The sequence below is a fragment of the Bacillus cereus group sp. BfR-BA-01523 genome, from assembly GCF_022662615.1.
GTDB classification, from domain to species: domain Bacteria; phylum Bacillota; class Bacilli; order Bacillales; family Bacillaceae_G; genus Bacillus_A; species Bacillus_A mycoides.
The window spans coordinates 1-115,343 of the sequence record NZ_JAKUDX010000001.1 but is presented as its reverse complement, the minus strand read 5'-3'; the positions used below and the strand labels follow the sequence as shown (position 1 = coordinate 115,343).

Sequence of the window (115,343 nt, the reverse complement as noted above, 5' to 3'; positions counted from 1 at the left end):
TGTCGAAATTAGAACAACACACCTTTAAACTAAAAGTAGAAGAAGTTAATCTTTCGAAGTTAATAGATACAATCACAAAAGATCTCGAATTTTTTGCTTCTCAAAAAAGCATCCAAATAATAAAAGAAATTGATTCTGATCTTTCTGTTTATACAGATCGTGTTCTTTTTGAAAAAGCATGTAAAAATATTATCCATAATGCGGTTATGTATTCACCACATAATGAAAAAGTCTATATAAAGTTAAGTGAGGATTCTAAACAAGGTCAAATCAAAATGCAAATTATGAATACAGGTGTCAATATTAAAGAAGAGGATATACAACAAATTTTCAAACCATTTTATCGAATTGAAAAATCAAGGAATCGAAATACTGGAGGAAGTGGTTTGGGGCTATATATTGTTAAACAAATTCTTGAAACGCTAGATATAAAATATTCTATAAAAAATATGGAACATAGTGTACAATTTTGCATGAACATTCCATTATCTAAACAAAAAACAAACAAACTCCCCTCTTAGTAGGACGAGTTTGTTTGTTTTTTGTAGTTTTAGTATTGATATTTTTCGAGTTACTTTTTAAGCAATATTGGGATTAGCTTTTTTACCAATCCACATACCTAAGCCCACCATGCCAAGCCAACAGCAAATTGCTAACATAAACATCAATCGTTGTACGGATAACCCTTCAATCTGCATTTGACCCTTCCCAACAATTGTTTGGAAAAGTTGCGACCATTCGACATCGTAAAACACTCCTACTCCCACAATCACAATCAATATAAAAAATTGTAAAAATATATTCCCCATATTTCTCCATGTTGTGTAAATGAGTAAAGAAAGCTCTCTATGTGTAGCATTCACCATATATACTTTCATATTATTTTGAGAAGAAATACTATTAATGGCATAGCTCCCAAATGTAACGCTAAGGACTATAAATATTGGAGAATAAAACCCGAATATCATGATTAAAGTACTTACTAAAAACAAATGGATTGGATTAACTTTCTTAGCAGCTTTGATATCTAAAAATATGGACATCAAAATCCCTAATAGGTATGGTCCAACTACAATGAAAATACAGGTTAACATGTTATAGAAAGTAAAACTATAAAAAATACCCATCAAAAATAAATATCCATTTCCTAATCCAAGTAAAAATGATTCTGCCTTTAAGCGAATTGGTAAAGAAGATGAAAGTTTATGAAAGAACTTTCCTTTCAACAAACTCAAAAACATGAAACAAATAAGCGCTATAGAAAGTAGAAAAAAATAGAAAATATATTGTTCATTATTTATGTTACGACTTGTTCGTATCAAAAGAATAAGCATTGAGACAAAAAGAAACTTTCCTACTACCGATACGATGGAGATAGGTAAAAGCCCTTTGGCTAACTCTGTCCTCGGCATTTTTTTTATAGCAAAAAGGATACTGATTAAACAAATCCCATATATGCATGTTATCAGCGGCGGCGATAAAAAACTAATCGCTAACAAAACGATTATTAGTAAAAGAAAAACGATACCAATAATAATCGCTTGTTGATTTTTAGTATAAATCTTTCCCCCGCCTTCCACATGTAGAAACAATAAAGTACTCGTCATGGTAGAAATTGTACTAACTGCAAAACCAGAAAATAACGCACTTATTTCGAGCCATCTCGAACTCCATCCAAAGAAAGTAACACTAAGTAATGATACTATCAGAATAGAAACAGTCCAATATAAGGAGCGGTGAATCCCAGCCTTATTCACAATAGGTATCCAGATAAACACACCCGTCATATAAGTTGTATAAAACAAGATTGATGGCCAGTATCCCTCAAAGCCTTTCGAAATCTGTAATCCATAAACAATGTAAATAAGCATGGGTGTAAAGATAGTCGTTATTAGTAGACTAAATGTAGTTATACTTTGCACCACAAGTCTTTTTTGTTTTGTCGTATGTATCGTATAACACCTCACTTAAAATGAAATCAGTAGTTGTTATTACTTATTCTGTCCGAAATGAGGTTGTTATATATGCGCAATCCGATTGAAATTCCCATTACGAGGTAAACTCAATCTAAATCCACATTAAATTAAGTGGCGTGCAAAAAAGGTGGATTTTGTGATTCTTATAAATAAAATTAATGGATATATTCAAAACCTTAATCATAAATGGAACAAATGTATTACTTAGATTGTCTATTACATATAAAAAAGGTGCTTTTGGTAGTTCTCTCATTTTGTAATGCAAGAAACACAAGATGAGTGCTATCTGGTACATTTGTTAATTGTATCGGTATGTAAAATACCTAAACAAAATCCATATATTCTTGAAAGAGGTTGAAAATGTATGCTAGTTTCAAAGAAGTTTTTTCACATCGCACATTATAAAAAGATGCTCCCTGTAGTATTACTTTCATGTGCAACGCTTATAGGCTGTTCCAATAGTAATATTCAATCCGAACCACCGAAACAAACCAAACAAGAAAATACAGGTAATCATTCTTTTGTAAAGCTTGAAAAAGAATATGATGCTAAACTTGGTATTTATGCATTGGACACAGGTACGAATCAAACTGTTACTTATCGTTCAGATGAACGGTTTGCATACGCATCTACCCACAAAGCCCTTGCTGTTGGAGCACTGTTACAAAAGAAATCAATAGAAGATTTAGATCAAAGAATTAAGTATACTAGCAAAGATCTTGTGAATTACAATCCAATTACTGAAAAATATGTAGATACAGGTATGACTCTTAAAGAGCTTGCGGATGCTTCCATTCGATATAGCGATAATACTGCACAAAATCTTATTCTTAAGCAATTAGGTGGGCCAAGTGAATTCAAAAAATCACTGAGAGAAATAGGAGATACTGTCACAAATCCTGAACGTTTTGAACCAGAATTAAACGAAGTGCAGCCAGGAGACACTCGTGATACTAGTACCCCAAAGGCATTAGCTACTAGTCTTCAAGTATACGCGCTAGGCGATATACTTTCCATTGAGAAACGGAACTTTTTAATAGATTTGATGAAAAGAAATACTACGGGGGACAACTTAATTCGTGCTGGAGTTCCAGGAGAATGGGAAGTAGCCGATAAGACCGGCTCTGGGTCTTATGGAACAAGGAATGATATTGCAATCATTTGGCCACCAAATAAAAAGCCAATTATTCTTGCGATACTTTCTAATCATGCGAAAGAAGATGCGAAATACGATGATAAACTTATTGCAAATGCAACTAAAATAGTGTTAGACGCTTTAAAAGTAACAAATAAATCATAGTAATGAATTTAAGCTGCTCCTACTTTACGGCACATATAGTTTTAAATACTTGTACTTATCTAAACGCTAAGAAATGTAAGCGTGTTTTCAGGCAAAGAAGGAGGCAAAAGCCTCCCTCTTCTCCTAATCGAACTCTCCTCCCATTCCTAAAGAAGACGACGCCACATCGTAGTGGTCTTTCAAGTTCGAATCTCCTATTTAGAGTTAATATTTTACGTTTCCTTTCATCTTCAACCATTCTAATGCTCAATCATATTACGCATATTTTTAGATTTTCCATTTGTAGCTATATTAATCGAGACATTTAAATCTAATTCTTTATTTTGAAGGGATATCCCCCCCTCTTTTTTATACTGTTTCCACAATTTAGAATTCTGCCGATATAAGGAATGTGATAACTGATACGTGTCAATCCCTCTTTCGATTCCTTTTCGGTACGTTTTTTTAATTTCTTTTTCAACTTGGTCCTCTGCAATTTTTTTAATATCATTTACAGGCATAGAATTTATTAATTGAAAAATATCAGCATCGAAATGGATGTTCATAAGTATACGTAATTTTCCATTTTTAATAACATGCTTTGTATCTATCTTTGGATTTTTTAATACTATATGTCCAATGATTTTCTTGTTAAATTTTAATAGTAATGGAGCTCGTTTGGTATTTTCATCCGTCCATCGAACCCCAGCAATATCATGGCTGTTTAAATGATTTATATAGGATTTATCGTTTATAAAACCATAACCACTAAATTTTAACATTGGAAATGATGTATGTCCTTTTTTCCAATATGTTTTAGTCGTAGATAAGAATGGAATGCGAGTTGTCATCCCAGGTTCATAATAATTTCTTTGGAATTTATATAAAGGTAAAGGATCTATTATTGTATATTGCTTGGTTATCTCTTTTGGTAAATTAATGATTGTATATAATTGAGAAATATTTAATATATTATTGTTCGCTAATATATTTTCTAAAGGCTCCTTAGTTCCAAATATCCACATAGTATCTCGAAATTGAAAAAAACGAGAAAAAAAATCATTAAATTGATTTAAGTCACCATGTTTTAGAAATCTCTCTGTTACAACAATTGTTTTGAGATGCTCCCATGAGATTTCTTGTTGAGCACCCTTATAAAAATCAAATGCTGCCTCATCTAAAATGGGGCCTTTTCCCTTTCCGATATAGGCCTGGCTATAATTACGGGTAGTACTCCCTTCTTGTTTAGCTATGTTAGAAAAATTAATAAATTGCGGACGGATGATATAGTTATTATCTTTAAAATCGATACCTAGACTATTTATATACAAAACGTGATGCAACTCTCTTTGATCCCAACACCCTGTTAGAAACGTACACATCATAAAAAGAAATATAACTATTCTTTTATTTTTCTTCATCGGTACTCTCTCTTTTCCTTGTATTATCTTGCGTATGCAATTCTTCAGGTCTTTTTTTCATATACGTGAAAGGAAGTCTAAATGTGGCTGCTAGCATACTTTTAAACACAGGGGGTGAATATGGTGTAAAGAATGGAACTCCAAAAGAGCGTAAATTTACTACATGTATCACCATCACAAGGACACAAAAGATAAATCCTACTATGCCTAATAAAGAAGATACTAAGAATACTACATACCGCAATATACTTATTATTCCTGTTACTGACTGATTAGTTAAAGCAAATGTCGAAACAACCGAGATTGCTATTATAATGACCATAGATGCTGAAACAATGCCTGCACTAATAGCAGCTTGTCCAATAATTAATCCCCCTACAACAGATAATGTTTGACCGAATACGGCAGGAACACGCAATCCTGCTTGTCTCAAAATTTCAAATAAGGTCATCATAATTAGCCCCTCTAAAGGAGCTGGAAAAGGAATCCCTTCTCTTGATAAGCTTAATGTAGCTAGCAACGTATAGGGAATCTGATCTGGATGATATGTAATTAGTGCTATCCAAATTCCTGGAAGAAATATAGAAATTGCTATCCCCAAAAGACTTACAAGTCGTACAAAGCTACCGAATATGTAGAAAAGATCTTGATCTTCAGATGTATTCACAAAAAAAGGAAATGTAACTGGTGCAATTGTCGCTGTTGGTGACCCTTCAACTAGTAAAATAAAACGCCCATATAGCAAACAATTCACAGCATAATCAGGGCGCCCTGTATATTCAACTAAAGGAAATACACTAAATTGATTGTTTGTAATTAACTCTTCAATTTGTGCACTTGAAACAACCCCGTCTATTTTAATTTGTCTTAATTTTAATCGAACTTGATTAATGATATCTTGGGATGCGACATCTTTTAAATACAGGAGTGCTACTTTAGTTTGTGTTCTTTCTCCAATAATAAATTCTTCATAACTAAGAGAACTCGTTTTTAGTCTTTTTCTAATTAATCCTATGTTTGTGTTTAACTCTTCAACAAATCCATCACGTCCACCACGAATGGTCATCTCTGTATTTGTTTGTTCAACTGATCTGGTAGGTATTTGGGCAATATCAACTATATATCCATGTTTAGATTCTTCAAAAATAATAAGTAGGTTACCTTCAAATATAATCTGAGAGATAGTTTCATTCGAATTTACCATATCTAATTTCTGTACTGATAACTGGGGAATTAATGTTGAGAGGTTAAACTCTTCTATCGAATTACTTGAAAGCTCTTTGCAAACATGGGATGATGTGGCTTGTTTTAATTTTGTATTGTCAATTAAGTTTTGACAATAAATAAACAATACTGAATTCTTTTTTTCTTTCTCATCCAAATCACGCTTTATTACTTTTACATCGTTGCATCCTTCAAACCACTCTAGTGCTATCTTCTCATTTATTTCTAGTCGTTTGTTCATCTACGTTGTCTCCTTCAAACTCAGCAACCTTATATAAAATACATCCTCATACTCTTTTAAGAGCTTTTCTTAAATTTAGCAACCCATACAAACACTATTAGTAAGATAGAAAACAAAAATAGCCCTAAAGCTGAAACTGGTAAAATAATTTGAGATACAAACCAATAGAAACTAGAGTCACTGATGGGTAGTATACTTATTAATAAAATACATGAAAGTATTGCAAACATAATCCCATTTCTCGTTTTTCGATTTGTAATTGATAACAAATCTGGTATAAGAAAAACAACAAGTGATAGACGAATAAAGATCCCTACAAGCCACTGATACACGGAGAGAAAGTCTAAATTTTCAATATACCTTCCTATTGACACAAGTCTCCATTCTTCAAATGCTGGATATCGTTGGTTTGCTGCTACGAAAGGTCCAAATTCTATAATAGCTGCCATAACTGGGCCTATTGTGATACCGATAATAACCATTCCCAAAGCGATCAGTTGATATAATTTGACTTTTGAACAAATGTGATGCTGTAAGAAAAGAATAAAAATTAACTCTAAAAATCCCGCTGCAGGATAAACCATTCCCTTAAATACTGGCTTCATTCCATTTTCCATCATTGGCTGAAGTAAAGAATAATCTTTATGCGGAACATTTGCAAACATTACAAAAAAACCAAGTAGAAATACAATAGGTAACAAAACTCCTGTTGTAAGTGCAATAGATTGAATTCCTCTTGTAGCATTATAGAGACAAATCATTGAAAAAAGTATTCCTAATACAAAGTGAGGTGTTTCTGGTAAATAAAAAGAGAAAAAAGTTAATGTTTCTTTTAGTGCAACGACACCAATTGTTATTAAATAAATCACAACTATGAATATGATTGGATATACACTGAGTTTCCCAAAATTATTTTTTAACCACGAAAACAAGTGTTCATTTTTTATGTTTCTATATATGATGAATATTAATGAAATCCAAATCAAGTATATAATGCTTACTAATATGATAGAGATCCACGAATCTCTACCCGAGGTATCTAATAACATAGGAATCATAATGACATGATTAATTATCCCAATACTACCAATGAGTATCATAGAAACTTGAAATAAAGTAATTGTTTGCTTAGTCATACATACCACCATATTTTGTAATGAATAAATATTACATAGTATAACTGATACATTGCATCTTTATTCCAAATGGTTAGTGCTTAGAGCCATGGACAATTAAACGCTCTTATTTATAAAATCTATCACATGAGATGTAAGCTAGTTCCTTTTTACAGATAAATAATTAAACGGGACAGTATTTAGATCATACACCTAAATACTGTCCCGTTTTTTATATGCAATTCTTCAATGATATAGTAAACCGATCATAACAAAAAGAACCTGTAGAATATACTACAAGTTCTTTTTCAAAAATTGTTAAAAAGGGAATAACAAACTATCTTAACATTCAATACAGGGAGACCATTTTGATTATGGCTTGGTTATATTGTATATCAAATATAAATATTTGAAGAAACTAATTTCGAAAATTATGTGAATTAAAAAACTAGGGTGATATTAAATTTCGTTTACTACCAACTTCTTCTTACTTAAATAGACTGCACGATCTGATTTTTTAGCAACTTCCTGTGAGTGCGTCACAACAATAATACATTTATTTTCTTTATGTGCAAGTTCTTGAAACAGTTCTATTATATCCATTGCCGTTTCTTCGTCGAGGTTTCCTGTCGGCTCATCCGCAATCAGTAAATCAACATTACAAGATAACGCTCGAGCGATTGCTACACGCTGCTGTTGCCCGCCACTTAGTTGCAGAACATTTCGTTTCGCTTCTACTTCTGTAAGTCCTACTTTCTCTAATAATTCTAACGCCCTTGCCGTTTTATTTTGCACTTTAACACCTGTAATTTCCATTGCTGTTAAGACATTTTGAAGAGCACTCATATAGGTAATCAAATTATAAGATTGGAAAATTACCGATACATTTTGATTACGGTACCGATCCAAACCAATTTTTCGAATATCCTTTCCATTAAATAGTACATAACCATTTTTAGGTATATCTAGCCCACAACCTAAGCTAAGCGTAGTGGTTTTACCAGATCCGGATGGTCCTAGAATCGTGTAGAAATGTCCTTTTTGAAAAGAAAAGTTAACATTTTCTAGTATCGCTACTTTTTTTCCGTTACTTTCATAATAATAATCTAAGTTTTTAAATTGTAAAATCGTCTCCATATCGAGCCTCCTTATTCATCTTTTAAAAGAATTTGTTTTGGATTCAGGCGTAGAATAGATAATGCTGGAAGAAGCGTTGCTAATATAGCAATAGCTAGTCCAATCCCCCCCATTTTCCCTACATCTTCGCCTGTTACACTTACATTAATTTTATCAATTGGATCCTCTTTTTGATTTTGTACAGTTCCACCAGGTCCAGCTACCATTACAGTTCCATTTTGTGAGGTGTTTGTTTCTTCTCCTGCTGTAGCAATTTCACTCGAAAGTAAATTATCCCCTATGAATTGAGAAATTTTTGCTCCTGTTGTTATGGATAATCCAAATGCTAAAATAGCGATACATACTACTTCTACTACGAACTGCGCCATCAGTTTCCACTTTTTCTCTCCAATGGACAATAGAATCCCCATTTCCTTACGACGTGCTTTAATCGATAACATAATGATTAACCCTAAAATAATCGCACCTGCAATTGATACAATATAAATAATCATTTGAGAAGTAGATGAGATATTTTCGATAGGCCCAATCATTTGTTTGTACAACGAATCATGTGCATCTAATTTATAATAATTAAAATCAATATCAGATTTTTTTGCTTCTTCTTTAAATGCTTCAATGTTTTGTGGATCTTTCAAGAAATACACGACTTGAATGCTACTTATACCTTGATCTATTTCTAATTTTTTCATAGTTGAATGCGGCATATAAAGTTTATTAGCTGGATCCATTATAGGAGGGGCCTGTTGACCCATTGCTTGCTCATTCGTTTCATAAATACCGATAATTTCAACCTCCAGGGTTTCCTTCTTATCCCCTGATTGCACTTTAACTTTGTCTCCTACTTTCAAGTTGTTTAATTCCGCTAATCGTTTTTCCATTAAAGCTACATTCTGATCTTTCATCTGTTCTGTAATTGGTTTCCCATCAATGATTTTACTTTTTCCATTCTTAAAGCTTTCTTGTAATGCAGTTTTGCGAACTCCCTCAATCATAAAAGAAGAATTCATATCTATTTCTGTACCGGAGCCTGAACCGCCTCGTACAGCCGCCATTCCCGCCTTACCTTTTCCTTCTTCTTCTCCTTCTGAAGCCCCTACTAGTTTAAGTCCGTCAGAAATTCCGAGAGTGCTAGTTATGTAATTATAGTCTTTTACATACTTTGACTTCGCTAATTGATCTGCTTCTTTTGTATTAAGCTTCGGTGGATTAGGCATCTCTCCAGTTTCCCTAGCTTGTTGACCTAATTTGTCAAAATCAAGACTTAAAGTAACATCTGCACCGAGTTTTTTTCTTGCTGCATCAGCAGCTTTTTTTGATGCATTTTGGATTGTGAATCCTGCCAACACTAAATTTGTAACAATTAGGAAAACTGCCATCAAAATTAATGATGTTCCTACTCTTTTTTTCATACTGAGAATTGCTCGTTTCATAAAGTTCATTTTTTCTTACCTCCTTGATAACTTGTATTCTATATAGGTTATCTAGAGTCTATATGGAGCTAATCGGTAGTTTATCTAGAGATATAAGGAGTTTATGTGTAGTTATTCATTGACCTGGTCAAGAAAGACCGGAACACATATTCAAAAACGTAATCGTTTTTGAATATTGGCAAGGAAGTATGGCTTTAGATAGCATTGAATGAGAGCATACAAATCCATGCTTATTACGTAATTTCTATACAACAAATAAAAACCACCCTATTTGGATGGTTATATGTGTGCTTGTTAAATATGAAAATTCATTAAAGAATATGGAGGTTTATTGAAGTTGGTCGGATTCTCTAATAATAATATTGTGTTAAAAAGCCTAACTTGTAATTTTATAAGTTAGGCCTTTATGCTATCTATAAGAAAAAGTTATAGAGACTCATAATATTTTATAATTTAACCTTTTGTATTTAAACAAGTAAAATAAAAGTAACAAGTGCATACATTAAGGAGGTTTTTTGATAGTGACAGAAACTATAACATTTAGGATTGCAACGGCAGATGATTTAGATGAAATTGTAAAAATGCTTGCTGATGATGTTTTAGGAAATAAAAGAGAGCGCTATGAAACACCACTCCCTGATAGTTATATAAGAGCATTTCATGCTATTGATTGTGATCCAAATAATGAGTTGATTGTAGCGTGTGATGGGATGGAGATTGTCGGTATTCAACAAATTACATTTACGCCTTACATTGTACGTCAAGGGGGTTGGAGAGCTACAATTGAGGGTGTACGGACAGCCTCATCAAAACGTGGTAAAGGTATAGGAAGTAAACTTATTAAATGGGCTATTCAACGTGCTAAATTACGGGGATGTCATTTAGTACAGTTAACAACAGATAAAGAACGACAAGAAGCTTTACACTTTTATAAGAAATTAGGTTTTAAAGATTCTCATGAAGGATTAAAACTCTTTCTCTAATGAATATAGCTATTCATATACCAAAAAGACGTATATTGTAAGGTTAATTAACTATAGGCTTCGAAAATTATGGTAACTATCACTGTATTAAATATACAAATTGACACATTGTCTTTCATATAAATTACGTCATTTCAAAAGGTGTACCTTTTGATACGAAAATAAGCAAGCTAATGTTCTCTTTTATGAATGAGAATATTAACTTGCTTTTTAGGTTTTTGTAAAAGATATTTATAGTTTTATTTTATTGATAGCTTTATAATATAATATACAAATTCCCCACCTGTTTTATAATTCAAGCATCTACTATTAGGAAAAGAGAATATTTTACAATTAATTTACAGCATAAATTTTGTCCATCTTTTAGACGATATGTATTTTGGAGGAGGTTAATTTGATTTTTTCAAAACTCATTGATCGATACGCCTTGTATGATTTGCACAAAAAAAGAAGTGTAAAGTTTCAGTATACTTCTCTTTCTAACACCTCACTATATATAAAGGACATAGAATTTTTTTATAAAGTAAAACCATCTCATATTCATTTTAATATTAAGCATTTAAAACAAGAAAAGGAATACATGGTTGGACAATTCAAATATAAAAGCTCGGTTCAATCTGGTGATTCACGCAACGATTCTGTCACTGGGGAATTATTTTTACATAAAAATGAAGATGCACCTCATGTCATCTTTGTTCACGGTTGGAGAATGGATTCTAACGAACGTGTAAAAAAAATATTCCACGACCATATGACCAACTTGAAGTGGAATATGTATTATTTCACTTTACCATATCATTTTGACAGAAAACCGAACCAATCCCTATATAGTGGAGAGTACATGGTAAGTGCCAATGTTGAACGAACTGTAGAAGCAACTAAACAAGCGGTAGCTGATTTACGAACTTTGATCAAATGGATTAAAGCAAATAAAAATGGTCCCTTGATTTTAATAGGAATCAGTTTAGGTGGAGTTATTACTAACTTAACATCTCTTGTTGAACCAGAAATTGATGTGTTAGCATCCATTTTCTACGCGAATCGACTCTCTTATTCAATTTGGAAGACAAATCCAGGTAAATTTATTAGAGAAGACTTGGAACATCATGGTGTTACGTATGATGATTTAATAGCTTATTGGAAAATCACTGAACCGAGTCAAGCATTACCAAAAGTAAAAAAAGAAAATATTTTATTAATTTCAGGCAAGCATGATCTTTATGTACATTCTGAGGATACGGACTATTTGTGGGAATCCTGGGAAAGACCTACGCGATATATTTATACATGTGGGCATGCCGGGATTGTCCTTAAACGTAAAAAAATTGCAACTGATACTATCAATTTTATTCAGAATCGATTGAACTCCCAAAACTTCCCCAAAGCCATACCTTAAAGTGAGGGATTACTAAGTATAGAATCTTATACTTGTAATCTTTCATTTTATACCAAGTTCATTTCATATGGAAAAGGGTTACTCATCATTTTCACCAGGGGCTTATTTTTATAAAAAGAAATTATTGTTGTTTACCCTTTATATGCAATATTACATATAAAAATCTTTAATTGTTCTGTTATAATTTTAAGAGTAAATTATTCATCCATTAATTTACACCATCCATATCTACAGTTATGGAAACCCTAATTACATATAAAAAAGAGAAGAACCTTGGTGAATTCTTCTCTTTTTTATATTTTTTTAAGATTACTATCCAAAGTAATTATTGCAATTACTTTAAGCTGGCTTTTGAATTATAAATTCTGATTTTCATACTTCTTCATGAGTCTAGATAAGAAAAAAGACTCTACTCCTTTTCTAGCCAAATAAAAGGAATTTTTTTAAACAGTTATTTTAATTTGTACTGTTCTCCTATATTAATGCCTGCCCATGAGTATTTCCCTGAATTATATATTAAGGAATGAAAATGTATTAATTCTTTCCGAGTATGAATTCGAATAGGTATCACTTGCAATATGTCATTAAAATAAAAAGGATTATCACTTGGTTTAATTAGAAAACTAAGTGTACATAAATACAACGACATGAAAACACTTTGCTCCTAAATCCACTACTTGTATTATCGGTTGCGTGAAACTCCTTCTTGAGAAAGGTTTTAATTTCAGAATATTCTGTTGACTGTTGTCACATATCCAATTTACAATTTAATTGTGATATTTTTTCACAATTAAACTACTTAGAATACACTTCATTTATTCGAAAACAATTACAAATAGAGGTGCTAAAATGAAAACAAGAGTAAATCCGGAGTTATTACAAGGGTTAGAGATGTTTCCAAATCTCGATTTACACCCGGAAAACTTGCAATCAATCAGAGAAGGAATAGCTCAAATGAGACCACCTACCGTTGTTGATGAATCCCTTTCATTAACAGATGAAGTCATTGTTGGACCTGATGATAATCCGTTACCATTAAGAATTTATCGTCCAAAGTCAAATAATGAGCCTTTACCTGTCTTATTATGGATACATGGTGGTGGTTATATCTTAGGGTCTATAGATGATAACGATGATACTTGTATGAGGTTTGCAAAAGAAGCTGGCTGTGTGGTCGTGTCTGTAGACTACCGCTTAGCACCTGAACACCCTTACCCAGCACCAATTGAGGATTGTTATTCAGCTTTAAAATGGATTGCTGATAATGCGAAGTCATTAAACATTGATTCGAATCGAATTGGGGTTGCAGGAGTAAGCGCTGGAGGTGGACTAACAGCAGCATTATCATTATTAGCCCGAGATCGAAAATATCCTTCAATTTGTTTACAGATGCCACTCTATCCAATGATTGATGACCGAAATAATACACCTTCAGCGAATGAAATTAAAGAAGGATTTGTTTGGAATCAAAAGGCAAATGAAGCTGGTTGGAAAATGTATTTAGGAGAAATGTATGGAACAGATCAAATCCCTGTCTATGCAGCGCCTTCTCGAGCAGAGGATTATAGTGATTTACCATATACTTACACATTTGTTGGTCAATTAGATCCATTCCGCAGTGAAACATTAACCTATGTAAGCAAACTAGCGCAAGCTGGTGTTGATGTCGAGTTTCATTTATATCCAAATGCCTATCACTGGTTTGAAGGGTTAAATCCAAATGCCGATGTATCTATTTACGCTGTAAACGAAATGGTACAAGCAGTAAAGACTGGTTTCAAAAGAGTCTCTAAGGTTGAGGTTTAATCCCTTTACAAGAAAAACACTCGAAATAGTATAATAGCCGATTCTCATTTAGAATCGGCTATTAATATGTAAAATCCACCTAATATATCAAGGTTGAGAAACAGATATAAGATGTTTAGGCGATGTGTTTATTTCCTCTGCCAACGCCTTAATGCTCATCATGATTTGAATTATTTCTTCTAATGTTGTCCTCGGGTTGATAGAGCAAAGTCGGATTACTACTTTTTCTTTTAATTTAGTCGTACTTAGCATAGCAAATCCTCTTTGATTAATTTCTTCCACCAGTTTTTTGTTTATTTCATGAATTGTTTCTGTAGACGTTCGCTTACAAGGAATATAACGAAAAGTAACAATTCCTAATTGGGCAGGTGTTACTACTTCCCAATCTTTTTCTTTCCTTAAAAACTCTTCAACTTGTTCAGCCAACATAATGCCATGATCTATTGCCTCACGAAAAGCTGTGACTCCAAATGCTTTAAAAGAAAGCCATACCTTTAATGCCCTAAATCTACGAGAAAGTTCAATTCCACGCTCCCCAAAATTCACTTTTTCTTCTATATTAGTTTCCGTATCCTTAATATACTCTGGGATCATACGGAACGTTTTACTTAAATATTGGCTATTGCGAATGAGTACACAACCAACATCATAAGGCTGAAAAAGCCATTTATGCGGGTCTAACGTCAAAGAATCTGCACGATGAATTCCTCTTAACACCTCCCTTCCTTTTTCACTGAGAATTGCTGCAGCCCCATAAGCACCATCTGCGTGTAGCCATACATCTTCATCACCACATAGATCAGCCAATTCATCGAGGGAGTCCACCGCTCCGCAATTCGTTGTCCCTGCATTAGCAATAACACAAAATGGTTTTTTCCCTTTTAATCGATCTTCTTTTATTTGCTTTCTTAAAGTACTAACTGAAATTCTTAAATCTTCATCTGTTTCAATTCGGCAAATTTGATGATGTTTGAAACCTAATACTTTAAGTGCTCGATCTACAGAAAAATGAGTTTGGTTAGAAAAATACACAACCGCATTTTCTATGTCATTATTCAGCTTGACCTGTCTCGCTACAGTAAGTGCAGTCAAATTAGCCATGGAACCGCCACTGACAAATAGCCCTTCAGCTGAATCAGGGAATCCTAGCATTGATTTTAACCAGTTGATTGTCGTTAATTCAATTTGTTCAGCACCTGCACCTACTATCCAAGCTGTAGGAAATATATTAAACCCACTTGCTAAAAAATCTGCTATTACACCAACATAATTATTAGGACCTGGCACAAAAGCCATAAAATGAGGATGATCCACATGAGTAATTTGATTAAACACATTGTTATTAAGAAAATGAAGTAACTCTTTTGGATTGGATCCGTTTTCTGGAATCGTTTCAATTAGCTTGTCTCTAAAAATATTACTATCAATCGTTTCCGAAACTGGTTTACTTTTTAAATGATTCATATGATCAACAATCAAGTCCACCGCTTGATATCCTAACTGACGCATCTCTTCGGCTGATAACTGCAAGTTTTTTGTCATTTCGTTTACTCCTATTCTATTTAAAAAGGCGAGTTCTTGCTCGCCTTTTCATTTTTTATAATTTGTAATCACCGATTGCCTGTATTGGATTTTGAAGAATCATGTTGATTAACTGATGGATGTGATTCAATATTTCCTGTATTTTCTCCGCTTCATATACGGTTTGATCATATCCAAACTTTATTGTAAGTTTCTCTTCAGGGAAGCACATAATTCCATACTTTACATGAGGCTCATCAACAACTTCGTAATCTGTGATGGCAAAATTTCTGTTTTCATTTGAAGAAAAGATAGCTGAGTTAGTCGGATAGTTTTCAAAAACCCAAAGATGGTCAGTCAACTCAGTTTTTAATTCACTTTGTTTTTGTATATCAACAAATGAATAGTATGCATACTCATTACATTTCAATGTTTCTAGTTGTACTTTTTGCAGGAAGTCCACAAAAGATTGCGTTTCTGTCCATGCTAGTCGGATAGGCAAAACATTTGTGAACAGACCGAACATATTTTCAATCCCTTCTACTTCGGGAGGTCTGACTGATACTAGATTAGGTAATACTACTTCTCTCATTCCGTTGTATTTGCCAAGCAATATTCCCCATACAGCTAGTAATGCCGAATTCATAGTTATATTATTTTTAGTTACAAATGTCTGTAACTGATTAGTCAAATCCTTATCTAAGGTTAAATCCATAAATGTGAAATTTAACCCTTCACTTTGAGTTGGTACTTTCTTTTTAGGAATACTAATTTTCCGATTGTATCCTGATAAATAATCCCGCCAAAAATGACGTGCTTTCTCATGATCTCGTGCTACAGTCCAATCTATGAATGTCTCAAAAGGTTTCACCATAGGTAACTCTGCCGTAGTTCCCGCATTTATTGTTTCATAGAGCTGGAATAATTCGTCTATCAAAATGCTGACGCTCCAACCATCACATAATAGATGATGGGAACTCCAAACCACCTTATGCTCGTTATTTTCTAGTTGGAATATACAGAGACGGGTCATGAGTTCATCATTTTTGAATCCTTGACTTAAATTTTCATTCATCCACTGGTCTAGGAATTCTTGCTGTTCTTGTTTCGTCATCTCAATCAAGTTTTTTATCTCTGAAATCATTTGAACATCATGTAGAACAGCTTGCCAAGGTTGTGCTTGTTCATCTTGCACAATTATCGTTCTTAAAGAATCATGACGATCAACTAATTGTTGGAAACACTGAATAAAGAGATTAATATCCACCTCCCCCTCAAGTGCCCAAATTGTTTGTTCGAAATATGCATTTGTATCAGGTTCAGTCGCAGCATGTTCATAAATAACTTCCTGGAAAGGTGCCAATGGGTAAATACGTTCTATTTTTATTTCTGGCATTTTTTCTTGTATTTTGATAAGTGTATGTTGATTAAGTTGTTTATCTTTAACATTTAGTAATGTAACTTTATTATCGTTCATTTTGTTTACATCACTTGTTTGCGAATTTGGAAGATGATCAAGCTTTTTAACAAATTGAACCATGTCTCCTAATATAGGAAATGAAAATAAATTTTTTGGCTCCAGCTCAAATCCTTGTCTATACAGTCTGACGGAAACTTGAATCGCTTTTATCGAATCTCCACCTAAGGCAAAGAAATGATCATTTACTCCAATCCGATTTACTTTGAGTACTTCTTGCCAAACACTAGTTAATATTTTTTCCATTTCCGTTTTTGGAGCAATAAATACTTCATTTGTTTGTTTCTCCGGAGTAGGGAGCGCTTTTCTATCTAATTTCCCGTTTGGAGTCAAGGGCAATTGTTCCAAATAAACAAAATAAGAAGGAATCATGTAATCTGGCAAGTGATCTCGCAAATGCTTTCGAAGTTCTGTTGTACTAATATTTTTCTCAGTTACCACATATGCGACTAAAAATTTTATACCATACTCATCTGTCTGATCAATCACTACTGCATTTTCGGCTTGTTTGTAAGTGAGAAGACAATGGGCGATTTCTTCTAATTCTACTCGATATCCTTGAATTTTGACTTGATAATCTTGGCGGCCTAAAAATTCAATATATCCCTCAGGATGCATTTTTCCACAGTCTCCTGTCTTGTAAATAAGACCAAAATCAGGATGTGATACAAATGCTTCATTTGTTTTCTGTTCATCATTTAAATATCCTTTAGCAAGGCCCACTCCCCCGATATATAAATCTCCAATTACACCAACAGGGCACATTTTCTTTTCATAGTTCAACACATAATACGTTTGGTTTGCCAAAGGTATCCCGTATGGAATACTCTTCCAATGCGATTCCACCTGTTTGACCGGATAATAAATTGACCAAATCGATGCTTCTGTTGCTCCTCCGAGTGAAACTACTTCCGCAATCGGAAAATGTCGTTTTATTTTTTCTGGTAAAGAAAGTGGAATCCAATCTCCACTATGTAAAACTAAACGCAAGGAAGAATGTTCAAAATGAGAACCTACTTGATCTAATGCCAAATCCATAATTGCAGGTACTGTATTCCAAATTGTAATTCCTCTACGTTCGACAGTACGGATTAATTCTTGCATGTCTCTTGGGTCACGAATCATTACCAACATTGCACCTGTGCTTAACGTTCCGAAAATATCGTATACAGATAAGTCAAAACACATAGAAGAAATACCAATAATACGATCATCTTCATTTACCTGATATTTTTGATTAATATCTTGAATGGTATTTGCAACCGCTTGGTGAGTAATAATTACTCCTTTCGGTTTCCCTGTACTTCCTGAAGTGTAGATAATATAGGCAAGATCTTCCGGACCAGCAATAGCAGGCATATCTTCTGTTGTGTATAATGACAAGCGGTTTTCTGCATAAAGACTAGGTTCTAATAAAAGTTTGCATGAGCTATTTTCTAAAATATATGTTTGGCGATCTGAAGGATGGTCGGGATCAATCGGAACATAAGCGGCACCTGCTTTTAAAATACCTATCATATTAGCAATTGTGTCAACTCGTCTTTGTGCTAAAAGACCAACCTTGTCACCTAGACCAATTCCTTGTTCTTTTAAAAAGTGCGCAACTTGATTGGAGCGCTTATGAAGCTCCGAGTATGTTAAGTAGTCTTGTTCAAAAACTACTGCTACTTCATCCGGTGTACGTTTTACTTGGTCTGTAAATAATTGATATAAAGTAGTCGACGGTATTTTTTCTATTGTCTCATTGTATTGCTCAATTAAAGCATGGTCTAACTCTTTCATCTGCAAAGATGTTACGTCACTTTGTTTCACTAGTTGTTCCAATAAGTCAACAAATTGGTGAAACATCGCTTCTATCACATCAACATCAAACAATTCTTCAACATAGTTCCAGCTAATTAATAACTCTCCATTTTTTTCAATTACCACATTATCCAAATACACTTGTGGAGTCCGAGCATGAATATGGCGAAGTGAACCAAGTTGTTCCCAAGCAAAAGCCCCCGCACCTGCTAGCATCGAGGTGAAAACAATTGGCATAACTGCTTTTGGCGTCATTTGATGATATCGAGTAAAATCTCGAATGAAATTAACTCCATCGTAATGGCGATGTTCGAGACCATCTAATAAAGTAGATTGCGTTTCTTTTACTCTAGTAAAGAAAGATTGATCTGGATTCACATCAACATCCAACAAGATGAGTGAAGTGAAATCTCCCACAATTTGCTCTACTTCTTCATGAACAGGATAACGGTTAAATACAGTCAAATTAATTGCCAATCGACGTTGATTACTCCAATATGCCAATACATCACCATATATTGTACAAAGCAGAGCCGAAGGAGTTACTTCTTTCTCTTGTGCTAACTTTCGTAGCTTTGTCCATATTTCATTGTCCAGGATCTTATTAAGTGATTGGAACTTAGGGGTAGCAATCTCTGCCGGATCCTTTTTTAACAGCAAAGAAGGCGCAAACGGAAAGTCAGGAAGCTTACTTGTCCAATAATCTTTTGCTGTTTTATATTCTGTACTTTGTTCCAGTTCATCATAGATAAACATGTAATCTTGAAAATCAAAAGATAGAGGTTCTAACCTTTGCTCTGGTTTATAATAATAATGAAACAAATCCTGTCCAACGATGTTCATGCTTGCTCCGTCCATTAATAAAGCATCGTATCGAAAACATAATAAATACGTGTCTTCTTTTAAAAGAAAGGCTTTTAATTCAAACAAAGGCCATTGCCCTAAAGGAAATACATGATTAGTCATTCGAGAACGTTCTTCTTGTAAGCGAGCATTTTGATTCCTATCATCTAAATCTATGAGACTTACTATTTCAATCTCGTAATCAGGAACGCTTTGTAATATTTGCTGTTCTCCCTCTGGTAAAATTACAGCTCGTAACATCGGATGACGTTGAATTACCTTTTGAAAACTTTTTGAAAGACGATTGATATTCAATTCTGTTTCATATTCAAAATAAGTTTGAGGTGAAATACCACTTAATTCAAACTGTGAATTCCGTCCTAACATGTACGCTGTCTGAACCTCTGTTAAGGGAAATGGCTTAGACAAATCTTTAACATGGGTTGGTCTATTTTCAAAGTTTTCCGTTTTATGCTCTAACTTTACACAAGTACTAAGTTGAGCAATCGTGGGATGCTTAAAAAAATCTGTTGTACTTATTTTTAAGCAGTCTTTTCTTAATAAATTAATTACCTGAAGTGCTTTAATCGATTCTCCTTTTAAAGCAAAAAAATTATCATGAATACCGATTCCCTCAATCTCCATAACTTTTTCCCATGCATGCACCAATTTTTGTTCAATTCCATTGCGCGGGGCAACGTATGGAATTGATACATAATCTGTTTGTGTTATATCTAATAACCTTTTCCTATCTACTTTCCCATTTGGATTCAACGGAATCTCTTCCACCTGAATCATTTTTTCAGGAATCATAAACTCAGGTAATTTATCACTTAAATATTTTCTGATTTCATCAAAAGAGACCTTATTATCCGATACATAGTACGCAGCTAATAATTTCCTATTTCCATATACTTGATCAACAACGATAGCTTGGTTTATTTCTGGATATTCCCTTAACTGGCTTTCGATTTCTCTTAATTCAATCCGATATCCCCGAATTTTTACTTGATGATCCATTCGACCTAGATATTCAAGTTCTTCATTAGGCAACCAACGAACGAGATCACCCGTATGATACATCATTTCTCCTGCCGTAAAAGGACTCGGTACAAACTTTTCATCTGTCAGTTTAGATTTCCCAAGATACCCTCGTGCTACCGCCACGCCACCAATGCAGAGTTCACCCGGAATTCCAAATGGTTTTAATTGACCATACTTATTAAATATATAGGAATGATAATTCGGGTTGGGACTTCCAATCGTAACTTCTTTGGCAGAGCTCAAATCCTTTACTGTTGCACAAATGGTTGTTTCTGTAGGACCATAAATATTTAAAATTGTCGCTTCACTGATGCATCGAATTTTTTCAACCAAATCAATGGAAAATGCTTCTCCTGCTAACAAAATAGATTTTAAATCGTTTAGAAAATTTGCCCCTTCTGGATCACTCAAAATCACTTCCATTCGCGATGGCGTTGATTCCCATAAATCCACCTTATGTTCTTTGACCAAATAAGCCAATTCTTTTGTTGCGAACTGATCCTCTGTAGCAATAACTACTTTCGAACCTTGTGTTAAAGGCAGACATATTTCTAACAAGGAGATATCAAAAGATACACTAGCAAGAAACAAGAATGACTGATTATCTTTTACTTTTTCTCTCATTACACTTAAAAAATGGACAAGAGATTTCTGTTCTACCATTACCCCTTTTGGATTCCCTGTCGATCCCGATGTGTAAATAACATAAGCTAAATCATTAGGATAACTTTCTCGAACTAAATTACTTTCCTCACCTTGGAAGAGATATTCCTCATCAAGATACAGCACTTCACCCGCAAATTGCGGCAATTCTACTTCTGTTCGCTTGCTCAGTAAACATTTCGCTTGACTATCTTGTAACATATATTCAATTCGTTCATTTGGATAGTTAGGATCGATTGGTAAATACGCTGCTCCTGCTTTTAAAATCCCCACCATGCCAATGATCATTTCCAATGACCGATCTACCATAACCCCAATAATACTTTCTTTCGAAACACCTTTACTTTGAAGAATAGAAGCCAATTGATTTGCTTTTTTATTCAATTCTCTATATGTCAAAGATTGATTATTACAAACAACAGCAATTTGATCTGGGGTTTTTAACACTTGTTCCTCAAACAAATCTTGAAATGATTGAGACAATTCTATGTCCGCCTGACCTTGATTCAATTCTTCTAGCAACTCTTTCTCTTCTTCTGAAATGATACAAATATCTTTCACAGCCAAATTCGAATTTGTTGACACTTGCTTTAAAACATAAAGATATGAATTTGCAAACTGTTGCAAAGAAGAGAATGAATGAGACTTGAAAGAAATTTGAATTTCAAATTCATTATGTATTTCATTCCATTTTCTTTGTATCCAGATGGCTAAATTATTCTCTGCATATTCTTCTATCGAATTTTTATTATGTAATCCTTCCATCCCAATAACAATTTGAAAAGGAGTTAAATGGTGTTTCGCTAATAATTCAGAGAGTGGATAACTCTGATTGTCATACCCGAATAAAGTCGTTTGTTCAATCTGATTTACTACTTGTTTAAAGCTGTGATGCGGATGGATTTCACTTCCTAAAGGAATCAACTTATTAAGATTCTCGCTTTGTTCAATATTTTTTTCAATTACAGGAATACCAATAGTAATCCTTTCTTGATCTGTATAGTGTGCCAAACAAATCCTTAACGCGGCCTGTAACCAGCTAAATAATAATAAATCTTGAGACTTAATTACTTTTTGTATACTTTTACTAAACTCTACATTCATTATGACTTGAACGTGCTCGCAAGGATTTTCTTTATTTAGTTGGTAACCGCTATTAAATACAGAAAAATCGAGAACCTCGGAAGATAACTGCTCCTTCCAAAAAGCCTCTACCCCTTTATTTTCATGAATCGAACTTCGATCTTTAATGTGCATTTTTATCTTTATCCCCCTAATATTCATTTCATCTATTCGTTAATTTTCAAGCCAACTTCAAGCCCATGGAGAAATACTTGATGGTTATCCAAACATAAAAATTGCTGAATCTCTTCAAATTTCATATGACCAACTGAACAAACACCTAAATTCAATGTCTCAGCCACCATATTTAAGGTAGCAGTGATAATACCAGACTCAATACAAGCAAATAAATATCCATCTGAACCGTATTTCGGGATGGAAGCGTTCGCATTATAAACCAAATAAACTGAAAAGGCAGACTGAGTAAATAAATCTTGGTTAATTGACTCATGATCACTTTTGATTACTTGATCAATATTATTTACAATAACAAGACAGTTTTTTGATGGGTTATAATAATAAAACCCAGCTTTCATACCTTCTATACGTTTTGGTTTTATATAAATAAAGATATCAATAGGGTAGAGTCCGCCTGCACTTGCGTAATGATAGTATATATTTTCTTTCCTAACCTGTTTTAGAGTTGATATGAATTGGGAAAATTCTAAAAAACTAATATGTTTTTTCATATCAAATTGGCGACAAGACCTACGTTCCTTGATTATAGTGGGTAACTCATTTGTTGTTTCAAGTTGAATTTCGGTTGACCGCACAGCATGGTGTGTTCGATTCAATTGTTGACTCATATACTTATCTAAATCTTCTTTAGAAAAGCGAATCTGGTTGCTATATGGATTCGGAAAAATCTTTTCTTGTGTGGAAAATACTTCTCTTGGGGATAATATGTTACTTACTAACACACGATTTTTTATCATAAGCTCTATTGTTTTTTGTGTCTCTTCTACATTTCCTAACGAAAAGTGCTCTACTAGTTCACTAATTTTCACACCTTTTTGAGTCAAAAAATAAAACTCAGGAAACCATTCAGACAGAACGCCTGCAAATCTTGTTTCTCCTATCAAAATTTCATTATGCAACTTCTCCCAATGCTTAATAGGAGACCAGTAATAAATTTGCTCGCTCATATAACCCTCCATAAATGTTTTACTTATTTTCAAAATACAATTTTCTAATCTACAAAAATAATCTTTAGATTCTGCCCCTTGCCTCATAGTGATTATAAATACATGTACTTCAACGAAGCTTGAGAATAATAAAATAACTTTTTCTTCATTAAATTTTTTTATTTCATCATAAAAAATGATTTTTTATTAGACATTTCACATCCTTTCCCATAGTAATCCTATAAGGTATAAACCATTTAGAACATTGAGAATTTTCATGTATTTCCAATGTGAAATTATTGTAATGGATTGGAAAGCAGATGGAAATAGTTATTAAACAAAATAATATTGAGAAAGTTTCATTTGTTATAGCGATAAAATTTTCTAATGAGATTTATTACAAATAGATTAAGAAAAGAATTCGAAATTTTTCTTTAGAAGTTAGTGTAAAAATGCACATACTATTACATACAAGTGAGTTACTAACATATCGTATTTAAAATAGAGAAAAGACACCATTTAAGGTGTCTTTTCTCTATTTTAATTCCATATACTTTTGCATCTTTGCTATTTTTTAAACGATTTGTAGGAATTAATACAACTCGAACATCTAGCCCGTTAGATGTTCGAATATATAATAAAAATTATATAAATTAAGAATGTGCTTCAGATAATTTTATAAATAAATACAAAGATATCTTCTCCTCCTACTGTTACAATAGCAATAATTTCTTGTCTATTTTCGTTATTAAATTGTAATATAATTACAGTATGTGAAATTATATTACTTTAACTTTAAAAGCGAAGTGAAAACAACCTTCACTTCGCTTTTTTCATTTGCAATCCCTATTCAATTTGCTTAATTCAGTATATACTTTCACATTATTTGCTTTTATTTAATCGGTTTCTCTGTTTTTAAAACTAGTGAACTTAATGCAGGAACTTTAATTTTATTGTCATGGACAACGTAAAGTGTTTTACTTCCCGCCTGATTCTCGTTTACTAGCACTTTCCATGGACCATTCGATGGAAGTATTATGTCAACGGCTTCCCTATTTGCATTGTGAGCCACCATAAAGTATTCGTTTTTATTCCCACTTCCCTTTCCATCTATTGTATAAGCTACAACATTTTTGGGAACATCGATAAAAGCTACATACTTTTTAATTTGCTCTGCAGAAGTCATACGAAAAGCTGGGTATTTTTTGCGTAAATCTATTAAGCCCTTCATATACTCTACTTCATTATTAAATGCTGCACGGCGTAACCAATCCATCTGGTTAATAGAATCAGGAGATTTGTAACTATTATGATCACCATATTTTGTGCGCATAAACTCTTGTCCTGCATGTAAGAATGGAATACCTTGTGATGTTAATAAAATAGAAGAAGATAATTTATGCATTTGTTTTCGCATTTCTTCACTGTCACCTGAATTAGTCAACTCAAGTTTATCCCATAAAGTATGATTGTCATGTGCTTCCACATAAGTTAGCACCTGCTCCGGATCTTGATAAGTAGACGAATTTGTATCATAGTCAATACCGGCTGTAATGCCTTTTTTAATACGGTCTTCCATGTTTTGCTTTCCATTTACAAAACCATTTTCTTTCTCCTCAAATACACTACCTTTCAATCCATCACGAATATTATCGTTAAAATGAGCAATCCCTTTCATTTTCTCCGCATTTTTTTGATTTGCTTTCAATTCAGCTGCAAGAGGTGTATTTAAATCCCAGCCTTCTCCATGTAGAATAATAGAAGGATCAATTTGATTAACAGCTTTACGTATCTCATTCATCGTTTCATAATCATGAATACCCATTAAATCAAAACGGAACCCATCTAAATTGTATTCTTTTGCCCAGTATGTGACGGAATCTACCATAAATTTTCTCATCATCTTTCGTTCTGAAGCGGTATCATTCCCTACTCCAGTTCCATTTGCTAATGTTCCGTCTTCATTATAACGATAATAGTAACCTGGAACTAACTTATGAAAATTTGATTCAGCGGCATTATACATATGGTTATATACTACGTCCATCACAACACGAAGATTATTATCATGCAATGTTTGAATCATTTGCTTTAATTCAGTTATTCGAACAGTTGGCTCAAAAGGATTTGTAGAATAGGAGCCCTCTGGGACGTTGAAATTTTCCGGGTCATATCCCCAGTTATATTGTGGTTCATTTAAATTCTCTTCATTTACTGAAGCATAATCAAATATCGGTAAAAACTGAACGTGAGTAACACCAAGATCTTTCATATGATCAAGTCCTGTTTTTACACCTTCAGGCCCTTTTGTTCCTTTTTCTGTTACACCTAAATATTTTCCTTTTTGCTTAATACCACTTTCAGGTTGAATGGAAAGATCGCGTACATGCAATTCATAAATAATAGCATCTTCCGGATTTTTAAATTTTGGCTTTTTATTTGCTTTCCATTTTTTCGGATTTGTTTCTTCTAAATCAACAACCGCACCTTTATCTCCATTTACAGAAGCAGCACGCACATACGGATCAACCGCTTCAGTCCACTTATCCCCAATTTTCACCTTATACGTATAAAAGAGACCTTTTTGGTTCCCTTTAAGTTCTGCTTTCCAAGTTCCCTTTTCACCTTGCTGCATGTTTATTTCAGTACCTATTTTATCGCTCCATTTTTTATATGTAACTAACTTCGCTTCACTCGCAGTAGGAGCCCATAAACGGAACTTTGTATGTTGCGGAGTATATATATTCCCTAAATCATTACCACCATAATAAAATAAATTATCAAATTCCTCGCTACGAATGACTTTACCGATTTCAGTATTCGCATCAGCTAAGTTTGCTATTTTAACTTTGTATGTTTGTTTTAAATCAATTTTCTGTTCCGTAATTATTTTAACCTTATTAGTAATATCTCCACTATTTTTATCATAAGGACTAATTCCCTTAATTTTAACGCCTTCAATTTCAATTTTCTGTTCCTTACTATTAAACGGAATATTAGTATTTATAGTGATTTCATTAAAACTATCAATAGTAGCTTTTTGAATAGAGAGATCAGAAGAAGGCTTAGAATCATATACTTTTTCATCACCCGAAAGGATCCATACTTCAGCACGACCATCCCTTATATTTTCAACCCAGTGATCACCTCCATCTTTTTCCCATTCATTGGTACGAACTATAAACCCTACACGATTATAGTCACCATCTATTTTTATCTTAGCGTATTTTCCAAATTCATCTTCACCAGTAAATTCATAAGATTTACCGTTTGCATTTTCTCCCCATACCCAAAGATTCCAGTCTTTTGTATTTCCAGATTTCTCTTTGTAATGAATGATAACTTCAGTTGTTTTCGAATTTGAAACTGCCTTCACACTCTGAAAAGAGAAAACAGATGATAACATAACGATTATGGTAAGTAATAAAAACGATTTGTTAATTAATTTTTTTGTAATTTGCACCACATACACCCTTTCTTTAAATAGTACGAGCTATTTATTATGCTCATACTAAATTACACTGCTTAAATTAATGTAGAAATCTCTTTTACTTCACCCCCATATTGACTATTTTCACGTATGTATTTCAATGATCTTTTAATACGAAAACGTTTGCATTAATGCTTAAAAAAATAGATTTTTTTCCTTCATATAGTTGTAAATACTAAAAGATCAGGGAAATCATTTTAAAGCAATCGTTTGTTATCGCTTTCATTTTATAGCACTTACTATTAAGAGGTCAATATATTATTAATTTTCTGTTTTTATATCCTTGAAATCTTATATATTTGTCGTAACTTATTGAAGATAGATGCCTGATTATTGCTTAGTAATTTTATTTTCACTAATACATTGCCACGTAAAAAAACAGCTAATATCTTAATATGATATTAGCTGTTTTTTATAATGTATTAAGATATGAATAAAAACTATATTTCTAACTTACTTAATTTTTGCTGCATCAAATGCTTTTTGCACTGCTTGAACTTCAGCTGTATTCGCCCCATATTTATTAGTTGCCACTCGAATACATGCTGATTTCAATTCTTTGAAATTAGATGTCATGTTTAACTCATCTGTATTTGCATAATAGAAAATATCAAACATTTTATCTTCACCAATTCCTTTAACAGTTACTCCGTTATGAGTTCCGCCTTTTGCAATGAGATACGCAACTTTATTAATAATACTTGAATTAAAATGAACGCCACCTTGATCCCATCCATTAAAATCGTTAAATTCACTGTAATCATCTGGATACGGTACTCCAAGTGAAGATGGAACAGAAGCTGGGTTTTCCATATCACGGAAAACAGATCCAGTTTGTTCGCCCATTGTCCAGTTAAAGCTTCCATTATTTACGTATTTCTCAATAGATGTTCCCATAATATCAGATAGCGCCTCATTAATCGCACCAGATTCACCGTAATATTCAAGATTAGATTCGCTAGAAGTAACAGCATGTGTAAATTCATGTCCAGCTACGTCATATGCCTTGACAATAGGATCGCCATATACAAGCATACTTCCATTATTAGCACTTAATGCATTTTGCCAATTTTTCGGATCGTTCGTATCTTCAGAATCCCAAGCATGTACAACTGAAACTACCTTTTGTCCCTTATTATCAAAACTATTACGCTTATATTTATCTTTATAAAAATCAAATACCTTTGTTGCTAAGTAATGAGCACTTACTGCTTTTGAATCGTTAAATGTTGTTGAAGTGCTGGTTGCTAGTGTACCAGGATAATAGCTTTCTTCTTTAGTAATATCTCTGTAATTCACATCATATGTTTCAATTCCTTGCCCTCTTGTATAATCAGCAAGTGCATATTTGCCATTACTTTGTTTAGAAATACCAAATGAACGAGATATACCTAAATCATCTTTTCCTGTTCCAGTTAATGATGTAAGACTGCTTTTTTTACTTTCCTTTAAAGCTCCAACTAGTTTTTCACTTGCTTTTAAGTTAGATTCTTGTACCATATTTTTTAACATATCACCATTTTGTGCATTTACTAAATAAGTTCCGGAAACATAGTTTGGTGTTGCCGCTTCAAAGGTAACTTGGTATGCATTGCTAGCTTGTCCATTATTTTCATCAACAAAAATAACTTCCTTAACTTCTGGCTCAGAAATAAACTTGATATCGTTCCCGTACTTCGTATAAATATATTGTTTCGCTCCATCTTTTGATAGATTAATAGGTTTTTTCAATTCTTCTTGTTTTAAATTTTGCGCGCTATCGCCTGAAACACTTTTAATAACACCCTTATTATCTACGTGTGCAGTTAATTGATGGCCATATACTTCTTTTCCTTCGTATGTTTGCTGCATACGCACAAGTGTTGTTCCATCATACGAACCACGTTTTTGAAGAACTTTATAATCTACTCCTGTTTCTCCATTGACTTGATTTGGAGAAAGAGCTTGTTCAGCTTTCTCCTTAAGTGCATCCTTTACTACATTTTCTGGTGCTTTTTGTGACGGTTGTGTAAGTTCACCCGAACGGAATGAATCCTCCTGAATTTGAACTTGTAGTTGATCTGTTTCCTCTGCATGACCTATTCCATATGGTGCCACAGCTGTTAAAGCTAATCCTGTTGTTAATGCTACCTTAGTTAATGTCTTTGTGTTTTTCATTTTTTCACCTCGTATAATTTTTGAAATAGAAAGCTTGTACAAAGTATACTGTCTATTTATGTCGAAAAAAAGAGAAAATACAAAATTTATGTAATATTATGCAAAATTACATATATGTGGTCGATAAAATAAAAAATGAGCCCTTTTAGGTGCTCATCCAATTGGTTAGTCGTTAATTATCTATATTCATTCTAATCAAAGTACACTTATATCTTATTAACAACATAAAAAACCACTCTTTACTATTTTAAGAATTGTAGTCAAATACTTTAGTGAGGTGAGGCAACGCATATACAAGTTAGATTTTTCAATATAATTTTGTTATTTATGTCTATACCTGCATGGATTGTAACGTTTTGAGACTGCTGAAGTCTTATATGAGTTTCATCTTGTCAAAAATATCTTTCAAAGATAAATTTGTCTCCCCATTTAAATATAGAAAAGGACATATCTATTGCATGTTATTAACTTAAGGTATGTTCTTTTAAAGCATATTATAAATATACATAGTGAGAAATGAAACAATAATTATTCAAATGAAAAACCCCCTGAATTTTCAAAGCGATTCAGGGGGTTTTTTACCGATGATTCTCTATATTTCCATACCAATCACAAACTTTTTTAGGATAATGGTATGTCCAAGTTTAATAGTTTTTTGCACGAGAGCCATCTTTTTTATATTTATTTAATTATCCTACTAAGTTTTTTGTAAAATTCACCTTTTCTTTTTACATGATTAAACTGATTTGGATTAATATTAGCTTTTCGTGAGAGTGCTACAATCTCTTCTTTTGTAATTGAATCTTTAGTATTTATAGATGCTATATTTGTATATTTTCCATCTTCTGTTTTTGGGATTTCTAAAATCCCTTTATTTACAAGATCAACTACAGCCTTATGCTCTGAAGAATGTGTATCTACACCAATAATTTTCCAATTATGCATAACTTTTGGCGTGTATACACCGTTCTTTACCTCTTTTAAATATGTAATAGCAAGGTTACGAATGGTTCCACCTGTTTCTCCGAATGCATTCTCTTGTTTAGATGACCAAGTTTGTTCAAATTTACGTCCCTCTAAAGCTCCCCCTTTTGCCTGAAGGGCCTCCATTCTATACGCATTCATTCCTAGCGTCATAACATCGCTCATTTTGATTGGTTTATTTGTACGAATAGAGCGTAAATTTGTAATTTTACTACCATATGGTTTTGTTAAGTCAATTTCGTATTTTACGCCTCCAAAGAAATCGTTCGTACTGTATTTAGACGCACGACGATTTTTATCAAAGCTAACTGTTACATCTCCGGCACGAGATGAGTTAAAATATCCTGCTGCCCATTCCATATAATCTTTTAAATCTTTTCCAGTTATCTTATATACTGTAATTTCTCCCAAAGCATATTGATAATTATAAGCAATATCTTTCTTCTTTATAGGACCTATATCCAAACGGGCATAATCATTATCAATTTGATGGGCTACTACATCCGCCTTACTGTAATGGAGCATGACTTCATGAAAGAAATCTGATAAAGGTGTCTCTTGAATCTGCACACTTGGAATACCCTTTATTTCATTTTCAGGAACAAGGTTTCTACCCTTTAATTGGGCGACTACAACATTTGCATCTCCTCTCGCATACTCATGAAAAGGTGTTAGTGTTTCTTCAAGTGTAGAATCAGATAATACTGTAGTTCCATCAGCATTTTTTACAGGTATAGCGGTAGCTGTTTTATCTTTTAAAACAAGCTTCCCATCTTGCTTTGTAAAAGTAAGGTCAATACGTGAAATATGCGTTCCGTATTTATCTGGTTCTGTAATAATTACGCCATTTACAACTTCTTTTTTTACAAGTTTATGCATATGAGCTGCAAAAATAGCGCTTAGTTCCGGACAAGCATTCGCAATATCTTGAACACCAGTACCTGGGATTCCATTCTCATTTTCTAGTCCCATATGCATAACCCCTACCATTACATCTACTTTATCTTCTAATTCTTTAATAGCCTTTTTTGTCTCTTCTACTGGATTTTTCACTACTAAACCATCCAAATGATCTGTCCCTTTTTCAAAATCACTAATCATTGGTGTATTCATACCAATAATCCCGACTTTAATTCCACCTTTTTCAACAATCGTATATGCAGGAAGAAAACGCTCTCCATTTTCCTTGTAAATATTTCCTGCTAACGTCTTTCCCTTGTATTGCTCACTAACTTTTTTCAATGTATCTAATCCAAAGTTGAATTCATGATTTCCAAATGCCCAGGCGTCATATCCCATTGTATTCATTGCTACCATCATTGGCGATTGTGGCTTATCGTTGAATAATTCTACTGAGTTTCCTTGAATTGTATCCCCGGCATCTACTAATATGGTATTTGGATTTTCTTGACGTACCTTCTTTATAACCGTATAAAGCTGCGTCAAACTTCCACTCATATTTGCTCCATCAAGCGCATAATCCCAAGGCATAAATCTACCATGAATATCTGCAGTACCTAACAATGTAATATTAACATTAGATTCCTCAGCCTTAGAAATAGCTGGTTTGACTGTTACTGCTGTTACAAGAAGCATAAGAATAATAAAATTGCATACATAGTTCTTCCATTTCATTTTTTGCATAATAACAATATTTCTCCCCTTTTTGTACTGTCATAAAGTTGCTTGAACTTTAAAAATGTAACTTATTATTCAGAGAAATTCAACTACAAAAGATAATTTTGGAGGTGGTTTTGCTGTGAAAATATAGAGAATAAAATGCATATATCCCCTAACAGAATAGTATTTTATCGTTTTCTAATAAAATACTTCTTCCTCCAACGTGTGAAGAGCGCTAAACCCACGGTAGATGTATACGTACTTTCAAAATTTTGGACATACAACTCATTTTCGGATTTTATTTCTAATTTTTTCCTTCTATATGAAAATGCTGAGATCACTTCCAAAAATAATAACCCCGCTCTTCATTTAAGACGGGGTTACACTTATACAGCAAATCGGATTCAGATTTTTTTCAAATGTTCGTTTCCTCTTCAGGAGTAAAATCTGCTAGTTTCGTATTTTTTTCTGCTTATTGGTTGCTTTCAACTAAATTCATCATAATTTTAATCAGGACTTGTATTTTATCACTCGAATCCTTGATGCTATCCCAAATCGCTCAATAAATAGATAATGATTTTTACTGTTCAACTCCACAAAGCAATTTTATCTCTTTAATTTGTTCTATATGACGCTGTTCATGCAAATAGATCAGTTCTATCCACTGATCAAGAAGTAATTCTCCAAGAGCTGGATGTGTCACTGATTTTTTCGCTAATATAGATTCATCTTCTATTGTACTCAGGAAACGCATCAATTCTTTTCTAGAGTCGTTTAACAAATCAACCATTTGCTGCACTTCAAATGGTTCTATACTTGGTTCAATCATTTCTGGGGCTATAAATTTTATCGATCTATCTAATAAAATAGTGTGAATTTCTTTACGCTCATTTAAGATACTATCCATCTTTTTTAATCCCGATGAAATAACTGTTATAACTCTCTCATCTAATAAAACTAAGTGATGACAAACTTGTGCTATACTCCATTTATCCTTATCTGGTTTCCTATTAAATTGAGCATCACTTAACAAATTAATTTCCTCAAATAATTGATTTCTAGTTTCATAAAACTTGTCATTTACAAATGTATTCATGTGAATTCTCCTTTCGCTAGAACCTACATACTTAAATTCCTACGCTAGAAATATTCTCTATGGAAAAAAGATTTTCCTTCACTATTATTCCAATCCAATCTTTTCTTTCTTTAGTAGGTTCTCTAATTCATGCTGAAATGTATGAGTTCTCTCAACATCCTTGAAGATTTCCTTGAGGTTATTATGTGCTACAGCTATATCATAATACTTTCCACGGAATCCTTTCAATATAACTACATAAAACGTTCCTAATTATCAATCTAGCATTAAATATATGTAAAAAATCACTCTATTCATTCATTTTTAATGCTTATGTATGTACATTTGTTAATTTATTAGTTATATTATGGGTATTGAATGATTACGAAAAGTTAATAAATCGCTTGTATAAACACCTTATATTTTTATATCCGTGAAAACTACAAAATGTATAAAATTCCATTTGTCAAATGAATTTAATGCGGAAGGAGGTTTGTGGTTACTTCATCGGGATATAATAATCAGTTTTGAACTGTAAAAATATAGGAGGCGACATAATGTTTCGTACGATTTCAAATTTCATGAGAGTAGCTGAGATAAGAAACAAAATTCTTTTTACACTAGCGATGCTAATTGTTTTTCGAATTGGCACGTTTATTCCAGTTCCTCATACTAACGCAGAGGTATTAAAAGTACAAGATCAAGCCAACGTTTTAGGTATGCTAAACGTATTTGGCGGAGGAGCACTGCAACACTTCTCAATCTTTGCTGTAGGTATCACACCATATATTACAGCTTCTATCATTGTACAATTACTACAAATGGACGTTGTACCTAAATTTACAGAATGGGCAAAGCAAGGAGAAATGGGCCGTAAGAAATCAGCTCAATTTACTCGCTACTTTACAATCATTCTCGCATTCATACAATCCATTGGGATGTCTTATGGTTTTAATAATATAGCAGGTGGACAATTAATTACAGATCAAAGCTGGACTACATACTTATTTATTGCGACAGTTTTAACTGCTGGTACTGCATTTTTACTTTGGTTAGGTGAACAAATTACCGCTAATGGCGTTGGTAATGGAATCTCAATGATTATCTTCGCAGGACTTGTTGCGGCGATCCCGAATGTCGCTAATCAAATTTATTTGCAACAATTCCAAAACGCAGGCGATCAGTTATTTATGCACATAATAAAAATGGTTTTAATTGGACTCGTAATTTTAGCGATAGTTGTTGGTGTTATTTACATTCAACAAGCTGTTCGAAAAATACCGATTCAATATGCAAAAGCTGTTTCAGGAAACAATCAATATCAAGGAGCAAAAAATACTCATTTACCTCTTAAAGTAAATAGTGCAGGTGTAATTCCTGTTATCTTTGCTTCAGCCTTTTTAATGACGCCGCGTACAATTGCGCAGCTCTTCCCTGACTCGAGCGTATCTAAATGGCTAATTGCGAATCTTGATTTTGCACATCCGTTTGGAATGGCGCTTTATGTTGGTCTTATCGTTGCTTTCACATACTTCTATGCATTTATTCAAGTAAACCCTGAACAAATGGCTGAGAATTTGAAAAAGCAAAACGGATATGTCCCGGGTATTCGCCCAGGTAAATCTACAGAACAGTATGTAACAAAAATTTTATACCGTTTAACATTTATCGGTGCGATTTTCTTAGGAGCAATTTCAATATTACCGCTCGTATTCACGAAAATCGCAACATTACCACCATCTGCTCAAATCGGTGGTACAAGTTTACTAATCATCGTAGGTGTTGCATTAGAAACGATGAAGACGTTAGAAAGTCAACTTGTGAAGCGTCATTATAAAGGTTTTATAAAAAAAGTGAATTAATTACAAAAACACACTAGAAGTCACAATAGCGACCTAGTGTGTTTTTATTATAAAAACTTATAATAACGGAGGTTTTGTCTTATGAGTCAAAGAATGTCTTATTATGATATTTCGCCTGATGGTATGAAAATTATGATGGATATGGAGAAATACACGAAGAAATCTTCAATTAATCGAGCTGTTAGAGAGCTTATAAAAATTAGAGTATCTCAAATTAATGGTTGTGCTTATTGTATTGATATGCATACTTCTGACGCCCGAAAATTGGGTGAAGCCGAGCAAAGAATTTACTGCTTAAGCGCTTGGGATGATTGCGATTTTTATACTCCTGAAGAAAAAGTTGCTTTGGAACTATCGGAGCATATTACTCTCATTCCTACTAAAAGAGTTCCTGAAAATCTATATAACCGAGTACGTGAACACTTTGACGAAAAACAATATGTTGACCTTGTGTTAATCATTAATCAAATAAACAATTGGAATCGAATTTCTATCGCGATGGGCAATACCGTAATAAAAAAATAACACTTATCCACCAAACATTATGCGATCGATTTAGTTAAGTGTAAAATTAAATACACCCTATATTAAAACACAGTTGGTTATTTCTCCAACTGTGTTTTTGATTTTACTATCTCTAATCTGTATTCTAATGTGTTAATCATTTTCTTCAAATTAACTATTTTTTCTTCTGAATTTTGAATACGTTTCCCGCTGTTTTCCACATCATTAAGCTTTAACTACATCTCTTTTTTTAACAACCTTCCTTGCTTAAAATAAACTCCAAGTGTAGTACGATTCGCTAAAAATACACCAATCAAGATTAAACAAGCTCCAATTCCCATTGCAGGATTTAATGGTTCTCCTAATACAAAATAACCTACAATAACAGCGATTAATGGAGATACATACAACCATGTTGATGGAAATATTGGATTTGTTTTTGATAAGAGCCAATAATATAAACCGTGCCCACCGATAGATCCTACAAATATAAGATATAAAATTGGCCATTGTACATTCCAAGATGTTAATACAGCTAAATTCGGCTGTTCCATTACAACAGATACAATTAATAGCAAAACTCCTCCATAAAACATTTGAATGCCGTTAATGAGAAATGGTGATACGTTAGGTAAATCTGAAAGTATCTCTTTAGAACGAATAGAACCTATTCCATAAAACAACTCTCCTACTAATATAACAAGGCATGCAATACTCCATATGAAAGTAAGTTCTTGATGCATGCCAGGTAAAGATATAAACAAAACTCCTGTAAGTGCTATAACTAAAGCAACAAGTTGTTCTTTTTGCAATTTTGTTTTATTTCTCTTTGATTGTAATAGCAAAATCATCATTGGGGCTGTTGCAGATAGAACTGCAGCTAATCCAGAAGAAATATATTGTTCAGCCCAGTAAAGAGTCGCGAATGTCATAAATGTTAAACAAAAACCAGCATATATAATACGTTTCGATAATAAGTAAGGCATAATATCCTTTCGCTTTAATTTAAAAATAATAATGAGAATAAGGCCCGCCAAAAAGAAACGAATTCCAGCTGAAAATAATGGTGGTGCCCCCGCTTCTATTCCAATTTTTATCGTTAAAAATGTCGTTCCAAAAATAATACATACTAAAATATAATTTAAAATGACCATTTTCCTTCCTCCTTTTTACTCTTGAAATGAGTATAGAGGATATGGTGTATAACAGTGTATCCACGCATATAACAGTTGAATAAAAATATAGTTGATTGTCAGGATGTTTTTCGCTTTAATTAAATTAAAAAGAAAAACAGGTGATTCTATGAAGATAGTACTACGTAAAGAATCCAACATACCATATTACCAACAAATATATATGCAAATTGTTGAGAGAATTCAAAGCGGGATGCTTTCACATGGCGATTACCTCCCTTCTTTACGTGCTATGGCCGATGATTTGCAAATTAGTTTATTAACTGTTCGTAAAGCTTATAAACAGTTAGAAACGAAAGGTTATATACGAATTGAACAAGGAAAAGGTGCCTATATACATAAACGTGTGAACAAAGATTTCAAACCAATTCCATATCAATGGCAACAAACGAAATCCATTAATGTTATGCGTTCTCAATATGTAATGAACCAACATCGTAAATATTTTGATTTTTCACAGGCTGTCCTTTATCCACGTTTATTACCAAATCCGTTTCTTTCAGATGAAATGCACAAATTACTTAATAAGGATCAAATGATACTGGCAACATATGGACCTGTTCAAGGTGACAAAGAACTTAGAGTGGAAATAACAAACTACTTAAAAGAACACCAACAAGTAGTTACAGATCCACCTCAATTATTAATTACAAGTGGTGCCCAGCAAGGAATTGATTTAATCGCCCAAACATTATTAAAACCTGGAGACATAGTGTTAGTAGAAAGTCCGTGTTACGGAGCGGCGCTTGATGTATTTGTTAATAAAGGAGTTCAAATTATCCCTGTTAGTCTTGATAACAACGGCATTCGCTCAGATTTAATCGATGATATTTGTCAAAGAAAGAATCCTGTTTTGTTATATGTGAATCCTACTTTTCAGAATCCAACGGGCACAGTAATGAGTAAAGAAAGAAGAATGGAACTTGTAGAACTAGCAGAGCTTTATCAATTTTTCATTTTAGAGGATGATTCTTTCGGAGAGATATATTTTGAGGATTTTAAAATTCCCCCTCCAATAAAAAGCTTTGATACAAATGGTCATGTTATATATTTAAAAGGATTTAGTAAAACGTTAGCACCAGGTCTTCGCATCGCGGCACTTGCAGCTGAAGGTCCTATCTTTGAATGGTTATACGCCGTTAAGGCTTCGATGGATATTGGTAGTCCCTTATTGACACAAAAAGCACTACTTCCTTTTTTACGCGCGGAACGAATGAAAAATCATTTAGAAAAATTACGGACTGCTTTACAAATTAGACGCGATTTAACAATTGATGTATTATCTCCATTAAAAGAATTAGAATTTGAAATACCTAATGGAGGATTTAACTTATGGGTTACACTCCCTCAGTCAATCGATCCTTTTACATTATTACAAAAAGCGAATGAAGTAGATGTTTCTTTTTTACCCGGCACAGCTTGTCTGATAAACCATGAAAATCAATATAATCATTTGCGAATTAGTTATTCAATGTTAAATGAAAAAGATATGTTGATTGGATTAGAAAGATTACATGATACAATTGCCAAGTTTAAATCAATGATTTAAACTCTAAAACAACAACTAACCTCTTATTCACACAATAAAAAACCAACACTTTAAAATTTTATTAAAAGTCAAGATATAAGCTGAACCTATTATTAATAGTGAATTCTTATCTAATGTCATGCATTTTATATGTATAAAAATTAAAAGGATAGAAGAGCTTGAATAAATTCGCCCTATCTATCCTCTTTTTAAACACAAATGACTAATCATAGCGGACTTTGCTGTCACCAGAACCTGTATTGCTCTATTGCTATGCTCAAACTTCTTTTTATTACTACTTGTTCAATAAGAGGTGTTTTCTTCCTGCATGAAATTTATTTTATAGGGGATTCATTATACTTATTAAAACAACAACATGATATAGACAAAACCAAAGAATAAACATAATGGACTATAGAACCAAGTGTCATATCTAGCAAACTGAGAATGTTTAATTTTTTTGAAAAATCCAACAAACTTAAAATCACCAATTGCCCTAACAATGAAAACTAAAGCACAGACAATACTTCCGATTTTAGATAAACTATTTGCTTCGAACCCCTGCAAATAACCTACTTGAACAACAATAATGACACTAGCTAATAGAATAAGAATGGCTACGAATAATGTTCCCCGTATTCTCGGAGTAAAAGCAGGCTTATGTTCTCCCTCTTTTACTGGGATAACAGCAGCAGAACCCCATCGACCTCCAAAAGCCCAATAAATATGCAAAAAACTGATAAACCACAGAAGCCCCACAGCTACTACTATTAATAGTAATTTCATTTATTCGCCCCCAATTTCGTAACTTCAAAGATAACATACACTACCGTATGTTACAGTGAAAATTTTGTCCCTTCAGGTTTTATAACCATATTAGGGACATTTATTATCGAATAATCAATTATGCCTCAGCATAATTCTGTGACATCCGCCGGAGGCTTTCACTTCTTTCAGTGGATGTTTGGACACCCGCTGAAAGAAGTGAAAAGCTCAACCATTTTATCAATATCAAAATTAGGATTTGCTTCAAACCTTGTCATCCATCCTACATACGTTAAATAGGCAAGTCTCGCTCGATCAATTGATTCAGTTTCGTCTACGCCCATTTTTTGATACAATTTTGCAACACAAGAAATTCTTTGTTCTTCTATATCTACTAAACGTGTTGCCACAACAGGATCATATTTAGCCCAAGCATAAATACCATTCTCAATTTTTTTATCTCGATTAAAACTAATCTGTAATAGCTGTTCTAAAGAGGCATCCTGTTGCTCCATACTTTGAACAATCAGCCTTGTTGCATGTACTTCCCAAAAGTCGAGCATAGAATCTAAAAGCTCTTGATGGTCACGAAAATAGTGATAGAAGCTTCCTTTGCTTATTTTTAGCAATCGAGCAAGTGCTTCAATGCGAACTTTATGTATACCTTCATTAGCTAATTGTTGTAATCCTACTTTTATCCAGTCTTCCCTCGTTAATTGCATATTATCTCTCCAATAAAATACGGTAGCGTATGTTTTACGTTAGATTACTACTATTCTCATTTTTTGTCAATTATTCATTCTGTTTATTTTTATGAACTTTAATGTTGTTAATCGTAATATTGATCGTCATCACCCTTGATAAATTAGATAACACGAAAGTCCCTTCAGGATTACTGAAGGGACTTTTACACGTTTGCGAAAAGTCCCTTTATGTACAAGAAGCGCTTTTCAGTCTAAAACTATTTTTTCAGATTACATTGCTCTAGAAGCTTTTCTAGCATTTCCAAAGTAACTGGTTGTGCCTTGGTAGTTAGTTGATACCCGATCCGTCCATTCGTTTCTACAGTTGCTTGTTGTAAATTCTTGATTTCATGTATACCTTTTTCTCTCAGATGCATAAATAATTGTTGTTCTGACATTTTTGCACGTAATAAATTCTTTTTTAAAATCTCCCCGTTTTCTATAACAATAATGCTAGTTCCATTTAGAAACTTTTCTATTTTTCGTGATTTCAATTCAAAAAAATGAATGATAAGTAAAACACTCGCAAAAATAAACGCAGTAAAAATAGATGGGACTACTTTCCTACTTAATATAGGTTCTACAATAATACGACCTATAGAAACAACAATAATAATTTCAGCTCTCGTCATTTGGCTAACAGATTTACTACCTGTCAATTTCAAAAAAATAATTCCAGTAAGGATTAAAATAAAGCTTTCAAAAAGTATATTCATTACAGTCCAATCCTTTAATTGTGAATGTTACTAGTATTCCCATTAAAGGATTTTTATGATATTTCACACACTCATCAGACCATGAAGGATGTAAAGGTATCCATCCATACTCTTTATCTGCTTTATTATTTGAAGCTTCTCTCCCGGCTATTACTGGTATAGCACCAACTTTCTTTATTGCTTCTACTTGCGACTCATTACTAATCATTGCAAATACAATATGACCTTCTCTTATTTACATTAGCAATAAAGAACATCCTATTACACCAGTTGCACCTGCTACAAAAATTTGCATATGTGTTCCTTCTTATTTTGAATATCATAATTGAGACAAAACATATATAAAGTATGTGACAAATATTTGGTTAGTTTTTTCATTATTCATATGAAACGTATACTTTTAAAGGATTAATCATCCCTTGATTCAATTCCTCAAAACATTGTACGAGTGCAGTATAATCTATGTCATGTTCAAAAACTTCTTCTATAAATGGTGTTTGTTCTATTTTTCTAAAAAGCCAATCTGCATGCTTTTGATAATCATATCCGTCACTTGACCCAATGATTTGCAATTCTTTCCGATAAAAGTCGGCGGTTAATGCTAGTTCTTCTTTATTACCATCAGAAAGTATACATATTACACCATTATTATTAAGGGCCTTTTGCAATGTACGAAATCCGCTATTTGTAGCTGAACATTCAAAACCGTAATTATATGTTTCTATTATTTGCTCTTCTGAATCATATATGTTTTTCGCACCAAATTTCTTTGCAAATTCTCTTCTATTTCTATTAGGTTCAACAACATCCACATGATCCACACCTACATAGTATTTTAAGAAATAACAAGCGAGTAACCCCATAACTCCCATTCCAGTTATAAGTACTTTTTTATCTTGTCGCGGGTTTAGTTTTAATACTCCTTTAGCAGCATCACATGAAAGAATGGATAATAAGGCAACTTTAGGTTTTATATAACTAGGTACTCGAATTACTTTATGCCCCTTAACTATTCCTATCGATTGATGCCCATAAAAAGAAACTACTTTATCGCCTACGTTTAAATTTGTTACTTTATTACCAACTTGAATAACTTCACCATAACTTTCATATCCAGTTTCTCTCGGATATAAAGGATCAACATCTGAAATGTCCGATTCTTTATACTGTGGTAACTCTGCTCCAATACTTATTGCACCTGCAACTGTTTTAACGATAATTTCATCATCCTGTAATGGCCTAATTTCACCCGTTTGCCACTTCAGTTGTTTAGGCCCTTCTAAAACTAATTTATATTGTTCCATTCATATCCTCCCCTTTTATCTCGCTATTTGTGGGGATCTGGCTGATAATCACTGAGGGATGAACTATACCCCAATGATAAAAAAATGTATTTAACGTAGCTCTTAAACTATTTATCATAATTAATGTGAATGTTTCATCCGAAATTTAAGCTATAAAGTTGACTAGCAACCAACAGTGATAACATGGTAATTGAATTTGATAGATATGGAATTAATGAGCATGTAACTGGACAATATGTCTCAATTACGAAATTAAAAAGGATGTATTTGAATGTAAAGCATGCGGAAATATCTAATATGGTGTCATTCGAAATAATTACGAACGTATTCCCCACTCTTTTTGTAAAATCGTTATAAGTGATATTGTTATCGATCTAGATACCGACTATATTTATTTACCCAATCGATAAAATTACCCATGTCCTTATTTACTGTACATTTCTGCCCAGCATCTAATAGACAATTAACCATACATGAAGATTACTATTCTGATAACATTTTAAGAAAAGTTGTTGCCGCCCAAATGAAATACGCAAGTTGCGTCACGATATACATCGTAATTTCAAAACCTGTAAGCTTTCTTTCCCTTTTCATTTTCTTTAAATATCTATAAAAACAAAATGAACAAAGTAATAGTAAAACAATTGATAATTGGTATAAATTTTCAACCAAAAGGACCGCCATATACTTCATCCCCCTTAGATAATACGTATAGTTCAAGCATAACATAAATAAAGGTATTAATTACCAATTTATTGAAAGACAGATATTCCCCTAATTAAAACCAGTCACTCTTTTGAAATGCTTCAATACAATATTATGTAATCAACTACGTACTATATAATATGAGATTACTTTTTCTTTCACTGCACATGCTTAGGAGGAAGTTTTACATGCAATTGATTCATAACATACAAAAAAAGCGTTTAATAACCTATGTGACTACGATATGGCCAATTTATTACACGCTATTCAATCATTAAATATTACACTTCATAAAGTATCTCCTTTCATAACTTCACCAGCTAATCTCGAATACGGAAGAAACGTTATCTATAAGTCTGAATTTGTGGAGATTATAGTATTAAATTTTCCAAGCAAAGCAAAGACTTTTGTTCATGATCACGGAATATCTTTAGGATGTATCCTAATAGTCAATGGCACATTACAAAATATAACGTACGAAAACAATAGCGAACAGATTGAAGAGTTTACAGAGGGAAATATTTTTACCGTAAAAAAGATACTGTGCATAAAATGTATAACGCTACAGATTCAGCAGTAATAACATTCCACGTATATTCTCCACCATTAAAAGATGTACAAATATATGAGTAGTCTTTAGAAGGAGGAAATATGCAAAATTTGAAGGATTCTTATATAAAGAGTTTACAAGATGGAAGAAATGTTTGGCTCTATGGAAAGAAAGTAGATGTAACTACAGACAAAAATTTCGCGGGTACACTATGTACTATTTCTAATTTATTTTCATTATTCGATGATCCAATACGAAAAAACTCTGTTGGATATGTGAGTTCAAAAACGAAAGAGTTTGTCCATACAGCTTTTTTAGTTCCTAGTTCCTATAACGAATTATTAATGAGGAGAACCGCCTTTGAAACGTGGAGTTTTTTTACAGACGGTGTAATGAGTAGATTATCCGATTACGCCAGATCGAGACTTACTGGATGGTACGCATCAAGATATTTTTATAAAAAATTCGATTCACAGTTTCCAGATAAAATCACATCTTATTATGAAAAAGCTAGAGATAAACACTTGTTTATAAGTGTAGTTCAGCGTGATCCACAAATAAATCGATCTACAGAATCAACGTTGAATGTAAATGAATTAGGATTACTTAGAATTACGAAAAAAACTACCGACGGAATTTATTTAAATGGTGCAAAAATGATAGGGACTGCTTCCCCTTATTCAAATGATTTATTAATCTATCCATTAACAAAACTGACTGACGCTCAAAAAGATTTTGCTCATTTTCTCATTGTCGCAGCTAATTCCCCAGGATTACATATGGTTTGTAGAGAGCCATTTGCGAATAAATCCTCAAGTACAGTTGATTCCCCTATTAGCTCGCAGTATGATGAAATGGATGCACTATTAATCTTCGATAATGTATTTGTACCTTGGGAACGTGTTTTACTTTATAACAATCCTGAAGCACTATGGGCAATAAAATCAGATGTAGCTTCTAGTTGTTTAGCTTATCATCAAGCAATTATACGATTACTAGTAAAGCTCGAATTTATAACTGCAATCGCTTGTGAAATTGCTGAAGCAATCGGTGCTAATACTTATTTGCATGTCCAAGAGAAACTCGGGGAATTAATTATGCAAATTGAAACAATTCGAGCTCTCTTAATTGCCTCAGAAATTGAAGGTACTATTTATGAGAACCAAACATATTTGCCAAACTTTAAATATATTGAAACTGCAAGAAATCTTGGTTCGAAATATTATCCCCGCGCAATAGAAATTTTACAATTAATTGGAGCAGGTGGCTTTATTCAACTACCTTCCAGCATGAAAGATTTCCAAAGTCCGATATCGGATTTGTTGAAAAAACACTTTAAAGGAACGAACATAGATGCTGAACAACGTACAAAGCTATTTAAATTAGCATGGGATATTGTCGGAAGCCCACTAGGATCCAGACACGAATTGTACGAAAGGTTTTATGCAGGAGATCCAATACGGAATACAGCTACCCAATATGTAAATTACGATAAAAATCACTTTAAAAAGATGCTAGGTAAATATTTACATTAATGAAAAAGAGCACTCTTCACTAAGAGCGCTCTTAAAAATATTATACTGCCTTAATTTTGATTTAAAACGTTCTCCTCAAAATATTTTCCCCAATCTGGTCGTCTTCCATCCATATCTGTAAATCCATACTCTCTTCCTAATTCCCATGAACTTAGCGCTAGTCCCGTTTTTTCATGAACATTTGGATCACTTGCTAAAGATGCAATTGCTCTGCCAACAAAGAAAGGAGTTTCCGATGCGATAAAATGAGGATCTTGCTTTGCTCCGTCTCGCCAATTCTCCTCTGTTACACCAAATATATCTAACATCGCTTCTGAACGAAGGAATCCTGGGCTAACTGCAACCGCTGTAATATTATGTTGCTCTAAATCTTTCGCCATTGCTTCTGCTAAATGAATTGTTGAGACTTTTGCTAAACTATAGTACAAATTACCTCGATATTGATAATCGACACCATCTGTAATTTCAATAACAAGCCCCTTCTTATTTTTCACCATTAATGGTACACCGTAGTAGCTCGTCATCATATGAGAATGAACCGCTCTTTGTTGCATTAATAATCCGTTATGTAGATTGTGTTCCCAGAAAGGTTTCTCCCATTCAGTTAAAGGATCACCACCCCAAACATCGTTTACTAAAATATCAAGCTGTCCATTTTGTTCTTCTTGAATCTTTGTAAATAAAGCTTTAATATCTTCTTCTACTGTATGGTCAACACGAACTGCGATTCCTTTTCCGCCTTGCTTTGTAACAAGCTCTGCCGTTTCTTCAATCGTTTCAGTTCTTCCCATACAGGATAAATTCCCTTTAGTACTTCTTCCTGTTACATATACAGTTGCACCCGCTTCACCAAGCATCATCGCAATGCCTCTTCCAGCACCTCTTGTTGCTCCGGCCACAACCGCAACTTTACCCTGTAATGGTTTCATATCATTCTCCTTCATTTTTATCACTAAGTTTAATTATTTTTGGTATATGCTCACTATCATATTCTTTCGTATAGATTTCTCCATCAGGAGTAACAAATTGTAACGTAATTTTACCACACACGCCATTAATAATTTCAAATTCACCTTGTAGATTTGAAATAGCACGCTCTTTACTTTTAATGGAATCTTCATAAATTTTCACATTAGATATAGGTTCGTTGTTATGATCCACTATAACACCTCTCGAATACATAGCAACTGCTATACATTTGTCACTTTCTTTACTATTGATAATAATTACAAGTGCTCCAATAACTATAGTAATACATACAAACAAGGCTATTATTTTTCGTTTCATAACAAACCTCCTTATACGTATTATTCTTTTTTAAATTGAAAATCTAGACGTCCCAATTGTTTTACTTCCTCAATTACTTTGCGAATACCTTCTTCAATCTTATCTTCCTTTACATTCGATACGTTTAACTTCAACAACCTTTCTTTATGAAAATCATTTAAATAATTTCTATCAATAGAATCAATACTTATTTGATTTTCACTTAATTTTTTTATAAGTATTTCCGTCACTATGTTTTTCTGCATTTCTAAACAAGTGTGTATTCCCAATGTATTTTGCTTATTATATGTAAACAAAGATGGGTTTTCATTTTGCACTTTTTCCAATGTTTCTGCTAGTTTTATTGATCTATTGTAGTACGAAGCTTTAATTTTATGTTTATGCCGATCAAACATTCCGCTCTTTATATAAATTTCTAAAGCAGCTTGAGAAATCATCGGACTATCAATATCTAATATCTTTTTATATTTATGGAAATCATTTGCGATGGATGGCGGAATGACTGCAACTCCAACTCGTAAACCTGGAAAAATAATCTTTGAGTAACTTTTCAAATATATAACATGGTTACAATTATCTTGACTGTAAAAAGGATCTACTTTTGAATCAGTCTCTAAATCTGCTAAATAATCATCTTCCACTATAAATACATTATATTTCTTCGCAAGTTTAATAATCTTTTCTCTCTCTTTTTTAGAATACGACGTTCCAAGTGGATGGTGAAACCTTGGAGTTGTATAAAAAAATTTAATTTTTTCTGTTTTGAATACCCTCTCTAGTTCCTTTAAATCTATCCCTTCATGCGTACGCTTAATTCCGATTACAGGAATGTTATTTATTTCTACATATTCAATATATAAATGGTAACTTGGTTGTTCAATTAGTATTGTGCTATGTCCATTTGGAAATGGTATAGAAGTTAATATAGCAAGTGCTTGCTGGACACCTGACGTTATAAATATGTTTTCTTCATTAGTGAAAACTTGATAGTTTGCTAATTGTTTTTGCACAACCGAAATTAAAGATGGTAACCCTTTCGGTGTTCCGTATATAAACAAATCATTCTTATATGTATCAATCGCTTTATTAATGCAATGCTGAAAATCTAAGTATGGAAAAACATCGGGATCTGGTGCTGAAGAAGCAAAATCAATCATCTCGTTATTTTCTATGTAACTCCCAGATTTCTTAACAACATAGTATCCACTTTGAGGTACAGAATAAATAATATGGCGCTTTTCTAATTCATGCAGCGCTCGTATTACAGTCGCCTTATTACATTCATATTGCGTAACAAGTGACCGTATAGACGGTAATTTCTTCCCTTCTTTTATCTCTCCATTTTGAATCATACGTTCTAAGTCATTTAAAACATGTAAATATTTATACATCATTACACCCCCTACATTTAATTTGTACCGGTACAGTTTGCATTTGTTCACATTGTAGCACTAGATCATAAAGATTACTATGTACGTATACTGGCCAGTAAGAAATTAACTACTATGAGGTGAAATTATGAAAAATACAACAAAAGCATATTTATCAGCGTTACTCTATTCTTTAATTATTGGATTTTCATTTATGTTTGTGAAACTAGCATTAACCATTACGAGCCCTCTTGATACTCTTGCTCATCGTTTTACAATTGCTTTCATAGCAGCAAGCATTCCGATTATTTTCGGTTTTGTAAAGTTAAATATATCATTCAAAAACATACTTGCCCTTTTGCCACTCGCAATATTTTATCCAGCACTGTTCTTTGCTTTCCAAGCATTTGGTCTAGTATATACAAGTTCATCTGAAGCTGGAATTATACAGGCTGCTATCCCTATATTTACAATGATACTCGCTTCATATTTTTTAAAAGAATATACGAATACTTGGCAAAAAATATCAGTATGTATTTCTGTCATAGGTGTCATTTATATATTTGTTATGAATGGTATAGGGGCTCATGAAACGAGCTTTATCGGTGTTATTCTCATTTTATTATCGGCATTATCATCTGCTTGCTACAATGTATTAACTCGAAAAATGACAAAGAAATTCAAGCTGATGGATTTAACATACACAATGACAGCAATCGGTTTTATTAGTTTTAATTTCATCGCAATCATTGACCATATGAACAAAGGTACAATAACTGTATACTTTAAGCCATTTACGAATGGAACATTCCTTATCTCCATTTTATATTTAGGATTACTATCTTCCTTACTGACAGCATTATTATTAAACTATTCACTATCTTATATTGAAGCAGCCAAAATAAGTGTTTTTAGCAACTTATCTACACTTATTACCATTATCGTAGGCGTTGTATTCTTACACGAGCAAATTGCCTACTATCATATTGTCGGTACACTTATGATTGTTCTTGGAGTAATAGGCACAAATTTTCTAGAAAAAAAAGGAATCATAGCGAAAAAGAAGAATACCTCCTTGAGTAAATAAAAAGTGAGGGGTAAATAATGCAGAACTCTAATACGATCGATATCCGTAATATACATGAGCTAGAGAACGAATTATCTACTTTATTAAGTAAACCCATTTCTTCAGGAGAAGATTTAGAAAATTGGCTGAAAATACAGTCGAAATTAATATGGGAAATCGAAGAACAATTGAGATCACACTATATTGACTTTCAATGTAATACAGATAACAAAGAAATAAAAGATACGTTTGAATATGATCAACAATATGTAAGGCCTCTTTTGAAACGTTATCAAAATTCCTTTGATAATAAATATTTAGAGTCACCATTTCGAATGCAACTTGATCCAAAAACTTATAGCTTACTAGATAAAAAAATAAAAAATGCGCAAACATTATTTTGTGAAAAGAACATTGATTTAGAAGTAAAAGAAGACAAATTAGTAACCGAGTACTTCGAAATTACAGGCAGTTTGACTGCACTATGGGATGGCGAAGAAAAAACAATTACTGAACTACAGTCTTACTTACAAAATCCGAATCGTGATATACGAAAAAAAGCAAAAACGCTCATTTCCGAAAAATTTTTATCTGTTGAAAATAATTTACAACATATTTTAAATGAATTAATTGCAATCCGTCACCAAAAGGCAAAAAACATTCAATTAGATAATTATCGTGATTATATGTTTAAAAAACATGAACGTTTTGATTATACGGCTGATGATTGCTATGAACTTGCAGAATCCGTTCGTAAATACGTTGTGCCACTTATTGATAATATATTTAATGAGAAAAAAGCTGAACTTCAAGTAGATACACTTCGTCCGTGGGATCTAAAAGCAGCCGCTCCAAATCAAAAAGTATTAAAACCCATTGAAGACGAGAGTGATTTAATCGAAAAAAGTTCTCATATTTTACAAAAACTAGACCCAGAATTTTCTGCATTATTGAGCCGTATGCATAAAAATGATTGCTTAGATTTAGAAAGTCGTAAAGGAAAAGCACCTGGAGGATTTTGCGAACACTTACCTGCTTCTCAATTATCTTTTATTTTTATGAATCTCAATCATACACATTATGATGTTACTACTTTCCTCCATGAAATGGGCCATAGTATTCATAATGAATGTATGAAGCAGCTAAAGCTACAAAAATATTTAGAAATCCCTTCAGAATCAGCTGAGCTAGCCAGCATGACAATGGAATTGTTTTCGATGGAGTATTGGGATACATTTTATGAGAATACAGAAGAATTTATAAAAGCAAAATTAGATTTCTTTAAAGATATTGTTAAGTATTTACCACAAATGGTTATCGTTGATCAATTCCAACATTGGATGTATGAAAATCCAAATCATACTGCTAAAGAAAGAAATGAAAAATATTTAGAATTACATAACACTTACCAATCGAATGTGGTAAATATTGAAGGTTATGAAAACTGGATAGCAACTGGCTGGTTACCTGTACTACACATATTCGAAATACCATTCTATTATATCGAATATGCAATCGCGCAACTTGGTGCATTGCAAATGTATAAACAATATAAAGAGAATCCTAAACAAGCACTACAAAATTACAAACAAGCATTATCCCTAGGTAGCTCTGAATCCTTACCAGAGGTATATGAAGTAGCTGGAATTCGTTTTGATTTTTCTAGTGAGACAATAAAAGAATTAATGGCATTTGTAGAAGAAGAATTAAATTTACTTGAACAAATATAAGTAAAAAAGATGCACCTATACTTTTAGGTGCATCTTTTTTACTGTATTCTCTTCTAATTAGTTTCAATTTTCATCTCGCTTTATTAATAAGCTCTATATATTGTAGGTCCCCATATCCTATTGTTGGAAAAAGATTAAATAACCTTTTTAATAACTCTTGTGTTGGTAAATCTTTATTTTTGGAGATATACTTTACTACTACATTATTTTCTTTTAGCATTTCTAAATATAAATCTATCGCCTGATACATTACAGGTAGTACCTCATGAGATGGCTTTTTATGATTTACTAGAACTTCATTGTAAACAGAAAAATAGTTCCCTAATTCAAGTTCAATTTGACTAACTTTAAATTCATCCTCTCTGAAGCTATTTAAGTATACTTTTCCCTTATAACCAGACTGTTCAAGGTAAGAAAGTACTGTAAGTAGATTCATTTGGCAAAACATATCTTCACCGAACCATAAAACAATACATTTATACTCTTTCTTAAAAAGATTCTCTAAAGGATGAATAACCTTTTTCGTATAATTTTCTACAGTACCTTGGTGTCCTTCTGCCCTTGTTTTAATAAACTCATCATCAAAAATCTGTGCAGTAGTCGTATTTACACACATAGCTTCATTAAATGGAGCGTAATCAGACTCCCCCATTAGTTTTTCACTTTTAAATTCTTCATACATAAATTGACCATTTAATATATTTAGTACATCTTTATCAAACAGCTCACTCTTCGCATTTCGTAACTGATCAACTTCAATTTTTCTAGAAAAATTCATTCTATCCCACTCCTTTCCATCATTGATTGAGAGTTTAATAAATGATTGAACCGGTATTTTGTTAAGTTGGAATTTTCCTGGGGTTATACCAAAAACAGTTTTAAATGCTCTACTATAAGCCTCTTGCGAAGAGTAATCGTAATCAAATGCGATATCAATTATCTTTCTATCATTCGTCAAATCTTCCGTTGATAAATACAATCTTCTAAGAAGAATATATCGTCTAATACTTATCCCTGTTACTTGATGAAATTTAAACGAACAGAAGTAAGGAGAATATCCCATATAATTAGATAATTTATCTAATGAAAACTTCTTTTTTAAATTGCCCTCAATCCATTCAATCATTAGCTGTATATGTTCATTCATTTATCCCCCTCCTCACTAAATATTATAAGAAGTATCCACTTCTCTCTTTTGATATTTCTTGTGGTTTATAACATTAACCACCCTCTAGAACCTTTAAATATCATATGTAATTACTCATTTCATATTTTTTCAGCTATCTTATTTTTCCATACATTTACTTAACTTTCTAATAAAGTGAAACTTTAATCAGTGGGAAGTTTGTTCCTCCCCACTGATTATTATCCCATACTAATCGGACTTTTACGGGATAAATCTTTTTTAAAGGATTCTACCAAATAAAACACGAAATTTGTAAGTTAAGGAACTAGTAGTTTTGTAAGTGGAAAATTTATGTTTGGAAAGGAAGTTAAAATGAATAATATAGAAAAAGAGATACTTAAACTAATTAATAAACTATATCCATTGGATTTTATTGAAATGAAACCAATAACAAATGAAATGTATCAATGTCTCACAGCACAAGGTACTTACTTCGTTAGAATTACAAACTATAAAACATATGAAGAGCAATTAGAAGAAGTTACATATACGAACTTTTTATATCAAAAGGGCTTAGGAGTCCCTCTAATAATACCTTCTTTAAAGGCGAATTTAGTAGAGAAAATAACATTAGACAAAGAAGTTTTTGCTGTATTATATAAAGCTGCTCCTGGTATACATTTACCAAGAAACGAATGGAATTCTAATGTATTTAAAAAGCTCGGTCAACAAATTGGAAAATTACATCGTATATCTAAAGACTTTGAAAGAGTTCAACCGGTAAATCATATAAACGATTGGTATGAAAATGAAGAGTATAATTTTCTTAACTATATCCCAAAAGAAGAAACTACTATAAGAGAAATTGCATCTGACGTTTTAACTTCTATAAAGGAGCTGCCAAAGTCCACTTCAAATTACGGCTTAATTCATGGAGATTTATGGTTAGAAAACATATTAGTGGACAATGATTTAAATTTAACAATGATTGATTTTCAAGACTGTGAAAAACATTTTTACATATTCGATTTAGCTGTTCCAGTCTATAGCGCGATAGAATATTCTTTCGTTGGGAATGGCAACATAGTCGACTATGAGAATTCTATTACAAAAGCAATAATCGACGGATACCAGGAGGAAAATGATCTACCTAAAGAAATGATAGAACAGCTTCCATTGTTTATTAAATTAAAGGAGATATTCGAATATAGTTTAATACATATGTATTGGAATAAAGAAGAGTTAACTGAGGAACAAGTACGGATAATGAACCTTTATAGAATAAAGATTGAAAAAAGCCATTCTTTAAACACAGTTGGTTTCCTATGAAGTACACCCAATTGTTACATTCAGTTTAACAATTGGGTGTACTTTTCTATAGATAAGTTTTCTTCAAAAGACAAAATACAAGGAGCGAAACGATATTTAATCGTACAGTGGCACCTATTTTTCAATCCATTCAACGGATTTATCTAGCTTAATACCATCCTCGATATTACTTTCTTCCAAAGTATTTGCCCTAGCTTGAATACAAATAAAATAGAGAGGTTCACTTGAATTGTTACGCCAAATTCTTTCCCCCTCTTGTGCCACCCTTATGACAGTACCCTCTTTGATTTCAAGAATTTCATCATCAATCTTGAATTCCCCTTGTCCTTTGACGAAGATATACAGCTCTTCATTTTCTCTATGCTTATGATAAAAGGGCATTGAAATGCCTGGAGGGAAAACATTTAGTGAAACTTCCATCCCTGTACATTGTAATTCATCTTTAAGAAATACCTTTCCAGGAGCTTTAAATGGATTTCCATTTTTATATTGAAGCAGATCCTCCCACTTTCCTACTTGAACAGCACTAAAATTTTTACCTTCCATTGTTGAATTAACAAATTGACTCATTTGTATTCTCCTCTCATATTTGTTTTCCATAATTCGACTTTTAATTCTCTAATAAATGAATAAATCCTCTCACAGAAAGAAACCGAATAGTCTCTTTTTCACGGTAAAAAAACGGCTCAATTAGCCATAATATTTTATTAAGAAGTTTATTAGTAAAGATTGTTTTTTACATATTTATCTCTACATTTATTTTATTTAGAATTTCTAAAAAACGAAGCAATCCAATTTTTATTAATTAATATTTATTTAAAATTGTAAATTAAGGCCTCAGCAGCTTCCATCACAATCTCACTTAAAGTTAGTTGAGCATGTGGTGTTAATGCAATATCTTCAACTGTCATGCCTGATTCAATTGCTAAACCCATTTCTGCAATTATTTCTGATGCACCATTACCCACGATTTGAGCACCTACTAATACACCATCTTCTTTACGCACCAATAGCCTCAAGAACCCTTTTCCTTCATTTGATACAAGTGCACAACCGTTTGCTGAAAATGGGGATTGAATCACTTTTACTTCCATGCCTTCTGCCTTTGCTCGCTCTTCAGTATAACCAACTGTAGCTAATTCAGGATTTGTGAAACAAACTGCTGGAATTGCCAAGTAATCAACACATGATAGTTCACCAGAAATAGCTTCAGCAGCTACTTTTCCTTCGTAAAATGCTTTATGTGCAAGCTGCGGACCAGCAATAATATCACCGATAGCAAAAATGTTCGGAAGGTTAGTACGGCATTGTTGATCAATTTTTAATAAACCGCGGTCAGAAAACTCAATACCGATTTTTTCAAAACCCATATTTTCAGTATTAGGACGACGGCCAACCGTTACTAATACGTAATCAGCGTCAACTTTCTTTTCTTCACCATCAATTTCGTAGGTAACAATTACACCATTTTCAACTTCTTCAACACCTTTAGCGGATGCATCTACTATTACTGTAACACCTTTGTTTATAAGGTCTTCTTTCACAATTTGAGTCATTTGTTTATCGAAGCCAGTTAAAATATCTTTACCTCCTTCAATAATTGTTACTATAGAACCGAGGGAAGCGTAAGCAGAGCCCAATTCAGTACCAATGTAACCACCACCGATTACAACCAATTTACTTGGAGCTTCAGTTAAACTAAGTGCACCTGTAGAGTTAATCACACGTTTTGTAAATTTAAATGCTGGAATTTCAACTGGGCGTGATCCAGTAGCTATAATTGCATTTTTAAATGTATATGTTTGAGTTGCATCTTTATTGGTTACTCGTATAGTGTTAGCATCCATGAAATAAGCTTCACCTTTTATCACTTCTACTTTATTGCTTTTTAATAACCCTTCTACACCACCTACTAATTTCTTTACAACGTTGTTTTTAAATTTTTGTACTTTTGCGAAGTCCACATTTACACCAGAAGAAAAAATACCCATATTTTCTGAATGCTTTGTTTCCTCAAAACGATGACCTACAGAAATAAGTGCCTTAGATGGAATGCAGCCGACGTTAGCACATACGCCACCAAGATTCTCTCTTTCTATAATTGCCACTTGTTTCCCTAATTGTGAAGCTCTTATTGCAGCAACATATCCTCCAGGTCCAGAGCCAATTACGATTGTTTCTATTTCTCTCATATCCTTTTTCACACTCCTCCAAAAATTAGAAACAGGTAGGCCGAAATTGTTCATACTCTACACATTTTTCAATTTACTATTTTGTATTAGTACCATTCTTCTCTCATCCGTTTTTTCATAGTTCCATCATGGAATTTCTATTAAGTGATCACCCCCTCAAAAAAGAAACCGAGCAGTCTCTTTTTAGCGATAAAAATTACGGCTTACTTGGCCGTAATTTGTTTTTCCAATTCATCTAAAAGTCGTGACGATACTGTATCAATATAGACTGTATCTTGGTATAAGCGTGACAAGGCAAGTGCTCCTTCAAGAGAAGAAATCCAGATGATAGCAATCTGCTTTGCTTGAGTATCTGGTTTTAACTCTCCTTGCTCAATTCCATACGTAATAATCTTTTCAATTATTCCAAGTAATTGATTCATCGCTATCTGTGCTTGTACTGCCATGAGAGGATGGGAATCATCTGCTTCTAACGTTACGTTCATGATTGGACACCCTCCAGGAAGAGGATCATTATTAATGAGAGATGTAAAAACTGAAATAAAAGTTTTTAACTTATCCAATGTATTGGATGCTTTTTTTATCTCTTCGACATAACGCACTCCCATTTGTGAAGTTGCGTGCTGAAAGGCTTGAACAGCCAAGTCATCTTTATTTTTAAAGTGACGATAAATACCACCCTTCTCCAGCCCAGTCTCTCGCATAATATCAGAAATTGAAGAACCACTATAGCCCTTTACATTAAACAGAGCAGAGGAACGATCAAGAATCATTCTTTTTGTTAATTCACCTTTACGCATTGTGTCCCCCTAAAAGAAAACGTTTGGTCTCTTTTAAGTATATGACAAACCGAAAAGAATTAGCAAGAAAAAAATAACAGGGAATATCAATGAGTAAAAAACAAATGATACACCATCCTTACAAGAATCAGAATAAATACATGAAAAACATCTTTTATTTACAGAGGTTTAGTCTCTGCCAGTCTAGCTGCACTAATTATAGGAGCCCACTGGAAAATTTCATCTCTTAATAAACCTGTTTTTTTGCAATATATATGTAAATACATTTCAGCTAATTCCACTGAATTCTGTGAATACAATAAGTATGTCCGAAACACATCTGCACGAATATCACCTGAACTAGCATCAACCCAATCTATAATATTCACATCACCATTACTCATAATTAAATTAAACGGATGAAAATCACCATGACATACTCTAGGTTCAAATGTGATTTAATCTAACTTTTTTAATATATTTCCCTTTTGTTTTTCATCCAGATCATGTACGGAGTTAATTTGACGATAAAGCCTTTCTTCCATCGGTTCTATTTCATTAGAGTTCACAGATATAGCATGAATTTTTTGTTGTATACTTACACAAATACTTATGAAATACTCCTCTTTACTCAAATTATTAAGCAAAAGCTCACCAACACTTTCCCCTTCTACATATTCCATAATAATAGCTTGTCTACCTTGTATCTCTGTAACTTCAAATACTTTAGGAACGTGTAAACCACATGAATATGCATACTTTTGTTTTTGTGCTTCGTATAGAGATTCTGTATTAGGGAAGTATTCTTTAAACAATTTCACAACTTTATTATCACAAAGATAAATTTCAGCCGTATTTCCTTTGGCTATCGGATTTCCTAGATTCAATTCATTTCTCTCCTTACAGTAAATTAGAATAACGCCTTATAGTCCTCTATAAATTCAGTGTAATTATACTGAAACCCTTCTTCATGAAAATGAAAAAAACTTACCCCCTCCTATAATTATATAGAAAGTGGTAAGTTTAATTTTCTAGGAATATCGGAATGAAACTCCGGTGTATGCAAAACAGAAAATGAATACCCTTGTTGAATAAACAATACTTCAGTATGTTTACTTTCAAATGGAACACCATTTTTCTTAAATTTATTTTGGATTTGTTGTAAAAACGCATGATCCGGTGTTCCAAATGAAACATGTACTTTCGGTGGTAAAGCTTTCATCGCGATTGGAATCCACGGTCGCTGCCACCAGGTTGCAACGATATATGCAGTGCCACCTATAACAAAGTTGAAAATATCCCCATCTTCCTTCGTTTTCATGTCTAGATTTGATTTCAACCATTCCGTAAATACAGGTACACTTTTAACCGGAAGACCAATTTCCCTTACGTATAAAATGTTTAACGGTGAATGCGGGACTAATACCTCTTCTTTAACATAACTATGTGCGATAATTTCGAGAAGATTTCCATCACCATCTTTAAAGTATAAATTGAATAGACCGCTCTCCTCACCAATTGTATGACCATCTTTCCATTTCACAATGAGTAATCCAGAACCTTCAAGCCATCTTACTGTTTCATGAAATTTTGAATATGGAATCTCAAAGGCGAAATGTGCAGGTGCAATTGGTTCATATACTTCTTGAAAACTAATTGTTGTATACGGTGTTACTTCAAATTGAATATATGATGCGGTTTCTTTTTTTATTGGAAAAGATAATATGTCTTTATAAACTTGTTTTACCCCTTCTATAGAAACCGTTTGTAGTTTTATATCTGATATATGTGTAATCACTTTACATTCCCCCTTGTTTCTTATTATCTATTCTTATTGTATTACACTTATAAATAGATAAAATCAAACCGAAGGGTGGATTTTTCGTGTAAAAACTACAACTTTAGTATGAATATGTTAGCTCCAATTACTTTTTATTTCCTCTATAACAACTTCTGGTTTATCCCAGTGTAACAAATGTGTAGTATCAGGAATTTCTTTTACTATACTGTCAGTTTTCTCTGCATTCTTTCCCACAAAAAAACTGATTTTCTTTTAAAGAAAATCAGCTTTTACGTTAAAATACACTATGATTTAACAGCAATAATCATAAACCTTTTTGAATTCGTACGAATACCTTTTTCGGAACTATTAGCGTCAATGAACTTTTGTAAAATATTAAAGTCCTCTTCTTTTTCTCCAAATCTAGGAATAATAGGCGTATGTTTTAATAAGAAAATAAGATCCTCAGGAGTACTGTAATAATCAGTAACATCATATTCACGTACTTGTACGAGTTCAAATCCTGCACTAATAAGTTCATCCATATACTTATCTTTTAACGTTCCATCTTTTTCACCTAAGCATTGCCCTCTACCAAATGCTTCTTTAAGATTTAATTTATCATGTTCGCTAACTTGTTGTGTTAAGAAAAAAGCACCTTTTTTTATTACTTTTGCCAATTCAGATGCTACAAACGGCGCATGACAACTTGAAGCAATATCAAAATGAGCATGCGGAAACGTTAAAGCTTCAGAATCCATTTGAAGAAATTCAACGTTTTGTACACCGGCTTTATTCAAATTGGAATGTGCTGTTTTGATCATTCCAATAGAATTATCTATTCCAATTAATAATTTGGCTGAAGATGCTATGTTAAGTACATTTTCTCCTCCACCTGTACCAACATCAAGTAAAATATGTGATAGTTTACATCTTACTTTCACTTCACTATAAAAGTCCCAGGTGTCTCCTACAGTCTCACATTTTAGCTTACTAAAATCCCAGCCGTTTTCACTTCCCACTTTATCATAAAAGTTTTTGTACTCTAATTCATTCATTTTATTATTTCCCCTTTGCAAAAATGTATTAAATGTTTATGATGATCCCCGAAATAGACTCAAAGTTGATATTTTCGTAAATCTCCTTTTATATCTGGTACGCATTTTTTCAGCCCCGAACAACTAGTTACTTCGAACGATACAGCATTTCATCTATATCACCTCATCTGGAAGACTCCATATATAATAACCTATAACACTATTTAATTGTATATTATAAAATATAAATTATTAAAACGATATGTTTCGACACATCACATTTAGTTTGCATAATAATATTATAGTTTGTTTTTATCGATATATTCTAAATGTCCTCTTCCCCAACCACACATACTATCCAAAACAGTACTAACTGTTTTTCCATGCTCAGTTAAGCTATATTCCACTTTAGGTGGTATTTCTTGATAAATTTCGCGTTTTATTAGTTGATCGTGCTCTAATTCACGAAGCTGCTTCGCTAATGTTCCTTGAGAAATGTCTGGTATTAATCGCTTTAATTCACCAAACCGTTTCGTTCCATCTGTTAATAATATAAATAAAATGAGTGGTTTCCATTTACCTCCGATTATTTGTAATGTTGCTATTACCCCTTTTAATTTCGGATCCTCTAAATTCATTTTCCTCACCACTCCCCCCAGTAATTTTTTATATTATGTATCCATACAACAAGCGATTAGTACGAAATTCGCGACTAAGTACATATAAAGTGCGTACTTTTCAGTAGTCATTTTTTAACGAATAATAAAATTAACACAACTTATTTTAAATCTTATATTAAGGGAGATGTTTAATCATGTCTATTACTGTGTTAAAAGATAAACATATCGTTATCATTGGCGGGAGTTCTGGTATTGGATTAGCAACAGCAAAACAAGCAATTGAACAAGGCGCACATGTTATTATTGCAGGACGCTCGGAAGAAAAATTAAAAGTTGCTCGAGAATTAATAAATAACAACCATCTTCAAACTTATGTATTGGATAATCAAAATAAAGAGCAATTACAAGATTTTTTCAAGACCGTTGGGAATTTTGATCATTTATTCACACCGGGAGCCTCTTACACACTTGGACCAATAACCGCTACAGATGATATTGCTGAAAGCAGCTTTATCGGAAAGTTTTGGCCACAATATTACGCCGTAAAATATGCGATTCCTTTTCTTTCAAAATCTGGATCTATCGTGTTAATGTCCGGTGCATTTAGTCAAAGACCACTTAAAGGTGCACCTGCTTATGGCGCTTGTAATGGTGCTATTGAAAGCTTAGGGAAAGCTTTAGCTGTTGAATTAGCTCCTATTAGAGTTAATGTTGTTTCTCCTGGAACGATACGAAGAGAGAATGAACAAAATGAGAAAAGACTAGCTGCTTATGAAGATTATAAATCTCTTTCTCTTGTACAGAGACCTGGGTATAATGATGAAATTGCACATACTGTCCTGTATTTAATGCAAAATGATTTTACTACAGGTAATGTATTATTTCCTGATGGAGGATACACATATCATTAATTTATAACAATTCAATGCCTCCTTAGATTAACTAGTATTAAGGAGGCTATTATTGTTAATCAACGAGTCCTTTGTGCTAAATATTTTCAGATGGAAATAAAGTAAAAAAGGCATATACGATACCTTTTTTACTTTATTGTTTATTTGTTTATCGGATAACAAACCTCTGTAACCCACTTATTAGGATCTGATTCCATCGCTGGACTAACGTGATAAATATTAAACATCGGTCCGGCTAATTCATAACCTTCCGTTTCAATCCATTTTGCTGCCGCCTCATTTACAGCTGTCATTTGTTCATAACTTCCGTTAACTGTTATTGAAGCTACATAGGATGGATCTATCTTTTTGAAATTAACATCTTTTGTATTTTCATGCTCCCCTAAAATATTTATCTGTATTTCTACATCCACATCATTTTCCTTATATTCTTGATCATGGAATGTAGCAATACTATAACTCGGATTAGCTATACTAATATTTTTAACATTAATTTTTTGCATCAATATACTCCATAAATCCCCTTCGCAATTATACGATGGAATAACCTTTCTAACACTTGCTACATTTCTTTCTGGAATTTCTTTTAATGAAACATGATAGTTCATTTCAATAACATCCTCTCTCATCGTTTTCATTGAGTCTTCGAGGAGACGTAATTGTTTTTTGAGATTGTCCATTTCTTCCTTTACTCGAGCACTACGATTTTCAAATTGTGATTTTATTACTTCAATATTTTCACTCTCTACTAATTCTTTAATAGTGGCAATATTAAATCCCATATCTTTTAACACTTGAATTTGATTTACTTTCTTTAATTGGGCTGCTGAATAAAATCGATAACCACTTTGCTCATCGACTTTTACTGGTTGTAATAATTCCACTTTATCGTAATGTCTCAACATACGTATGCTAATGGAAGAAAGTTTTGAAAAATCTCCTATTTTGAACATTAGTTCCTCCTATTTATTACAATTATTCGAAGCTCAACTTAAGCTTAAACAATGACATTGTGTGAGAGTCAACTATTTATAACAGTTTATACAATTATTTAATGTATTATATTTATATAATTAAAAACTCTTACGACTTATTTACCAATTCACTTTTCAACGCAATATATATTGATATTAATCCATTTATATTCAATAAAGTAACTATAATACTAATGAGCAACGCTACATCTGCAGAAAACATTTTAATCGTCTGCCACGGTGAATTTGTACTATAAATAAGAAGTGGAATTAAAGTAATAGATAATATTAGAAATAAACTCCCTAGAAAAATCCAGGTCATTTTTTTACAAATTTTCTTACGTTTATACTTTATTATTAACATAATTGCTGTAATAAAAAGTGAGAATATTAATATTGACATAATAATTTGAACTATTGGTATATTTTTTGGTATATCAACCGGTTCTTCACCATTCAAAATATTAATAATCCCTTTTTAAAATTCTGGTAGTGATGCTTCTTCTAAAACATGATTTTTATTCGTTAAAATCACAACACCCCAGCCAGTTTCATTTAAAATAAATATTTCTGCATGTGAATCAGGAGTTGAGCCTGAATGCCAAACCATCTTTTCGTTTCCATTTATATTTGTTGTCCTCAGTCCAAAACCATAATATTTCGCTGAATCTATTTTATATAATGGAGATAAATAAAGATCCATACTATCTTTATTTAAAAATTGTGTATGCTCTTGCTGATTCAAAAACTTAATGAATTGAATCATATCTTCTAGATTTGCTGTAATATATCCATATGGTGTCCCACCATTATCATACGACACCGTACTTTTTCTTGGTATTCCAAACCATGATTGATAACCTGTTAAATAACCCTTTTTATAAGACTCTTCACTATTTGCTGCTGCACCATTCATTCTTAATGGCTGAAAAATTTGCTTCTCCATATAAGTAGAATATGTCTCTTTTGAAACTTCCTCAATAAGTGCACCAAGAACGAGATAATTTGCATTACTATATTGATATTTTTGTCCTAGGGGAGCAGTTAATGTTACATTCGACAGTTTCATTACATTTTCTTTTATAGCCGTAGTAGTCTTTGATTGCTTATCTGATAATACTAAACCTTCATAGGTACTCATTCCACTTGAATGTGTTAGTAGATGTTGGATTGTTATATTTGAGGCCGATTGATTATCTTTTACTTTAAACCAAGGAAGATGTTGTTGAACTGAATCCTCTAAATTTATTTTTTTATTTTCTATTAACTTCACTATAGCTAGACCAGTTAAAGATTTACTTATTGATCCAATTGCAAATGGTGTTTTACTAGTTATCTTTTTTTCAGATTCTCCAGTAACCCCCCATAATTTTGTGTAAAATACATCTCTATTATGTACAATAGCTACTGAAGCTCCTGGAATTTTATGTTCCTTTAAAAATTTTTCAATATAAATATCTAAAGTAACTCTAATATTTTGCTGAGCGTAAACTTTTGAATGTGCAATACATAACATTAATACATTACAAACTATACAAATTAGAAACAATTTATATTTCGATATCTTCATCTTAATGTACTTCGGATAACTTTCTTTTTTTATAAATTACTAAAATTATAGATATTAATAAAGAAACCATTAAACTAATCATTATTAATATAGAGTTCCACCATTGATTTTCTGCTATTCGATATAAAAGATTAAAATTAAAGTTATTTTCACTGTTGGTTGGATTAAGGGATTCAGTTAAAAATATCGAAAGTGTAGTTTGTGAAATGAGGTATGTAATAAATGCGACAAATATGCCAATTATGATTAATGTATTAGATTTTTTATTTATATTTTGAAGTTGTTTCATTTTCACTCGCAGATCAATTTCATTTATCTCCAAAAAGTCTTGAACAAATAATTGAGGCGTTCCTAGGTCATTTATACTTTCCTCACCATGTTCACGATATTCTTGGATATGCTCTAAAATTTGTTGTTTAATATTTTCCCTTTCTTCTAAACTTATATCATATTGCTTTAATTCCTTAAGTACGCCTGTTAAAAATTGCTGTTCTTTATCTTTTAATTCACTCCTCATTTCAGAAGGTCTCCTTTCAAACCACTCTTTAATAATATTTTAATATCAGATTGCAACTCTAACCATTCATTAACTTTCTTCTCAAGACGCAATTTTCCATTTTCATTAATTTCGTAATAAATCCTAACTTTACCACTGTCTGTTACTTCTTGATAAGTATTAACCCACTCTTGATTTTTCAGTTTAGTTAAAATGGGATAAATGCTTCCTACTCCTTTCAATTTTAAATTATGTACTTCAAGTTCTTTCATAATTTCATAACCATAACTTTTCTTTGTAGACAAAATAGACAATACACACATTTCTAAATTCCCTTTAATTAAACTTGTTCTATCCATAGGATAAATTTAACAGAAATATATACTTCATTCAAGTATATATTTCTGTTAAATTTAAAAATTCTAATAATTATACTATCACTAAAAAAGTAGCATATTCCTTTTGTTATTATCCAAATAACCTAAATTATTATCCCCAAAAAACATTTTTATACGTCAATAATTATATAATAAATGATCATAATTAACGATTTAAAACTAACTATCGCAGATAAATGTATTTATATCTTAGAAAGACTAACAAAACTTAAACATAAATGCCAACCTGTAATACCTTTCAGTTTAAAATTTAAGAATAATTTATATTGGTATTACAAATAGATTTTTCTTGCTCTATTATTTATCTACCTTAACACGTTTAAAGAAACTCTTCTTCAACATAAAAACTCATTTGCAGATTATTGCAAATGAGTTTTTAATCCCTAACTAACCACTATTTTTTATTCTTCTTAATTTAATTATTTTTCTCAAGACATTCATAAACCGCCATCATTTCTCGCTTATTCAACTCACGAATTCGATTAAATATTAGAATGTCTGCAACATCCTCAGTTCGTAAGCTTACATCCACAACATCACTAACCTTTCCAGTTAACCATGTTTGCACATCTATTCCATCAACAATTTCTTTAAGTCCTTCATCGTTAATACCACTTGCATTACAAGTTATACATGGAATTGTTAATTTAAACACGCCATCATGTAGATTATCTTCGGTTATAACTTTCTTTCCGTTACAGAATGGACACGGGTTGCTTTTTTTAATTTTATTAATTTGGGTAACTAATTTTTTGTAACCAAATGCTTCGTATACATATGTTAGTTTTTTATATTTACCATTTGTGAAATACTTATCTATAATGGTTTCTCTTGTTTCATAAATATTAGGAAAATCACAAATAGTTACTTGATTGTTGAAGAAAATGGATTCTATATTTCCTTTTATTTCATCCCAGAATGGTAAAACATTTTGTAACACCATTTCATAATTTGAAAAGCTTGCTTGTTCTAATTCAAACATTTTCAGTGCGACTTGTATATTTCTAGGTAATAAAGAAACATCTTCTGTCATAATCATATCGTCACCTACGATAGATTTCAATTTGACGAGTACAGGCAAATCTCCTACAATTTTTAATACTTCGTTAAGCGGCTGATTAATAATTTCACGAATATCTGTATCTCCAAAATTAAGTGGTTTGTGGTGATTTAATAAAGTTCCCTTACAAATTGGACATTTCATCATTTCTTTAGAAGTCTTAATATCTTCTTTAATAGCTGCTTTTGAAATAACAATATACCCGCCAATAATCGTATTAAATCCTACCCATGTTCTACGTGTCTTTCCTTTCTTATCATAAAAGGACTTATCAAAATAGCCGTACCAAAATGTATGTTTTTCTTCCTCAGACATATCATTATAGCTCTTTGACAAATCATGACCAAGCTCATTTTTAATTTCTTCAAATAGAAATTCTATTTTTTCATATTGATAAAATTTTAATACTTTCATGATTTCCGGATCGAATAGACTATCCCAAAATGGAACATTTTTATCTTGAATTGTAATTTCTTTATCAAAAACTTCAATTTGAAGACGTCCAGAACATGATGGGCAATGATTATCCTGAGAATAGAAATCGAAGCTTCTCGTATCTTTATTAGTCGGATGAGCAGCTACAATATGATTGATCAATCCACCAATTTCATATAAGAAACTATATTGACTATACAAATGTCTTTCGAGATCAATAGCAACAACAGGTGCCATTGTATCAGATTCATATTCACCATAAATTAATCGTGCCATTGATGATAAGCTTTTTAAAATACCACCCTTATAAACGTTTTCAGCATTTTTAAAATAGTTAATATGATTTTCTTTTAAATAGTGAACTCCTTCTTTACGCTTTAGCGTTGAAGAAATGTGTACTTGTTCAGCATTATTCACACTTCTTTTTTGACGATAATAATCCTCATGACTTACTACATCAAGATGCTCTATAGATTCAAGCTGTCTTTTTCCAAAATCGACAATATAATCAGAACTTTCTAGCATGTAACTGTTATGCTCAATCATTATGATAGAGACTGATTCATCTTGTAATATCCCTCTAACACTATCTATAAATTGATTTAAAATATTTTGCGATAAACCTTTTGAAGGCTCATCAAAAATAAACAATGTATGTGGATTTCTTGTTTTTGCAAATAACTCAGAAACTAAATGAACACATTGAAACTCACCCGTTGATAATGTTTGTGTTTTTCGTTCTAATGTTAAATAGCCCAGTCCTAATTTGATTAGTAGGCTCAAGCGTTTATACGCAATATCTTCGTTTGGAATTTCATCAATAATATCCTCAATTGAGCGCTCAAAAATATCATCAATTTCTTCACTATACTTTGTCAATTTCTTTTTAATATCTAAGAAAGTTGCTACAGTTGATCGACTTGTAATCGATTGGTTTCGATCTTGCCCTACCATAACTAGTTTATCTTTTGGATATCGTTTCAAGAAATCTGTAGCTAAACACTCATTGACAAGTGTAGATTTCCCGCATCCAGACTCTCCCGTAACAGTTACAAGTCTATTTTTAGGAATCTGAAACTCAGTCATTTGGATATTTCGGCAATATAATTCATGGAATGTATAATATTCTGTTGGCATTTCGTAATTTCGTTCCGATAGTATTGGTTTTGGTCTTGGTGATTCTTTCACGATTTGTCCACCATATTTTCCGCTACCAGGTCCGAAGAACAATTGCTCATCTGTTGTATCCAGTACTGTATCTGAATGATCAATGAGCCAGATTTGATTTTTACATCCTAATTGCTTGATTTCTTCTAATATTTGTAATAATGTTTCATTATCAAGTCCAACTGAAATCTCATCAATAATAATTACAGTATTTTCACTAACTGCCATGAATTCAGCTAAGTAAAGTCGTGTTAATTCTCCACCTGACAACGTACCCATAATTCGATTTAATGTTAAATAACCAATGTTCATATTGATAATATTTTGCAATATATGTTGTTTTGCTTCACTAATATTTAATTCTTCTGCTAATGAAAGAATAGATTCAACACTTAAATCGTTAATATCCGAAATTGTATGTGATTTAGCAAATAACTCAATAGTACGTTGTTCAACTTCTTCACTATAACGTTTCCCCTTACATTTTTTACACTCAATATTTTTAGTAGTACCACGCCCTTTACAGCCAGCACACCAACCTAATTGATTATTAAATGAAAAGACTTCAGGAGAAAGATTAAATTTTCTCGCTAATTTTTCACGAATCTCTTTAAAAACACCTGTATGAGTACCAATCGTCGAACGCGGATTGGAAGAAATTGATGATTTCCCTAAAAAAAGTACTAAAGGCATTTTTTCCATTTTAATTGCACTAAAATTAGTTTCCATAATATTAGGAAATAAATATTGATATTCAGCCTTTGGCAATAAGGAAACTAGACGCTTCTTTGATTCTTCACCAATTGTTTGACAAAGAGTTGTTTTTCCAGATCCAGATAAACCAGCAATACCAAGTGATTTATTAAATGGAATAACAGTATCAAGTTTATTTATGTTATTAGCAATTAATTGATTTACTTTCATATTAACCTCTATTCTTATTTTTCCACAAAATCATTTTTACAATATAATAATTACATAATGAATATTACCTATTATACAATTTATCCTCTCACTTCTTGAATCTTATCCTTGTATTTTTCGAACCATTGTTGCCATTCGTTTTTAGAAAATTCCTTCTCTTCCTCTTCTAAAACTGAAGAAAAAAGGTCAAGACAAATATGCCAACCAGCTATATCTTTTGGTGTATGATCAGTTAATTCATGAATGTATTCTTTAAGTAGTAAAAGAGCACCATTTTTCTCTTTATGTATTTCAAATCGGACACGATCTTTATCCCATGTGAATTCAAGTACTGAATTTAGTTGGCACTCTAAAATATCAATATTTAAAAATGAACCATCCATCATGTCGAACTTTATAATTCCACCTGTTTTAAGGTTTTCAATCTGTAAATTAGACATCCATTTTTTAAGCTTGCTGTTTTCAGTTAAAACAGACCAAACTTCCTCTATTGTATTGGGAAATTGGCGTTCAAATTTTATAATATAGCCATCAGTTTGTTTCTCTATTTGAGCTAACATATTTATTTCCTCCTACTCTTGTACAGAATGTATGTTCCTGTTTTATTTTACACGAATTTATGTATAAAAGAAATCTCTATGGCAATGAAATATTAATTTAATGTGTGAATGGTATCTTGAACATTGATTGATTTATTATATATTCTCTCCATGTGTTTATTACAATAGGCGTACCTCAACATTTCCGCAAAAAAATTCAACATGAGAAAACGTTGATTTATTTACTTTATATGACATTTCCATTAAATATTTAAAAGCAATTTTCTTTAAGATAAATGGTGTTAATAAGAGCTAATATAGTATTCAAATCAAGTTATGTAACGTTCAAAATCACTTATTATGTATGTCTAATTCCTTGCTAAACGTAGGTTTACAAAACAAATAAAAAAAGCCGCATTTGCGACTCATGAACTGATAGAACTAACACCTATTTTAGGTGAATGACTTACCTTTTAATCGCGTCAACAATTAGCGATGGAAAACCAAGTTTATCGCCTCTATTTCTAGAATCATACCTTTTCGAACGGAAAATAACGCCGTCATTCGCATCCCATTCTGTGTAATAAAATTGACCATTTTCATCACAATATTCAAGTAAAACTACCTCAAATCCAGCAATTTCAAACATTTTCGTTAATGTTTTATAATTATGTACGATTTTATGGCTTGCAGCTGGATGGTCTTTCGGGCCAGGGCTGCCTATTTGAACTATATTTTGATATGTTTCATCTCGGAAAAATGCATCAGGCACTCCGCACCGAATATGACCTGATGGCTTTAAAAATTTATAGCAAATTTCAGCTGCTTTTACACCTTCTTCAAAAGTAAGATGTTCCCATACATGCTCTACTAAAATAGCTGAAATGGAATTGTATTCAAATCTTTCTTCCCAAGTGGTATTGTCTAGTAAATTAAGTTCATCTTCTTGCGTTTGAACCCAACCTGGATTATTATTAAATACTCCAGCTCCGACTACTACTTTAATTTCGTCTTGCTTAATTGCCATCACTTTCACCTCATAAATCTTTTAATGTATTAATATATTCTATGTTTACTATACATTTTCCTTTTTCAACTAAAGTGCCAGTTAGCTCAATAAGATAGGTAACAAAACTTCTGTTATTTTTACTTTTCCTCCCACATACAGCAAAAACGTTATAGTGCAAAATAAAAAGCGAAAAGAATAATTCCCTCCGCTTTTTATAGCAATAAATACATTTCATATTGTGCTAAAGAATTCTTTTCAAATCCAGATTTCTTTAAAAACCCTTCCAGTAAATTGTTGTTTGGGAACCCAATTGATAAACTTGATAACTTTAATTCTTCACTTGCTACCTGTAATAATTTCGTCCCAACACCAATATTTCTATAGTCTTTGTCTATGAAAATAAAACTAATTTTTCCTTGTTCATTTACACATACAGAACCTTTTATATCACTATCAACATATGCACCGTAAAATGTATGATTTGTTTTTTCGATATAATCAATATCATTTTGCCAATTTATATGGAAGTTTAGCCATTTCTGAATCTCAACTTTAAATGTCGGAAATTCTAATTGTTTTACTTCAATCTTTTTATTATCTTTATTCATTATTTTAGTTAAATCATTTAAATTATAATAAGAAAGATCATATACTTTTTCATAACCTAATTTGTTATAAAAATGAATCGCCCGATCGTTTCCTACAATAACTTCAAGAAAAAGCTGCTTACATTTATTTTGTGTCGCTTCTTCTTTATGTAACTCAAATAACTTTTGACTTACACCAATGCCTCGAAATTCTGGATGAACAGCTAATGTTCCGCAGCGCATTGTTTTTATACTTTCATATACCTTAATACCACCAAGTATTACACCAACAGATTTGTCACCGTCTAACGCAATAAAGGAGTGTTCTAGCGAGTTACCTTCTGGTCCCAAAAACCGTTGTACAAAATCCTCTTTTGAAACTTCCATTTTAATAATATAATCAGAAAAACCATCTTTAAACGCTTCATATACTAAATCAATATTTACTTCATTACACCTTTTATATTGAATCATATAGAATTATCCTCCACTTACTTGTATTAAACTCAACATTCAAACACATGAAATAAACTATTACCACTATATCCATTATTCTTGAATTTTTAACGATATCTCTTAATTTGAAATGAGCGGACACTTTCCTATATATCTTTCACTATTAATTTGTTTTACTACAAACGGTGCAATATCCCCATTTTGAATTTTGATTCCTGGCATATCTACTAAACTCTCTTTAATATCACCAGTACCATTTCCTTCTATAACAAAGGGTAATCTAACAATTGTCCAATCTACTTCACTACTTTGTATAATTTGCAATTCTTTATATTTATCCTGCATCATCTTTGGAAGAAATAATTGAAACAAATTAGCCCCTATTTTATTTGTAATTCCCTTCTGATCCCCTTTTACATTTAAGGATCCTCCAGAAATAAGAATATAGCGCTTCATTTCATATTCCTTCATTACTTTTAAAATATGCTTCGTAACTGTACTAAAAATATAAGGTTCATTTTTCGGCTGACCCACCGCATTAATCACAGCTTTACACCCTTGAAGTAATTCCTGTATGACTGAAAAATCGCGGGCATCCCCACTGATAGTCTCTATATTTTCATTAGTTATCGTCATATTTTTAGAATTTCTCGTTAATATTCGTACTTGATAGCCCTTTTCTAACACTTGATTTACGAGGTATTTTCCGACTTTTCCATTCGCACCAAGAATCGCTATTTTATTTGTAGCTTTCATCACTATACTCCTCTTACTATACATTGTTAACTACAGTAATCTCATAAACACGTAAAAAAGTAATTAAATGCTCACATGCTCGTTCACATGCTAACATTTTAAAAACCTTTTGTTCTTCTTTCGTTTTGTCATTCGCTTGATCTGAGGCAGCTTTTAAACATAGAAATGGTTTGTTATTTACACGACATACATAAGCAAATGCTGCCACTTCTTGATCAACGGCTAAAGCACCGTATACAGTATGAAGTAAATACCTCATTTCTGAACTTCGAATACGTTGATCTCCAGATAGAAATGTACCAAAATGGACCGGGTCATACGAACGCAATTTCTTCATTCGCTTTACGAGTGATTTAGTTGTTTCAATAGGTGCTGTTCTACCATCATATAGATTAAAACTATCTTCTCCTGAACCAGCCGCTGTAACATCATGCTGCAAAGTATTAAGAGCTACAACGATGTGTCCATTTTTCACCTTATCTGATAAACTCCCGCAAATCCCTGTCATAAATAACTGGTCTGGCTGGAATTCACTTATTAATAGTTGTACACAACTAGCACAACTTACTTTACCGACACCAGTTACAACTGAAATAACTTCTAATTCATTAATAGAATGAAAATGAAATTCCCAAGCTGCTATTTTTTCTACACGCTCACTTGGATAATGTTGATGCAAATACGTAAGCTCTGGTTCCCATGCAGATACAATTGCGATCCTTTTCATTACACACTTCACTTCCTCCTATTTTCATGTAAATAAGTCATCTATACTCTCTCGTTCATATTCTGGTATCCACTCTTTATACTTCACATATAAATCCCGTATCTTTTCTTTATTCTTCGCAATTACTTCACATCCTCTATCATCATAAATAAACATGATAATATCCTTTGTTACATTTATAAAAAATACATCTGGATATGAAATTTCTTTTTTTCGCCCTAGACGTGGACGTAGGTCAGGGAAATCTTCATGATTAGCTGCTTGAATAAGCGGTTCATATTTAATATCTTCAGCAAGACATTTTAAAGAAAATTGATATGTACAATATAAGTCAGCTTCTTCATCTTCAAATAGAAAAGGTAATGTTTCTTGTCTAATATGAAACTTTAAACCGCTCTTTTTAATAAATCTATTGTATACATTTATTTTCTGCAGATTTTTTATATTTTCCTGTTTAAATCGATAAACATTTGTGATTAAAAAGACGGTATCTTCTTTTGAAAATATATCTTTAAATAGATTTTTATTATACCTATATAGTTGTGTGAAATATTCCATATTATACGTGTTACCATCTTCTTTGAATTGATATTTATCTTTCCCAAAATCAAAATGAAGATGATTTTCCCACTGAGAGTATATGTACGGTACTAACGTAACTCCTGGAAATGTTTGATTCATATATTCTTTAAATTGCATTTTCATACCCTTTCTACTCTACAATTTCTTTTAAATGCCAATATGCTTCTTCTAGCCACGGATGTATGACTTTTAATGTATCTTTTCTTTCCCACAAATATGAAATATATACAAAAGCAGCATGTTCCAAAGATTTTTCCAATCCTTTTTTTACCTCAATTAAATATGACGGTCTCCCTATTTGATCCCATTCTAATTTATCAGCAATAAATAATACTAAATCCATCTTCGTTGCATGCTTATGCAACGAAGTGTGGCAACAGATAGCATTTAAAACTTCTTTATCTTCTACTTTAAATACCTCTTTTGCAATTACTCTCGATAATTTTTGGTGAATAATCATTGGAAATTCTCGTTCTTCTTGTAATATTTCTATGCCAAATTCTTCAGCAACTGCAATCCGCTCCTCATTCGGAAAGATTGCACTAATATCATGTAAACACCCTGCAATCGCTGCTTTTTCTTCATCTTCATAAAATATTTTCGCAATTTTTCTCGCCTCATTTGCCACACGAATTGAATGTTTATATGTAAATTCTTTATTGTATTTTAATAGAAAAGCTTTAATATCATTTTCTATTTTTCCAGTTGGAGTAAATGAATATATATCATTATATAACATAGCAAGTCCCCCTTATAACTATCTTTCAGTATAATGTGGAGTTTAAATATCTTTCTTATTTTATATTCGTTATGAATGTTTTAATTCCTTTTTAATACGATACATGAAATTTTATGTAGAAACATTACTACAAAATACATAAATGTTTGATATTATAGTAATGTTGATTAATTGTAAGGAAAGGAACTAACTATAAAATGAATAAAAACATATTAATTATTGATGATGATAAAGATATTGTAGAATTACTGGCTGTTTATTTACGAAATGAAGGCTATAACATTTATAAAGCTTATGATGGTGATGAAGCATTACAAATGATATGTACATATGAAGTTGACCTTATGCTTTTAGATATTATGATGCCAAAACGAAACGGATTGGAAGTTTGTCAAGAAGTGCGTGAAAATAATACTGTACCTATCCTTATGCTTAGTGCAAAGGCTGAAGATATGGATAAAATTTTAGGACTTATGACCGGCGCAGATGATTATATGATTAAACCGTTTAATCCACTAGAATTAGTGGCTAGAGTGAAAGCTTTATTACGAAGATCCTCTTTCCAAAATGCTACTTCCCAAAAGAATGAAGATGGTATTATTCGTATTCGTTCTGTTGAAATACATAAACATAATCATACTGTTAAAGTAAATGGAGAATATATTAAACTCACCTCTATCGAATTTGATATTTTATATTTACTAGCGAGTAATACTGGAAGAGTATTTAGCTCTGAAGAGATATTCGAACGAGTTTGGAATGAAGACGGTTATGGTTCTAATAAAACGGTAATGGTCCATATTAGTAATTTACGCGATAAACTTGAAACCGTAATGAATGGTGAAAAACTAATTCATACGGTTTGGGGAGTAGGATATAAAATTGAGAAATGAAGCATTTGATATATTAAAAGATATACCAAAGTGGAAGCTTATTTTTTGGCTTTTATTAGCTATCACTCTTACACCAATTACCGAATTAATTATATTTCGCCTCGTAACGAGTGTAATTGAGAGTTCACTTACTCTAAGCGAACTAGGAAAAGAATTCATTAGAATTTTTGGCCATGAAAAATATATTGGATTAAAAGAGTCTTTATGGATGATGATTGTATCTTATTTGTTTTTATTTTCTATTTTCTCATCCTATTTATACATTTTTTATCGTCATGAAAGAAAGGTTTACTATGAAACTTGTATAAAAAAAATGATTGAAGAGATTCGGTATATTGCAAGTGGAAACTTTAATCATAAAGTTTCCATCGTACACCATAATTATTTAGAAGAACTGGCAACTGGGGTCAATCAAATTATTGAGCAATTAAAAGTATCAATTGATGAAGAAAGACAGGCAGAACAAGCAAAAAGCGAACTTATTACAAATGTATCACATGATTTACGAACCCCTCTTACATCTATAGTTGGATACGTAAATTTAATCCATCATGATAATTATAGAGATGAAGTAGAATTACGATACTATATTCAAGTCATTTACGATAAAGTAACCCGTCTTAATGCATTAATGAATGACTTGTTTGAATATACACGTGTTCAAAATAAAGAGTTAAGTTTATATTCTGCTCCCATTGATATTGTAGAATTGCTTGGACAATTAACTGTCCAATTTCGGATACAGCTTCAAGAAGCTAATATTGAATGTCGCCCTTCTTTCCCATCTCAAAAGCTAATGGTACTAGCTGATGGGGATAAATTAGTACGTGTGTTTGAAAATCTAATCATAAACGCTATTACTTATGGAAATGATGGAGATCATATTGATATTACCGCTTACGAAAGCAATAACATGATTACAATTGATATAGCAAATTACGGACAACCTATCCCTAGTACTGATTTACCTCATATTTTTGAACGTTTTTATCGTGTTGAAAAATCACGTTCAACAAACACTGGTGGATCTGGGCTCGGATTAGCAATTGCAAAAAGTATTGTTGAATTGCATAAAGGAACAATTGAAGTATATAGCGATGATAAAAAAACAACTTTCACTGTAAAATTACTCCCTTATAAAGCTTAATACCACATATTTATAGGTTCAATTTTTTATCATATAAGAAATTGAACCTTTTATATTCCATTAATATCCAAATTTAATAATCCTTTATAATTCTTTAGAAATTCTTTACCTTTTCTTTCTTCCTAATTAAGCATTCCTTTTTACAATAATATTATTGATGTAATATTAGGAGGATCGCTAATGCAATTCTTGAAAAAAATAACAGTTTTATTATTATCTTTTCTTATTACTGCACTTATCGTTTTATATTTTTATCTTTATGTAAATGGTCCAATTATTCAAGCTAAATCAGCTATTTTAATAGATACTAATTCTGGTGAGATTGTTTATAAAAAAAATGAAGAAACTCCTATACAATCAGCTACTTTATCTAAATTAATGACAGAGTATATCGCACTGGAACAACTGAATGAAGGGAAAATACAGTTAGATGAATTAGTAAAAATAAGTAACGAAGTTTTCCGAGCAGAAACGAGTCCTATACAAGTAACTTCGAAAGATAAAACGACGGTTCGTGATTTACTTCATGCATTGTTTTTGACAGGGAATAATCGTTCCGCACTTGCCCTTGCAGAACATATTGCTGGAAACGAAGATAACTTTACACTTTTAATGAATGACAAAGCAAAACAACTAAAGTTATCACAACCATCCCCGTTTCTAAATGCTACTGGAATTAATAACGATACGAATAAACAATCAACTACAACATCGATAGACGTCGCTAAGCTAGCAACACAATTAGTAAAAGACTTTCCAGATGTATTGAATGTTACGAAACTAACCTCTTACCAATTTACCTTCAAAGATTCAAAAGTTTTCAATACAAATAAAATGATATATTCCCTTAATAAAAACATTAAACTCCAAGGTGTTGACGGCTTACAAACTAGTTTTTCAACTAATGGTAATTATAGTTTTGTCAGTACAGCCACACGAGGAGATACTAGACTTATTTCAGTAATATTAGACGCCGGTGATGAAAACAGTACTTTTATTGAAACAAAAAAGTTACTTCAGTACGGTTTTGATCCTTCCTCGTACTCTGCACTCCAAGCTTTTAAAGATGCTGTTACATCTTGGACAATATTGTTTCAGTTTAAAAATTTAATCATACAAACGATTATGATCTTTTTCATCATTACAATCTTAATGTTTTTATATATACGTCAAAAAAAAGCCGAGGATTTTAATTAAAAATTCTCTTTAATATAAAAACCGACTTGCAATACAAATGCAAGTCGGCCTCTAAATTTATAATCCCCTTCCAATTAAATTTGCTGAAACAGGCTGAAGATTTAGTTCTCTCGCCCATATAGATAGCTGGCCAATGTGATGAATTTCATGCACAATTACATGTCGTAACACTTCTCCGTATGTATATATTTTGTCTGTCCACGAAGCTTTTAATATCTTATATTCTAGGTCACCAGACCATATTTGCAAAAACTCTTCTAATTCTCGTCGATATGAATCAGATAGCGCTTTCACTTTTTTGATTGATTGATAATCTTTAAACTGTGGTTCGTTATCCTCTTTTTCTTGAAGTGCACTAACCCAGCTATACTCAACATCTACAATATGGAAAAGTGTTTCTAAAATACTCCCAACACCTCCAACACGTTTGCGAAGCAATTCTTCCTCTGTAAGTTGTTCACACCATTTAAACCAATCATCTCTTACTTGCCAATTGTAATAAAATAGCGTTTTCAAATTGAAGCACCCCACTTTTTTATATAGCCATAAATGTTCCATTCGTATATGATTCATTTTTCAATCAACTTTACAAAATCACATTTCTTCTACTGAATTCCTCTACTATTTGCACAACTATTTCATTTACACATAAAGATCCATCCAAAACGATATCTGAATTCGGCTTTACTGTATTAATCGCCTCTAAATAAGCTTTTCTCGCATGTGTTATATAGTGTTTTAGATCATTATGTATTTCACTAATTTTATCTTCTGTAAAGTCACGCAAAATCCTCCTAGCCATCGCAATATCTAAAGGGGTGTCAATAAATATAGTTATATCTATTAATTCCCGCATTTCACTATTTAAGTAAGCAAAGGGATAATCTACTATAATATAGTCTAAATTACTATTTTGTAGTAGATGCTGAATATCTGCAATTAATGGTGTTAGTACCCATTCATCGTAATTAGCTCCATCATCAATCCATTTGCAAATATCAACCGGACAGTTATCAAATTTATATCTATCAAAATATAGAGCCTTTGATTTTTTCAACTCATGAGCTAAACTTTCTGTAATGGTAGTTTTACCGCCCCCTGAAACAGCTGCAATTGAAATTATTTTTGTTTTTTTATTCACGCTTCCCACCAAACCCCTTTTGTTAACATAATATAATTATAAAACACTATTTTTTATTGTTCCATTCATATTCTAACATACTCATTTCCCATAAATTCCAATACGTTTCTCCTACTTTTTTTGACTCTCTTAATAAACCTTCTTTTACAAAACCTATTCTTTCGTAACAAGAAATAGCTGACTTATTAAAGTCATAAACACCAAGAGTTACTCTATGTAGTTTTAATTCTTAAAAAGCAATACGAAGTACGGCTTTCATCATATGTTTCCCTATAGAACGCCCTCTCATTTTCGTATTACCAACTAGCACTTTTCCAATTCTCGCAGACTTATTTATATTATCTATTTGTCCAAGAGAAATATGACCAATAACTGCTTTAGTCTCTTCATCTATTATTTTGAATGCCAGTGTGTTTGCACTTTCTGTATATTTCTCTAATTGCTGTTCATTTAAAGGATATGTAAATGCATTTCCCGACCATTGTATTAAAAATTCTTCGGAATTAATCCAATTTATTAATTGTTTGAAATCAGATCTTTTAAAGGGTACTAATTTAATCACTCTCATTCTCCTTTCGTACATCACTCTTTATAGCCTCAAACCTATTTCTATATAAAGAATATATTCTCCTTTTACACGAAATTAAAATAAAGCCATTCATAAGAATGGCTTTACAAAAAACGGCATAATTATGCTGTTTTCCTATGTCAACAAAAGTTCAATCGCTTCAATTTTACAAACAGAAATAATTACCGTAACTACCCCAGCACTATTAGCAAGCTTTACAACATCGCAAGTTACTGAAGAAACAGTTCCTGCATAATTATTTCCTACTGTAGTAATTCGCACCGCTCTGTTTACTAATTTTTTAAGCTCATCTCTAATTCCTTGTACACAGCAACAATCGCATTTTTTATTTTGTTCTTCTTGTTCTTTTTTACATTCTTCGAAAGCATCCCAACAATCATCCTGTTTACATGTACACTTCTTTTTACAATTATTAAATCGAGAACCCAAAACCTCACCCCCTAATCCTTTCTATTAGTAAAGTATGTCCACAGGCTTAAAAGTGTAAGAGACAAACACATAGAAAGGAAAAAACAAACAATTGTATTAGACATTCTTTTCTTTATTAACTATAAAAACAGGCCTCTAACAATTAGAAGCTTGTTTAATGAGGGGAATTAGATTCAATTCTGCTGAATTTAAAGTTTAGACAACCTCTTATAAGTCAGCTCCTTTAAGAGTCCCCAGCTTTTCCTATTACTTCACATATACCATATACATAGGCTTTGTTTGCATTAATATAGTACCTTTGCTGTTGTGAAATATACATTCAGAAAAGCGTACTCCAAAATAAGATATTATTTAAAATCTTAACGTTTCCTTCAACAGGTGTTTGTTGATTAATATCATAACCAGTAGTTCTCTCAACTATCTCTTGAAAATTAGCATAGTTTGTATGAATTCTATATCTAGTAGAAAGCACTCTATCATATAAAGGTAAAATAATAGGTTAATAAACAAGCCATTCTTTTACTAAAACATAGAATAGTATGAATCCTATTGAAGGGAGGTATAAAAGAATGTCCTGGAAAAATGATTGCTGGAGTTCTAAGAAAAAGCATTGTTGTGATGATTGGTGGAAATCTAAAGAAAAGAATCATTGTGATGATGATTGGAGTTCTAAACGAAATAAGTGTCGTTGTAAATGTTTCTTTATTTGTTGTCATTGTAAAAGAAAAAATTGGTAACATTTTCAATATCGACTTAAAAGAGAGAACATGTCTTTTGTGACCGATAAACACTAGAATGTAATATACAAAAAGCTGACTAAGTATAGTCAGCTTTTTGTCAATGAACACGTAGAGATTTATTTTAATATAGTTCTTATTAGAAAAGGATTATTTTATATAGATTACTATAAGCATCCATAAAGCCAAGGCGCCAATGATAGCGAGCACTATACGTGTAGATAGTACCCTTAATTCAAAGTCTGTTTTCTTGGAGGGTTCAGGATATGCAATTATGTAGATTCCCTTTAATAATGCAAGCCATGCAATAACCGTTAGGAACCCCTGCCAATTGAATACCCATACATTATGTAGGATTACACTACCTAACCCTAGGAAAATTGATAGAAAACCATACATAATACCAAATCCTCTGTCTTCAACCACTAATTTTTTCAATTCACGTAGTACCGATGGACGTACGAAAAGTATTCCCGATACGATAACCGTTATCCATCCCCAAAACAATCCTAAAAAAGTACTAGTTTCCATTATTAGTTCACTCCCCTCAATTATTTATATTTCAGATATTCCCCCCTTTAGAACAATTCCAAAATCTTTATATATAGGATAAATTCTGCTCTTTTTTAATACAAACATGGCATATTCTATGCCTATCCTTAATCACCTCATTTCTCTACAAAATGAAATTTTTATATCATTCTTCATCATCTATCCGAATCAACCGAAGTCGCTTTGTACTATTACCGCACACTTTTTCATAGCTTGGAGCTAACATGCACCAAAGCCAATATAATGATTTATTCGCCTTTTCACTAACCTCTAAAATTGTCCCCTCTGTAATAAAATGATCACCTTGATACAATGTATACTCGCTTGTCCCATGGAATCATCATTATTCCCCTCCCTATTAAAATAGCGTTTTTGTTTCAAATAATGCTCTCATTAATTTGGACGCATTTACCAGTATATTTACCAAAAAATTCATGATATCGTTAACTAGTCGAGTACGTCATTACTTGACGATTACCCTTAGGAGCCCCGCAGACAATCGGGGTTCCTTTTATTTAAATAAGGATTTTGTTTAAACTTTACAAAACTCACCTATATTAAACTATCTTCTAAAATTCCCATTGAACATTTATAATACTTTTAAACGGTTTAAATTCTACAATCAGTAATGGAGGCATTTTAATGGGAAACATCCCAAAAATATCATCACAACAATCAAATCCTAAGATACCCTCACAGCAAGTGAACGCTAACACCAAACAAGGTAATAATAAAAAAACAAGACGCCGTATTATAACTACTTTAGCTTTTATATTACCTATAATTTTTGTCCTTCAATATTCTCTTAATAACCAGCAAGAAATGATTAAAGAGAAACAAATCACGGTTAATACGGAGCAACAAAAATTATCTTCTTTAAAGAAGGATGGTCATACCCTTAAAAATGATGTTAAAGTTTTAACAGGTAGTGAAGAAGAAGTTTTAAAATTCGCAAGGAAGCTGTATGGATTTTCCAAACCGAATGAAACTATATTTCAAATAACTGAATAAAATTACACTGTATTATCCAAAAGACGATATGAAGATAATCGCCTTTTTATATTTAATTTCTAAAGTAATCATACTAATCTCTCTTTCTATCAAATAACTATTTTGTTTAATTTATTAAAATACAACCGCTTGTCCATTTCACTTTGCTCTATCATTACATTTACTATTAGTAATACGATTTTTAGAGGTGATATATAATGGACGAGTTTTTATCTTTTGCTGCACTTAATCCGGGTTCTATTGGACCTACACTTCCACCTGTTCCACCCTTTCAATTCCCTACCGGTCCTACTGGTTCTACTGGATCAACCGGACCAACCGGACCAACCGGACCAACTGGTTCTACCGGACCAACCGGACCAACCGGACCAACCGGACCAACCGGACCAACTGGTTCTACCGGATCAACCGGACCAACCGGACCAACCGGACCAACCGGACCAACCGGATTTAATCTTCCTGCTGGGCCTGCATCTATTACTTTGACTTCTAACGAAACCACAGCATGTGTATCCACTCAAGGAAATAATACTTTATTTTTTTCGGGTCAAGTATTAGTAAACGGTAGTCCTACTCCAGGAGTAGTGGTCAGTTTTTCATTTAGTAACCCTTCTCTTGCTTTCATGGTTCCTCTTGCGGTCATTACCAATGCTTCTGGTAACTTTACCGCTGTATTTCTAGCCGCTAATGGGCCTGGAACAGTAACCGTTACTGCTTCACTTCTTGATTCTCCTGGAACAATGGCTAGCGTCACTATTACCATTGTGAATTGTCCGTAACGGTTTTATTTTTAAGGACTAAGCAATATCTAATAAGATGAGCACTGATTTACAGTGCTCTTTTTTATCATTGGGATGTTCCTTTCAAATGAAATTTCGTAACACCCTACTAAAATAACGCTTTTATTAAGAACTAATGATCTTTATATTTCTTAAGCTTGTCAGCACAAGTAATTTTTATAATTAGTTAAATTCTCAATATAGTTTGTGTATATAATTCCATTCAAAGATACATAATACCCACGTAACTATTTAAAAATACTTTGTTTTTATATCTAAGTTCAAAAAGGAGCTACATAACATGGATAAAAAAGATTTATTAAGTCAACAACTTGATTCTGTGTCATTAGATGCGCTGAATACCCCTAGTAAGGCCCAAGAACAACTGCAAGAAACCTCTCAGGAGGCACATAATTCAAACAAAAAGGACAGTACTCAAGCTTTACATGGCGAAGATTTACCAATTTCAGATGTATATAGAACAACGAACAAACAGTAAATTTAAAAGGGAAAAAATCTTAAGAACGAGTGAACTTAATTCTTTTCCCTTTTCCTATTTAAATAACACTTTTATATGAAACCCGTACACATTTTTGACACATCCACTATCACAATCTCCTGAAAATTCGTGATAATATTAATTTGTCGGATACGCCAAATTTCGACATTGAACGACAATAATATCTCCCTTATTGAATCCCTGTCCCCCAGGGATTTCTCCTTTTATTCATTACTTTTTTCTTCACTAAATTTTCATTCTTAACAAAATTCAATCACTCCATTGAATAGACAGCTATAGTATCCTATTTTGATAAAAACTAAAAACAAACAGATATACTTAACACTAATAGTAGATTTTTTAACTTCAAATTTACTTTTTCTCTCTTATCTTTTTGTAAACATTAAAAATGAGCTCTATTTACATAGAGCTCATTCGTAATTTTATAGTTTGCTAGACTGTAACCCCTGAATAAACGGAACTACTTCAGGATTTACAAGTGACGATAAATCTCCTAACTCTTTTCCTAAGTAAGCTGCTTTAATAACACGTCGCATTACTTTAGAATTTCGTGTTTTTGGTAAATCTTCTACAACGTGGATGTCTTTTGGACATAAAGCTTTACCAATATGAGAGTTTACTAAACTCATTAATTCTTTCTTTAATTCTCCTGAGAATGTTACACCATCTCGTAATACAACAAAACAATGACAAACTTCTCCTTTTACATCATCCGGTACACCAACTGCCGCTGCTTCTATTACATCATTATGTTTCACAAGAATAGATTCATATTCAGCAGGCCCAATACGTTTCCCTGCAATATTTAGCGTATCGTCTGAACGTCCTGTGATGATGTATTGCTCACCGTCATAAATGACCCAGTCCCCATGAACCCATTTATTTTCAAAGCGTGACCAATATGTGTTTACATAGCGTTCATCATCTTCCCAGAAACTTTTCGTCATACCTACCCAAGGTTTTTCTAAACATAATTCTCCGACTTCATCTCGAATTGGTTTACCTTGATCATCAAGTACAACCGCTGCCATTCCTGGTAAAGATGCGTTAAAACTAATCGGTGCGATCGGCTTAATTAGGACATTCCCGAAAATCCCACCTGAAATTTCAGTTCCACCTGAATAGTTACAAATTGGTACTTTACCTTTACCAACTGTATTAAATAACCACATCCATGGGTCTGGATTCCAAGGTTCTCCTGTTGATGCGAATACTTCTAAACTCTTTAACGAGTGTTTATTTACATATTCATCACCTTTTGCCATTAATGCACGGATTAACGTTGGTGAAATACCGAGATGAGTAATTTCATATTTATCAACTGTCTCCCATAAGCGATCTGCTTCTGGGAAGTCTGGAACACCTTCGTACATAACCATTGTTGCGCCATTAATTAAAGAGCCGAATAGTAAAAATGGTCCCATCATCCAGCCCATATCAGTTACCCATAATACTCGGTCGCCTTGTTTTATATTCATTCCAACCCCTGCATCAAATGCAGATTTTAGCGGGAAACCAGCATGTGTGTGTACTGTCCCCTTCGGCTTACCAGTCGTTCCAGATGTATATATAAGCATTAATGGATCATCACTGTTCATTTCTTCAGCATGTATAAATGGTTTTTCTTTTTCTAACGTACTCCATGAAAAATCATAATTATGCGGTGTAAAATCATTTCCTGCATGACGAACAATTACCACCTTTTCAACAGTTGGACAATGTTCACAAGCTTTATTTACTTCATCTTTTAATGAAACAATTTTCCCACGGCGTGAAAAGCCATCTGCGGTAATAACCATTTTTGAACCAGCCGCTTGTACACGTGTCATTACTGCATCAGCAGCAAAACCTGAGAATATTGGTGAAATAATCGCTCCAATTTTCATTACCGCTAACATAGCAACAACTGTTTCAGGAATCATTGGCATGTAAATTGTTACACGATCACCTTTTTCAATACCAGCATGTTTCAAACCGTTGGCAACACGGCTTACCCAGCTGTCAAGCTCTTCATATGTAAATGATTTCGAAGTTCCGTTTTCCCCTTCATACATAAGTGCTGCTTGTGTTTTCGTTTTATCGTCTGCAAGCCAGCGAGATAAAGCAGATTCTACAACGTTACAAGTTCCCTCAGTATACCACTGTGCAAACGGTGTACCATTTTCTAAATCTAACACTTCTGTATATGGTTTCATCCACTGATAGCCAACTGCTCTCTCAGCTTCTCCCCAAAACCAAGCTGTTTCTTCAATTGACTTATTATAAAAAGCTTCGTAATCTTCATAGCCTAATGATTTCATCCAACCAAATAAACGCGTTTTTTCTTTATATTCTTCTGTTGGAAACCAAACTGCTTGTTTCATGTTTTCCCCTCCTTGATTTTTTGAGCAAGAAAGCCCTAAATAGGGCTTTTAAACTGGATATACAGGATGTTTACGATCCGTGAATACTTGATATTTACTCATATACATTTCGAATCGTCCTTTTAACTCTTCACGTAAATTGTTTGGATGAACAATACCATCAATCACCATCTCAGATGCTAAACGGTAAATATCAATATCTTTCTTATACTCTTCTCGTTTTTCAGCAATAAAGCTTGCACGCTCTTCTTCTGGTAAAGCTGCAATCTTATTTGCATATACAGCATTAACCGCTGCTTCTGGACCCATTACTGCAATAGAAGCTGTTGGTAATGCTAAGCAGCAATCTGGTTCAAACGCTGGACCTGCCATTGCATATAAGCCAGCTCCATATGCTTTTCGAACGACGATAGAAATTTTCGGTACAGTTGCTTCACTCATTGCAGAGATCATTTTTGCACCGTGACGAATAATTCCGGCACGTTCTACTTTTGTACCAATCATAAATCCAGGTACATCTGCAAGGAATAATAATGGGATATGGTATGCATCGCATAAATTTATAAACTTCGCTGCTTTATCAGCTGAATCGTGGAATAATACGCCGCCCTTCATACGCGGCTGATTTGCAATAATGCCAATTGGCTTACCATCAATGCGTGCTAAACCTGTAATTAGTTCTTGAGCAAATAATTTTTTCACTTCAAAGAAAGATCCTTCATCAATAATTCTGTTAATGAGATCTTTCATATTGAAAGGAGCATTTTGATTTTCTGGAATGATTTCTTCTAACGTTTTATCGAACTGTTTCGGTTCTTGAGGTGTAATCAAAGGAGTCTTTTCTAAATAGTTACTTGGAAAATAAGAAATATATTGTCTTGCTTGCGTAATTGCATCTTCTTCTGTTTTACATAAAACATCTCCGCATCCTGATACTGAGCAATGCATACGTGCTCCGCCCATTTCTTCTAAAGTTACCTTCTCACCGATAACCATTTCAGCCATACGCGGAGACCCTAAATACATAGAAGCATTTCCTTCAACCATCATAACAACGTCACAAAATGCTGGAATATACGCACCACCAGCCGCTGAAGGTCCAAATAATAAACAAATTTGTGGCACTTTACCAGATAATTTCACTTGGTTATAAAAGATTCTTCCTGCACCGCGGCGTCCAGGGAACATTTCAACTTGATCTGTAATACGCGCTCCAGCAGAATCAACTAAATAAAATAACGGTACACGTAATTTTTCTGCTGTTTCTTGAATTCGTAGAATTTTTTCAACTGTACGTGCTCCCCATGATCCAGCTTTTACAGTCGAATCATTTGCCATTACGCACGCAGTACGACCATGTATTTTACCAGTCGCAGTTACAACACCATCAGCTGGTAATCCGGTTTGTTCACAATTTGCAAATAATGCATCTTCCACATATTCACCATTATCGAATAAAAGAGCTAAACGATCTCGAACAAAAAGTTTCCCTTTTGCTTTGTTTTGTTCATGATATTTCGGTGCCCCGCCTTGCTTAATTGTTTCAACTCGTTCTTCAAATGAATTAGATTGTTGTTTTTGATCTAACATATTTACTCCCCCTTATACATTGGTTTGCGTTTTTCCTTGAATGCCTGTAATCCTTCTAATCTATCTTTCGTATGGATTACGCCCTCATACGCCTGTTTTTCCATTTGTAAGCCGGTATGTAAATCTACTTGAATTCCATTTGAAATTGCTTCTTTTGCTAATCGAACAGCAATTGGACCATTTTTAGCAATTCGATCTGCAATTTCAATTGCTTTCTCTTCTAGTAAATCAGCTGGTACTACGAATTCTACTAAACCATATTCTTTCGCTTCTTGCGCCGAAATACGTCTTCCTGTATAAATTAATTCTTTTGCTCTACCGACTCCAATTAATCTCGGTAAACGCTGCGTACCACCTGCTCCAGGTATAATTGCAAGAGAAGTTTCAGTGAGACCTAGACTTGCAGTGTCAGAAGCAATTCTAAAATCACAAGCTAAGCTTAATTCAGTACCTCCACCAAGTGCGATTCCATTAATAGCAGCAATAACTGGTTGTGGTAATTGTTCCACCATCTCCATAGTAGAACGAATCATACCCACAGCATGGCGAACTTGTTCTTCACTCATGTTGGCACGCTCTTTTAGATCAGCACCAGCGCAAAATGCTTTTTCGCCATCCCCTGTTAAAATAACAACGCGCGTATTTGATTCTTCGTTTATTTGAGTTAATATAGTTTGTAATTCTTCTAATAATGCCAAAGATAATGAGTTTGCTTGTCTTTCACGATTTAACGAAATCTTTACAACGTGCGGTGTAACATAGTCAACTGAAATGTTTTGTAATTGTAGCATCTTCTCACCTACTTATCGTTTTATGTTGAAGCGCTCTATACACATGACTCGGTAATTGGATATTTAACTTACTTTGAATAAACTGACTAGCTCTCAATAACTTTTCTTCATCAATATTAGTTTGGACTCCCAGCTTATGGAGCATATGCACTAAGTCATCAGTAGCAACATTACCCGATGCTCCTGGTGCATAAGGACATCCTCCGAGTCCACCACAAGAACTATCAAACGTTGTAATACCATATTCTAAAGATTTAACTACATTCGCCAGAGCCATTCCATACGTATTATGAAAATGCATTGCAAACTGCGAAGCATCATACTTCTTTAATAGATGTTCCAATACTTGTTCTACTTGTAATGGATTCGCTACACCAATCGTGTCACCGAGAGAAACTTCATAAATGCCGTATGAAAATAGTTGATTACATATTTCGTCAACTGCTGTGGCACTTATATCCCCTTCATAAGGACATCCAAATACAGTAGAAACATAGCCTCTTACCTTTTTACCTTCGAACGTTGCCTGTTTTGTTATATCTTCAATTACAGCTAATGCTTCTTTAATAGATTTATTAATATTACTTTTATTATGAGATTCACTTGCTGATAAAAAAACATTCACCTCATCTACATTTTGCAAAAAAGCTCGTTCCAAACCATTTTGATTTGGAACAAGCGCTGCATATGTAACATTTGGATCCCTTTTCAGCTCAGAAAATACATCACTTGCATCTGCTAATGCAGGAACCCATTTAGGGTGAACGAATGAGGAAACTTCAACGTACGACAATCCCGCTTCTGTAAGTAGTTGAATCCATTTTACTTTATCTTTTGTGCCAACAATCTTTTTTTCATTCTGTAAGCCATCACGTGGCCCGACTTCTTTAATGACAGCAAAATTAGGTAGTTTCAATTCGCTTCCCCCTATATCTCCCTATTCAATTTCTAGTAATACATCTCCTTCATTTACAAAATCGCCTTCTTGTACGTTAATTTTCATAACAGTTCCGGCTTCTTCTGAAACGATTGGAATTTCCATTTTCATAGATTCCAAAATGACGACATCCTGCTCTTCCTCTACTGTATCTCCTACTCCTACAACAATTTTCCAAACATTTCCTGCCATCGATGCATATACTTTCGTCATCATTTTTTCCCCCTTAATATTCATAAATCTTATTTTTTAACAAGTTGTTTCGTTACGAAACCCGTTGTATAAATACCACTTTTGAACACATCGTCTCCGAGCACTTGCAGTAGCATCGGTGTATTTGTTTTAATACCTTCAATTTTTAACTCTTCTAGAGCAATTTTTAATTTTGAAATCGCTTCTTCACGAGTTTCACCATGTGCGATTACTTTCGCAATCATTGGATCATAGAAAGGTGTAATCGTTACTTGATTCTCCAAAAAGTGATCAATACGTATATTTGTCGGTAACGTTAAATCTGTAATTTTCCCAGGTGATGGGAAGAATGTTTTCGGATCTTCTGCATAAATACGAGCCTCAATGGCATGACCACTACGTTTTACATCATCCTGTGTAAATGATAGCTTCTCACCATATGCGATAAGTAATTGTTGTTCAACTAAGTCTAACCCAGTAATTTCTTCTGTAACTGGATGTTCTACTTGTAATCTCGTATTCATTTCTAAGAAATAAAAGTTCTTTTGATCATCTACAAGAAACTCAACTGTACCTGCATTTGTATAACCAAGTGCTTTAGCAGCTTGTACAGCGACTTCTCCCATAGCCTTTCGTGTACCCTCATCTAAAAATGGTGAAGGTGCTTCTTCAATTACTTTTTGATTTCGGCGCTGCACTGAACATTCGCGTTCCCATAAATACACTGTATTACCATGTGTATCTGCTAAAAGCTGAATTTCAATATGATGTGCATCTGCTATATAGCGCTCTAAATACATTTCTCCGTTACCAAAGAAATTTTGCGCTCTTGTTTTATTACTTTCAAATGCTTTGGTGAGCGTTTGCTCAGTTTCCATCAACTGCATTCCAATGCCTCCGCCGCCCGCGGATGCCTTAAGCATTAATGGATAACCAATTTGTTTCGCAATTTCAATTGCTTCTTCAGCGGTTTCAATATTTGTAGTAATACCTGGAACTACTGGCACATCTGCTGCTTGCATCGCTATACGTGACTCAATTTTACTTCCCATCTTAGTAATGATTTCTTCTGAAGGACCGATAAATACGATTCCTTCTTCTTTACAGCGAATCGGAAAAGATGGATTCTCTGATAATAATCCGTACCCCGGATGGATTGCTTCAACATTTGTCTTCTTAGCTATTTCAATAATTTTTTCAAGGTTTAAATAGCTTTCTTGGACACGTGGACCGCCTACTAAGTAAGCTTCATTTGCCAATTTTACATGAAGGGCATTTTCATCAGCCTCAGAATAAATAGCAACGGTACGAATGCCAAGTTTTTGACAAGTTTTCATAATGCGAACTGCGATTTCCCCGCGATTAGCAATTAATATTTTTTGAAACATAGTGACTCCTCCTTTTTATCTACATCCTAAATGTCTTGCAATTACGAGACGTTGAATTTCAGAAGTTCCTTCACCAATTTCTAAAAGTTTTGCATCACGAATATATCGTTCAACTTCATATTCACGCATATAGCCATATCCACCATGAATTTGTACTGCATGATTTGCTATACGACTTGCAGCTTCAGATGCAAACAACTTTGCCATAGCCGCTTCTTTACCGAAAGGTTTATCGTTATCTTTTAACCAAGCTGCTTTATGTACTAAATTACGCGCTAATTCTACTTCAGTCGCCATATCAGCCAATTTAAATTGAATCGCTTGGAAATTAGAAATCGGTTTTCCAAATTGTTGACGTTCTTTCGCATATTGCAATGCACGCTCAAATGCAGATTGTGCAATACCTACTGCTAATGCTGCAATTGAAATACGTCCTCCATCAAGTGTATATAAGAATTGTTTAAATCCTTTATTTACATCACCAAGAATATTTTCTTTCGGTACACGTACACCATCAAGTACGATTTCACAAGTATTAGAAGCACGAACACCCATCTTATCGTAAGGGCTTGAAATCGTTAATCCTTCACTAGTAGTCGGTACGATAAATGCAGAAATACGTTTTTTACCATTGTCTTCAAAACCGTTGATAGCGGTTACAATAATTGTATTTGCATACTCTGCGTTTGTAATCCAGCACTTTTCACCACTAATAACATATTCATCGCCATCTAAAATTGCTTTCGTTTGTGTGCCCCCTGCATCAGATCCAGCATTTGGCTCCGTTAATCCGAAAGCACCTAACGTTTTACCTGACGCCATTGGAACTAAAAATTTCTGTTTTTGTTCTTCTGTACCGAAATAATAGATTGGAGAAGCGCCTAATGAAATTGTTGCAGCATAGCTTAAACCTGTTCCACCACAAGCACGACCAATTTCTTCAACAGCTAACGCGTACGATAACGTATCGCCACCTGAACCTCCATACTCTTCCGGGAATGGGATACCTAATAATCCTAGTTCGCCCATTTTTTGAAATGTTTCATATGGAAATTCCGCAGTTTTGTCATAATATACAGCTTTCGGTGCGATTTCCTTTTCAGCAAAGTCACGTACCATTTCTTTAATCATTTGTTTTTCGCGAGTTAGAGTAAATTCCATTCCGCTACACACCCCTTATCGAATATTGAGTTTCGACAGCGTGCGAGTTTCTACTACAAACATTACTTCTTAAAAGACACGAATATTAGTTAGACAATTGCTATAATTCTGTCATAACTTAATTTTAAAACAGATTCTGTACCAATGCACAAAAAAATTCCTACATTGTTCTACAACAACATAGGAGGTTTTGTGTCGAATTATGTAATTTATTGTTTAATAATCTCTACCTTTTCCCGAATCAGAAATTTCTACTAACCCTTCCGGGTATGGCTCAAAATATGTTTGTCTTAATAAATACTTTTCATCAAATCGAATGGCCCATGATTTTAAAATTGTAAGCAAACTACTAAGTGGTATTTTCTTTTCTGCATATTTTTGTATCAGTTCTAGAAAATGATCTTTTTCTTGTTTTTTTAGCTTTGTTTTAAAATATCCGAAAATGTGCTCACATACATTTACATTCGATGTATAGCGAGGCGCGCGCATAAATAATTCATATAAAGTCTTCTCATAGTTATCAAATACGACTTCCATTGTTTCATTTTTTTGATTTGCAATAATACGCCCTAATTCTTTTTGTTTCACCTGATTATATGCCATAAATAAATACTTATAATCTGATTGAAACGCTACGAGTTCTTTTATGTTTTTAGTATGTTTAATCATTTTGTAATGCGCGATTGTAAACAATCTTGTAAAGAAATGCTCTCTAATAATAAAATTCGACAATCTACCTTCTTCTTCAATTGGAAGATGCGAAAATTTTTTTATTACTGCTCCGCCAAATAATCCAGTTCCTTTTCCTTTTACTGGCCCTTTTTCAAAACCAGAATAGATTTTCACATCACGAGTTCCGCAACTTGGCGAACGATTCTTCAAAATAAAACCGTCAACTTCAGGTAATGTTTGTAAAAATGTATTTGAAAATTCATTCATTTTTTCAGTTACATCTTCTCGTATTGACGGCTGTACAAGCCTATTCGCTCCATTTTTTTCTACAATACGTATCGTTTCACGAGGAGTCCCTAAACCAATTTCTACTTCAGGACATACAGGTATAAATGTAACAAATGGCTGCAAGTTTCGAATTGTTAAATCTGGAACCATCTCTCCATTATAACGACAGGCATCAAATTCTAAACATTTACTTACAACAATTATCGGTTTAGCAAATTGTCGCATCACATTACCTCCGTGGCGTTAGTCCATACAATATAAATTGAATCGTATTTTCAATTTCCACTTCATCGTCCCATTTCTCTTCCGGCAATAATAAAAACCTCGTTAAGAGCAACCCTAATACAGCTGATAAAGTAAGACGTAATACAGAAGAAGGCGGAAGTTCAATAATTTCCCCTTCTTCTTGAAACTTAGCAATCAGCTTTTTAAAATGTACAAGCAGTTCTGTTTCTATTAATTGTTGTATTTCACTTTTTAGTTCTGGCTGAAATGGTACTTCTTGAATTAATATTTTTATCATTGGAAAGTGCTTTTTAGCAAATTCAAATCTATTTTGAATTATTACTCTTAAAAGCACTTCATACGATTCATACTCTGTTTTAAATATTTCTTTTGCAAAGGCTTGTACGAAAAATGGTGCAGCGAACTTTGTTAAGGTCGGCATCACGACTGCAAACAATAAATCTTTTTTCGTTTTATAGTAGCGGAAGATTGTTCCTTCCGCTACACCAGCTCGCTTTGCAATTTCACTCGTTGAAGTTGAGGCGTACCCTTTTTCTCCAAACATATCAACAGCTGCCTCTAATATACGCATTTGACGTTCATTACGTTTATCAGTATTCGTTGCGGCAACTAATTCTTCCAGCCAATCCTTCTTCATTTATTGTGCTCCTTTTTATTATCATTATATTTTGCGATGTTTCTTTAATGCAAATACATTTCCTACTGCAAATAATAGTGAAAAAAGTAGTAATACAGTAAGATCTAATGCAATCTCTGTAAACCCTTGATTCCGAATCATTACTTGTCTCATAGCGTCAGCACCATATGTGAGTGGAAATAATTTACCTAACATTTGTAACCATGTATTCATGGATTCCATTGGAAACAACCCAGAAAAGAAAACTTGTGGCACAATAACAAGCGGTATAAATTGAATCATTTGAAATTCATTATTTGCGTATGCCGATAAAAATGTGCCTAATGTTAGTGCAGTTAAAGAAAGCATACATGTTATAAGTAGCGTTAGCCATATTGAGCCAGCTACATATAAATCTAAAATATAAACTGAAAAACTTACAATTATAATAGATTGTATAAATGCAAAGATTCCAAAACCAATAATATACCCTAAAACTATTTCCCATCTTCTCACTGGTGTGGACAATAATCTCTCTAATGTACCACTTAAACGTTCTCTTACAAAAGATACTCCGGACAATATAAATACAAAGAAAAATGTAAAGAAACCAATTAATACGGGACCAAGCCCATCGAACATCGTAATGTCTTTAGAGCCATGTAAATAATCCACTTCATGCTTCATCATTGATACATCATTCTTCTCTGTACTCTTTTGCAATACTTGAAGTACCGCACGGTTTTTTGATGAATCACTGCCTTCTAATAGAAGATTCATTTTTCCATTTTCTAAATGAATTACTGCATCTACCTTTTGCTTTTCTAATTCCGAAATTGCTTTGTCTTTACTATATTCATAAATTGATGCTTCTTGATTTTTCATTACTTTTACTATAGGAGCAGGTACATCGACTACAGCAATATGCGGTATATAGTCTTTTTGTGTAAATACTAGCGACAATAACCAAAGTAATAACATTGGTGCCCCAAACATCATTGCTAAAGAACGCTTATCTCGAAAAAATTGACGAATGATACGGATGACTACACCATTAACTCTCATGATTCAATCACTCCTTCTAACATAAAGACATCTTCAATTCGTCCAGAAGATGTTTGTTTTTTCAATTCCTCCGGTGTGCCAATCGCAACTAAATTCCCTTCTCTAATTAGCCCTAGACGTTCGCAAAACTCAGCTTCATCCATAATGTGCGTTGTTACAATAATAGTTGTTCCTTTCTTTTTAAGGTCATAAAACTTCTCCCAAATCGATTTTCGAAGTAGAGGATCTATCCCAACTGTTGGCTCATCTAAAATTAATATTTCTGGTTCATGAAGGAGTGCTATCGCCAATGATAAACGTTTTTTCATTCCACCTGAAAAATGCTGTACTTGCTTTTTCATATGCTCTGATAATTGCACAAGTTCAAAAACTTCTACGATTCTCTCTTTCTTACGCTTACCTTTTAACCCATACATCGTTGCAATAAAATCTGCATTTTCATATGCCGATAGCTCTTCGTATAATGCATCAGCCTGAGCCATATAACCAATTCTTTTCATTTCATTTAGATTAGGCATGTTTGTATTAAAAACAATTACATCCCCTGTAGTTGACTCATTAATACCTGCAATCATTTTAATGAGTGTTGTTTTCCCTGATCCGGAAGGTCCAACCAAGCCAAAAATTTCTGCTTTTTCTACTTGCAGCGAAAGGTTATGCAAAACTTCTTTTTTCCCAAAACTTTTTGATACATCTCGTAAAATAATTGAAGGTTGCTGCACTAAAAATCCCCCTTTTCTTTAAAATGAGTGAGTACTCACTTTTATTTTACTCTCGAATTATTATATGTCAAACTTTTCAAACATATATTTTTTCTGTTATTTACTAAATCAATGAAACAGAGTCGACATTAGAATATCTTTTCTTAAAGTCGACTCTGTTTCATTGTAAATTATTCGATTTTTGTTATGTTTTTAACTTTAAATACCTTCTAATTCTAGCAACATCTAATGAATATTCGATAACTATTTGCTGTATTGGTAATATAACCGTTTCCGGATATAAATGTGCATATTGTAACGTTTCTGCATACTTTTCCAACCGTTTTTCTAAATACTTTACAATTTGCTCAGGATGACTTACTAATAAAGACGTACTATAATAATGAATTTGCTCCTCAATCGCCGTATATTCTTCAATTTCAAATTCTTTATGCATTTGTACACCCCTTTATATTTTTAATATTTCTTAATAATAACTATTTTAACTCGACTAATTTTTAAGTTTTTTGATTATTTACACTATAACAAACTCAATAGGTCAAATTTTGTTACTTTATGTAACGTTGAAAAATTTTAACAAAATTGTAATGGAAACTTGTACTCAAGAAAAACTACCTTTAAATTATTCTCCTGAACAAAAAAGCCGTACAGATTAATTTAACTGCACGACTACAATCTCAGGTCTATTAAAAACTCTTTGCGGAATGATACTATTGCCTAATCCTCTACTAACTATCATAGACGTATTTTGTTGTTCATATAAACCCGCTGTATATTTGGGCAGTATTCCTTGATTAGGAGCAACTAATCCCCCGATAAAAGGTAACCGAACTTGTCCCCCATGTGCATGACCCGATAACACTAAATCTACTTGCTCATCAGCATATGCTTCTAAAAATTCAGGCCTATGGGATAATAATACATTATACCTATCTGGCTGCGTTTCAATTTTTGCTTTTACAATTGCATCTTTTACAATACTTCCTTCATCAATATCTCCAGTATTAAATTCCGGATCATCAATTCCTAACAAGTTTATTTCGTGTCCTCCCTTTTGTATTATTACATGTTCATTTCTTAAAACAGTGACATGCTGTTTCTTTAATTTTTTTTCTAAACTGTTATATTTTCCTGACCATTTTTCATGATTTCCTGTCACAAAATATACCGGGTATTCCTTTACAAGTTCTCGTATTACTTGCATACTAATTTCTGCATCGTACGATTTACTGTCTATTAAATCACCCGTAATAGCAATAATATCTGGATTTATGCTTTTTACTTTTTGAATTAAAACGTCTTGATTATCACCAAATTTTTTATTATGTAAATCTGAAATTTGTAGTATTTTATATCCTTTAAAAGAAGAGGGAATTTTACTAGAGGTTATTTTAACCTCAGTTATACTTATTAAATTGTTTTGTAAATATAAAAAGATACTAATGCCTACTAATATACCAATAATTAATATGATTCTTTTAGTCTTCTTGTTCATATTCCCCCCTAAAATCTTGATCAATACTACAGTTCACAATAAATATTACGTGCCCTTCGCATTCAGAATAACTGAAATTTTTTAATTGATTTGTAGTATTTGCTATAGTTTTATACGCCACTTATAAAATTTTTCAATCGTATGCGTGTATGATGTCATGCTCATTCTTCAGTAATTTTATAGCAGATCACTGGAATCTCTTCATAATATTAACATTTATCTTACTTAGTTTGATAACTATATCATGATATTTCCTATAGTTTTTTATAAAAATATTGTGTACTTTTCTCGAAGTATATACGACATTTGATTACAAATATATTATTACCACTACGATTTTAATTTGTTTAAAACGTACAAAGAGAGAATTGAAACACTAAATTGCCTTATGAAAAGGTATTACTGTATTATTTGTTAGAAAATTGAAAAAACATGTGTAGATAGCTATCATTGTAAGTGCATATATAATTAACTTTGATTTTCTGACATAATTTCACATAATTCTTAAACTATTTTTTTGCGTGCATTATGAAATAAAATATTGCCCCATGTCAGTCTTTAAAAAATTATATATCATAACTTTAAGGGAGGAAGAAAACTATGAAGATGAAAAGAAAAATCATGATGACGACAGCACTTGCAGCTACATTGGCTACAGGTGCACTACCAAGTACATCGGTGTTTGCTGCTGAAAAAGAGGCTCCTATCCAACAAGAAGAGACACAGATGAGTATTCAACCATTTGCACAAAATAATTTGGAAACAGCAGTTAAAGCTGCCTTAGATGGTCCAGAAGTTAAAAAAATTAAAGTATTTGAGCATGAATTTAATGTAAAACCAATTGAAGTAGTAAATTTAGGTGGCGGTAAAACATATGTTAAGGGACAAATTTCTCATCATTTAAGTTTTCGTCCAGATGATCAATTTTATTATGAGTTTACAGTGCAAGATGGAAAGGTAATAGATAAGCCTGTATTTAATATTGATAGAGGTGGTTGGACACCATTTGCTGCTCCACTTTTATCAATTCTTGCTGCGTATAATGGGATTCCAGTTAATCCAAATGATTTAAATGCACTTGGTCAACAGATTGGAAAAGTGATAGATGGAAGCTGGGAACATGCAGCCCAATCTATCGCAACTGTAGTTAGTTTAAGTTTTAATGAGTAGAATTTCTTAATTTTTGTTAGCCTAACAGAGTCCCATTTTTCATAAGTAACCTTGTTATAAAAAATTCTGAAACAGCTATAAATAGATTTTTACCACTCAGTCACATTATCTTGATTTGTTAACCACCTTATCATTCATTATATGTCACAAAATAGAAGTCTTTTTTAAGACTTCTGTTTTGTTTGTATACAGTACAGCGGAAAGTTTGTTTTTTACCTATCTATGCTTCAATTCTTTAAGAATCGGTTTGACTATTAGATACAATTTATTACAACAAACTATTAAAATCTCAAATAACTTCCTACCCTATTTTGATTTTTTCAAACACAAAAATTCATTACTTTAAGAATGAAAACAATAGATGTAGTAAAAAATCATCTTGTTTTATTATATCTATTGTTTAAAAGTCAGGAGAGATAAAATGAACAAAATAAAAATGAGGAATTTTTTTAAAATTAGTATCCTTACTTGTTTCACACTAGCAAGTTTAAGTACACCATCTACTATTTTTGCTGATAGTCATCCAGGTTATTCCTATGAATCCAATATAGGCTATCAAAACCCAGCATGGATGTCGAAAGTAGCAGATTCAACAAAATTGAGTGAAATATCTATTCCAGGGACTCACGGTACAATGGCTTTACATGGAGCAAGTTTTCTTGATGAAAATTTGACAAGAAATCAAACTATGAGTCTACCACAACAATTAAATTCCGGAATTCGATATGTAGATATGCGTGTTAAACGTGTAAAAGATTCTTTTGCAATGTACCATGGGATTGTAAATCAAAAAGCAATGTTTGAAGATGTATTAAAAGAGGCAATTCAATTTTTAAAAGATCATCCTACAGAAACAATTTTAATGCGCTTAAAAGAAGAAACTACTCCTGAAAGTGGCTCACTATCATTCGGGGAAATACTTAATAAATACAAAGACCTTAATTATTCCTATTTTTGGGATCCGAGTTCTGTACCAACTTCAAAAAGAAATAACCCTACTCTAGGAGACATCCGAGGGAAAATTGTAATCTTACAAAACTTTACAGCCTCTCAGCAATATGGTATTAATTACGATAGCTTAAATATACAAGATACATTTGAAATTGAAAACGGACCAGACGGAATGTATGAAAAATGGAATGCGGTGAGAACTCACCTTCAAAATGCAAATAATAATTTTAACAATGATAAAATCTATCTTAACCATTTTAGTGGCACAGGTGGTGCTGCTGCATTATTAAATAATGTTTATCCTTGGTTTGTTGCAAGTGGTAAAGAGAGCAGAAATACTGATAGTAACCCCAAGATGATTCAAAAAGCTACAACTAATGCGTGGGAAGATTTCCCTCGTGATATAAATGGTCAAGTATTTTATGGTGGAATGAATACACTTGGGACCGAACTCTTGCAACAAGGTGGAATTAAACATTCTGGTATTATCGCAGCTGATTTTCCTGGTCCAGGTTTAATTGATAGTATCATTAAATTAAATGGTATACATTCGAATGAAAAAGAAATATTAATTTCGCAAACTTCATCCGAATCTAGCCCTTTATCCGGACAACAAAATCGATCCAGTCAAAACTTTAAAATTAATAGTTTACCTGTAGGTACTAAGGAATTAAAATGGATTATTGAACCTTCAGAAAAAGATCATCCTTCTTCTATCTCTTTCAATGTAATGATTGACGTTTCCCTAGGTACAGATTCTACTCGTTGGAAAAATATTTCACATGGATCTAGGACTGAAGCTTATACGAATACTAAATATTATATTGCAAGCCCACTTGGTGCCACTAACAAATTTACAGTGAAAATATACGCTATTACAAATTAAAAAATAAAGAATCCCAATGGAATTCCTTTTTGATGGAATACCATTGGGGTTCTTTAATAATTTCATTTCGTATATATTGGGATGAAGAGTAAAAATTGCACCCCTGTTCCGGTATTGCACATAGAATAAGTGATAACTACCCTTTTCCACTTATCATTTATTTAAAACTGGCTTCCAAAGCGATAGTGCAAAAATCCAATTTGGATCGCCGTTCCCTTGATAACTTTGAATCGCTTCATACACTTTTCCCTCATGTACTACTTTATCACCTTTATTGTATGCTTTTCTTGCATCCCATTTTTCATAAGTAGAGTCCTCTAGTTTTGTTGCTACAGTTAAAACATCACTTCTACTAGACTCATTTCCAGCTAAATCAACCGCCGTCACTACATATTTATACGATGTATTAGTTTTTAAATCTTTATCCATAAAGGATGTATTATCCGCTGTCCCAATTTTATTCATAACCCCAGTGCTTTCTCTATATACAACATAATGATCAACACCTACATTATCTTCAGACGCACCCCACATCAAATCAACAGTTGTCGCTGTTGTACCCATACTATGTAATCCTTTTGGTTGAGTCGGAGCCTCTTTATCTGGAATTTCATTTGTTGTCTTAGCCTTTAGTTTTTCACTTTCTTTTGATATGTTTCCAGCAGCGTCTAATGCCTTTATTGTATAGGTATATTCCGTATTTGCTTTTAATTTTTTATCAGTAAAAGTTGTACCTAGTACCGTACCAATTACTTCTCCATTACGTAACACTTGATATTCTTTTACGCCTATATTATCAGTAGAGGCCTTCCATGTTAGTTCAACACTATTGGCAGAAACTTTAGACGCATTTAATCCCGTTGGTTGACTTGGAGCTACTGTGTCGGGAGTTTCATTATTTACTAAATTCACATCAATTACGTTATAAAACGCATTTGACGTATCTGCTACATCCCATACAGCTAAAATAACATGATAACCATTGCGATCAGTTGGTACATTAATTGTATGTGTTAAATTATTTGATGCTGCCGAACCGTCATGATTCACAGTTCCAATTGGTTCTAATTCAGCACGTGTTAATGGTTTATTAGGATCCCATCCCTTTTTTGTAATGTAATAATGCCATTTACTTGTAGAATGTGCCGCTGTGTATTTCCATGTAAATGTATTTGCTCCCCCCTTTATTGTGTTTTTGAACCAGCGATTTGATGTTTGTTGGTCAAGAATCCCTCCAAACAATCCTCCTGCCGAAGCAATTTTCCCATCAATCGGTCCACCATCAGGGAATCCTTTAGGTGCTTCTAGACTTTGAGGTTCGTACATTACATTTCCACAATTTAAATTTAATGCTCCATAATTCTGATTACATAAAGCAGCACGACTACTCGGCTTTTCAACAAACCCATGTGCATATGCACTTTGAGGAATCATTGTAATTACCGTCACCCCTGCAGCTAAAACACAAGCACCAATTCCTTTTTTACTTTTTCTTAATCTTTCTAACTTAGATGTTAATTTCAAATTCATACTTGTCCCCCCAATATATTGTTTACGCTAATATAATAGCAATATAGGGATAAACGAACAAATCACCTACTAATATATTAATAGTTCAATAACATAAACACATTTAGTTTATTTATTAACCTAATATGGGGCTAAATTAAGCAAATTAATTCTATTTTGTAACATTATGTAGTAAAGAGTTTATAAAAAACCAATAAAGATTCACAAAAAATCCAAATATCGATTACTTAATTTTTTACAACCACACCCCACACGATAACTACATTATTAAGCAGGTTTCATGATTTATTACATTCTCTCGCCACCTGACAAAATCAGATCAAAAACATATCCCTGCATATTATCAATTAGTTTAACCACATCTGGATTTTTATCGTTGCTCAGCGACCAATTAATTGACACCATTGCGTTTGCTGTATACAACTGAGCTACAAAGTCAATCGGCACACTTACTTCAACCTGCTGCTCTTTCAAATAGGAATAGCAGGCATTATATAAAATGGATTCTAATTCTAAACGTAAATCCGCTGAGGGAACACGTACATGGAGTAAAGTTGCAACCTCTTTTTTTCGCGCTGAGATCTTATCGGTTATCATATTAATAGCTTGAGCCACATTTCCATTCTCTATTAATGCGAAACGAAATTCAATTTCTTCCTTGAACCAGCAGACATAATTTTGCACTAATTTTTCCAAAAGATCATATTTATCTGCAAAATGGCTGTAAAATGTGGACTTACTCACCATAGCATGTATGCAAATATCTTTAGTTGTAATTCGCCCAAACTCTTTTTCGTTCAAGAGGGTAATAAGTGTATTAGAAATATTTTTCTTCGTTTTATAAACGCGAACATCCTCTCCCATTAATAATCAATCTCCTTCCCAAAGTTGCTTATCAAACCATTTATATCCTTATGGTTCGATTTCGTACTTCTTACCCTTTCCTGCTTGTTGTTTCTTTAATATACTTCTCTTATCCTTACCTTGTAGTCAAATATAAGGAGGGATTTTATGTTTAAACAGTATGTAAACAACGAACAGTTCAATTTGCAAATTAACCGTTTTTTCAACGATTTCTATCAAGACGATGAGCGGGCAAATCAGGATTTGCAAGCCATCATCCCAAGACTTACAGACACGGACAGCTGGTATAAAACTTGGATAGAATATGCAGCAATGCGGGAGCATCAGAAAGACTTCGATCTGGCTTCGGTTTATTATCAGGCTGCCGAGTTTTATATGGAATCATCCAATCCAAAAAAAGAAAAAGTGTACCAAAAATACCGTGAAACTTTTTATAAGGGCTTTCATGACTTTGAGTATGAAACCTATCAAATTCCTTATGAAGATTCCTATCTTCCTGCAATTAAATTCATGACACCAGGCGCATGTAATACACTACTTTTCTTTGGAGGCTACGATTCCTACATGGAGGAAATGATGAAGATGATGAACTACCTCATAGGAATCAATTATAATATTATAGTTTTTGATGGACCTGGACAAGGAACAGCACTGAAAAACGGCTTAAAATTCATCCACAACTGGGAGAAGCCCGTTTCCACAGTCATTGACTATTTCGAACTTGACCGTGTTAGTATTCTCGGAGCTTCTTGGGGTGGCTACTTAGCAATGCGTGCCGCCGCTTTTGAAAAACGAATCGACAAAGTCATCGCCTTTAATATTTTTTATAGTGGCCTTGATGCACTCAAGATGCGCATGACGGATAATATCTGGAATAAATTGACCATGCTTCTGGCTACTAATGAAGCTGACAAAATTAATACCATGTTTAAACAAATGATGGCCACCAGCATCGACCTGAACTGGAAAGTTAAAAAAGGTATGGAAAATACAGGTGAAAAAACGCCATTTAACTTACTTAAAAACTTTGAAAAACATACGATGGCAGGAATCGGTCAGTTCATAAATCAAGAAGTATTGCTCCTGGCTGGTGAAGACGATCAGTACGTTCCAATTAGCCGATTACCGCAAATCGAATCGGAGCTATGTAATGCAGCCTCCATCACTTCTGTAGTTTTCACTAAGAAAACTGGTGGTGAACAACATTGTCAGGCTGGTCATCGTCACTTAGCTTTTGATGAAATTAAAAGATTTTTGCGACATAAATTATATTGAGAAATATGAAGCGTTTTAGCACTTTCAAAATTTTTCTTTTATTAGCACATTAGAACATGGTGACATTCTTGCCCTTCTTATAGTGTTCATGGTGACCATCGTGTCACTACTCAAAAAGACTGATATTATTTTCATAAAAGAAATCCCCCACGTATTTGTGGGGGATTATTCTGCGTTTTACTTATAATGAAATATGTGAAGTTTTGTTTATTTACAAACCTAAAATTCCAACAATCTGACTCGCCTTTAGATTAGTAATATAATAGTACATCTCTAAACCCTTTTTTTCAGCCTTTAGCACCTTACCCCTCATTTTCGATAAATGTTGGGAAACAGTGGATTGTGGAATTTTTAAAAGCTTCGTCAATTGTGTAACATTACATTTTTTATACTGAATTAACTCGTTTATAATTTGCAATCGAATTGGATGTGCCATTATTTTTAACATATCTACATCCTCTTCAGTTATTACACTCTTTTTCATTTCACTTTTATACATTGTCATAAGAAATTCTCCTTTATTATCCGTGCATTTCCGCACGTCTTTTAATTAGAAGTATATTCTAAAATTATTACGGTTTAATATTCTTACTTTTTGGTATATTGAAGTTTATATTTTCAAAATAATATAATTCCAGAAACGCCTTACACACATATTGTAAAATTCCAATATTCGATTCATATGAACTTAATATACGGTTTAAATGAATCTCACTTCACTATGGAGACACTGTTGAAACTTTACTTCAATAACTCTGTAGGAAACTTATAAACAACTAAAAAAGGACACACCTATAGCATATGTATGCGTAGGTGTGTCCTTTTCTAAGATAAATTTTAGAGTATTAACTTCTTTTTATCACATCGTATAAGATAACTATTTAAATTTCAAAATATATAGTATAGAATAGGAACATTCGCTATATTTATGTATGAAAGGATTTTCGGAAATGGACTTGTTGCAAATCAAGAAAATGGAAAATTTAATTTGGACTATTGAACATAGTAGTGACCTCTCAAAAAGGTTTTATATAATAAAATTTTTTGATAGAGAAAATACAATTAAGCCAATTGAAACATTAGAATTTGGAAATAGAAATATCGACAAATTTAAATGGGTGTTTATTAATATATTTCCAAGGGTAGTAACAACTTATGTCCCTTCCACTGGAAGGAAACCTGATGAATCATTAATAGATACAACTAGAGAAAACAGTAAAGAATCACTTATTTTACAAGGAATACGAACCTACACCAAGTTTTGGTCATGTTAACCCCCACCCTTCTATAGCAGCAAATATAATTTTGCATAAAATGTGTTTTTTTGAGTTAAGGTGAATTCTATATGTAAATTCTTCTGAGAGTTTCATTCACATTGTATTGTTCGTTATTTGAAGAACAAGGAGTTTTTTATAATATACGATATATCAATTTTTAAAATGTATGCTTATACTTATTTTTTTAGGCATTTTATTCTCTTAAGAGCATCCACGCAAATACATGCTCTTAAGAAAATAAAAGTAGTACGCATGAGATTGAATGAATATTAAATAAAACACTTTGGATCTGGAACTTACCTTACACTTTGTTTTATATACATAAAAGAAGAGTAGAATATCCTTTTTTATTTTTAGATTTGCCTACTAACACTTCAAACAATCTATCAGGACGTTAAGTAGTGAATAATTCAATTTAAGGGGATTTTTTTAGTCTCTACTAATTTAGCAGAAAATTCAGTTCCACATTTAACCTTTCTAAATTCTAGATGATTAAATCCTTGATTAGCGCCTCATCGGTTGAATCAAAAAGGGGACGCACTTTAATACACCTAGTCCAACAAACGTAAATATTACTCCTACCAAATCTAACAAAAAAATTTGAGTAGCCCCCTATTTATTGCACTAATTATAACTAGAGCTAGCCCTTTCCTTTTCTTTAAATTCCTACTTTAACTAGACCATACGGACGTTAAGTGATATGAGGTTCATTTTATAATGGGGGAAATTTTCACCTTTTCTAAACAACTTATTATATTATTTTTATCTAATAAGGCACAGAAACAAATTAAAAAACTTTAGTGCTCCTGAGAAAAAATCTCTTGAGGAAAAACGTTTTTAGGGTGAAACGTTTTTCAGGGTACTTTTATACTGACTCTTTTCCTTAAAATGTTTCTGTACCTAATATTTAAATTAACTTATGTCAAAATATTTCGCAATACAAATACTAAATGCTACATGGATATATAGAAAATGACACTTTTTATGAGCATACCCCATCAAATACTTATATTAAATATAGAAAGTCACCTTAATATTATTAAATTTGTTAAATTAAATAATGAAAATGGAGAATACTAACTTTATAATTGTCACAATTTAATATATATATCTACTCTTTTATTACTCGTAAAAATCATTTGATAATTCCTTCAATATTAATTTATGAAATGCAGAGACCATCTAAAGCAACAATTTTCTTACATTAGATTGTTTTTCTATTTAATTTATTTTGTCGAAAAAAGTCGATATTTTTATATTTTTTTCATTTAATTATTGTACATTTGCACATTTAATGTTAGGATTATGCCTATTCAAATTAGATCCTATTGATTCCTCTTTAAGATTTCTTTATTTTATTTGTGAAAATTAGTTACTTTCTAGTAAATTCCCAGCAATAATACAGCAAACTACACTAATAATAATTCTAAAATTATATTTTCACCTCGTAAATTCATAAAAAGGAATTTAAGTCAAACTATATTTTCTATCTGTGTATATTCATTCTTTATTCAAACATGATTAATTATAAGTTCTAACTCGTTAATCAAATTTAAATAACAATTTTGATTCTAAAATAAGTTCAAAATCAAAATAAATATATTGTTATTTCAAAATAATGTTGTAAACTATCTTTAGAATGGAAAGATTTATGTAACAGCGTGTTAAGGGGTTACAGGGGGAATAAAAATGAGAAATTTTTTCGATGACAGGTATAAAAATATTGAATTAAAAAGGAGACTATTAAATATAATTAGTGAAATTAGTGAATTAAAAGGAAAATTAGCTGCTTATCAGGAACAAAATCCTGATATATTTACTAGCTTAGAAAAAACCATACCACTTCATTACATAAAAAACTTTACTACTACCTATGAAGATATAAAAGTCCCAAATAAAAGATTAAAAGAACTTATTTTAGATGATATAGTACCTCAAAATATTTCGGAAGATGCTATCTTTTGTTTTTATCAAACACTTACTTTTGTACATAAGAATTCCTGTGATTTATTAATCAATCCAGAGACTATACAGGAATTACATTTTCAATTAATACATTACATTACCTCTGACAGTGCCAAATGGCGCGAAAAACCGTTTACTATTCCAGGTATTCCTGAAAACGGAATGCACTTAAATAGTTACCGCATTCTTCCACATGAGCTTATTCCACAAGTAATGGAACAATTATGTGATCAATATAACTCATTAAATTCTAGTAAGGTCCATCATTCACTTTTATTAATAGCTCGTTTTATATTTAATTTTTATTGCATAGTCCCTTTTAATCAGGGTAACGGCAGATTGGCACTTATGTTAATGCAATTGCTATTAATTAAGAGTGGAAATACATTTGTAAAATATGTATGTCTGGATAAATACATTAAGAAAAATGAATCTGAATATTACAATTCGATTTATAAATCTTCGGTAAATTGGTACTGCGAGGAACATAATAGTAGCTTTTGGTTAAAAACGTTTTTAACTATTATATTAGAGGCGTACAAAGATCTTCATAATACAGTTCTAGATTCTATATGTAAGCATACTAAAGTGGAGAGAATTCAGGATTTTATCCTTAAACAAAAACAACCCTTTACTAAGGAGTGTATTCGTAACACATATCCAGACATAGCAGAGAGTACAATCAGTAAGGCTTTAAATTCCTTGCAATTGTTTGGCCATATTAAGCTAGTGACAAAAGGAAGAAATGCTAGTTGGATTAAAGTTTAACTATACTTGTAAAACACTTACAGTTCAAAAAAGAAAATTATAACTTTATCATTTAAATTCATGCCTTTGGACTCTTATTCATTGAATTTCACTTTAATATATTAAGCTATTATTACTAATTTAGTTATTTCTAATTCCTACAAAACGTTTTATAGGAATATTTGTCGAAAAAAGTCGCATTTTAATATTTTTTCTTTATTTTCTGGTTGTAAACGTTTTATTTTCATGTTACCATCTTAATCAAACAATAGATGGTAATAAAAATGAAAATATTTCTTTCCCTTAGAAACATATAAACGTACGGTCATATCAAGAAAATAAGGCCAAAGAAATATTTGATACCTATCCAAATTACCAATAGGAATTTTGCCGCATTAACTTTCTGTTATTTCAGAATAAAACTTCACATTTTGTCCCTAAACAAAATTTGTTAGCGCGCAAAATTCAAATACACTAAAACAACCAAATAAATGAAATGTCCTTTTTTATTGAGCATTGAGGTATGAAAAAATAATTCTTCCTACAAAATTCAACTGAGTAACATAAAGACATCTAAATTACTACTTTTATCGCCATCTATTGTTGACAACATATTTACCAACTATTAAAAAGAACCTATCAAGGGTTCTTTTTTATTATAATCATTCAAATTTCACTTCTATCTTGATACTTAGATTTCTACACAAATTACATCTACTTTTTTACTCTCAATTATTGAATTTATAATATAGTACTTCAATTTTAGTTATTCTTGATCTCCATCCGTTTAAATTAGTGAATAAAATTCAAACATATAAAAATAATAACTACAACTAATCGTTATATATTAAAGAGGTGTCAATTTTGTCCTTAAATGAAAAGACCCTAGAAACAAAGACAGATAAAGCCATTGAAAAAATCCAAACCAGTAACTTAAAAGAACTTAAAAATACATTAGATAACATCTTTAATATTAGTGCAGATTTGATTGAACATCCTTTGCAATTAAAAACAAACACGAATATTTTACTATATTATTTTGAAGGCCTTACAGATGGTGTTGCATTAAAAGGAAATGTTGTTACACCATTATTACAAGAAGTGAATGAAGACAGTCAAATATTTAATTCTAATATTATTGCTACTCATACCAAAATAGTATATACGTGGAATGAAATTAAAGAAGGATTACTTGAGGGACAATGTGTACTGTTTATGGAAGGAGAAAAGAGGTCCCTTCTAATAAATACAAAAGGCTGGGCAGAAAGAGCGATTCAAGAACCCATTTCAGAAGTTACTATTAAAGGCTCACATGATGGGTTTATTGAGAATGCCACAAAAAACATAGGCTTAATTCGTCGATATATTCCTTCTACTGAATTGAAAATTAAAAAAATGAAAATTGGAGAACGCGCTACTTCTTTAGTCTATTTAATTTACTTAGGGGATGTAGCAAACGAAGATGTGGTCCAAGAAATAGAAACTAGAATCTGTAAAATTAAAACGGATGCGGTATTGAGCATTGGAGAACTATCTAATTTTACAAAGGATCAAAATTGGACTCCTTTTCCACAAGCTTATTTAAGTGAACGCCCAGATGCCATTTCTAATCATATACTTGATGGAAAAGTGGCAGTGTTAATTGATAGATCTCCTGGTGCGATGATTGTCCCAATGAATTTAATTGGATTTTTTCAGACTCCAGATGATTATAATATACATTGGCTCATTGCATCATTTTTTCGCTTATTACGATTTGCAGGATTTATTATAGCTATTTTTTTACCCGCAATTTATATTGCTATAGTCTCTTTTCACTTTGAAATCATTCCTTTAGATCTATACACTTCTATTGCAACGTCAAGAGTTAAAGTCCCTTTCTCTCCTTTATTGGAAGCTTTTATAATGGAAATCACACTAGAAATGCTACGTGAAGCTGGTATTCGCTTACCACAACCAATTGGACAAACAATTGGAATTGTTGGAGGGATTGTAATTGGGCAGGCGGCTGTTCAAGCTGGGCTTGTGAGTAACGTTATGGTTATTATCGTATCTATTACCGCCATTGCATCATTTATTGTTTCTAATTATGATTTATCAAGTTGTATTCGGCTTATTCGTTTTCCAATGATGTTATTAGCCTATTTTTATGGGATTGTAGGTATTGTTAGTGGATTAATGCTCTTATTTGCTCATTTTGTTTCATTAACTTCCTATGGTTCACCATATGGATTGCCAATTGCACCATTTCGTCTCCAAGAGTTAAAAGATTCTTTTGTAAGATTTCCTATTTCCATGATCACGACCCGCTCGAGTACAGGACAGCCGAAACAAAAAAAGAAAAAAGAAGGTGGTTCGCATGGGGAATCTTAAATTTCAAAACATAACTTTATTTGAATTTATTGTTTTCATCCATTCACTGCAACTTGCATCAGGTATGTTAATTATGCCAAGCCCACTTGCTACTACCGCTGGCACAGATGGCTGGATTTCTATCATTCTGGGATGGATGGTTACTTCTATAATTGGCGTATTTATTGTATTAATGTTACAAAAAAGTCCTAGCAAAAATTTCTCACAGATTTTAAAAACATACTTTGGTAAATGGCTAGGAACAATTTTTCTTCTTTTATATGCCTTTTATCTATTTTTTGCTGGTTTTAATACTTTATTAAAGGCAACTGACATTATAAAAGTGTGGATATTCCCTTCCACTCCTGCTTTTCAAATCGCCATATTATTACTATTGCCTTTTATTATTTTATCATTGAGTGGGATAAGGGCTCTTACTAGTTATTCTATGCTTGTTTTCTTCTTCACTGCTTGGATGCCACTATTTCTTCTGTTTTCATTAAAGAGTAACTACAATCCTTTACACCTACTACCTATTTTTAAAGATGGCATATCCCCTATTATAAAGGCAACAAAAGAAACAATTACCCCTTATGCTGGCTTAGAAATTGCATATTTTATTTATCCGTTCTTACAAAAAAAACAAAAAGCCATAAAAGGAATACTAATAGCGAATACTGGAACCATGTTTTTCTATCTATATGTGACTATTCTTTCTTATATATACTTTAGTCCGGAGGGGATAAAAGACGTAATTTGGCCAGTATTTCATTTGTTAAAAGGGGTTCGTTTTTCATTCATAGAACGATTAGAAATTATATATATCGCTTACTATTTGATTGTATTTTCCACTACAATATATCCGTATTTATTTTTCAGTTTTGAATCTGTGACCATTTTACTTCAAAAAAATGCTCGCAATTGGGTGCTCGTTAGTTTTATGTTTTTAATAGTCGGCTTATTTATTTTTCTAAATCCCGACGTGGATCAATATTTGTTTATATATTCTCTTATGGATATCTTAAATATCATTTTTTTTATTCTATTACCAATCTTTTTTTTCGCATACAGCATTCTTTTCACTTGGTTAACTAGGAGGAAACAACTTTGATTCGAAAATGGATATGGATTGTAACTTGTTGTGTATGTTTAATCGGTTGTAGTCAAAGAATCCCTCTTGAACAGGTTTCATTAATCCTGTTAATCGCCTTAGATAGAACTTCTAATGGAGACATAAAAGTGGGCACAAGCATACCACTCTTTCATCATAAACAGCAAAGAAGTACTATAGAGCAATGGACGCGGGCATCCACTGTATATAATGGATTCAGTAAAATAGATACGAAGTTAACGGGCTATATGACAGCCTCAAAAGCTGAAATCATTTTAATTGGGAAAAAATTGGCCCAAGAAGCAAATTGGATGCAGGAGCTTGATTCTTCTTACCGTGATCCTTACGCTACCATTAATGCTAAAGTAGTACTTGTTGATGGACCTGTAGAAGAAATTTTCACAATTAATAAGCCCGATAAACCATCACTACCATCTTACATAAGTAGTGTAATCGAATCCTCCATTCAAAATAATCAATCCGTTTCTTCCACGATTCAACAATTAATGAGAGAAAAAAATGAAGAAGGAATGACACAAGCTGTTCCAGTTATAAAAAAAACAAAGAATGAAATCGACACGGTAGGAATTGCACTTTTAGATCGACAAGGTAAATATTTAAGCCGTATCCCTAAAAAAAATGTTAAGTTCTTCAATCTTTTAAATAAGCCCAAAAATAAAGGCCGGATGATACTACACCTTGTGCTTCCACCTAAAAAATCCAGCCAAAAACCAAACACTTCTATATTAATACAGAATGCGACTAGGAAAATAGATGTTAATTTTCAAAAAGGAAAGTTTGTATTTAATTTCGATATAAACGCTAATGTAGCTGTAATAGAAAAAACTAACGCACATTTAATTAAGGAGCATTATGATAATAAAAAAAACATACATAATTTAGAAAATGAGGTTCAAAAAGAAATTAATAAGAAATTACAAAATATGTTGTATGAATTACAAAAGAAGAAAATTGATCCTATCGGATTATCGTTATATGCTAGAGCTTTTCAATATAACGAGTGGAAAAAACTAAAAGGAGATTGGTTGCAAGCGTTAGCAGAGGCTAAAATAACTGTAAAAACACACGTCAAAATAAAAGATACTGGGACCATTAGAAATTAGATTAGCCTATTCTTTTATTTGACAGCATTTCTCAGTCGAATTTCCCTTCCTCAATAATTATGATATAAAAGACGCTAATTCAAAGAAAAATCTTTCGGTTAAATGCTAACCAATAGATTTTTCTTTTTTCTCTAACCAGTTCTTTTAAAAGGGCAACAATTTAACTACGGTAATCAAGTACAAGTTTCTAATTTAAGGGGTTTCGGCTTTTTGAGTTCGTTCGAATATCTTAATTTTAGTTTTATGTACTTTGATAGAATAGATACACATCAGCATATTTGTGCTTAATTTTATCGTTTAATGCTGCTTTAATAAATCATTTTTAGTTTATATATCCCATACTGATAGCAATTGAATTTTATTATTTATCCCCTTAGATTATTTCAAATGATTCTATTTTCTTTCCATTAGACTCTTTTGATATATTTCAAATTTCTTGATTACATGTTGTATAGGGGAGCCCTTCTTTTTTCCACGTAAGAAATCCTCCCTTTAAATTAACTACTTTCTTTATATCAGCTTTTTGTAAAATGCTAGCTGCTATAGCGGAACGTAACCCCGTTCGACATTGTAAAACTATTGGACAATTTTTCGGTACATCATCTATCCGTTCAAGTAGATTACCTAAAGTGATATGTATTGCATCATGAAGATGTCCTTCATCCCACTCTTTTTTACTACGCACATCGATAACCTTTACACTTCCATCTTTTATTAACGGATATAATTCATTTGATGTTTTTTCCTTATAAATCTCTAAACTATGGAATCTTTGAATTACCTTTGAAGGTGCAAAAGCAATAATATTATCTAAGCCAATGGACTCAAAGTCTCTAATAACTTCCTCCACTTTAACATTTTCCGCATCTAAAATTATTAAAGTTTCTTTTTTATAATCTAATATCCCCCCACACCAAGTTGTGAAAGAATTGTTATAAGGTATGTTAATTGACTTCTCGATGTGGCCAGCAGCAAAACACTCTACATCCCTTATATCAACTATTTGCTGAACACCCCTCATCACTTCTTGAAGTTCTTCTATTATATAAATAGCAGTAATCTCTCTCTTCTTACGAGTTGGTGGACCATACTTATTTAAATGCTTCATTAATGGAAAATACTTTGGAGGCTCTGGCTGTCCCGTCAATAAATTCGATATAAAATTATCTTCATCATTACATTGAAACGCCCAATTAAACATCTTTTCATAACCTAATGTGGAAGTTGGAATTGCTCCTAATGCTTTTCCACATGCACTTCCTGCACCATGTGATGGCCATATTTGCAAATAATCGGGGAATATTTTTATTTTTTGTATAGAATCAAATAATTGTTTCGCTCCTATTTTTGCGGTATCTTTAATACCAACAGCAATTTCTAATAAATCGGGTCTACCTATATCTCCTACAAATATAAAATCACCTGTGAATATTCCTATCGGTTTATCATTCATATAATTATTTTGACTTGTATCGGTTACTAAAAAGGAAATACTTTCAGGCGTATGCCCTGGAGTATGAATGACATTGAATTTTATATGACCAACCTTAAACTCTGTTCCCTCTCTAACCAAATTGTATCGGCCCTCGTTAAGATTTTGATATTTCCAATCACTATCTCCTTCATCTGATACATATAAATTTGCATTAAAAAGAAGGGAAAGTTCTCTAGACCCAGATAGAAAATCTGCATGAATATGAGTCTCAGCCGCAGCAATTACTTCCATTCCCTCTTTCTTAGCAAATTCTATATATTGTTCTATATAGCGGCTGGGATCAATAACAATTGCTACGCCTTCCTTCTGACAACCAACTAAATAGGAAGCATGAGCTAATTTTTCATCATAAAAATATTTTAAAAGCATAGCTATTCCCTCCAAATGCTTATTTCAAATTACTTCTCGGTTGTTACAACAACTCCCTATCTTTCCTTATAGAATCCCTTTCAACATTAAATTCCAATACATATAGGGCAACATATACCTTTTAAGTAAAAACATACTATACCGTTCTTTCGCTTGATTAAACGGAAACGTTTCTTGAGGCTCATGTTCATAGTTAAATTCAGCGAGTATAAGACTTTTATATCCTGTAACAATCGGACAGGATGTATACCCATCATAATTAGCCTGCAAGTCTCTTCCATTAAGTACGTCCAAAATATTTTGTTTTAAGACAGGTATTTGTTTTCGAATTGCCGCTCCAGTTTTAGATGTAGGTAAATTGGTACAATCTCCAAGTCCAAAAATATTCTTATATTTTACATGCTGCAAAGTATAAGGACTTATATCTACCCACCCCTGATGATCACTTATCTCACTTTCTTTAATAAAGTTAGGTGGCCCCATTGGTGGAACAACATGTATCATACTATATGGTACTGTTTCTCGTTTCAGTGTTTGCGTATCTTCAAAAATTGCTTCTCTCTTTTCAGCGATAATTTCTACTAAGTTTTTATTATAGTTCGTTATAATTTGCTTTCTTTCTAGTACTTGTTCTAATGTTTCAGCATAACGCGGTACCTGAAATATGTTAGCGTTCGCAGAATAAAACATTACTTCACTTCTGTTTTTCAAACCGCCATTACAAAAATACTCTTCTGCTAAATACATAATTTTTTGTGGGGCGCCACCACATTTAATAGGAGTATTGGGGTGGGTAAAAATCGCATTTCCTCCTTTGAATTTTTCAATTTCTCTCCAAGTAGAATCAACATATTTATAAGAATAATTGCTACAAACCCCATTGGTCCCAATAGACTCCTTTAAGCCTTTAATACCACCCCAATTTATTTGTATACCGGCTGCTACAATAAGAATCTCATATTCAAGTAGCATTCCATCATCTAAAAGTATCTTATTTTCATCTGGGAACAACTTAACGACACTTTTTGGAATCCATGTTGCTCCTTTTGGAATAAGTGATTCTTGATCACGCATCGTACATTCCTTTGAAACAATTCCACCCCCAACTAAACTCCATAGTGGTTGGAAGTAATGTTTTTTAGATGAATCGATAATAGCTATACTTTCTTTCAATAGGGATACATTTCGTAACAAATGTGCAGTAGAAGATAGTCCTGCAGTCCCAGCGCCAATCACAATAATTTTATAATTATCTCTGGTCTTCATTATCCTCTTCCTATCTGAATTTAATTTTTAAGTTAACTAATTATTAGCCTTATTTCATCGTAGTAACAATATTATAAGATAAAAATACTATTATTTTATCTTATTAAAACGAATATTCTGTTAACTTTATCCGTCGACATTACTATATGCGTAAATCCCTTATGTTACTTCTTTAATTTGTTTCAAACTCTACAAACTTTACATTTCTCAATATTAGCCTGTATCCTATCTCACTTTAATGACATTACACTTCTATAGATAATGAAATGCAAGTTTCTTTGGTATGGTTTGTCCATCCTCCTTTTCAGGAGATAGACAAAAACAATCTTATTCCAATAGCTATATTACCTATTCTTTTTTGAATCTTTGTTATAAATATCTATACATGCATTTGAGAACGTCTTTGTTGTTTTTCCAGTCCCTCAATAATGTGAGAATTGCTATTACCATATTTCCCGTAGCCTTTGATTTATAGGGAGCTGAAAATAGTACATACCAACCCGACTGGAATATTGAACACCTCATAACAGGAGATACTTTCTACTTAACTCAACGTTTTGGTAGAGCGCATTTTGGTGCCAAAATGAAGATTTTCAAGGTTCACCCTGACGGTACTTTACAACGCTTTATTACAATTGAACCAGAATTTATTACTACGCCTAAAGGGTTAGAAATTTGGAGAACACCAATTACAAATGTATATACTAAAGGGACATATATTGCAGTAATTAAGTATAACGGAGAATTTACCTACTCAAATCATTTTCAAATTAATTAACTCTTTCCTACTCAGTAGCTAGAATTGATTAATTAGGTAGCTATGAAGAATTAAGATCTTAACCAGCTTTAATTGGATTTTAACTTTTTTAATATAAACACATTTTACTTTTAATAGAAGTAAGTTAACTATTATATCCACCTACTCTTCGTATGCAATATTGCATACGAAGGGCCTTAAATTAAATATTTTGGTATACTATGCATGTGGATTTTTCATCCAAAATTCCACTCAAACGCATATTTATGTATATGCCGACCCTAATTGCTAAAAGTGAGAAGAATGTTATTCATTCTTCTCACTTTTTTTATTTAAAATGTGTGCTTGTACTTAGGTCTTTAGATATTTTACATTTTGAATCTTAATACTAATCCACGTATGTGAATTTCCTTATAAAAATAAACTCCAAAATAGAATTAATCTTCCAAATTCCACCTATGGAGTCAGTTGTTTTCTAAAAAACATTCCAGCGTTTTTATCAATTGATTTTAGAATAGTTAAATAATAATACCATATACAAGCTCTGCATAAATTATTCATTTTCTTTTATATAATACCTACCTTTTTACTTCTGATAAATCATTAAACATTGGATTATATTTCACTTTTATATAAATAAAAGCCAAATAGCCGTTCATAATGAACGACTATTTAGCATCTTACTAATAATTTGAATGTTCTTCATGTTAATCTATTTTGTTTAATCCCGTAGAAGTAACTTGATAGGTTCTTTTTTTACCTATATATTCTTGTTTATTATTCTCAAGGTTAATAAGTGTAGCCCGTGTCTTTTCCTTTACTGCTTCCCCTTCTATATGGGTAAACTCAATATAATCTCCCACTTTGACTGGCACAGTTTGTCTTTCAGCAGTTTGCTGTCTATTTCCCACTATTTCCTTATTGTACACAACACTACCGGATGAATTCTGTACTTTGATACTTGCATACGTATTATTAAAATAAGAATGTGGTACACCTGCTTCTAAATTCACCTGCATTTTCTCTGTTACCCTATTATAATCTACTTTTGCGATTTCTCTATCACTATATCCCTTTAAAGACCAACCAAATTGATTTCCGTCTAAAACCGTTGCTTCTGGCATCTTTTCTACTTTCTTCAGACCTTCTTTTGTAACTTCGTACATTGCTTTTTTTCCAAAGCTCTCTTGTTTACTGTTGTCTACATTTGTGAAAGTAGCTCTATGCACACCTTCTAAATGTGTTAACTCAATATAATCGCCTACTTTAACTGGAACTTTTTGCAATTCAGCATTTTGTTGTTTGTTTCCATAAATGTCTTTCTTGTATACTACTTTCCCTGATGCATTTTGTACTTTAATACTCGCATATGTTTCATTAAAATAATGATGTGGTACGCCTGTTTTTAACTCAACTTGCATTTCTTCTGTCGACTTATTGAAATTGATTTTAGCAAACTCGAAATCACTAATTCCTTTTAGTGACCATGCAAATTGATTTCCATCTAAAATTGTTGCTTCTGGCATTTTTTCTACTTTCTTCAAGCCTTCTTTTGTGACTTCATACATTGCTTTTTTTCCAAAGCTTTCTTGTTTACTGTTGTCTACATTTGTGAAAGTAGCTCTATGCACACCTTCTAAATGTGTTAACTCAATATAATCGCCTACTTTAACTGGAACTTTTTGCAATTCAGCATTT

At 32.6% G+C, this 115,343-nt stretch carries 95 protein-coding genes and 8 pseudogenes (1 of these 103 running past the window's edge); 31 read left to right on the top strand and 72 right to left on the bottom strand.

Annotated features, from left to right (window positions below):
• Nucleotides 1-521, top strand: the 3' end of a protein-coding gene (locus tag MR066_RS00505) for a sensor histidine kinase (RefSeq protein WP_002189716.1). The gene continues 952 nt to the left of window position 1, outside the view; only the last 521 of its 1,473 coding nucleotides appear in the window; its start codon lies off the left edge, out of view; it ends in the stop codon at nt 519-521.
• Nucleotides 522-578: 57 nt separating this feature from the next.
• Here MR066_RS00505 and MR066_RS00500 read toward each other — a convergent pair whose 3' ends face one another.
• A complete protein-coding gene (locus MR066_RS00500; protein WP_242246088.1) occupies nt 579-1,871 on the bottom strand; it encodes a hypothetical protein in 1,293 nt (430 codons plus the stop codon).
• Between the two features lie 469 nt (nt 1,872-2,340).
• On the opposite strand from MR066_RS00500, the gene bla reads away from it, so the two are divergent.
• Nucleotides 2,341-3,276, top strand: coding sequence for a class A beta-lactamase (gene bla / locus MR066_RS00495; protein WP_242245587.1), 936 nt, complete (start codon nt 2,341-2,343; stop codon nt 3,274-3,276).
• Between the two features lie 239 nt (nt 3,277-3,515).
• Here bla and gerXC read toward each other — a convergent pair whose 3' ends face one another.
• The 5 genes from gerXC to MR066_RS00470 form a co-directional block, all read right to left on the bottom strand.
• Complete coding sequence (gene gerXC, locus MR066_RS00490; protein WP_242245585.1) at nt 3,516-4,676, bottom strand: spore germination protein GerXC; 1,161 nt, start codon at nt 4,674-4,676, stop codon at nt 3,516-3,518.
• Nucleotides 4,663-6,141 carry a spore germination protein GerXA gene (gene gerXA, locus MR066_RS00485; protein ID WP_242245583.1) on the bottom strand — a complete coding sequence of 493 codons (1,479 nt, stop codon included), beginning with the start codon at nt 6,139-6,141 and terminating at the stop codon, nt 4,663-4,665. The genes gerXC and gerXA overlap by 14 nt, the downstream gene beginning before the upstream one ends.
• Before the next feature lie 56 nt (nt 6,142-6,197).
• Nucleotides 6,198-7,277, bottom strand: a complete 1,080-nt coding sequence (gerXB, locus tag MR066_RS00480; RefSeq protein WP_033706854.1) for a spore germination protein GerXB — start codon at nt 7,275-7,277, stop codon at nt 6,198-6,200.
• A 438-nt stretch (nt 7,278-7,715) separates the two neighbouring features.
• Complete coding sequence (locus MR066_RS00475) at nt 7,716-8,393, bottom strand: ABC transporter ATP-binding protein (RefSeq protein WP_003189466.1); 678 nt, start codon at nt 8,391-8,393, stop codon at nt 7,716-7,718.
• An 11-nt stretch (nt 8,394-8,404) separates the two neighbouring features.
• Entirely contained in the window at nt 8,405-9,835 is a 1,431-nt protein-coding gene (locus tag MR066_RS00470) for an ABC transporter permease (protein WP_242245582.1), read from the bottom strand.
• A gap of 512 nt (nt 9,836-10,347) precedes the next feature.
• On the opposite strand from MR066_RS00470, the gene MR066_RS00465 reads away from it, so the two are divergent.
• The 3 genes from MR066_RS00465 to MR066_RS00455 all read left to right on the top strand — a co-directional run bounded on the left by MR066_RS00465 (nt 10,348) and on the right by MR066_RS00455 (nt 14,011).
• The gene (locus tag MR066_RS00465; RefSeq protein ID WP_002085364.1) at nt 10,348-10,809 is read left to right on the top strand and encodes a GNAT family N-acetyltransferase; all 462 of its coding nucleotides are present in this window, start codon (nt 10,348-10,350) and stop codon (nt 10,807-10,809) included.
• Nucleotides 10,810-11,203: 394 nt separating this feature from the next.
• Nucleotides 11,204-12,205: an alpha/beta hydrolase gene (locus tag MR066_RS00460; protein ID WP_242245581.1), complete on the top strand. Its 1,002-nt coding sequence runs from the start codon at nt 11,204-11,206 to the stop codon at nt 12,203-12,205.
• An 849-nt stretch (nt 12,206-13,054) separates the two neighbouring features.
• Nucleotides 13,055-14,011 (top strand): alpha/beta hydrolase, encoded by a 957-nt coding sequence (locus tag MR066_RS00455; RefSeq protein ID WP_242245580.1) that lies wholly within the window; start codon nt 13,055-13,057, stop codon nt 14,009-14,011.
• Nucleotides 14,012-14,098: 87 nt separating this feature from the next.
• Here MR066_RS00455 and MR066_RS00450 read toward each other — a convergent pair whose 3' ends face one another.
• The 8 genes and pseudogenes from MR066_RS00450 to MR066_RS00420 all read right to left on the bottom strand — a co-directional run bounded on the left by MR066_RS00450 (nt 14,099) and on the right by MR066_RS00420 (nt 32,955).
• Nucleotides 14,099-15,553, bottom strand: coding sequence for a pyridoxal phosphate-dependent decarboxylase family protein (locus MR066_RS00450; protein ID WP_242245579.1), 1,455 nt, complete (start codon nt 15,551-15,553; stop codon nt 14,099-14,101).
• Nucleotides 15,554-15,608: 55 nt separating this feature from the next.
• Entirely contained in the window at nt 15,609-22,619 is a 7,011-nt protein-coding gene (locus MR066_RS00445; RefSeq protein WP_242245578.1) for a non-ribosomal peptide synthetase, read from the bottom strand.
• Nucleotides 22,620-22,651: 32 nt separating this feature from the next.
• Nucleotides 22,652-23,629 (bottom strand): SagB/ThcOx family dehydrogenase, encoded by a 978-nt coding sequence (locus tag MR066_RS00440; RefSeq protein ID WP_242245577.1) that lies wholly within the window; start codon nt 23,627-23,629, stop codon nt 22,652-22,654.
• Between the two features lie 527 nt (nt 23,630-24,156).
• Nucleotides 24,157-24,234 (bottom strand): annotated as a pseudogene (locus tag MR066_RS27465) (DM13 domain-containing protein); the annotation flags it as partial.
• 266 nt (nt 24,235-24,500) lie between these two features.
• Nucleotides 24,501-27,071, bottom strand: a complete 2,571-nt coding sequence (gene pulA / locus MR066_RS00435; RefSeq protein ID WP_242245576.1) for a type I pullulanase — start codon at nt 27,069-27,071, stop codon at nt 24,501-24,503.
• Nucleotides 27,072-27,551: 480 nt separating this feature from the next.
• Nucleotides 27,552-29,255, bottom strand: a complete 1,704-nt coding sequence (locus tag MR066_RS00430) for a M4 family metallopeptidase (RefSeq protein ID WP_002141893.1) — start codon at nt 29,253-29,255, stop codon at nt 27,552-27,554.
• Between the two features lie 681 nt (nt 29,256-29,936).
• On the bottom strand, nt 29,937-31,883 hold the full coding sequence (locus MR066_RS00425) for a bifunctional metallophosphatase/5'-nucleotidase (RefSeq protein ID WP_242245574.1): 1,947 nt from the start codon (nt 31,881-31,883) through the stop codon (nt 29,937-29,939).
• 556 nt (nt 31,884-32,439) lie between these two features.
• Nucleotides 32,440-32,955: a DinB family protein gene (locus MR066_RS00420; protein ID WP_002141892.1), complete on the bottom strand. Its 516-nt coding sequence runs from the start codon at nt 32,953-32,955 to the stop codon at nt 32,440-32,442.
• 536 nt (nt 32,956-33,491) lie between these two features.
• On the opposite strand from MR066_RS00420, the gene secY reads away from it, so the two are divergent.
• Together secY and MR066_RS00410 are read left to right on the top strand one after the other, a co-directional pair.
• Nucleotides 33,492-34,796 (top strand): preprotein translocase subunit SecY, encoded by a 1,305-nt coding sequence (secY, locus tag MR066_RS00415; protein WP_002141891.1) that lies wholly within the window; start codon nt 33,492-33,494, stop codon nt 34,794-34,796.
• Between the two features lie 81 nt (nt 34,797-34,877).
• Nucleotides 34,878-35,321 carry a carboxymuconolactone decarboxylase family protein gene (locus tag MR066_RS00410; protein ID WP_193653764.1) on the top strand — a complete coding sequence of 148 codons (444 nt, stop codon included), beginning with the start codon at nt 34,878-34,880 and terminating at the stop codon, nt 35,319-35,321.
• Between the two features lie 215 nt (nt 35,322-35,536).
• Here MR066_RS00410 and MR066_RS00405 read toward each other — a convergent pair whose 3' ends face one another.
• Entirely contained in the window at nt 35,537-36,454 is a 918-nt protein-coding gene (locus MR066_RS00405) for a DMT family transporter (protein WP_002085373.1), read from the bottom strand.
• 148 nt (nt 36,455-36,602) lie between these two features.
• Here MR066_RS00405 and pdxR point away from each other — a divergent pair, with 148 nt between their 5' ends.
• Complete coding sequence (pdxR, locus tag MR066_RS00400; RefSeq protein ID WP_242245572.1) at nt 36,603-38,042, top strand: MocR-like pyridoxine biosynthesis transcription factor PdxR; 1,440 nt, start codon at nt 36,603-36,605, stop codon at nt 38,040-38,042.
• Nucleotides 38,043-38,384: 342 nt separating this feature from the next.
• Here the strand turns inward: pdxR and MR066_RS00395 are convergent, their stop codons facing one another.
• From MR066_RS00395 to MR066_RS00375, 5 genes are all read right to left on the bottom strand, one after another.
• On the bottom strand, nt 38,385-38,807 hold the full coding sequence (locus MR066_RS00395) for a DUF3995 domain-containing protein (RefSeq protein ID WP_242245571.1): 423 nt from the start codon (nt 38,805-38,807) through the stop codon (nt 38,385-38,387).
• A 167-nt stretch (nt 38,808-38,974) separates the two neighbouring features.
• Nucleotides 38,975-39,508: a TetR/AcrR family transcriptional regulator gene (locus MR066_RS00390; protein ID WP_242245569.1), complete on the bottom strand. Its 534-nt coding sequence runs from the start codon at nt 39,506-39,508 to the stop codon at nt 38,975-38,977.
• A gap of 239 nt (nt 39,509-39,747) precedes the next feature.
• Nucleotides 39,748-40,245 carry a DUF421 domain-containing protein gene (locus tag MR066_RS00385; RefSeq protein WP_113936431.1) on the bottom strand — a complete coding sequence of 166 codons (498 nt, stop codon included), beginning with the start codon at nt 40,243-40,245 and terminating at the stop codon, nt 39,748-39,750.
• Complete coding sequence (locus MR066_RS00380; protein WP_396022267.1) at nt 40,229-40,453, bottom strand: hypothetical protein; 225 nt, start codon at nt 40,451-40,453, stop codon at nt 40,229-40,231. The genes MR066_RS00385 and MR066_RS00380 overlap by 17 nt, the downstream gene beginning before the upstream one ends.
• Before the next feature lie 169 nt (nt 40,454-40,622).
• Nucleotides 40,623-41,549 (bottom strand): zinc-binding dehydrogenase, encoded by a 927-nt coding sequence (locus MR066_RS00375; protein ID WP_242245567.1) that lies wholly within the window; start codon nt 41,547-41,549, stop codon nt 40,623-40,625.
• Nucleotides 41,550-41,732: 183 nt separating this feature from the next.
• Between MR066_RS00375 and MR066_RS00370 the strand changes: the two are divergent.
• Nucleotides 41,733-41,959: pseudogene (locus MR066_RS00370) on the top strand (hypothetical protein).
• 73 nt (nt 41,960-42,032) lie between these two features.
• On the opposite strand, the gene MR066_RS00365 reads toward MR066_RS00370, so the two are convergent.
• On the bottom strand, nt 42,033-42,233 hold the full coding sequence (locus tag MR066_RS00365; protein ID WP_219918654.1) for a hypothetical protein: 201 nt from the start codon (nt 42,231-42,233) through the stop codon (nt 42,033-42,035).
• A gap of 209 nt (nt 42,234-42,442) precedes the next feature.
• Here MR066_RS00365 and MR066_RS00360 point away from each other — a divergent pair.
• Both MR066_RS00360 and MR066_RS00355 read left to right on the top strand, forming a co-directional pair.
• A pseudogene (locus MR066_RS00360) lies at nt 42,443-42,887 on the top strand (cysteine dioxygenase).
• A gap of 18 nt (nt 42,888-42,905) precedes the next feature.
• Nucleotides 42,906-44,339: a 4-hydroxyphenylacetate 3-hydroxylase family protein gene (locus MR066_RS00355; protein WP_242245565.1), complete on the top strand. Its 1,434-nt coding sequence runs from the start codon at nt 42,906-42,908 to the stop codon at nt 44,337-44,339.
• Between the two features lie 50 nt (nt 44,340-44,389).
• Here MR066_RS00355 and MR066_RS00350 read toward each other — a convergent pair whose 3' ends face one another.
• The 3 genes from MR066_RS00350 to MR066_RS00340 are packed head-to-tail and all read right to left on the bottom strand — an operon-like array spanning nt 44,390 to nt 47,017.
• On the bottom strand, nt 44,390-45,268 hold the full coding sequence (locus tag MR066_RS00350; RefSeq protein WP_242245564.1) for an SDR family oxidoreductase: 879 nt from the start codon (nt 45,266-45,268) through the stop codon (nt 44,390-44,392).
• Between the two features lies 1 nt (nt 45,269).
• Entirely contained in the window at nt 45,270-45,626 is a 357-nt protein-coding gene (locus MR066_RS00345; RefSeq protein WP_002147709.1) for a serine/threonine protein kinase, read from the bottom strand.
• A 20-nt stretch (nt 45,627-45,646) separates the two neighbouring features.
• Complete coding sequence (locus tag MR066_RS00340; RefSeq protein ID WP_242245562.1) at nt 45,647-47,017, bottom strand: aminotransferase-like domain-containing protein; 1,371 nt, start codon at nt 47,015-47,017, stop codon at nt 45,647-45,649.
• 127 nt (nt 47,018-47,144) lie between these two features.
• Between MR066_RS00340 and MR066_RS00335 the strand changes: the two genes are divergently transcribed.
• Entirely contained in the window at nt 47,145-48,083 is a 939-nt protein-coding gene (locus MR066_RS00335; protein ID WP_242245560.1) for a DMT family transporter, read from the top strand.
• A 17-nt stretch (nt 48,084-48,100) separates the two neighbouring features.
• Nucleotides 48,101-49,792, top strand: coding sequence for a M3 family oligoendopeptidase (locus MR066_RS00330; RefSeq protein WP_242245559.1), 1,692 nt, complete (start codon nt 48,101-48,103; stop codon nt 49,790-49,792).
• 70 nt (nt 49,793-49,862) lie between these two features.
• Here MR066_RS00330 and MR066_RS00325 read toward each other — a convergent pair whose 3' ends face one another.
• Nucleotides 49,863-50,939 carry a helix-turn-helix domain-containing protein gene (locus MR066_RS00325; RefSeq protein ID WP_016091399.1) on the bottom strand — a complete coding sequence of 359 codons (1,077 nt, stop codon included), beginning with the start codon at nt 50,937-50,939 and terminating at the stop codon, nt 49,863-49,865.
• Between the two features lie 330 nt (nt 50,940-51,269).
• Between MR066_RS00325 and MR066_RS00320 the strand changes: the two genes are divergently transcribed.
• The gene (locus MR066_RS00320; protein WP_242245558.1) at nt 51,270-52,247 is read left to right on the top strand and encodes a phosphotransferase enzyme family protein; all 978 of its coding nucleotides are present in this window, start codon (nt 51,270-51,272) and stop codon (nt 52,245-52,247) included.
• A 114-nt stretch (nt 52,248-52,361) separates the two neighbouring features.
• Here MR066_RS00320 and MR066_RS00315 read toward each other — a convergent pair whose 3' ends face one another.
• The 8 genes and pseudogenes from MR066_RS00315 to MR066_RS00280 form a co-directional block, all read right to left on the bottom strand.
• Nucleotides 52,362-52,817: a cupin domain-containing protein gene (locus tag MR066_RS00315; protein WP_012260972.1), complete on the bottom strand. Its 456-nt coding sequence runs from the start codon at nt 52,815-52,817 to the stop codon at nt 52,362-52,364.
• Nucleotides 52,818-53,059: 242 nt separating this feature from the next.
• Nucleotides 53,060-54,439: a dihydrolipoyl dehydrogenase gene (gene lpdA / locus MR066_RS00310; RefSeq protein WP_242245557.1), complete on the bottom strand. Its 1,380-nt coding sequence runs from the start codon at nt 54,437-54,439 to the stop codon at nt 53,060-53,062.
• Between the two features lie 203 nt (nt 54,440-54,642).
• Nucleotides 54,643-55,239, bottom strand: coding sequence for a TetR/AcrR family transcriptional regulator (locus MR066_RS00305; protein ID WP_002136484.1), 597 nt, complete (start codon nt 55,237-55,239; stop codon nt 54,643-54,645).
• A gap of 158 nt (nt 55,240-55,397) precedes the next feature.
• Nucleotides 55,398-56,105, bottom strand: a pseudogene (locus MR066_RS00300) (aminoglycoside phosphotransferase family protein).
• Nucleotides 56,106-56,221: 116 nt separating this feature from the next.
• Complete coding sequence (locus MR066_RS00295) at nt 56,222-57,016, bottom strand: VOC family protein (RefSeq protein WP_242245556.1); 795 nt, start codon at nt 57,014-57,016, stop codon at nt 56,222-56,224.
• Between the two features lie 117 nt (nt 57,017-57,133).
• Nucleotides 57,134-57,235 (bottom strand): annotated as a pseudogene (locus MR066_RS00290) (alpha/beta hydrolase); the annotation flags it as partial.
• Nucleotides 57,236-57,303: 68 nt separating this feature from the next.
• The gene (locus tag MR066_RS00285) at nt 57,304-58,056 is read right to left on the bottom strand and encodes a class I SAM-dependent methyltransferase (RefSeq protein WP_242245555.1); all 753 of its coding nucleotides are present in this window, start codon (nt 58,054-58,056) and stop codon (nt 57,304-57,306) included.
• A gap of 278 nt (nt 58,057-58,334) precedes the next feature.
• A complete protein-coding gene (locus MR066_RS00280) occupies nt 58,335-58,673 on the bottom strand; it encodes a winged helix-turn-helix transcriptional regulator (protein ID WP_242246086.1) in 339 nt (112 codons plus the stop codon).
• Nucleotides 58,674-58,849: 176 nt separating this feature from the next.
• On the opposite strand from MR066_RS00280, the gene MR066_RS00275 reads away from it, so the two are divergent.
• A complete protein-coding gene (locus tag MR066_RS00275; RefSeq protein WP_242245554.1) occupies nt 58,850-59,566 on the top strand; it encodes an SDR family oxidoreductase in 717 nt (238 codons plus the stop codon).
• A gap of 140 nt (nt 59,567-59,706) precedes the next feature.
• On the opposite strand, the gene MR066_RS00270 is transcribed toward MR066_RS00275, so the two are convergent.
• The 12 genes and pseudogenes from MR066_RS00270 to yqeK form a co-directional block, all read right to left on the bottom strand.
• Complete coding sequence (locus tag MR066_RS00270; RefSeq protein WP_098168229.1) at nt 59,707-60,519, bottom strand: MerR family transcriptional regulator; 813 nt, start codon at nt 60,517-60,519, stop codon at nt 59,707-59,709.
• A 130-nt stretch (nt 60,520-60,649) separates the two neighbouring features.
• A pseudogene (locus MR066_RS00265) lies at nt 60,650-62,110 on the bottom strand (serine hydrolase domain-containing protein).
• A gap of 1 nt (nt 62,111) precedes the next feature.
• A complete protein-coding gene (locus MR066_RS00260; protein ID WP_242245553.1) occupies nt 62,112-62,627 on the bottom strand; it encodes a DUF1129 domain-containing protein in 516 nt (171 codons plus the stop codon).
• Entirely contained in the window at nt 62,624-62,965 is a 342-nt protein-coding gene (locus tag MR066_RS00255) for a PadR family transcriptional regulator (protein ID WP_002085418.1), read from the bottom strand. The genes MR066_RS00260 and MR066_RS00255 overlap by 4 nt, the downstream gene beginning before the upstream one ends.
• 454 nt (nt 62,966-63,419) lie before the next feature.
• Nucleotides 63,420-66,590, bottom strand: a complete 3,171-nt coding sequence (locus MR066_RS00250; RefSeq protein WP_242245551.1) for an ATP-binding cassette domain-containing protein — start codon at nt 66,588-66,590, stop codon at nt 63,420-63,422.
• 80 nt (nt 66,591-66,670) lie between these two features.
• Complete coding sequence (locus MR066_RS00245) at nt 66,671-67,150, bottom strand: SRPBCC family protein (protein WP_242245549.1); 480 nt, start codon at nt 67,148-67,150, stop codon at nt 66,671-66,673.
• Nucleotides 67,151-67,595: 445 nt separating this feature from the next.
• Nucleotides 67,596-68,159: a class I SAM-dependent methyltransferase gene (locus MR066_RS00240; RefSeq protein ID WP_242245548.1), complete on the bottom strand. Its 564-nt coding sequence runs from the start codon at nt 68,157-68,159 to the stop codon at nt 67,596-67,598.
• A gap of 191 nt (nt 68,160-68,350) precedes the next feature.
• Complete coding sequence (locus MR066_RS00235; protein ID WP_061675562.1) at nt 68,351-69,199, bottom strand: GNAT family N-acetyltransferase; 849 nt, start codon at nt 69,197-69,199, stop codon at nt 68,351-68,353.
• 102 nt (nt 69,200-69,301) lie between these two features.
• Nucleotides 69,302-69,937, bottom strand: a complete 636-nt coding sequence (locus MR066_RS00230; protein WP_242245547.1) for an SDR family oxidoreductase — start codon at nt 69,935-69,937, stop codon at nt 69,302-69,304.
• Nucleotides 69,938-69,953: 16 nt separating this feature from the next.
• Nucleotides 69,954-70,664, bottom strand: a complete 711-nt coding sequence (gene mtnN, locus MR066_RS00225) for a 5'-methylthioadenosine/S-adenosylhomocysteine nucleosidase (RefSeq protein WP_002032255.1) — start codon at nt 70,662-70,664, stop codon at nt 69,954-69,956.
• Nucleotides 70,665-70,688: 24 nt separating this feature from the next.
• Nucleotides 70,689-71,363: a DUF3885 domain-containing protein gene (locus MR066_RS00220; protein ID WP_215587936.1), complete on the bottom strand. Its 675-nt coding sequence runs from the start codon at nt 71,361-71,363 to the stop codon at nt 70,689-70,691.
• A gap of 13 nt (nt 71,364-71,376) precedes the next feature.
• A complete protein-coding gene (gene yqeK / locus MR066_RS00215; RefSeq protein WP_242245546.1) occupies nt 71,377-71,985 on the bottom strand; it encodes a bis(5'-nucleosyl)-tetraphosphatase (symmetrical) YqeK in 609 nt (202 codons plus the stop codon).
• 197 nt (nt 71,986-72,182) lie between these two features.
• Here yqeK and MR066_RS00210 point away from each other — a divergent pair, with 197 nt between their 5' ends.
• The 3 genes from MR066_RS00210 (at nt 72,183) to MR066_RS00200 (ending at nt 75,222) form a co-directional block, all read left to right on the top strand.
• Complete coding sequence (locus MR066_RS00210) at nt 72,183-72,878, top strand: response regulator transcription factor (RefSeq protein ID WP_002016575.1); 696 nt, start codon at nt 72,183-72,185, stop codon at nt 72,876-72,878.
• Nucleotides 72,868-74,025, top strand: coding sequence for a sensor histidine kinase (locus MR066_RS00205; protein WP_242245545.1), 1,158 nt, complete (start codon nt 72,868-72,870; stop codon nt 74,023-74,025). Before MR066_RS00210 ends, MR066_RS00205 begins: the two co-directional genes overlap by 11 nt.
• 180 nt (nt 74,026-74,205) lie before the next feature.
• Complete coding sequence (locus tag MR066_RS00200; protein WP_002141854.1) at nt 74,206-75,222, top strand: D-alanyl-D-alanine carboxypeptidase family protein; 1,017 nt, start codon at nt 74,206-74,208, stop codon at nt 75,220-75,222.
• Nucleotides 75,223-75,279: 57 nt separating this feature from the next.
• Here the strand turns inward: MR066_RS00200 and MR066_RS00195 are convergent, their stop codons facing one another.
• The 4 genes and pseudogenes from MR066_RS00195 to exsK all read right to left on the bottom strand — a co-directional run bounded on the left by MR066_RS00195 (nt 75,280) and on the right by exsK (nt 77,381).
• Nucleotides 75,280-75,738, bottom strand: a complete 459-nt coding sequence (locus MR066_RS00195) for a DinB family protein (RefSeq protein ID WP_242245544.1) — start codon at nt 75,736-75,738, stop codon at nt 75,280-75,282.
• Between the two features lie 70 nt (nt 75,739-75,808).
• Nucleotides 75,809-76,363, bottom strand: a complete 555-nt coding sequence (locus MR066_RS00190; RefSeq protein WP_002192892.1) for a nucleoside/nucleotide kinase family protein — start codon at nt 76,361-76,363, stop codon at nt 75,809-75,811.
• A 46-nt stretch (nt 76,364-76,409) separates the two neighbouring features.
• Nucleotides 76,410-76,925: pseudogene (locus MR066_RS00185) on the bottom strand (GNAT family N-acetyltransferase).
• A 141-nt stretch (nt 76,926-77,066) separates the two neighbouring features.
• Nucleotides 77,067-77,381 carry an exosporium protein ExsK gene (exsK, locus tag MR066_RS00180; protein ID WP_000535565.1) on the bottom strand — a complete coding sequence of 105 codons (315 nt, stop codon included), beginning with the start codon at nt 77,379-77,381 and terminating at the stop codon, nt 77,067-77,069.
• A 549-nt stretch (nt 77,382-77,930) separates the two neighbouring features.
• On the opposite strand from exsK, the gene MR066_RS00175 reads away from it, so the two are divergent.
• Nucleotides 77,931-78,161, top strand: a complete 231-nt coding sequence (locus MR066_RS00175; RefSeq protein ID WP_242246105.1) for a hypothetical protein — start codon at nt 77,931-77,933, stop codon at nt 78,159-78,161.
• A 107-nt stretch (nt 78,162-78,268) separates the two neighbouring features.
• Here the strand turns inward: MR066_RS00175 and MR066_RS00170 are convergent, their stop codons facing one another.
• Together MR066_RS00170 and MR066_RS00165 are read right to left on the bottom strand one after the other, a co-directional pair.
• A complete protein-coding gene (locus tag MR066_RS00170) occupies nt 78,269-78,649 on the bottom strand; it encodes a hypothetical protein (RefSeq protein ID WP_016120241.1) in 381 nt (126 codons plus the stop codon).
• 166 nt (nt 78,650-78,815) lie between these two features.
• Nucleotides 78,816-78,983: a hypothetical protein gene (locus MR066_RS00165; protein WP_242245543.1), complete on the bottom strand. Its 168-nt coding sequence runs from the start codon at nt 78,981-78,983 to the stop codon at nt 78,816-78,818.
• 329 nt (nt 78,984-79,312) lie between these two features.
• On the opposite strand from MR066_RS00165, the gene MR066_RS00160 reads away from it, so the two are divergent.
• Together MR066_RS00160 and MR066_RS27360 are read left to right on the top strand one after the other, a co-directional pair.
• Complete coding sequence (locus tag MR066_RS00160) at nt 79,313-79,681, top strand: FtsB family cell division protein (RefSeq protein ID WP_002189674.1); 369 nt, start codon at nt 79,313-79,315, stop codon at nt 79,679-79,681.
• A gap of 197 nt (nt 79,682-79,878) precedes the next feature.
• Nucleotides 79,879-79,935: pseudogene (locus MR066_RS27360) on the top strand (exosporium leader peptide-containing protein); the annotation flags it as partial.
• 17 nt (nt 79,936-79,952) lie between these two features.
• On the opposite strand, the gene MR066_RS00155 reads toward MR066_RS27360, so the two are convergent.
• Both MR066_RS00155 and MR066_RS00150 read right to left on the bottom strand, forming a co-directional pair.
• Nucleotides 79,953-80,183 (bottom strand): hypothetical protein, encoded by a 231-nt coding sequence (locus MR066_RS00155; RefSeq protein WP_242245542.1) that lies wholly within the window; start codon nt 80,181-80,183, stop codon nt 79,953-79,955.
• Nucleotides 80,184-80,228: 45 nt separating this feature from the next.
• Nucleotides 80,229-80,444: a hypothetical protein gene (locus MR066_RS00150; protein ID WP_002085442.1), complete on the bottom strand. Its 216-nt coding sequence runs from the start codon at nt 80,442-80,444 to the stop codon at nt 80,229-80,231.
• A 317-nt stretch (nt 80,445-80,761) separates the two neighbouring features.
• Between MR066_RS00150 and MR066_RS00145 the strand changes: the two genes are divergently transcribed.
• Nucleotides 80,762-80,959, top strand: a complete 198-nt coding sequence (locus MR066_RS00145) for a hypothetical protein (RefSeq protein ID WP_002189672.1) — start codon at nt 80,762-80,764, stop codon at nt 80,957-80,959.
• A 443-nt stretch (nt 80,960-81,402) separates the two neighbouring features.
• Here MR066_RS00145 and MR066_RS00140 read toward each other — a convergent pair whose 3' ends face one another.
• The 13 genes from MR066_RS00140 to MR066_RS00080 form a co-directional block, all read right to left on the bottom strand.
• On the bottom strand, nt 81,403-83,343 hold the full coding sequence (locus tag MR066_RS00140; protein ID WP_242245541.1) for an AMP-binding protein: 1,941 nt from the start codon (nt 83,341-83,343) through the stop codon (nt 81,403-81,405).
• 48 nt (nt 83,344-83,391) lie between these two features.
• Entirely contained in the window at nt 83,392-84,933 is a 1,542-nt protein-coding gene (locus tag MR066_RS00135; protein ID WP_002017014.1) for an acyl-CoA carboxylase subunit beta, read from the bottom strand.
• A gap of 2 nt (nt 84,934-84,935) precedes the next feature.
• Nucleotides 84,936-85,724, bottom strand: coding sequence for an enoyl-CoA hydratase (locus tag MR066_RS00130; RefSeq protein ID WP_002017012.1), 789 nt, complete (start codon nt 85,722-85,724; stop codon nt 84,936-84,938).
• Nucleotides 85,725-85,728: 4 nt separating this feature from the next.
• A complete protein-coding gene (mvaB, locus tag MR066_RS00125; protein WP_002017011.1) occupies nt 85,729-86,640 on the bottom strand; it encodes a hydroxymethylglutaryl-CoA lyase in 912 nt (303 codons plus the stop codon).
• Nucleotides 86,641-86,661: 21 nt separating this feature from the next.
• On the bottom strand, nt 86,662-86,877 hold the full coding sequence (locus MR066_RS00120) for an acetyl-CoA carboxylase biotin carboxyl carrier protein subunit (protein WP_001985297.1): 216 nt from the start codon (nt 86,875-86,877) through the stop codon (nt 86,662-86,664).
• A gap of 26 nt (nt 86,878-86,903) precedes the next feature.
• Complete coding sequence (locus tag MR066_RS00115) at nt 86,904-88,241, bottom strand: acetyl-CoA carboxylase biotin carboxylase subunit (RefSeq protein WP_016127007.1); 1,338 nt, start codon at nt 88,239-88,241, stop codon at nt 86,904-86,906.
• Nucleotides 88,242-88,256: 15 nt separating this feature from the next.
• The gene (locus MR066_RS00110) at nt 88,257-89,402 is read right to left on the bottom strand and encodes an acyl-CoA dehydrogenase (RefSeq protein ID WP_002032227.1); all 1,146 of its coding nucleotides are present in this window, start codon (nt 89,400-89,402) and stop codon (nt 88,257-88,259) included.
• Nucleotides 89,403-89,618: 216 nt separating this feature from the next.
• Nucleotides 89,619-90,587: a YbgA family protein gene (locus tag MR066_RS00105; RefSeq protein WP_242245539.1), complete on the bottom strand. Its 969-nt coding sequence runs from the start codon at nt 90,585-90,587 to the stop codon at nt 89,619-89,621.
• A 4-nt stretch (nt 90,588-90,591) separates the two neighbouring features.
• Nucleotides 90,592-91,245 carry a TetR/AcrR family transcriptional regulator gene (locus tag MR066_RS00100; RefSeq protein WP_002065518.1) on the bottom strand — a complete coding sequence of 218 codons (654 nt, stop codon included), beginning with the start codon at nt 91,243-91,245 and terminating at the stop codon, nt 90,592-90,594.
• Nucleotides 91,246-91,269: 24 nt separating this feature from the next.
• A complete protein-coding gene (locus MR066_RS00095; RefSeq protein WP_242245538.1) occupies nt 91,270-92,289 on the bottom strand; it encodes an ABC transporter permease in 1,020 nt (339 codons plus the stop codon).
• Complete coding sequence (locus MR066_RS00090) at nt 92,286-93,011, bottom strand: ABC transporter ATP-binding protein (RefSeq protein ID WP_002032219.1); 726 nt, start codon at nt 93,009-93,011, stop codon at nt 92,286-92,288. Before MR066_RS00090 ends, MR066_RS00095 begins: the two co-directional genes overlap by 4 nt.
• Nucleotides 93,012-93,195: 184 nt before the next feature.
• Nucleotides 93,196-93,447 carry a hypothetical protein gene (locus MR066_RS00085; RefSeq protein ID WP_061675549.1) on the bottom strand — a complete coding sequence of 84 codons (252 nt, stop codon included), beginning with the start codon at nt 93,445-93,447 and terminating at the stop codon, nt 93,196-93,198.
• A gap of 216 nt (nt 93,448-93,663) precedes the next feature.
• Nucleotides 93,664-94,506, bottom strand: a complete 843-nt coding sequence (locus MR066_RS00080) for a metallophosphoesterase (RefSeq protein ID WP_113769445.1) — start codon at nt 94,504-94,506, stop codon at nt 93,664-93,666.
• 600 nt (nt 94,507-95,106) lie between these two features.
• Here MR066_RS00080 and MR066_RS00075 point away from each other — a divergent pair.
• Complete coding sequence (locus tag MR066_RS00075; RefSeq protein ID WP_242245537.1) at nt 95,107-95,676, top strand: methyltransferase; 570 nt, start codon at nt 95,107-95,109, stop codon at nt 95,674-95,676.
• 421 nt (nt 95,677-96,097) lie between these two features.
• The gene (locus MR066_RS00070) at nt 96,098-97,513 is read left to right on the top strand and encodes a phosphatidylinositol-specific phospholipase C (RefSeq protein ID WP_242245536.1); all 1,416 of its coding nucleotides are present in this window, start codon (nt 96,098-96,100) and stop codon (nt 97,511-97,513) included.
• A gap of 153 nt (nt 97,514-97,666) precedes the next feature.
• Here the strand turns inward: MR066_RS00070 and MR066_RS00065 are convergent, their stop codons facing one another.
• Nucleotides 97,667-99,043 carry a lytic polysaccharide monooxygenase gene (locus MR066_RS00065; RefSeq protein WP_242245535.1) on the bottom strand — a complete coding sequence of 459 codons (1,377 nt, stop codon included), beginning with the start codon at nt 99,041-99,043 and terminating at the stop codon, nt 97,667-97,669.
• Between the two features lie 288 nt (nt 99,044-99,331).
• Nucleotides 99,332-99,907: a TetR/AcrR family transcriptional regulator gene (locus MR066_RS00060; protein ID WP_002136431.1), complete on the bottom strand. Its 576-nt coding sequence runs from the start codon at nt 99,905-99,907 to the stop codon at nt 99,332-99,334.
• Between the two features lie 147 nt (nt 99,908-100,054).
• Between MR066_RS00060 and MR066_RS00055 the strand changes: the two genes are divergently transcribed.
• Nucleotides 100,055-101,182, top strand: coding sequence for an alpha/beta hydrolase family protein (locus MR066_RS00055; protein WP_061676120.1), 1,128 nt, complete (start codon nt 100,055-100,057; stop codon nt 101,180-101,182).
• A gap of 211 nt (nt 101,183-101,393) precedes the next feature.
• Here the strand turns inward: MR066_RS00055 and MR066_RS00050 are convergent, their stop codons facing one another.
• Complete coding sequence (locus tag MR066_RS00050; RefSeq protein WP_078179149.1) at nt 101,394-101,687, bottom strand: ArsR/SmtB family transcription factor; 294 nt, start codon at nt 101,685-101,687, stop codon at nt 101,394-101,396.
• Nucleotides 101,688-102,132: 445 nt separating this feature from the next.
• Between MR066_RS00050 and MR066_RS00045 the strand changes: the two genes are divergently transcribed.
• The 5 genes from MR066_RS00045 (at nt 102,133) to MR066_RS00025 (ending at nt 109,758) form a co-directional block, all read left to right on the top strand.
• Nucleotides 102,133-102,456, top strand: coding sequence for a hypothetical protein (locus tag MR066_RS00045; RefSeq protein ID WP_242245534.1), 324 nt, complete (start codon nt 102,133-102,135; stop codon nt 102,454-102,456).
• 1,692 nt (nt 102,457-104,148) lie between these two features.
• Complete coding sequence (locus tag MR066_RS00040; protein WP_242245533.1) at nt 104,149-105,192, top strand: Fic family protein; 1,044 nt, start codon at nt 104,149-104,151, stop codon at nt 105,190-105,192.
• 843 nt (nt 105,193-106,035) lie between these two features.
• A complete protein-coding gene (locus MR066_RS00035) occupies nt 106,036-107,544 on the top strand; it encodes a spore germination protein (RefSeq protein ID WP_242245532.1) in 1,509 nt (502 codons plus the stop codon).
• Nucleotides 107,531-108,634 (top strand): GerAB/ArcD/ProY family transporter, encoded by a 1,104-nt coding sequence (locus MR066_RS00030; protein WP_215587825.1) that lies wholly within the window; start codon nt 107,531-107,533, stop codon nt 108,632-108,634. The genes MR066_RS00035 and MR066_RS00030 overlap by 14 nt, the downstream gene beginning before the upstream one ends.
• Nucleotides 108,631-109,758, top strand: a complete 1,128-nt coding sequence (locus MR066_RS00025) for a Ger(x)C family spore germination protein (protein ID WP_061676123.1) — start codon at nt 108,631-108,633, stop codon at nt 109,756-109,758. The genes MR066_RS00030 and MR066_RS00025 overlap by 4 nt, the downstream gene beginning before the upstream one ends.
• 427 nt (nt 109,759-110,185) lie before the next feature.
• On the opposite strand, the gene MR066_RS00020 is transcribed toward MR066_RS00025, so the two are convergent.
• Both MR066_RS00020 and MR066_RS00015 read right to left on the bottom strand, forming a co-directional pair.
• Nucleotides 110,186-111,622, bottom strand: coding sequence for an MBL fold metallo-hydrolase (locus tag MR066_RS00020; protein ID WP_215587824.1), 1,437 nt, complete (start codon nt 111,620-111,622; stop codon nt 110,186-110,188).
• Nucleotides 111,623-111,688: 66 nt separating this feature from the next.
• Nucleotides 111,689-112,888, bottom strand: coding sequence for an NAD(P)/FAD-dependent oxidoreductase (locus tag MR066_RS00015; protein ID WP_215587823.1), 1,200 nt, complete (start codon nt 112,886-112,888; stop codon nt 111,689-111,691).
• A 511-nt stretch (nt 112,889-113,399) separates the two neighbouring features.
• Between MR066_RS00015 and MR066_RS00010 the strand changes: the two genes are divergently transcribed.
• Complete coding sequence (locus MR066_RS00010) at nt 113,400-113,666, top strand: DUF5065 family protein (protein ID WP_087944691.1); 267 nt, start codon at nt 113,400-113,402, stop codon at nt 113,664-113,666.
• A 686-nt stretch (nt 113,667-114,352) separates the two neighbouring features.
• Here MR066_RS00010 and MR066_RS00005 read toward each other — a convergent pair.
• A partial coding sequence (locus MR066_RS00005; protein WP_277928890.1) for a putative mucin/carbohydrate-binding domain-containing protein occupies nt 114,353-115,343 on the bottom strand: 991 nt, incomplete at its 5' end.

Bases quoted from the DNA above. Each gene is read 5' to 3' on its own strand.
- MR066_RS00500 (WP_242246088.1), bottom strand. From the start codon at position 1,871: ATGCTTATTTACATTGTTTATGGATTACAGATTTCGAAAGGCTTTGAG.
- bla (WP_242245587.1), top strand. From the start codon at position 2,341: ATGCTAGTTTCAAAGAAGTTTTTTCACATCGCACATTATAAAAAGATG.
- gerXC (WP_242245585.1), bottom strand. From the start codon at position 4,676: ATGAAGAAAAATAAAAGAATAGTTATATTTCTTTTTATGATGTGTACG.
- gerXA (WP_242245583.1), bottom strand. From the start codon at position 6,141: ATGAACAAACGACTAGAAATAAATGAGAAGATAGCACTAGAGTGGTTT.
- gerXB (WP_033706854.1), bottom strand. From the start codon at position 7,277: ATGACTAAGCAAACAATTACTTTATTTCAAGTTTCTATGATACTCATT.
- MR066_RS00475 (WP_003189466.1), bottom strand. From the start codon at position 8,393: ATGGAGACGATTTTACAATTTAAAAACTTAGATTATTATTATGAAAGT.
- MR066_RS00470 (WP_242245582.1), bottom strand. From the start codon at position 9,835: ATGAACTTTATGAAACGAGCAATTCTCAGTATGAAAAAAAGAGTAGGA.
- MR066_RS00455 (WP_242245580.1), top strand. From the start codon at position 13,055: ATGAAAACAAGAGTAAATCCGGAGTTATTACAAGGGTTAGAGATGTTT.
- MR066_RS00450 (WP_242245579.1), bottom strand. From the start codon at position 15,553: ATGACAAAAAACTTGCAGTTATCAGCCGAAGAGATGCGTCAGTTAGGA.
- MR066_RS00445 (WP_242245578.1), bottom strand. From the start codon at position 22,619: ATGCACATTAAAGATCGAAGTTCGATTCATGAAAATAAAGGGGTAGAG.
- MR066_RS00440 (WP_242245577.1), bottom strand. From the start codon at position 23,629: ATGAGCGAGCAAATTTATTACTGGTCTCCTATTAAGCATTGGGAGAAG.
- MR066_RS00430 (WP_002141893.1), bottom strand. From the start codon at position 29,255: ATGAAAAACACAAAGACATTAACTAAGGTAGCATTAACAACAGGATTA.
- MR066_RS00425 (WP_242245574.1), bottom strand. From the start codon at position 31,883: ATGCAAAAAATGAAATGGAAGAACTATGTATGCAATTTTATTATTCTT.
- MR066_RS00420 (WP_002141892.1), bottom strand. From the start codon at position 32,955: ATGAATACATTTGTAAATGACAAGTTTTATGAAACTAGAAATCAATTA.
- secY (WP_002141891.1), top strand. From the start codon at position 33,492: ATGTTTCGTACGATTTCAAATTTCATGAGAGTAGCTGAGATAAGAAAC.
- MR066_RS00410 (WP_193653764.1), top strand. From the start codon at position 34,878: ATGAGTCAAAGAATGTCTTATTATGATATTTCGCCTGATGGTATGAAA.
- MR066_RS00405 (WP_002085373.1), bottom strand. From the start codon at position 36,454: ATGGTCATTTTAAATTATATTTTAGTATGTATTATTTTTGGAACGACA.
- pdxR (WP_242245572.1), top strand. From the start codon at position 36,603: ATGAAGATAGTACTACGTAAAGAATCCAACATACCATATTACCAACAA.
- MR066_RS00395 (WP_242245571.1), bottom strand. From the start codon at position 38,807: ATGAAATTACTATTAATAGTAGTAGCTGTGGGGCTTCTGTGGTTTATC.
- MR066_RS00390 (WP_242245569.1), bottom strand. From the start codon at position 39,508: ATGCAATTAACGAGGGAAGACTGGATAAAAGTAGGATTACAACAATTA.
- MR066_RS00385 (WP_113936431.1), bottom strand. From the start codon at position 40,245: ATGAATATACTTTTTGAAAGCTTTATTTTAATCCTTACTGGAATTATT.
- MR066_RS00380 (WP_396022267.1), bottom strand. From the start codon at position 40,453: ATGATTAGTAATGAGTCGCAAGTAGAAGCAATAAAGAAAGTTGGTGCT.
- MR066_RS00375 (WP_242245567.1), bottom strand. From the start codon at position 41,549: ATGGAACAATATAAATTAGTTTTAGAAGGGCCTAAACAACTGAAGTGG.
- MR066_RS00365 (WP_219918654.1), bottom strand. From the start codon at position 42,233: ATGGCGGTCCTTTTGGTTGAAAATTTATACCAATTATCAATTGTTTTA.
- MR066_RS00355 (WP_242245565.1), top strand. From the start codon at position 42,906: ATGCAAAATTTGAAGGATTCTTATATAAAGAGTTTACAAGATGGAAGA.
- MR066_RS00350 (WP_242245564.1), bottom strand. From the start codon at position 45,268: ATGAAACCATTACAGGGTAAAGTTGCGGTTGTGGCCGGAGCAACAAGA.
- MR066_RS00345 (WP_002147709.1), bottom strand. From the start codon at position 45,626: ATGAAACGAAAAATAATAGCCTTGTTTGTATGTATTACTATAGTTATT.
- MR066_RS00340 (WP_242245562.1), bottom strand. From the start codon at position 47,017: ATGTATAAATATTTACATGTTTTAAATGACTTAGAACGTATGATTCAA.
- MR066_RS00335 (WP_242245560.1), top strand. From the start codon at position 47,145: ATGAAAAATACAACAAAAGCATATTTATCAGCGTTACTCTATTCTTTA.
- MR066_RS00330 (WP_242245559.1), top strand. From the start codon at position 48,101: ATGCAGAACTCTAATACGATCGATATCCGTAATATACATGAGCTAGAG.
- MR066_RS00325 (WP_016091399.1), bottom strand. From the start codon at position 50,939: ATGAATGAACATATACAGCTAATGATTGAATGGATTGAGGGCAATTTA.
- MR066_RS00320 (WP_242245558.1), top strand. From the start codon at position 51,270: ATGTTTGGAAAGGAAGTTAAAATGAATAATATAGAAAAAGAGATACTT.
- MR066_RS00315 (WP_012260972.1), bottom strand. From the start codon at position 52,817: ATGAGTCAATTTGTTAATTCAACAATGGAAGGTAAAAATTTTAGTGCT.
- lpdA (WP_242245557.1), bottom strand. From the start codon at position 54,439: ATGAGAGAAATAGAAACAATCGTAATTGGCTCTGGACCTGGAGGATAT.
- MR066_RS00305 (WP_002136484.1), bottom strand. From the start codon at position 55,239: ATGCGTAAAGGTGAATTAACAAAAAGAATGATTCTTGATCGTTCCTCT.
- MR066_RS00285 (WP_242245555.1), bottom strand. From the start codon at position 58,056: ATGAATGAATTAGAGTACAAAAACTTTTATGATAAAGTGGGAAGTGAA.
- MR066_RS00280 (WP_242246086.1), bottom strand. From the start codon at position 58,673: ATGAATTTAGAGGATCCGAAATTAAAAGGGGTAATAGCAACATTACAA.
- MR066_RS00275 (WP_242245554.1), top strand. From the start codon at position 58,850: ATGTCTATTACTGTGTTAAAAGATAAACATATCGTTATCATTGGCGGG.
- MR066_RS00270 (WP_098168229.1), bottom strand. From the start codon at position 60,519: ATGTTCAAAATAGGAGATTTTTCAAAACTTTCTTCCATTAGCATACGT.
- MR066_RS00260 (WP_242245553.1), bottom strand. From the start codon at position 62,627: ATGAGGAGTGAATTAAAAGATAAAGAACAGCAATTTTTAACAGGCGTA.
- MR066_RS00255 (WP_002085418.1), bottom strand. From the start codon at position 62,965: ATGGATAGAACAAGTTTAATTAAAGGGAATTTAGAAATGTGTGTATTG.
- MR066_RS00250 (WP_242245551.1), bottom strand. From the start codon at position 66,590: ATGAAAGTAAATCAATTAATTGCTAATAACATAAATAAACTTGATACT.
- MR066_RS00245 (WP_242245549.1), bottom strand. From the start codon at position 67,150: ATGTTAGCTCAAATAGAGAAACAAACTGATGGCTATATTATAAAATTT.
- MR066_RS00235 (WP_061675562.1), bottom strand. From the start codon at position 69,199: ATGATTCAATATAAAAGGTGTAATGAAGTAAATATTGATTTAGTATAT.
- MR066_RS00230 (WP_242245547.1), bottom strand. From the start codon at position 69,937: ATGAAAGCTACAAATAAAATAGCGATTCTTGGTGCGAATGGAAAAGTC.
- mtnN (WP_002032255.1), bottom strand. From the start codon at position 70,664: ATGAAAAGGATCGCAATTGTATCTGCATGGGAACCAGAGCTTACGTAT.
- MR066_RS00220 (WP_215587936.1), bottom strand. From the start codon at position 71,363: ATGCAATTTAAAGAATATATGAATCAAACATTTCCAGGAGTTACGTTA.
- yqeK (WP_242245546.1), bottom strand. From the start codon at position 71,985: ATGTTATATAATGATATATATTCATTTACTCCAACTGGAAAAATAGAA.
- MR066_RS00210 (WP_002016575.1), top strand. From the start codon at position 72,183: ATGAATAAAAACATATTAATTATTGATGATGATAAAGATATTGTAGAA.
- MR066_RS00200 (WP_002141854.1), top strand. From the start codon at position 74,206: ATGCAATTCTTGAAAAAAATAACAGTTTTATTATTATCTTTTCTTATT.
- MR066_RS00170 (WP_016120241.1), bottom strand. From the start codon at position 78,649: ATGGAAACTAGTACTTTTTTAGGATTGTTTTGGGGATGGATAACGGTT.
- MR066_RS00160 (WP_002189674.1), top strand. From the start codon at position 79,313: ATGGGAAACATCCCAAAAATATCATCACAACAATCAAATCCTAAGATA.
- MR066_RS00150 (WP_002085442.1), bottom strand. From the start codon at position 80,444: ATGGTAATAGTGACGCTAGCCATTGTTCCAGGAGAATCAAGAAGTGAA.
- MR066_RS00145 (WP_002189672.1), top strand. From the start codon at position 80,762: ATGGATAAAAAAGATTTATTAAGTCAACAACTTGATTCTGTGTCATTA.
- MR066_RS00140 (WP_242245541.1), bottom strand. From the start codon at position 83,343: ATGAAACAAGCAGTTTGGTTTCCAACAGAAGAATATAAAGAAAAAACG.
- MR066_RS00135 (WP_002017014.1), bottom strand. From the start codon at position 84,933: ATGTTAGATCAAAAACAACAATCTAATTCATTTGAAGAACGAGTTGAA.
- MR066_RS00130 (WP_002017012.1), bottom strand. From the start codon at position 85,724: ATGCTACAATTACAAAACATTTCAGTTGACTATGTTACACCGCACGTT.
- MR066_RS00120 (WP_001985297.1), bottom strand. From the start codon at position 86,877: ATGATGACGAAAGTATATGCATCGATGGCAGGAAATGTTTGGAAAATT.
- MR066_RS00115 (WP_016127007.1), bottom strand. From the start codon at position 88,241: ATGTTTCAAAAAATATTAATTGCTAATCGCGGGGAAATCGCAGTTCGC.
- MR066_RS00110 (WP_002032227.1), bottom strand. From the start codon at position 89,402: ATGGAATTTACTCTAACTCGCGAAAAACAAATGATTAAAGAAATGGTA.
- MR066_RS00105 (WP_242245539.1), bottom strand. From the start codon at position 90,587: ATGCGACAATTTGCTAAACCGATAATTGTTGTAAGTAAATGTTTAGAA.
- MR066_RS00100 (WP_002065518.1), bottom strand. From the start codon at position 91,245: ATGAAGAAGGATTGGCTGGAAGAATTAGTTGCCGCAACGAATACTGAT.
- MR066_RS00095 (WP_242245538.1), bottom strand. From the start codon at position 92,289: ATGAGAGTTAATGGTGTAGTCATCCGTATCATTCGTCAATTTTTTCGA.
- MR066_RS00085 (WP_061675549.1), bottom strand. From the start codon at position 93,447: ATGCATAAAGAATTTGAAATTGAAGAATATACGGCGATTGAGGAGCAA.
- MR066_RS00080 (WP_113769445.1), bottom strand. From the start codon at position 94,506: ATGAACAAGAAGACTAAAAGAATCATATTAATTATTGGTATATTAGTA.
- MR066_RS00075 (WP_242245537.1), top strand. From the start codon at position 95,107: ATGAAGATGAAAAGAAAAATCATGATGACGACAGCACTTGCAGCTACA.
- MR066_RS00070 (WP_242245536.1), top strand. From the start codon at position 96,098: ATGAACAAAATAAAAATGAGGAATTTTTTTAAAATTAGTATCCTTACT.
- MR066_RS00065 (WP_242245535.1), bottom strand. From the start codon at position 99,043: ATGAATTTGAAATTAACATCTAAGTTAGAAAGATTAAGAAAAAGTAAA.
- MR066_RS00060 (WP_002136431.1), bottom strand. From the start codon at position 99,907: ATGGGAGAGGATGTTCGCGTTTATAAAACGAAGAAAAATATTTCTAAT.
- MR066_RS00055 (WP_061676120.1), top strand. From the start codon at position 100,055: ATGTTTAAACAGTATGTAAACAACGAACAGTTCAATTTGCAAATTAAC.
- MR066_RS00050 (WP_078179149.1), bottom strand. From the start codon at position 101,687: ATGACAATGTATAAAAGTGAAATGAAAAAGAGTGTAATAACTGAAGAG.
- MR066_RS00045 (WP_242245534.1), top strand. From the start codon at position 102,133: ATGGACTTGTTGCAAATCAAGAAAATGGAAAATTTAATTTGGACTATT.
- MR066_RS00040 (WP_242245533.1), top strand. From the start codon at position 104,149: ATGAGAAATTTTTTCGATGACAGGTATAAAAATATTGAATTAAAAAGG.
- MR066_RS00030 (WP_215587825.1), top strand. From the start codon at position 107,531: ATGGGGAATCTTAAATTTCAAAACATAACTTTATTTGAATTTATTGTT.
- MR066_RS00020 (WP_215587824.1), bottom strand. From the start codon at position 111,622: ATGCTTTTAAAATATTTTTATGATGAAAAATTAGCTCATGCTTCCTAT.
- MR066_RS00015 (WP_215587823.1), bottom strand. From the start codon at position 112,888: ATGAAGACCAGAGATAATTATAAAATTATTGTGATTGGCGCTGGGACT.